Source organism: Tenacibaculum litopenaei, assembly GCF_964514025.1.
Lineage (GTDB): Bacteria > Bacteroidota > Bacteroidia > Flavobacteriales > Flavobacteriaceae > Polaribacter > Polaribacter litopenaei.
In genome coordinates this window covers 258,797-374,139 of sequence record NZ_CAZEQT010000002.1, presented here as the reverse complement: position 1 = coordinate 374,139, position 115,343 = coordinate 258,797, and the positions used below count along the sequence as shown (strand labels likewise).

111 protein-coding genes (1 of these 111 cut by a window edge) are annotated in these 115,343 nt (G+C 37.8%); 77 read left to right on the top strand and 34 right to left on the bottom strand.

Going from position 1 to position 115,343, the window contains the following annotated elements; all coding sequences use genetic code 11:
- The 3 genes from ACKTS5_RS04475 to ACKTS5_RS04465 all read right to left on the bottom strand — a co-directional run.
- A protein-coding gene (locus tag ACKTS5_RS04475) for a GLPGLI family protein (protein WP_408042645.1) crosses the window boundary here: on the bottom strand, window positions 1-518 show its 5' portion. 316 nt of this gene lie to the left of the window's left edge; the window shows 518 of its 834 coding nt (coding positions 1-518); its start codon is at window positions 516-518; its stop codon lies off the left edge, out of view.
- A gap of 80 nt (window positions 519-598) precedes the next feature.
- Window positions 599-1,438, bottom strand: a complete 840-nt coding sequence (locus ACKTS5_RS04470) for a GLPGLI family protein (RefSeq protein ID WP_408042644.1) — start codon at window positions 1,436-1,438, stop codon at window positions 599-601.
- Window positions 1,428-1,808 carry a hypothetical protein gene (locus tag ACKTS5_RS04465; RefSeq protein WP_408042643.1) on the bottom strand — a complete coding sequence of 127 codons (381 nt, stop codon included), beginning with the start codon at window positions 1,806-1,808 and terminating at the stop codon, window positions 1,428-1,430. The genes ACKTS5_RS04470 and ACKTS5_RS04465 overlap by 11 nt, the downstream gene beginning before the upstream one ends.
- Before the next feature lie 121 nt (window positions 1,809-1,929).
- Between ACKTS5_RS04465 and ACKTS5_RS04460 the strand changes: the two genes are divergently transcribed.
- The 3 genes from ACKTS5_RS04460 to ACKTS5_RS04450 are packed head-to-tail and all read left to right on the top strand — an operon-like array spanning window position 1,930 to window position 4,836.
- Window positions 1,930-3,489: a sensor histidine kinase gene (locus tag ACKTS5_RS04460; RefSeq protein WP_408042642.1), complete on the top strand. Its 1,560-nt coding sequence runs from the start codon at window positions 1,930-1,932 to the stop codon at window positions 3,487-3,489.
- Window positions 3,486-4,166: a response regulator transcription factor gene (locus ACKTS5_RS04455; protein WP_408042641.1), complete on the top strand. Its 681-nt coding sequence runs from the start codon at window positions 3,486-3,488 to the stop codon at window positions 4,164-4,166. The genes ACKTS5_RS04460 and ACKTS5_RS04455 overlap by 4 nt, the downstream gene beginning before the upstream one ends.
- A gap of 55 nt (window positions 4,167-4,221) precedes the next feature.
- Window positions 4,222-4,836 carry a deoxynucleoside kinase gene (locus ACKTS5_RS04450; RefSeq protein ID WP_408042640.1) on the top strand — a complete coding sequence of 205 codons (615 nt, stop codon included), beginning with the start codon at window positions 4,222-4,224 and terminating at the stop codon, window positions 4,834-4,836.
- Here the strand turns inward: ACKTS5_RS04450 and ACKTS5_RS04445 are convergent.
- Window positions 4,828-5,562: a TrmH family RNA methyltransferase gene (locus tag ACKTS5_RS04445; protein WP_408042639.1), complete on the bottom strand. Its 735-nt coding sequence runs from the start codon at window positions 5,560-5,562 to the stop codon at window positions 4,828-4,830. The genes ACKTS5_RS04450 and ACKTS5_RS04445 overlap by 9 nt on opposite strands.
- Before the next feature lie 72 nt (window positions 5,563-5,634).
- On the opposite strand from ACKTS5_RS04445, the gene tamL reads away from it, so the two are divergent.
- The 6 genes from tamL (at window position 5,635) to folK (ending at window position 14,521) form a co-directional block, all read left to right on the top strand.
- Window positions 5,635-8,109 carry a translocation and assembly module lipoprotein TamL gene (gene tamL, locus ACKTS5_RS04440; protein ID WP_408042638.1) on the top strand — a complete coding sequence of 825 codons (2,475 nt, stop codon included), beginning with the start codon at window positions 5,635-5,637 and terminating at the stop codon, window positions 8,107-8,109.
- An 89-nt stretch (window positions 8,110-8,198) separates the two neighbouring features.
- Window positions 8,199-9,257: a class II fructose-bisphosphate aldolase gene (gene fbaA, locus ACKTS5_RS04435; protein ID WP_408042637.1), complete on the top strand. Its 1,059-nt coding sequence runs from the start codon at window positions 8,199-8,201 to the stop codon at window positions 9,255-9,257.
- 74 nt (window positions 9,258-9,331) lie between these two features.
- Complete coding sequence (accD, locus tag ACKTS5_RS04430) at window positions 9,332-10,189, top strand: acetyl-CoA carboxylase, carboxyltransferase subunit beta (RefSeq protein ID WP_408042636.1); 858 nt, start codon at window positions 9,332-9,334, stop codon at window positions 10,187-10,189.
- A gap of 336 nt (window positions 10,190-10,525) precedes the next feature.
- The gene (rpsO, locus tag ACKTS5_RS04425) at window positions 10,526-10,795 is read left to right on the top strand and encodes a 30S ribosomal protein S15 (protein ID WP_408042635.1); all 270 of its coding nucleotides are present in this window, start codon (window positions 10,526-10,528) and stop codon (window positions 10,793-10,795) included.
- 188 nt (window positions 10,796-10,983) lie between these two features.
- Window positions 10,984-13,167 (top strand): polyribonucleotide nucleotidyltransferase, encoded by a 2,184-nt coding sequence (locus ACKTS5_RS04420; RefSeq protein ID WP_408042634.1) that lies wholly within the window; start codon window positions 10,984-10,986, stop codon window positions 13,165-13,167.
- A gap of 223 nt (window positions 13,168-13,390) precedes the next feature.
- Window positions 13,391-14,521 carry a 2-amino-4-hydroxy-6-hydroxymethyldihydropteridine diphosphokinase gene (gene folK, locus ACKTS5_RS04415; protein ID WP_408042633.1) on the top strand — a complete coding sequence of 377 codons (1,131 nt, stop codon included), beginning with the start codon at window positions 13,391-13,393 and terminating at the stop codon, window positions 14,519-14,521.
- A 26-nt stretch (window positions 14,522-14,547) separates the two neighbouring features.
- On the opposite strand, the gene gldC is transcribed toward folK, so the two are convergent.
- Both gldC and gldB read right to left on the bottom strand, forming a co-directional pair.
- Window positions 14,548-14,886, bottom strand: coding sequence for a gliding motility protein GldC (gldC, locus tag ACKTS5_RS04410; RefSeq protein WP_408042632.1), 339 nt, complete (start codon window positions 14,884-14,886; stop codon window positions 14,548-14,550).
- Window positions 14,886-15,842 (bottom strand): gliding motility lipoprotein GldB, encoded by a 957-nt coding sequence (gene gldB / locus ACKTS5_RS04405; protein ID WP_408042631.1) that lies wholly within the window; start codon window positions 15,840-15,842, stop codon window positions 14,886-14,888. Before gldB ends, gldC begins: the two co-directional genes overlap by 1 nt.
- 95 nt (window positions 15,843-15,937) lie before the next feature.
- Between gldB and nadE the strand changes: the two genes are divergently transcribed.
- Window positions 15,938-16,726: an NAD(+) synthase gene (nadE, locus tag ACKTS5_RS04400; RefSeq protein ID WP_408042630.1), complete on the top strand. Its 789-nt coding sequence runs from the start codon at window positions 15,938-15,940 to the stop codon at window positions 16,724-16,726.
- Window positions 16,727-16,955: 229 nt separating this feature from the next.
- On the opposite strand, the gene dnaG is transcribed toward nadE, so the two are convergent.
- A complete protein-coding gene (gene dnaG / locus ACKTS5_RS04395) occupies window positions 16,956-18,974 on the bottom strand; it encodes a DNA primase (RefSeq protein ID WP_408042629.1) in 2,019 nt (672 codons plus the stop codon).
- Between the two features lie 120 nt (window positions 18,975-19,094).
- Between dnaG and ACKTS5_RS04390 the strand changes: the two genes are divergently transcribed.
- Window positions 19,095-20,438 carry a leucine-rich repeat domain-containing protein gene (locus ACKTS5_RS04390; RefSeq protein ID WP_408042628.1) on the top strand — a complete coding sequence of 448 codons (1,344 nt, stop codon included), beginning with the start codon at window positions 19,095-19,097 and terminating at the stop codon, window positions 20,436-20,438.
- Between the two features lie 91 nt (window positions 20,439-20,529).
- Here ACKTS5_RS04390 and clpX read toward each other — a convergent pair whose 3' ends face one another.
- The 4 genes from clpX to ACKTS5_RS04370 form a co-directional block, all read right to left on the bottom strand.
- Window positions 20,530-21,768, bottom strand: a complete 1,239-nt coding sequence (gene clpX, locus ACKTS5_RS04385) for an ATP-dependent Clp protease ATP-binding subunit ClpX (RefSeq protein ID WP_408042627.1) — start codon at window positions 21,766-21,768, stop codon at window positions 20,530-20,532.
- A 79-nt stretch (window positions 21,769-21,847) separates the two neighbouring features.
- Window positions 21,848-22,507: an ATP-dependent Clp endopeptidase proteolytic subunit ClpP gene (gene clpP / locus ACKTS5_RS04380; RefSeq protein WP_408042626.1), complete on the bottom strand. Its 660-nt coding sequence runs from the start codon at window positions 22,505-22,507 to the stop codon at window positions 21,848-21,850.
- 263 nt (window positions 22,508-22,770) lie between these two features.
- Window positions 22,771-24,105 carry a trigger factor gene (gene tig, locus ACKTS5_RS04375; protein ID WP_408042625.1) on the bottom strand — a complete coding sequence of 445 codons (1,335 nt, stop codon included), beginning with the start codon at window positions 24,103-24,105 and terminating at the stop codon, window positions 22,771-22,773.
- Window positions 24,106-24,246: 141 nt separating this feature from the next.
- Window positions 24,247-24,597, bottom strand: coding sequence for a phage holin family protein (locus ACKTS5_RS04370; protein ID WP_408042624.1), 351 nt, complete (start codon window positions 24,595-24,597; stop codon window positions 24,247-24,249).
- Window positions 24,598-24,715: 118 nt separating this feature from the next.
- Here ACKTS5_RS04370 and ACKTS5_RS04365 point away from each other — a divergent pair, with 118 nt between their 5' ends.
- The 3 genes from ACKTS5_RS04365 (at window position 24,716) to ACKTS5_RS04355 (ending at window position 28,146) form a co-directional block, all read left to right on the top strand.
- Complete coding sequence (locus tag ACKTS5_RS04365) at window positions 24,716-25,279, top strand: Crp/Fnr family transcriptional regulator (RefSeq protein WP_408042623.1); 564 nt, start codon at window positions 24,716-24,718, stop codon at window positions 25,277-25,279.
- A gap of 56 nt (window positions 25,280-25,335) precedes the next feature.
- Window positions 25,336-25,914, top strand: coding sequence for an NAD(P)H-dependent oxidoreductase (locus tag ACKTS5_RS04360; RefSeq protein WP_408042622.1), 579 nt, complete (start codon window positions 25,336-25,338; stop codon window positions 25,912-25,914).
- A 102-nt stretch (window positions 25,915-26,016) separates the two neighbouring features.
- The gene (locus ACKTS5_RS04355) at window positions 26,017-28,146 is read left to right on the top strand and encodes a M48 family metalloprotease (protein ID WP_408042621.1); all 2,130 of its coding nucleotides are present in this window, start codon (window positions 26,017-26,019) and stop codon (window positions 28,144-28,146) included.
- A 39-nt stretch (window positions 28,147-28,185) separates the two neighbouring features.
- Here the strand turns inward: ACKTS5_RS04355 and ACKTS5_RS04350 are convergent, their stop codons facing one another.
- The 3 genes from ACKTS5_RS04350 to ACKTS5_RS04340 all read right to left on the bottom strand — a co-directional run bounded on the left by ACKTS5_RS04350 (window position 28,186) and on the right by ACKTS5_RS04340 (window position 30,496).
- Window positions 28,186-28,599 (bottom strand): hypothetical protein, encoded by a 414-nt coding sequence (locus tag ACKTS5_RS04350; RefSeq protein ID WP_408042620.1) that lies wholly within the window; start codon window positions 28,597-28,599, stop codon window positions 28,186-28,188.
- 394 nt (window positions 28,600-28,993) lie between these two features.
- On the bottom strand, window positions 28,994-29,770 hold the full coding sequence (locus ACKTS5_RS04345; RefSeq protein WP_408042619.1) for an alpha/beta fold hydrolase: 777 nt from the start codon (window positions 29,768-29,770) through the stop codon (window positions 28,994-28,996).
- Window positions 29,771-29,779: 9 nt separating this feature from the next.
- Window positions 29,780-30,496: a pyridoxine 5'-phosphate synthase gene (locus tag ACKTS5_RS04340; RefSeq protein ID WP_408042618.1), complete on the bottom strand. Its 717-nt coding sequence runs from the start codon at window positions 30,494-30,496 to the stop codon at window positions 29,780-29,782.
- Window positions 30,497-30,591: 95 nt separating this feature from the next.
- Here ACKTS5_RS04340 and ACKTS5_RS04335 point away from each other — a divergent pair, with 95 nt between their 5' ends.
- The 8 genes from ACKTS5_RS04335 to murI all read left to right on the top strand — a co-directional run bounded on the left by ACKTS5_RS04335 (window position 30,592) and on the right by murI (window position 38,579).
- Window positions 30,592-31,251, top strand: a complete 660-nt coding sequence (locus ACKTS5_RS04335) for a CBS domain-containing protein (RefSeq protein WP_408042617.1) — start codon at window positions 30,592-30,594, stop codon at window positions 31,249-31,251.
- A 29-nt stretch (window positions 31,252-31,280) separates the two neighbouring features.
- Window positions 31,281-32,177, top strand: a complete 897-nt coding sequence (locus ACKTS5_RS04330; RefSeq protein WP_408042616.1) for an NAD kinase — start codon at window positions 31,281-31,283, stop codon at window positions 32,175-32,177.
- 107 nt (window positions 32,178-32,284) lie between these two features.
- A complete protein-coding gene (gene porG, locus ACKTS5_RS04325; protein ID WP_408042615.1) occupies window positions 32,285-32,965 on the top strand; it encodes a type IX secretion system protein PorG in 681 nt (226 codons plus the stop codon).
- Between the two features lie 4 nt (window positions 32,966-32,969).
- Complete coding sequence (locus tag ACKTS5_RS04320; protein ID WP_408042614.1) at window positions 32,970-33,725, top strand: isoprenyl transferase; 756 nt, start codon at window positions 32,970-32,972, stop codon at window positions 33,723-33,725.
- Window positions 33,718-36,288 (top strand): outer membrane protein assembly factor BamA, encoded by a 2,571-nt coding sequence (gene bamA, locus ACKTS5_RS04315; protein WP_408042613.1) that lies wholly within the window; start codon window positions 33,718-33,720, stop codon window positions 36,286-36,288. Before ACKTS5_RS04320 ends, bamA begins: the two co-directional genes overlap by 8 nt.
- A 64-nt stretch (window positions 36,289-36,352) precedes the next feature.
- The gene (locus ACKTS5_RS04310) at window positions 36,353-37,165 is read left to right on the top strand and encodes an OmpH family outer membrane protein (RefSeq protein WP_408042612.1); all 813 of its coding nucleotides are present in this window, start codon (window positions 36,353-36,355) and stop codon (window positions 37,163-37,165) included.
- A gap of 39 nt (window positions 37,166-37,204) precedes the next feature.
- On the top strand, window positions 37,205-37,714 hold the full coding sequence (locus ACKTS5_RS04305; RefSeq protein WP_408042611.1) for an OmpH family outer membrane protein: 510 nt from the start codon (window positions 37,205-37,207) through the stop codon (window positions 37,712-37,714).
- Between the two features lie 70 nt (window positions 37,715-37,784).
- On the top strand, window positions 37,785-38,579 hold the full coding sequence (gene murI, locus ACKTS5_RS04300; RefSeq protein ID WP_408042610.1) for a glutamate racemase: 795 nt from the start codon (window positions 37,785-37,787) through the stop codon (window positions 38,577-38,579).
- Window positions 38,580-38,775: 196 nt separating this feature from the next.
- Here murI and ACKTS5_RS04295 read toward each other — a convergent pair whose 3' ends face one another.
- A complete protein-coding gene (locus tag ACKTS5_RS04295) occupies window positions 38,776-39,750 on the bottom strand; it encodes a PorP/SprF family type IX secretion system membrane protein (RefSeq protein WP_408042609.1) in 975 nt (324 codons plus the stop codon).
- Window positions 39,751-39,836: 86 nt separating this feature from the next.
- Window positions 39,837-40,676 (bottom strand): AraC family transcriptional regulator, encoded by an 840-nt coding sequence (locus tag ACKTS5_RS04290; RefSeq protein WP_408042608.1) that lies wholly within the window; start codon window positions 40,674-40,676, stop codon window positions 39,837-39,839.
- A gap of 144 nt (window positions 40,677-40,820) precedes the next feature.
- Between ACKTS5_RS04290 and ACKTS5_RS04285 the strand changes: the two genes are divergently transcribed.
- The 4 genes from ACKTS5_RS04285 to ACKTS5_RS04270 all read left to right on the top strand — a co-directional run bounded on the left by ACKTS5_RS04285 (window position 40,821) and on the right by ACKTS5_RS04270 (window position 45,719).
- A complete protein-coding gene (locus ACKTS5_RS04285) occupies window positions 40,821-41,750 on the top strand; it encodes a dihydrodipicolinate synthase family protein (RefSeq protein WP_408042607.1) in 930 nt (309 codons plus the stop codon).
- 21 nt (window positions 41,751-41,771) lie between these two features.
- A complete protein-coding gene (locus ACKTS5_RS04280; RefSeq protein WP_408042606.1) occupies window positions 41,772-43,373 on the top strand; it encodes an aldehyde dehydrogenase (NADP(+)) in 1,602 nt (533 codons plus the stop codon).
- An 87-nt stretch (window positions 43,374-43,460) separates the two neighbouring features.
- Window positions 43,461-44,468: a 4-hydroxyproline epimerase gene (locus tag ACKTS5_RS04275; protein ID WP_408042605.1), complete on the top strand. Its 1,008-nt coding sequence runs from the start codon at window positions 43,461-43,463 to the stop codon at window positions 44,466-44,468.
- Window positions 44,469-44,471: 3 nt separating this feature from the next.
- A complete protein-coding gene (locus ACKTS5_RS04270) occupies window positions 44,472-45,719 on the top strand; it encodes an NAD(P)/FAD-dependent oxidoreductase (protein ID WP_408042604.1) in 1,248 nt (415 codons plus the stop codon).
- Window positions 45,720-45,766: 47 nt separating this feature from the next.
- Here ACKTS5_RS04270 and ACKTS5_RS04265 read toward each other — a convergent pair whose 3' ends face one another.
- From ACKTS5_RS04265 to ACKTS5_RS04240, 6 genes are read right to left on the bottom strand one after another with little or no spacing between them, the layout of a single operon-like run.
- The gene (locus tag ACKTS5_RS04265) at window positions 45,767-46,468 is read right to left on the bottom strand and encodes a hypothetical protein (RefSeq protein ID WP_408042603.1); all 702 of its coding nucleotides are present in this window, start codon (window positions 46,466-46,468) and stop codon (window positions 45,767-45,769) included.
- A 1-nt stretch (window position 46,469) separates the two neighbouring features.
- Entirely contained in the window at window positions 46,470-46,937 is a 468-nt protein-coding gene (locus ACKTS5_RS04260; RefSeq protein ID WP_408042602.1) for a hypothetical protein, read from the bottom strand.
- 12 nt (window positions 46,938-46,949) lie between these two features.
- Entirely contained in the window at window positions 46,950-48,353 is a 1,404-nt protein-coding gene (locus tag ACKTS5_RS04255) for a DUF3570 domain-containing protein (protein WP_408042601.1), read from the bottom strand.
- A complete protein-coding gene (locus tag ACKTS5_RS04250) occupies window positions 48,344-48,553 on the bottom strand; it encodes a DUF4266 domain-containing protein (RefSeq protein WP_408042600.1) in 210 nt (69 codons plus the stop codon). The genes ACKTS5_RS04255 and ACKTS5_RS04250 overlap by 10 nt, the downstream gene beginning before the upstream one ends.
- Before the next feature lie 8 nt (window positions 48,554-48,561).
- Window positions 48,562-49,536: an FAD:protein FMN transferase gene (locus ACKTS5_RS04245; RefSeq protein WP_408042599.1), complete on the bottom strand. Its 975-nt coding sequence runs from the start codon at window positions 49,534-49,536 to the stop codon at window positions 48,562-48,564.
- A 6-nt stretch (window positions 49,537-49,542) separates the two neighbouring features.
- Window positions 49,543-49,986 carry a thioredoxin family protein gene (locus tag ACKTS5_RS04240; protein WP_408042598.1) on the bottom strand — a complete coding sequence of 148 codons (444 nt, stop codon included), beginning with the start codon at window positions 49,984-49,986 and terminating at the stop codon, window positions 49,543-49,545.
- Window positions 49,987-50,083: 97 nt separating this feature from the next.
- Between ACKTS5_RS04240 and ACKTS5_RS04235 the strand changes: the two genes are divergently transcribed.
- From ACKTS5_RS04235 to ACKTS5_RS04200, 8 genes are all read left to right on the top strand, one after another.
- Window positions 50,084-53,224: an invasin domain 3-containing protein gene (locus tag ACKTS5_RS04235; protein ID WP_408042597.1), complete on the top strand. Its 3,141-nt coding sequence runs from the start codon at window positions 50,084-50,086 to the stop codon at window positions 53,222-53,224.
- A complete protein-coding gene (locus ACKTS5_RS04230; RefSeq protein ID WP_408042596.1) occupies window positions 53,224-53,382 on the top strand; it encodes a hypothetical protein in 159 nt (52 codons plus the stop codon). The genes ACKTS5_RS04235 and ACKTS5_RS04230 overlap by 1 nt, the downstream gene beginning before the upstream one ends.
- Before the next feature lie 10 nt (window positions 53,383-53,392).
- Complete coding sequence (locus ACKTS5_RS04225) at window positions 53,393-54,439, top strand: hypothetical protein (RefSeq protein WP_408042595.1); 1,047 nt, start codon at window positions 53,393-53,395, stop codon at window positions 54,437-54,439.
- Window positions 54,440-54,442: 3 nt separating this feature from the next.
- Window positions 54,443-55,774, top strand: coding sequence for an immunoglobulin domain-containing protein (locus tag ACKTS5_RS04220; protein ID WP_408042594.1), 1,332 nt, complete (start codon window positions 54,443-54,445; stop codon window positions 55,772-55,774).
- Between the two features lie 116 nt (window positions 55,775-55,890).
- Window positions 55,891-56,652 (top strand): gliding motility-associated C-terminal domain-containing protein, encoded by a 762-nt coding sequence (locus ACKTS5_RS04215; RefSeq protein ID WP_408042593.1) that lies wholly within the window; start codon window positions 55,891-55,893, stop codon window positions 56,650-56,652.
- A 32-nt stretch (window positions 56,653-56,684) separates the two neighbouring features.
- Complete coding sequence (locus tag ACKTS5_RS04210; protein WP_408042592.1) at window positions 56,685-57,551, top strand: PorP/SprF family type IX secretion system membrane protein; 867 nt, start codon at window positions 56,685-56,687, stop codon at window positions 57,549-57,551.
- 54 nt (window positions 57,552-57,605) lie between these two features.
- Window positions 57,606-58,922, top strand: a complete 1,317-nt coding sequence (locus ACKTS5_RS04205; RefSeq protein WP_408042591.1) for a T9SS type B sorting domain-containing protein — start codon at window positions 57,606-57,608, stop codon at window positions 58,920-58,922.
- Between the two features lie 11 nt (window positions 58,923-58,933).
- Window positions 58,934-59,818 carry a PorP/SprF family type IX secretion system membrane protein gene (locus ACKTS5_RS04200; RefSeq protein ID WP_408042590.1) on the top strand — a complete coding sequence of 295 codons (885 nt, stop codon included), beginning with the start codon at window positions 58,934-58,936 and terminating at the stop codon, window positions 59,816-59,818.
- A gap of 48 nt (window positions 59,819-59,866) precedes the next feature.
- Here the strand turns inward: ACKTS5_RS04200 and ACKTS5_RS04195 are convergent, their stop codons facing one another.
- Window positions 59,867-61,072, bottom strand: coding sequence for a YCF48-related protein (locus ACKTS5_RS04195; RefSeq protein WP_408042589.1), 1,206 nt, complete (start codon window positions 61,070-61,072; stop codon window positions 59,867-59,869).
- Window positions 61,073-61,197: 125 nt separating this feature from the next.
- Window positions 61,198-61,821, bottom strand: a complete 624-nt coding sequence (locus ACKTS5_RS04190; protein WP_408042588.1) for a LysE family translocator — start codon at window positions 61,819-61,821, stop codon at window positions 61,198-61,200.
- 135 nt (window positions 61,822-61,956) lie between these two features.
- Between ACKTS5_RS04190 and ACKTS5_RS04185 the strand changes: the two genes are divergently transcribed.
- Together ACKTS5_RS04185 and ACKTS5_RS04180 are read left to right on the top strand one after the other, a co-directional pair.
- Window positions 61,957-62,316 (top strand): hypothetical protein, encoded by a 360-nt coding sequence (locus tag ACKTS5_RS04185; protein ID WP_408042587.1) that lies wholly within the window; start codon window positions 61,957-61,959, stop codon window positions 62,314-62,316.
- Window positions 62,313-62,648: a cyclic-phosphate processing receiver domain-containing protein gene (locus tag ACKTS5_RS04180; RefSeq protein ID WP_408042586.1), complete on the top strand. Its 336-nt coding sequence runs from the start codon at window positions 62,313-62,315 to the stop codon at window positions 62,646-62,648. The genes ACKTS5_RS04185 and ACKTS5_RS04180 overlap by 4 nt, the downstream gene beginning before the upstream one ends.
- Here ACKTS5_RS04180 and ACKTS5_RS04175 read toward each other — a convergent pair.
- Window positions 62,645-65,083: a serine hydrolase gene (locus ACKTS5_RS04175; RefSeq protein ID WP_408042585.1), complete on the bottom strand. Its 2,439-nt coding sequence runs from the start codon at window positions 65,081-65,083 to the stop codon at window positions 62,645-62,647. The genes ACKTS5_RS04180 and ACKTS5_RS04175 overlap by 4 nt on opposite strands.
- 130 nt (window positions 65,084-65,213) lie before the next feature.
- Entirely contained in the window at window positions 65,214-66,146 is a 933-nt protein-coding gene (locus ACKTS5_RS04170; protein WP_408042584.1) for a TlpA family protein disulfide reductase, read from the bottom strand.
- 325 nt (window positions 66,147-66,471) lie between these two features.
- Here ACKTS5_RS04170 and ACKTS5_RS04165 point away from each other — a divergent pair, with 325 nt between their 5' ends.
- The 4 genes from ACKTS5_RS04165 to ACKTS5_RS04150 all read left to right on the top strand — a co-directional run bounded on the left by ACKTS5_RS04165 (window position 66,472) and on the right by ACKTS5_RS04150 (window position 69,170).
- A complete protein-coding gene (locus ACKTS5_RS04165) occupies window positions 66,472-67,707 on the top strand; it encodes a hypothetical protein (protein ID WP_408042583.1) in 1,236 nt (411 codons plus the stop codon).
- A gap of 101 nt (window positions 67,708-67,808) precedes the next feature.
- A complete protein-coding gene (locus ACKTS5_RS04160) occupies window positions 67,809-68,198 on the top strand; it encodes a VOC family protein (RefSeq protein WP_408042582.1) in 390 nt (129 codons plus the stop codon).
- Window positions 68,199-68,203: 5 nt separating this feature from the next.
- Window positions 68,204-68,749 carry a DUF4240 domain-containing protein gene (locus ACKTS5_RS04155; protein WP_408042581.1) on the top strand — a complete coding sequence of 182 codons (546 nt, stop codon included), beginning with the start codon at window positions 68,204-68,206 and terminating at the stop codon, window positions 68,747-68,749.
- Between the two features lie 4 nt (window positions 68,750-68,753).
- Window positions 68,754-69,170: a hypothetical protein gene (locus tag ACKTS5_RS04150; protein ID WP_408042580.1), complete on the top strand. Its 417-nt coding sequence runs from the start codon at window positions 68,754-68,756 to the stop codon at window positions 69,168-69,170.
- Here the strand turns inward: ACKTS5_RS04150 and ACKTS5_RS04145 are convergent.
- The 4 genes from ACKTS5_RS04145 to ACKTS5_RS04130 all read right to left on the bottom strand — a co-directional run bounded on the left by ACKTS5_RS04145 (window position 69,167) and on the right by ACKTS5_RS04130 (window position 73,384).
- Complete coding sequence (locus ACKTS5_RS04145) at window positions 69,167-70,096, bottom strand: helix-turn-helix domain-containing protein (protein ID WP_408042579.1); 930 nt, start codon at window positions 70,094-70,096, stop codon at window positions 69,167-69,169. The two genes, ACKTS5_RS04150 and ACKTS5_RS04145, sit on opposite strands and share 4 nt — an antisense overlap.
- Window positions 70,097-70,127: 31 nt before the next feature.
- Window positions 70,128-71,237 (bottom strand): MBL fold metallo-hydrolase, encoded by a 1,110-nt coding sequence (locus ACKTS5_RS04140; RefSeq protein ID WP_408042578.1) that lies wholly within the window; start codon window positions 71,235-71,237, stop codon window positions 70,128-70,130.
- A 62-nt stretch (window positions 71,238-71,299) separates the two neighbouring features.
- Window positions 71,300-71,674, bottom strand: coding sequence for a hypothetical protein (locus ACKTS5_RS04135; protein ID WP_408042577.1), 375 nt, complete (start codon window positions 71,672-71,674; stop codon window positions 71,300-71,302).
- Between the two features lie 180 nt (window positions 71,675-71,854).
- Window positions 71,855-73,384: a hypothetical protein gene (locus tag ACKTS5_RS04130; protein ID WP_408042576.1), complete on the bottom strand. Its 1,530-nt coding sequence runs from the start codon at window positions 73,382-73,384 to the stop codon at window positions 71,855-71,857.
- A 270-nt stretch (window positions 73,385-73,654) separates the two neighbouring features.
- On the opposite strand from ACKTS5_RS04130, the gene ACKTS5_RS04125 reads away from it, so the two are divergent.
- Together ACKTS5_RS04125 and ACKTS5_RS04120 are read left to right on the top strand one after the other, a co-directional pair.
- On the top strand, window positions 73,655-74,578 hold the full coding sequence (locus ACKTS5_RS04125; protein ID WP_408042575.1) for a glutaminase: 924 nt from the start codon (window positions 73,655-73,657) through the stop codon (window positions 74,576-74,578).
- Between the two features lie 172 nt (window positions 74,579-74,750).
- Entirely contained in the window at window positions 74,751-75,947 is a 1,197-nt protein-coding gene (locus tag ACKTS5_RS04120) for a hypothetical protein (protein ID WP_408042574.1), read from the top strand.
- A gap of 82 nt (window positions 75,948-76,029) precedes the next feature.
- Here ACKTS5_RS04120 and ACKTS5_RS04115 read toward each other — a convergent pair whose 3' ends face one another.
- Window positions 76,030-76,890, bottom strand: coding sequence for a DUF2911 domain-containing protein (locus tag ACKTS5_RS04115; protein WP_408042573.1), 861 nt, complete (start codon window positions 76,888-76,890; stop codon window positions 76,030-76,032).
- 269 nt (window positions 76,891-77,159) lie between these two features.
- The gene (locus ACKTS5_RS04110; RefSeq protein WP_408042572.1) at window positions 77,160-82,088 is read right to left on the bottom strand and encodes a T9SS type A sorting domain-containing protein; all 4,929 of its coding nucleotides are present in this window, start codon (window positions 82,086-82,088) and stop codon (window positions 77,160-77,162) included.
- 261 nt (window positions 82,089-82,349) lie between these two features.
- Here ACKTS5_RS04110 and ACKTS5_RS04105 point away from each other — a divergent pair, with 261 nt between their 5' ends.
- Window positions 82,350-85,409, top strand: a complete 3,060-nt coding sequence (locus ACKTS5_RS04105) for a protein O-mannosyl-transferase family (RefSeq protein ID WP_408042571.1) — start codon at window positions 82,350-82,352, stop codon at window positions 85,407-85,409.
- Window positions 85,410-85,418: 9 nt separating this feature from the next.
- A complete protein-coding gene (locus ACKTS5_RS04100) occupies window positions 85,419-86,198 on the top strand; it encodes a class I SAM-dependent methyltransferase (RefSeq protein ID WP_408042570.1) in 780 nt (259 codons plus the stop codon).
- Here the strand turns inward: ACKTS5_RS04100 and ACKTS5_RS04095 are convergent.
- Window positions 86,195-88,036, bottom strand: coding sequence for a tetratricopeptide repeat protein (locus ACKTS5_RS04095; protein ID WP_408042569.1), 1,842 nt, complete (start codon window positions 88,034-88,036; stop codon window positions 86,195-86,197). The genes ACKTS5_RS04100 and ACKTS5_RS04095 overlap by 4 nt on opposite strands.
- A gap of 274 nt (window positions 88,037-88,310) precedes the next feature.
- Between ACKTS5_RS04095 and ACKTS5_RS04090 the strand changes: the two genes are divergently transcribed.
- Together ACKTS5_RS04090 and ACKTS5_RS04085 are read left to right on the top strand one after the other, a co-directional pair.
- Window positions 88,311-89,168 carry an alpha/beta hydrolase family protein gene (locus ACKTS5_RS04090; RefSeq protein WP_408042568.1) on the top strand — a complete coding sequence of 286 codons (858 nt, stop codon included), beginning with the start codon at window positions 88,311-88,313 and terminating at the stop codon, window positions 89,166-89,168.
- A 19-nt stretch (window positions 89,169-89,187) separates the two neighbouring features.
- Window positions 89,188-89,553, top strand: coding sequence for a hypothetical protein (locus ACKTS5_RS04085; protein ID WP_408042567.1), 366 nt, complete (start codon window positions 89,188-89,190; stop codon window positions 89,551-89,553).
- 92 nt (window positions 89,554-89,645) lie between these two features.
- On the opposite strand, the gene ACKTS5_RS04080 is transcribed toward ACKTS5_RS04085, so the two are convergent.
- Window positions 89,646-90,167 (bottom strand): hypothetical protein, encoded by a 522-nt coding sequence (locus tag ACKTS5_RS04080; protein WP_408042566.1) that lies wholly within the window; start codon window positions 90,165-90,167, stop codon window positions 89,646-89,648.
- Window positions 90,168-90,663: 496 nt separating this feature from the next.
- Between ACKTS5_RS04080 and ACKTS5_RS04075 the strand changes: the two genes are divergently transcribed.
- The 31 genes from ACKTS5_RS04075 (at window position 90,664) to ACKTS5_RS03925 (ending at window position 115,074) form a co-directional block, all read left to right on the top strand.
- On the top strand, window positions 90,664-91,680 hold the full coding sequence (locus tag ACKTS5_RS04075; protein ID WP_408042565.1) for an alpha/beta fold hydrolase: 1,017 nt from the start codon (window positions 90,664-90,666) through the stop codon (window positions 91,678-91,680).
- Window positions 91,681-91,816: 136 nt separating this feature from the next.
- The gene (locus ACKTS5_RS04070) at window positions 91,817-92,884 is read left to right on the top strand and encodes a hypothetical protein (protein WP_408042564.1); all 1,068 of its coding nucleotides are present in this window, start codon (window positions 91,817-91,819) and stop codon (window positions 92,882-92,884) included.
- 22 nt (window positions 92,885-92,906) lie between these two features.
- A complete protein-coding gene (locus ACKTS5_RS04065) occupies window positions 92,907-93,515 on the top strand; it encodes a DinB family protein (protein WP_408042563.1) in 609 nt (202 codons plus the stop codon).
- 9 nt (window positions 93,516-93,524) lie between these two features.
- Window positions 93,525-94,217 carry a hypothetical protein gene (locus ACKTS5_RS04060; protein ID WP_408042562.1) on the top strand — a complete coding sequence of 231 codons (693 nt, stop codon included), beginning with the start codon at window positions 93,525-93,527 and terminating at the stop codon, window positions 94,215-94,217.
- Between the two features lie 1,067 nt (window positions 94,218-95,284).
- Window positions 95,285-96,019 (top strand): DUF7003 family protein, encoded by a 735-nt coding sequence (locus ACKTS5_RS04055; protein ID WP_408042561.1) that lies wholly within the window; start codon window positions 95,285-95,287, stop codon window positions 96,017-96,019.
- 570 nt (window positions 96,020-96,589) lie between these two features.
- Window positions 96,590-97,210, top strand: a complete 621-nt coding sequence (locus ACKTS5_RS04050) for a DMP19 family protein (RefSeq protein WP_408042560.1) — start codon at window positions 96,590-96,592, stop codon at window positions 97,208-97,210.
- A gap of 96 nt (window positions 97,211-97,306) precedes the next feature.
- A complete protein-coding gene (locus ACKTS5_RS04045) occupies window positions 97,307-97,543 on the top strand; it encodes a hypothetical protein (protein WP_408042559.1) in 237 nt (78 codons plus the stop codon).
- A 72-nt stretch (window positions 97,544-97,615) separates the two neighbouring features.
- Window positions 97,616-98,023, top strand: coding sequence for a hypothetical protein (locus tag ACKTS5_RS04040; RefSeq protein WP_408042558.1), 408 nt, complete (start codon window positions 97,616-97,618; stop codon window positions 98,021-98,023).
- A gap of 18 nt (window positions 98,024-98,041) precedes the next feature.
- A complete protein-coding gene (locus ACKTS5_RS04035; RefSeq protein WP_408042557.1) occupies window positions 98,042-98,227 on the top strand; it encodes a hypothetical protein in 186 nt (61 codons plus the stop codon).
- A 391-nt stretch (window positions 98,228-98,618) separates the two neighbouring features.
- Window positions 98,619-99,155, top strand: a complete 537-nt coding sequence (locus ACKTS5_RS04030; protein ID WP_408042556.1) for a hypothetical protein — start codon at window positions 98,619-98,621, stop codon at window positions 99,153-99,155.
- Window positions 99,156-99,306: 151 nt separating this feature from the next.
- Entirely contained in the window at window positions 99,307-99,873 is a 567-nt protein-coding gene (locus tag ACKTS5_RS04025; RefSeq protein ID WP_408042555.1) for a hypothetical protein, read from the top strand.
- 100 nt (window positions 99,874-99,973) lie between these two features.
- Window positions 99,974-100,369, top strand: coding sequence for a contact-dependent growth inhibition system immunity protein (locus tag ACKTS5_RS04020; protein ID WP_408042554.1), 396 nt, complete (start codon window positions 99,974-99,976; stop codon window positions 100,367-100,369).
- Window positions 100,370-100,459: 90 nt separating this feature from the next.
- On the top strand, window positions 100,460-100,972 hold the full coding sequence (locus ACKTS5_RS04015) for a hypothetical protein (RefSeq protein WP_408042553.1): 513 nt from the start codon (window positions 100,460-100,462) through the stop codon (window positions 100,970-100,972).
- A gap of 120 nt (window positions 100,973-101,092) precedes the next feature.
- Window positions 101,093-101,698: a macro domain-containing protein gene (locus ACKTS5_RS04010; RefSeq protein ID WP_408042552.1), complete on the top strand. Its 606-nt coding sequence runs from the start codon at window positions 101,093-101,095 to the stop codon at window positions 101,696-101,698.
- Between the two features lie 442 nt (window positions 101,699-102,140).
- The gene (locus ACKTS5_RS04005) at window positions 102,141-102,698 is read left to right on the top strand and encodes a hypothetical protein (RefSeq protein ID WP_408042551.1); all 558 of its coding nucleotides are present in this window, start codon (window positions 102,141-102,143) and stop codon (window positions 102,696-102,698) included.
- A 96-nt stretch (window positions 102,699-102,794) separates the two neighbouring features.
- Window positions 102,795-103,529: a hypothetical protein gene (locus ACKTS5_RS04000; RefSeq protein ID WP_408042550.1), complete on the top strand. Its 735-nt coding sequence runs from the start codon at window positions 102,795-102,797 to the stop codon at window positions 103,527-103,529.
- A gap of 109 nt (window positions 103,530-103,638) precedes the next feature.
- Window positions 103,639-104,076 (top strand): DUF4279 domain-containing protein, encoded by a 438-nt coding sequence (locus tag ACKTS5_RS03995; protein ID WP_408042549.1) that lies wholly within the window; start codon window positions 103,639-103,641, stop codon window positions 104,074-104,076.
- A 39-nt stretch (window positions 104,077-104,115) separates the two neighbouring features.
- A complete protein-coding gene (locus tag ACKTS5_RS03990; protein WP_408042548.1) occupies window positions 104,116-104,769 on the top strand; it encodes a HEAT repeat domain-containing protein in 654 nt (217 codons plus the stop codon).
- Between the two features lie 164 nt (window positions 104,770-104,933).
- Window positions 104,934-105,509, top strand: a complete 576-nt coding sequence (locus tag ACKTS5_RS03985; protein ID WP_408042547.1) for a hypothetical protein — start codon at window positions 104,934-104,936, stop codon at window positions 105,507-105,509.
- 226 nt (window positions 105,510-105,735) lie between these two features.
- Window positions 105,736-106,143 (top strand): hypothetical protein, encoded by a 408-nt coding sequence (locus ACKTS5_RS03980; protein ID WP_408042546.1) that lies wholly within the window; start codon window positions 105,736-105,738, stop codon window positions 106,141-106,143.
- 169 nt (window positions 106,144-106,312) lie between these two features.
- The gene (locus tag ACKTS5_RS03975; protein WP_408042545.1) at window positions 106,313-107,140 is read left to right on the top strand and encodes a hypothetical protein; all 828 of its coding nucleotides are present in this window, start codon (window positions 106,313-106,315) and stop codon (window positions 107,138-107,140) included.
- Between the two features lie 139 nt (window positions 107,141-107,279).
- Entirely contained in the window at window positions 107,280-108,101 is an 822-nt protein-coding gene (locus tag ACKTS5_RS03970; protein WP_408042544.1) for a hypothetical protein, read from the top strand.
- 155 nt (window positions 108,102-108,256) lie between these two features.
- Complete coding sequence (locus ACKTS5_RS03965) at window positions 108,257-109,291, top strand: hypothetical protein (RefSeq protein WP_408042543.1); 1,035 nt, start codon at window positions 108,257-108,259, stop codon at window positions 109,289-109,291.
- Between the two features lie 64 nt (window positions 109,292-109,355).
- Window positions 109,356-109,991: a hypothetical protein gene (locus ACKTS5_RS03960; RefSeq protein ID WP_408042542.1), complete on the top strand. Its 636-nt coding sequence runs from the start codon at window positions 109,356-109,358 to the stop codon at window positions 109,989-109,991.
- 150 nt (window positions 109,992-110,141) lie between these two features.
- Window positions 110,142-110,933, top strand: a complete 792-nt coding sequence (locus ACKTS5_RS03955; RefSeq protein WP_408042541.1) for a hypothetical protein — start codon at window positions 110,142-110,144, stop codon at window positions 110,931-110,933.
- A gap of 167 nt (window positions 110,934-111,100) precedes the next feature.
- The gene (locus ACKTS5_RS03950; RefSeq protein ID WP_408042540.1) at window positions 111,101-111,394 is read left to right on the top strand and encodes an FEKKY domain-containing protein; all 294 of its coding nucleotides are present in this window, start codon (window positions 111,101-111,103) and stop codon (window positions 111,392-111,394) included.
- A gap of 163 nt (window positions 111,395-111,557) precedes the next feature.
- Window positions 111,558-112,058, top strand: a complete 501-nt coding sequence (locus ACKTS5_RS03945; RefSeq protein WP_408042539.1) for a hypothetical protein — start codon at window positions 111,558-111,560, stop codon at window positions 112,056-112,058.
- Between the two features lie 147 nt (window positions 112,059-112,205).
- Window positions 112,206-112,994: a hypothetical protein gene (locus tag ACKTS5_RS03940; protein WP_408042538.1), complete on the top strand. Its 789-nt coding sequence runs from the start codon at window positions 112,206-112,208 to the stop codon at window positions 112,992-112,994.
- A gap of 153 nt (window positions 112,995-113,147) precedes the next feature.
- Window positions 113,148-113,768: a hypothetical protein gene (locus ACKTS5_RS03935; protein WP_408042537.1), complete on the top strand. Its 621-nt coding sequence runs from the start codon at window positions 113,148-113,150 to the stop codon at window positions 113,766-113,768.
- 173 nt (window positions 113,769-113,941) lie between these two features.
- Entirely contained in the window at window positions 113,942-114,562 is a 621-nt protein-coding gene (locus ACKTS5_RS03930) for a hypothetical protein (RefSeq protein WP_408042536.1), read from the top strand.
- A gap of 167 nt (window positions 114,563-114,729) precedes the next feature.
- A complete protein-coding gene (locus tag ACKTS5_RS03925) occupies window positions 114,730-115,074 on the top strand; it encodes a hypothetical protein (RefSeq protein ID WP_408042535.1) in 345 nt (114 codons plus the stop codon).
- Window positions 115,075-115,343: the final 269 nt, after the last annotated feature.

Below are 115,343 nucleotides of genomic sequence, written 5' to 3'. Positions count from 1 at the left end.
TGCTTTTCCTTTTTTTTACCTCTGGGCTTACGACGCATCGAGCGCCAATCAAAAGCTGTATTCTTTTTGAGTAGCGTAGCTTTAAAACAGGTGTATTTACCAATTTGTTTGGTTTCACCCGTCATTTCCCAAGCTAGTTTTTCTTTGGGTTCTTCTATTAAAAACTTTTTCCCAAAGAATTCTACTGCAGCCAAAACCTTGGGCTCCTGAACGTCTTTAAAGGTCGTTTCTCCCCCACTAAAACCTCCAAAACGGGATCCTCTTGATCCGGGAGCCTGCAGTTTTGCCTCTTCTTTATATACGGATTGCTTCGTTGTAAAATGCAGGGTATAGGTCTTTTCTAAAAAGTTTTTCATGCGTTCTTTGATTCGCTTTTTGCGTTCTTCGGACATATCGTTCCCAAAAGCATTCATATCGAAAGTCGTTTTTGACTGATATACTGCTTTTCCTTGAAACGCTTTTTGCGACCAAGCCCCCATGCTCCCTAACAAGCACAGTACAATTGCGTATTTTCTCATCTGTTTGGTTTTTACAAGTTATCTTAAATCTCTTGGAAGTAAGACTCTTGTAAGCTCCAAAGGTTTAATCGGTTAGAAAATTATCCTTGAATTTCAATGTGTACCGAGTTTCCATCATTGGATCTCCTTCTATTCTTAAATCGCTCCATCATGTCTTTAGTATGTTCTTCCATGATTGTCTCAAACTTTTTTTGACTGACCTTCTTTCCTTTTCTAGGTTCTTTGATTTCGATGGTTTCTTTAGGATTTAAAACAATTTCTGTACACACTATCGTTTGTTTCCCATCTTGAATTTCTAAAATTAACCCCGGTAACCCCCAAAAACTCTCCGGACCGTTACTCACTGGAATTTCTGGAGTATACCAAGCAACGGTTTCAATAGTGATTATTTCTTCTTTGTCACCGTCCTTATCTCCGTCACCAAAGGCTATAGTCCTTCTCGTTTCCGTTCGTTTTCTAGTTGCTTTGTAACAGGTATACTTTCCAATATTCTTCGTTTCTCCTGTCATTTCCCATCCGTAGTTCGGCAAATCGTCTTTGATCAAAAATCGCTTACCACTGATTTCTGTTTTATTAGCATAACGTTTTTCCTTAATGTTCTTGTACAGTACATCATTACCTCCGCCATTACCCATGATCTGGATTTGCATACCTCCCATCTGCTGCTGTGGTGACGAAAGTGCTTTGTTTTCCTTATAGGTAGACTCGTTTTTAGTAAAATTCAATGTAAATGTCTTTTGGAACTGACGCATCAGCTGTGCCTTTAACTGCTTTTGCAACGCACTGTTCTCTCCTCCTTGCTTATCCCCTAATTTAAAATCAATTTTACGGTGAGTTTTGTACACCGCTTTTCCTCGAAAATCTTGTGCAAATACTCCAATACTCAAAAAAAGGAGTCCTAATAATACTTTAGTTTTCATCTATATAGTTTTTAAAATTTGTAGCCATTTTTATCAGTTGTTTTACGCTCTTTTGACCTTTAGCAATCATCTTTTCTAAGTTAGCTGCCGTGTCTTCAATGCGAATTCCAAAATTCGCTTTGCTAATCTTTTTCTCTGGATCTTCAGGAAGGCGAATTTCAAACCCTAAACACAGTTTATCATCGGCTTTTGCTCCTTCAAAAATCTCATAAACATCCTTCCAGTTTACCGTTTTAAATTCCTCTGGGCTCGTTACACTAAAAGTCAAAGCCGATACCTTGTGCTCCTTAATGGTTGCGGAAGCCCCAGAATTCTGAGCCGTCAGCCCCAGTGTTATTAATAAAAAAGTCATGTACAACATTGCTTTCATAATGATTGGTTTTTTGATTTCTGAGACAAAGGTGCTGCGAACTTCCCTACTTTTGCGTTAAGTAGTGTTAACGAGTGTTAACCGATTCTTTTTCTTTCCAATAAGCTAGTATCTTTGTACTATGAAACGCAGCCGCTTTAACTGGATATTGTACTTTATAAGTGCCACGATACTCGTCACTATCGGGGTACAACTGTATTGGAATTTCAAGAATTACCAACAAAACAAACAATACGTTGTCACGGAAATTCAAGAGAGCTTAAACAAATCGATAGAGGAGTATTTTGCCAGTTTAACCAAAGAGAACTTCTTTGCCATAGTCGAACCCAAATCAAGAGTTTCCAGTGATAAACGACAAACCGTGTTTGACAGTATCATGGCTACCATAAAAGACGACATCATTCCCAAAAAACTGGGTAACAAAAAGAAAAAATTCGAAGTTTCCGCGATAGAATTTGGAGCCAGTTCTGACGATGACTTTCAAAAAATGGACAGCGTTTTTTTCGACTCCATAGTCAAGGAAGCACGTACCCTCAGTAAAAAATTACCTGTTCATACCGATTTAGAGCACCACTTGGAAATCGCTCCTGAAAAGGTTTCGGAAATCCGTGTATATTCGGGTCAAAAATCTGTCGACAGTTTAAAATTTATCAAAGGACTACAAACAGTTTACATTTCTATTAAAAATGAAACTATCAATCACCAAAAGCTCGATAGCTTACTCCAAAATGAATTGCGCAAAAAAGGAATCGCCAGTGACTATTACCTAGAACACCACAAAGGTGAAAAACAAATTTATATCGGTGCTAAAGACAGTACCAAAGTCTATCCGATTCAAACGACGGCAAGGTCTACCTATTTAAAACCTGACGAAACCATCGCTCTCTTTGCTGTTAACCCCACAAAAGAAGCTTTAAAAAGGAGTTCGACAGGCATCTTACTCTCCTTGGCTTTTTCCTTAGCCATTATCGCCAGCCTGTTTTACCTCCTCAGGGTTATCAATCAACAAAAAGAACTCGCTGAAATTAAAAATGACCTGATCAGCAATATTACCCACGAATTTAAAACGCCAATCACCACAGTATCCACAGCTATTGAAGCTATCGATCAGTTCAACATCATTGACGATAAGGAAAAAACGAAAAAGTTTTTGGCACTCTCAGCTGTTCAATTGAAAAAGCTACATCAAATGGTCGAAAAGTTACTAGAAACAGCTACGCTCGACAGCGAAAAATTACTCTTAAAAAAGGAACCTACAGACTTGGTAGAGCTGGCAGAAAAAACCGTTCAAAAACACGTATTAATCAGCCGTGAAAAATCGATTAAATTCACCACAAACAGCGATACCTACCAGACAAATTTAGATGCCTTTCACTTTGAAAACGCCTTGTCAAACCTCATTGACAATGCCGTAAAGTACGGGGGAAATCAAATAGAAGTGCACTTACACCAAGTTTTATCACAGGTCGAAATCTCTGTGGTAGACAACGGTTCAGGAATCGACAAACACCAGCAAGAACGAATTTTTGACAAATTTTATCGTGTTCCCAAAGGAAATACTCACGACGTAAAAGGCTTTGGTATCGGTCTGTATTACACCAAAAAAATCGTAGAGAAACACGGCGGTACCCTGAGCTTGACCTCCAACCCGCAACAAACCACCTTTAAAATAAACTTATGAGTTCAAAAATAACCCTCTTACTCGCCGAAGATGAACCCAGCTTAGGGCACATAGTGAAAGAAAGTTTAGAAACGAGAGACTTTGAAGTATTTCACGCTGTGGACGGAGAAGAAGCTTGGCAATTGTATACTGAAAAGCAACCCGAAGTACTGGTACTGGACGTTATGATGCCGAAAAAAGACGGTTTTACACTCGCACGAGAAATTCGCGCCCATGACGCACAAATCCCCATCATATTTTTGACTGCCAAATCGCAAACAAAAGATGTCTTGGAAGGCTTTCAGCACGGAGGTAATGACTACCTCAAAAAACCGTTTTCTATGGAAGAGTTAATTGTTAGAATTCACGCCTTGCTCGATCGTGTAAAAATAAAAAATGATCACAGCAATATTGCCATAGGAGCTTTTGCTTTTGACTATCCTAAGCAAACATTAGAAATTGATGGAACCTCTATTTTACTCACGCATCGAGAAGCGGCCTTACTATTCCATTTGAGCCAGAAAAAAAATGAGATCCTCGACCGTTCCTTTATCTTACAAAAACTTTGGGGTAACGACGACTTCTTCAATGCCCGTAGTATGGATGTATTTATCTCAAAGCTGCGCAAAAAATTACAAGTCGATCCTGATATCCAAATTTTAAACATTCGAGGTTACGGGTATAAATTGATTTGTTAAACTGCTTTCTTAATTTATTTTTTTATGTAATTTTACGCCCTGAAATTCACAAATTATGCACGTAGCTATTGCCGGAAATATAGGAGCGGGAAAAACCACTTTAACAAAATTATTAGCCAAACACTATCAATGGGAGCCTCACTTTGAAGCTGTCGATGAAAATCCGTATCTCGATGATTTTTACGGTGAAATGGAACGTTGGTCATTTAATTTACAGGTATACTTCCTCAATAGCAGATTTCGTCAGATTTTAGAATTACGCCAATCGGGTAAAAAAATTATCCAAGACCGTACTATTTATGAAGATGCGCATATTTTTGCGCCCAACTTACACGCCATGGGCTTGATGACCAACAGAGACTTTAGCAACTATTCCTCGTTGTTTGAACTCATGGAAAACTTAGTAACCCCACCTGATTTACTCATCTATTTGCGTGCGGATATCTCTACCTTGGTAGGGCAAATCCACAAAAGAGGCAGAGAGTACGAAAACTCTATTAGCATTGACTACTTGAGTCGCTTAAACGAACGATACGAAGCGTGGATTAGTGGTTACAACAAAGGAAAATTACTCATCATTGAAGTAGATGAGTTAGATTTTGTTGAAAACCAAGAAGACTTAGGATACATCATCGATAAAATCGATGCTCAGATTAACGGGTTATTTTAACCCTCTTCTAAATTCACTTAATAAAATAGCCGTGGCGGTAGCTACATTTAAACTTTCTGTTTTTTGTAGACTACCAAAACGCGGTATACTCAAAACGCGGTCAACACAGGTTCGCACCGCATCCGATACCCCGTTGGCTTCATTCCCCATCACCAAAACACCGTTTGTAGGCAATTCAGCAGTATACACGTTTGTTCCGTCCATATCTGCAATATAAACCGGCTGTGCCGTACTTTCTAAAAACGAAACTAAGTCGGTATATTGAATGTTTACCCGCGTTATAGAACCCATCGTAGCCTGAATCACTTTTGAATTATAACAGTCTACGGTATTCTTAGAGCAGAGCAACTGCCCCACACCAAACCAATCGCAAAGACGAATAATGGTTCCTAAATTCCCCGGATCGTTGATGCCGTCCAACACTACGGTCAAATCGTTTGACACTGAGGTAGGCGCTTCCGGAATTTCAAACAATGCCAATACTTTGTTTGGCGACTTTAAACTGCTTACTTTTTTTAAATCCGCTTCGCTAATCAAGCTTACTGCAATGTTTGAGGCCCATTCTAAATCTGCATCAGTAGTGTACAATGCTCGGCAATTTAAACTAGAATTCAAGAGTTCTTGAACTACTTTAATTCCTTCTGCTACAAACAAATTGTGCTTTTGCCTATACTTTTTTTGCTGTAAACTAGTTATTAGTTTGGTATTGTTTTTGGATAAACTCATTAAATAATTTTTAACAACCTAAACCACCAAAAAAGTAGTATTTTTGGTACTTAAATTCGCGCCGCAAAGTTAATGAAAAAACTTTCTACTTATTGTATCTTATTCCTTGTACTAAGTTCGTGTAACACGATTAAATACGTTAAGAAAAACGAGCTTTTACTTACCAAAAACACAGTAATTGTAGACAGTGTTAAGACCTCTGATTTGGAAATCAACGAATTGCTCCTGCAGCGTCCGAATGCCAAAACTTTTGGTTTACCGCTCTCCTTGCATTTTTACAACATCGGTAATCCAGAAGGACCACAAACTCCCAGTGCTTGGGGTAAAAAGCACCCGAGAACCTATAATTTTTTTAAAGGCCTTTTTTCAGAGAAGCAGAGTATTTCTGTGGCCAAGTCGGCAATTAGTTTTAACAATTGGTTTTTAAAAAGTGGCCAAGCACCGGTAATTATTCAGGATAAAAAAACGAGAGCAACGCTCTTAAACCTGAAAACTTACTTTCAAAACGAAGGGTATTTTAAGGCCAAACTGCGTGCAGAAAAAGACTCAATAGGAACTCGAAGAGGTAAAATCACCTATTACATTCAAAAGGGAGCACCGCTAATGCTCGATACCATCACCCGAGAAATTAAATCGCCCGTTCTCGATTCTATATACAAAACCACCAAACTTGCGAGTTTTCTAAAAGCAAACGATCAATACAAAGATCAAAACTTTATTGACGAGGCCAACAGGCTGACAAAATTATTTAGGAACAACGGTATTTATCACTTTGACAAAAATAACAGTATCGATTTCTACATCGCTGATACGGCTGCCGCCAAAACCAATGTCGAACTCGTTATTTCTGATCGCATCGTAGAACAGAACGGTGATTATGTTGCGCAGCCATACAAGGTACAAACAATCAAAGACATTCACGTGGTTACGGATTATTCGTACAGCATGAAAGACGAGGGGTTTAAAGACTCTACAAACTATCAAGGTATTCATTTTTGGGCGCATAAAAAACTCAAATACAATCCTAAATACTTAGCGCAATCGCTGTTTATGAAACCGAATTCAATATACAGTGACACCTTGCGTAAGCTTACGCGAACGCATTTGCGCGGGCTTAAAAACTTTAAATCGACCTCCATACGTTTCCGAGAGCTCAACGACCATGAACTAGAGGCCACGATACTGCTCTCACCCATTGAAAAATACACGCTTGGTTTTGACACAGAACTCTCGCGTTCCAACATCCGAAACTTCGATATTTCTGGAAAGTTCTCATTGATTAACCGAAACACCTTTAAAGGGGCCGAAATCTTCAAATTTTCCGTTTTAGGATCGTACTTTAATTCCAACAACGGTCCAGGTTGGGAACTCGGAGGTGATATTTCTTTGGAAATCCCAAGGTTTATGGCACCTTTTGGACTGCATAAATTTGTTCCGAAACGCATGTTTCCGAGAACGAAATTTTACGGAGGTATCAATATTCAGAAAAACATAGGTCTCGACAAGCAAAATATTTCGGTGGGAATCGACTACAAATGGCAATTTGACAAGCGCAAAACCATACAGCTCGAATTGTTAAATGCTCAATATATTCGAAACTTAAACACCGAAAACTACTTTTTAATTTACCGTTCCGAATACGACAAACTCAACGCAGCAGCCATAAAGCAATCTGGAAATGGACTTCCTGCCAATCAAATTTCGGAATTCAACAATATTAAAAATCGCATAGAGGCCATGCTCGATGACGGTGCCTTTGGAGCCGCTTACCCACAAGCCTACTTACAAACTTTTAATAGTTTTAACCGTTTTCAAATTATTACCTCGGATTTCTTAATCCCTGAAATTGCCTATAGTTTTACCTTTAACAACCAACAAGGAATCAAAGATCAAAGCTTTTCATTCTTCAAAATTCGCGTTGCCAACTCTGGAAACGTCATGGGCTTACTGAGCAATCAGGTTGACGATTTTAAGCAACCTACCGTATTTAAAATACCGGTAGCTCAGTACTTCAAAACCGATATTGAATACAAAAAATACTGGCGTTTAAGCGAAAACTCACTGTTAGCTCACCGAACGTTTCTAGGTGCCATTTTCACCTACAACAACTCTGGTATTCCCTTTAACAGAAGTTATTTTGCTGGAGGTAGTAACGACATTCGCGCTTGGAGAACCTACGACCTAGGTCCTGGTACACGTCCACCGGTATTGGAATACAATATTGGAAGTTTAAAATTCTTGACGAGTTTTGAATACCGATTCGATGTTTTAGGAGCGCTCAAAGGGGCTTTGTTCGTCGATGCCGGAAACATTTGGGACCTCGGAAAAATTCAGGAAGAAGATGCGCGATTTAAAGGGTTTAGCTCTGTAAAAGACCTCGCTGTTGGCGGTGGTTTTGGAATGCGTTACGACTTCAAATTTTTGGTCGCTCGTTTAGATTTAGGATTCAAAATGCACGAACCGTATTTACCGTCCAACCAACGCTGGTTTAGCAACTTCGGTTTTTCAAAGTCAGTGCTCAACATCGGAATCAACTACCCATTCTAATAAAACGTTGTAGTAAAAAAATCATCATCCTTGGTTAAAAAAGTGTAGATTTGCTTTTGAATAACAATCATAACTAAAATAATATACTGATGATTAAAGCTGGAGTTGCCACTGGTAGAGAAGTACAAGAAATTTTTAAACTTGCAAAAGAGAAAAGTTTTGCACTACCTGCTGTAAACGTAGTAGGCTCAAACACTATTAATACGGTACTAGAAACTGCTAAAGAGCTCAATTCACCTGTTATCATTCAATTCTCAAACGGAGGAGCTCAGTTCAACGCTGGAAAAGGCTTGTCAAACGAAGATCAAAAAGCGGCGATTGCTGGTGCTGTTGCTGGAGCGAAGCACATTCACTTAATGGCGGAAGCCTATGGTATTCCAGTAATTTTACACACCGACCACGCTGCAAAAAAATTACTTCCTTGGATTGACGGTTTATTAGATGCAAGTGAACAACACTTTAAAGAAACAGGAAAGCCCTTATACAGCTCTCACATGATTGATTTAAGTGAGGAGCCATTAGAAGAAAACATCGCGATTTGTAAAGAATACTTAGCGCGTATGAGTAAAATGGGAATGACCTTAGAAATAGAATTAGGAATTACTGGAGGAGAAGAAGACGGAGTAGACAATACGGATGTTGACAGCTCTAAATTATACACACAACCTGAAGAGGTAGCCTTTGCTTACGAAGAGTTAATGCAAGTGAGTGATCAGTTCACTATTGCGGCTGCTTTTGGAAACGTTCACGGGGTATACAAGCCAGGGAATGTAAAATTAACACCAAAAATCTTAAAAAATTCTCAAGAATTTATCACCGAGAAATACCAAGTTGCTGAAAACACTATCGACTTCGTATTCCACGGAGGATCAGGGTCTACCCTTGAAGAAATTCGCGAAGCTATCGGTTACGGTGTTATCAAAATGAACATCGATACGGACCTTCAATATGCATTTACTGAAGGAGTACGTGATTATATGAAAGAAAAATCTGCATATTTGCAATCACAAATTGGTAACCCAGAAGGAGACGATGTTCCTAACAAGAAATATTACGACCCTCGTAAATGGTTACGTGAAGGAGAGCAAACTTTTAAAGCGAGATTAAAGCAAGCTTTTGAAGATTTAAATAACGTAAATACGTTATAAAAGATTTTTGTATCTTGACCAGCTAAAAGAGAAAGAAAACCAAATACTATAACAAATAACTAAAGAGCATTATTATGGCTTGGTTTAAACGTAAAGACAAAGGAATTCACACCCCAACTGAGGAGAAGAAAGACACGCCCAAAGGCTTGTGGTACAAAACCCCAAGTGGGAAGATAATTGACACAGACGAATTAAAGAAGAACTTATACGTAAGTCCTGAAGATGGCTACCACGTACGTATTGGAAGTAACGAGTACTTTGAACTGTTCTTTGACAATAATGAATTTGAAGAGTTAAATCCGAATTTAACAGCAGAAGATCCATTAAACTTCAAGGATACCAAAAAATACCCTGAGCGCTTAAAAGACGCTCAAAAGAAAACGGGATTAAAAGATGCTGTACGTACAGCTGTTGGTAAATCTCAAGGAAAAGATATCGTTATTGCCTCTATGGATTTTGCCTTTATCGGTGGATCTATGGGAAGCGTTGTTGGTGAAAAAATAGCCCGTGCTATCGATTTCGCCATCGAAAAAGAACTGCCTTTCTTGATGATTTCAAAATCGGGAGGTGCACGTATGATGGAAGCTTCTTTATCACTCATGCAATTGGTAAAGACCTCTGCAAAGCTCGCGCAGTTAGCAGATGCTAAAGTTCCGTACATTTCATTGTGTACTGATCCTACTACAGGAGGAACTACCGCTTCATTTGCCATGTTAGGAGATATTAATATTGCAGAGCCAAACGCCTTGATTGCTTTTGCTGGTCCACGTGTTGTTAAAGACACTACAGGAAAAGAATTACCAGAAGGTTTCCAACGTTCTGAATTTGTATTAGAACACGGATTCTTAGACGCTATTTACGAGCGTAAAGACTTGAAAAAACAAGTAAACCTATACATTGATTTGATTCAAAATCAACCGATAAGAGCCTAAATAAAAAAGCCAGCACTTCGCTGGCTTTCTTTTTCCCCTAAAAAATAAATTCCCCGTTTGTTAAATTAAGGCAATTTGATACTCTAATAACCTTTTATTTACTTTATTATTGTAAGCAGCCCTGCGTTAAAATTTCCTTAATACAACTCCAAAACAAAGATCCCTCGCAAGTAAACGCTAGCAACCCCGCTACGCTATTAACAAATTGTCAATAACTTCTTCGAGAAAAACCTTTGAAATAGGCAGTTTCCAAAGAGAAATAAAAAAAATAATTGTACATTTGCACCTTCAATGAAAAAACATTGAGTACATAAGAATCATTTAAACAATATTGGCATGTATTTGACTAAAGAAGTAAAACAAGAAATTTTCGCAAAACACGGTAAAGGAAACAACGATACCGGTACTGCAGAAGGACAAATCGCTTTGTTCACATTTAGAATCAACCACTTAACGGAGCACTTGAAAAGAAACCGTAAGGATTTCAACACTGAGCGTTCATTAGTAAAGATGGTAGGTAAGCGTAGAAGCTTATTAGATTACTTAAAGAAGAAAGAAATCAACAGATATCGTGCGATTATCAAAGAATTAGGTATTAGAAAATAACCTTACAAAAAGAGGCAGGGCTTACCTGCCTCTTTTTTATTGTTCATTATTCAATAAATTTCAGTACTTTTAACCTAGCTGTTGTTTATTTTCAGCAATTTAAAAAGTATTTATACTTCCATTGAAACAACAACAAACACACAACACAACAACAAAAAACGATTTAAAGAATTTTAGAAAAAACATTTATGATTCCAAAAGTATTTAGCCAAGTTATCGAACTTGGAGATGGAAGAACCATTACATTAGAAACTGGAAAATTAGCAAAACAAGCAGACGGTTCTGTTGTTGTTAGAATGGGAGATACGATGTTATTGGCGACTGTAGTGTCGGCAAGAACCTCTAATCCAGACATTGACTTTTTACCTTTAACAGTAGATTACAGAGAGAAATTTGCTGCCTCAGGACGTTACCCTGGAGGATTTATGAAGCGTGAAGCGCGTCCGAGTAATGAAGAAATCTTAACCATGCGTTTAGTTGACCGTGTATTGCGTCCTTTATTCCCTAAAGATTACCACGCTGAAACACAGGTAATGATCCAATTAATGTCGCATGACGAAAACGTGATGCCAGACGCTTTAGCTGGTTTAGCGGCTTCTACTGCTATTCAATTATCAGACATTCCTTTCGAAGCTCCGATTTCAGAAGTGCGCGTAGCACGTGTAAACGGAGAGTTCATCGTAAACCCAAATTACGAACAACTTAAAGAAGCAGATATCGACCTTATGGTAGGAGCTTCTAAAGATTTCGTTGCCATGGTAGAAGGTGAAATGGAAGAAGTTTCAGAAGAAGAGATGGCAGATGCTATCAAAGTAGCTCACGAAGCTATTAAAGTACAGTGTGAAGCTCAGATAGCCCTAGCAGAAGCTGTTGGTAAAAAAGAAACTAGAGAGTACGAAGGAGAAGCTTCTGACGAAGCACTTGAGGCACAAATTAACGAAGCTGCTTACCAAAAGTGTTACGAAATCGCTAAAAGAGGGACTTCTAAACAAGAACGTGGAGAAGCGTTTTCTTTGGTAAAAGAAGAAATCTTAGCCACCTTTAGCGAAGAAGAATTAGAAGAAAAAGGAGATTTAATCTCCAAATACTTTAGCAGAGCGCACAAAGCTGCGGTTCGCGATTTAACGTTAAACGAAGGATTGCGTTTAGACGGTAGAACAACTACCGATATTCGTCCAATTTGGTGTGAAGTTGATTATTTACCGAGAACTCACGGTTCATCGATCTTTACACGTGGGGAAACACAAGCATTAGCAACGGTTACCTTAGGTACTTCTCGTGATGCTAACATGATTGATTCACCTACAATTCAAGACGAAGAGCGCTTTTACTTACACTATAACTTCCCTCCATTTTCAACGGGTGAGGCACGTCCATTAAGAGGAACGTCTCGTCGTGAAATCGGACACGGAAACTTAGCACAACGCGCGTTGAAAAAGATGATTCCTGAAGATTGTCCTTATACAGTACGTGTTGTATCTGAAGTATTAGAATCAAACGGTTCTTCTTCTATGGCAACTGTGTGTTCAGGAACCATGGCCTTGATGGATGCTGGAGTTCAAATGAAGAAGCCTGTATCAGGAATCGCTATGGGATTAATTTCTGACGGAGATCGCTACGCTGTATTATCAGATATCTTAGGAGATGAAGATCACTTAGGAGATATGGACTTTAAAGTTACAGGTACTGCAGACGGAATCACCGCTTGTCAGATGGACATTAAAATCAAAGGTTTATCATACGAAATCTTAGTAAAAGCACTTAAGCAAGCACGCGAAGGTCGTTTACACATCTTACAAAAATTAGTAGATACGATTGAGCAACCAAACGCAGATGTAAAAGCGCATGCACCTAAGATGGTTACAGTACGTATTCCTGGTGAATACATCGGAGCCGTTATCGGACCTGGTGGAAAACACATCCAAGAATTACAAAAAGAATCTGAAACTACGATTGTTATCAACGAAGACGAAACTACGGAAGAAGGAATCGTTGAAATTTTAGGAACCAACCAAGAAGGAATTGACAAGGTATTAGCTAGAATTCAAGCAATTACATTCAAACCAGAAAGAGGAAGTGTTTACGAAGTAAAAGTCGTTAAGATTTTAGAATTTGGTGCTGTAGTTGAGTATCAAGAGGCTCCAGGTAATGAGGTATTATTACACATTTCTGAATTGGCTTGGGAGCGTACTAACAACGTAGAAGACGTTGTAAAACTCGGTGACCTACTCGACGTTAAATACTTCGGTGTGGATCCGAAAACGAGAAAAGAGAAAGTTTCTAGAAAGGCATTGTTACCAAGACCTCCTAGAGCTGAGAAAAAACCAAGACCGGAAAAAAAGCAGACAGAGAAATCTGAAAGCAAACAATAAAAACTAAAAAAGGCTACCAAAATTGGTAGCCTTTTTAAATTAAGAGATTTTTGTGAATTATAAGATCTAATTCCCCAATTAGAATCTTAGCAAAAAACCTTACTCTATTAAGAAATTCATTAGTAAAACAATTCAAAAAAAGATTACCCTACTTTTATTTTTAAAAATTTTATTTTTTTTATTCGCTAATTGATTTGGTTTTATTTTTCTTTGCACTCTACAAATGAAAATACAACGAATTACATATCTATCCTTAGGGACCAATCAAGGAGATAAGCTCGACAACCTTCAACAGGCTGTCAATAGTATCGCTACTAAAATTGGAGCTGTTTTACAGGTAGCTCCCGTTTACGAAACTCCTTCGTGGGGATTTGAAAGCAGTGCATTTTACAATACCTGTGTAAAAGTTTCTACCAACCTCCCTCCGGAAGCTCTTTTGACCGCTATTTTAGCCATCGAGCAAGAACTGGGAAGGGTTCGTAACAACTCTGGAGAATACAGTGATAGAAGTATCGATATCGATGTATTGCTGTTTGATGATGAGATCATCTTTTCGAAAAATCTCATCGTACCTCACCCCAGAATGTTGGAACGAAAGTTTGCCTTGGCTCCCTTGGCCGACATCGCTCCCAACAAAATGCACCCCATTGCCAAAGCAAAGTTGATAAACTGCCTTCGCGATTGTACCGACACTTCAGAAATTAAACGAATAGACGCCGTAGTACAGCGGCCTATTCCAATTACTGAAAAGTACAATTACATCGCTATCGAAGGGAATATCGGTGCCGGAAAAACCTCGTTGACCAATATGATGGCCGATGAGTTCAATGCTAAAATTGTTTTGGAACGCTTTGCGGACAATCCGTTTTTGCCAAAGTTTTACGAAGACAACGAACGCTATGCCTTTCCGCTTGAAATGAGTTTTTTGGCCGACAGGTATCAACAACTATCAGACGATTTAGCTCAATTTGACCTGTTTAAAAACTTTATAGTTTCAGATTACTACATTTTTAAGTCGTTGATATTTGCCCAAATCACCTTGCAAAAAGAAGAGTACAAACTCTATCGCAAAATGTTTGATTTGATGTACAAAGAGATAACCAAACCAGATTTGTACGTATATCTCTACCAAAATACCAACAGGCTGTTACAAAACATCAAAAAGCGCGGTCGTGAATACGAGCAAAATATTGAAGCTAGCTACTTGCAAAAAATTCACGATGGCTACGTCAATTTCATTAAGACACAGCAACAAGATTTAAACGTCCTCATCATTGATGTGTCGAATTTAGATTTTGTCAACAATGCTAACGACTACGAGTATATTATCAATACGATAAAGAATCACGAATAAAAAAAAGCTGTCCGAAGACAGCTTTTTTATTTTTTTACCAGTTCTAATTTCTCTGCAAAATAATCACAGAAATCACGCATGGTAGCACTCATTTTTTCATCGTTCGTGGCTCTTTCGAAGCTGTTTGCCATCGATACTAAGGTTTGGTGATAAAACTGTTTCATTTCATCTACTGGCATATCCTTCGTCCACAAGTCCATACGCAGGGTATCTTTTTGCTTGTGATCCCAAACAGACAACATGATGGCCTTTGAATATTGATCTGTGATTCCACCGTCTTCAGCACTCCACTGAATTTCTTCTGGAATTCTATTCTCGTCTAAGCCTACTTTAAAAGTAATTTTCGATGTGTGTTCTACGCTCATTATCTTCTCGGTTTGTATTTTGATTTTGCAAAAATTTGCTCTTCGTTTGTTTTTATTAGTTCTTGCAAAGATACGTCATTATTTTCCATAAATGCGTTCACAATCTGCAGCCCTATCCAAGCTCCTATCTGTCCCGGTGAATCGTTGTCATGAGCCATGTAAAACTTAGAAAATGGAGCGAGGTCCAAAAAGCGACGATCCAAACTTTTATCGGTGCTGTACAAGAGATCTTTTCCTACAAAATAACGCCAAACCTCCTCTTCATTTGCCGATGCCCATGCTAATTTTTCAGGACTGTAGCCCAGTAATACCGGTTCAGCCACAAAAGGTAAGTACTGACTCAATACATATAGCTGTTTCCCCCTGTTGACCACCTTCTCTATAAAACGCCTTCCCGTAGTTATGCGAACCTGCTGTTGTACCAGTGCATTGGCAACATCCACCACGATGCGTTCTCTGGTGTTATTGTGGCGAATATACCCCGGATAATCTCCGTAAAACTCGTGTGCCTCACCGAGGTAAGCATCGAGAGAAATCACCAATACTTCACCGTTGTAAATCACTCTGTGCTGATAATCGATATTAGAAATAACAGTAAATACTTCGGGTTCTAAAAAATTGGGGTTGTAGTGTTTTACATACTGAAAAAAGCGAACCAGATCCGCTTCAACATCGTCAAACTTCTTGAATACTTTGTGCGTTTCACGGTACAATTCCAACTCGTCTTTATCCGTTCTCTTTCGTTCCCATACACTATCGTTCTCTGCGGGGAACATTTTCGGATACTTCGCCTTTAATGCTGGGAGCTCCAGTTCTTGATTTCCGTAAAAATCAACTTCAAAACGCTCCACATTCATGGTTACGGGTATTTTAGAAACATCTATCGATGGTTTCTTTTCCTTAAAACAAGCCGTTAGCAGCAGACTAATTGCCACGAATCCTAATATTTTTCGCATGAAACTTAGTATATTTACAGTTGAGATTAGAACGTCGAAATTACTAAAATAGTTTTAGCCTTTAAAACTAGTTAACTTCAAAAAATCAAAATTCAATGAATACAGCTAAAGTTGCCGATCACATTATTCAATGGTTAAAGAGCTATGCTGAAAATGCAAAAGTAAACGGATTTGTCGTTGGAATATCTGGAGGTATTGACAGTGCCTTAACTTCCACACTTTGTGCAGAAACTGGCTTGCCTACCCTCTGTGTTGAACTGCCTATACACCAAGCGGAAAGCCAAGTAAACAGAGCTAATGAGCACATTGCTCAATTGCGCGAACGCTATCCTAACGTGAGCGAAGCAGAAGTAAATTTAACCAGCACCTTTGAAGATTTTAAAACTGTAGTTCCCGCGGTAGCATCGTCACCAAAAGTAGATTTGGCACTCGCCAATACACGTGCCAGACTGCGTATGACCACCTTGTATTACTTTGCCGGACTTCACGGATTACTCGTAGCAGGTACCGGAAACAAAGTAGAAGATTTTGGCGTAGGATTTTTTACCAAATACGGAGACGGAGGTGTTGACCTAAGTCCGATAGCCGATTTAGTAAAATCAGAGGTATACGAGCTCGCAGCTCATTTAAACGTCCCACAATCTATACAAGAGGCACAGCCTACTGATGGATTATTTGGCGACAGCCGAACTGACGAAGACCAAATTGGCGCATCGTATGATGAATTAGAATGGGCAATGGACATGCAGGCACAAGGAAAAACAGCTGACGATTTTGACGGTAGAAAATTGGAAGTGTTCACTATTTACACCCGCTTAAACCGAATCAATCAGCATAAAATGGTTCCGATACCCGTATGCGAAATACCTAAAGAATTAAAGTAAATTAACCGAAATTAACTGTTGTTTAATTCTTTTGTAGGCTCGTTTTTTTTGTCCGTTTGAAATTTTAAAGGGGAGTAAAATAATCAGCCGAATTAGCTCACAAAATTGCAGCAACTTTCTCATTTCTTATTTGATTTCTTGTTCTTTCCGTGCGCTAAATTACAAAAAAAAAACAAACTTATGTTAGGAATACATTAAGCTTATCCCCCTGTTTTTTAGGGGGATATTCCTATATTACTCGATTGAGCCTTTCGAAGAGTAAGCGTTTTAGGTCGGTATAATTCCCTATTTCTTCCAAATCAGGCACCACTTCACCTGATTGCATCTCTGTCATTATCCCTTGTATTTTCTTTTCTATGAGTACGCGTCTCAAATTTAGAATAGCATCTGTAACTAATTTGGGAAGTATTTTTTCTATTTCGGTAACAAATACCTCTTTGCGCTCCCAACTGCTCAAGGTATATTTTTCCTCGTCCATAAGAATGTTGGTCACCAAACTGGCTATTTCCGTATTCTCGTGCATAATTAGCTCATCTACCACAATCTTTTCACGTTGGTTCATTTGACTTACCATTTCGTAATAGGTTAAACGAAACAACTCGTTGGAAAACTCAATTTCATCTTCTTGTAAATTGAGGTATAGCTCATTAGATACAGTATTTTGATATTCTTCTTTTTCCAGTATCGGACGCCCGTGTTTGTCAAAAGCATCTACCCAGTTTTCAAAATCGACCAATTCATTCCCGTACAGCAATAAAATTCTGAGTATCTCCTTTTCCAAGATGCTCACTTGGTCAATTTTTTGTTGTGCTCGGCTCCCTGCTCTTCCTTTAATGAGCTCCATTCCTTTACCTTCGCGCCCCTTACTAGCCAAGCGTTCTTGTACGGAAGGACGCGGACCAGCACTGCCACTATTGGCTCTTCTCGTCCCTGCTCCTTTGTTGAGCAATTGAGCGAGTTCACTCGCTAAAACCTGTTCGGAAATATCCATGATATTCGCACACTCCTGTACGTATACTTCACGTTGAATTCCGTCTGGAATCTTTGAGATACTCGTAACAATATCACGGATCAATCCAGCTTTTTTAACAGGATCGTTCTCCGCCTCCTTCATCAGCAAAGACACCTTAAATTCAATAAAGTCTTGTGCTTTGTCGTTTAGGTATTGCTTGAGTTCAGCACTTGAATTGGCACGCGCAAAACTGTCCGGATCTTCTCCTTCTGGAAATGAGACTACCTTGACATTCATACCCTGTTCCAGAATCAAATCAATCCCTCGCAGTGAAGCCCTGATTCCGGCAGCATCTCCATCAAAAAGTACGGTAATATTCTTAGTCAGTCGATTGATAAGACGTATCTGATCGGGGGTCAAGGCCGTTCCGGACGATGCCACTACGTTTTCTACACCCGCTTGATGAAAAGAAATCACATCTGTATAACCTTCTACCAAGTAACAATTGTCTTGTTTTGCAATTTCCTTTTTGGCCAAATACAGTCCGTACAGAATTTTACTCTTATGATAAATCGGGCTTTCTGGTGAATTTAAATACTTTGCCGCTTTTTTATCATTGGTCAAAATACGTCCTCCGAATCCTAAAATACGTCCAGACATACTGTGAATAGGAAACATTACCCTTCCTTTAAAGCGGTCAAATTTACGCAGTGAAGTCCCTCCCTCTTTAACGATTGTCAATCCGGTTTCTTTGAGGTATTTAAGATCGTATCCCTTTTTTAAAGCGGCATTGGTAAAATTATCCCATTCATCCTTACAGTACCCCAAATCGAACTTCTCAATGGTTTCCTCTCGAAACCCGCGTTCTTTAAAATAAGACAGTCCTATGGCCCTACCGCTCTGGGTATTCATTAAAACATCGTGGAAATAATCTTTAGCAAATTTCGAAACTAAGAACATGCTTTCTCGCTCGTTCATTTGTTCTTTTTGCTCGTCGCTCTGCTGAGTTTCCTCGATTTCTATATTGTATTTTTTGGCTAGCCAACGAATAGCTTCTGGGTAGGTATAATGCTCGTGTTCCATTAAAAAAGACACGGCATTCCCCCCTTTTCCGGTACTAAAGTCTTTCCATATTTGCTTGACCGGTGACACCACAAATGAAGGCGTTTTCTCATCTGTAAAAGGACTTAATCCTTTAAAATTGGATCCTGCCTTTTTCAGCTGTACAAATTCCCCAATAACTTCTTCTACACGAGAAATTTCAAAAACCTTGTCAATTGTATTTTGTGTAATCATAATAATCTAATGCCGTTGCAAAGATACGAGAATTGAATTGTGATAATTTTAAGAATATCTACAATAAATAAATTGTACAGATTCATTCAATTCTATAATTTTGCCGAAAATTCCCTTTTTATGAAATTAATTAGTACATGCCTTGCTGCATTTTTATTGACGCTTCAACTCACTGCTCAGGAAACTATTCCTATCCCTGATGTTGGATTTGAAGAAGCTTTAATCGCCCTAAAATACGACTCCAATGGATTGACGGGAAATATTTTAGTTAGCGATATTAAGTACATCGTCAATTTAAATATCAACAACGCAACTAAAAACGAAAAACTACCTAATGTAAACTCTCCTATCAAGAGTTTAGAAGGTATTGAACACTTTAGTAATCTCAAGCGCTTAGACTGTGCTGAAAATGCCATTACCAAATTGGACCTTTCAAAAAACGCACAGTTAAACTTTTTGAATTGTAGCGATAACAAAATCGAGTATTTAGATTTGAGCAACAATCCAGAACTTTACGCCATCAATTGTGATTACAACAAACTAGGTACTTTACTACTCGGTGAAAAACCTGCATTAAAAGATTTGTATTGTAACAACAACCAATTGCAGTCATTAGACATCAGTGGATGTGCTACTTTGACCAATTTGGATGCGAGTTCAAACAAAATGAAAACACTCTTCATCAAAAAAGAGTATTACGATGCATTGTCAGAAGGGTGGTACAAAGATCCTAAAACGGCTTATGCTGAAAAATCAGGTGAAGCTTATTTTGACGACCAGCTAGCCCCTAAAAAAGAGGCTGCTCCTGCACCGAGTCAAAAACAAACGACAGCAACAACACCTGCAGCTACTGCCAGCACTACCAACTCGGCTAGCGCTAACGATTCTGCTGCGAGTTATTTTGAAAAGTTTAAAAAATCGGTAGTTGCAGAATACGATCAGTTGGTACTCGCACCAAAGCACTTGACTAAAACACAGTTAGACATCCAAGCGAAATACCACTTAAATCAAAAAGATTTGAGTACTTGGATTAGCCAATACGGGAAGTTGTCTCTTCACAATGTGGAACGCTCAAAATCGACCTATACGATTGATAGCTCTACGCATTTCCTTAAAAAGTTCAGACAATCAGCGATTGAAGAATACGAAAGTTTGATTTTAGATGCTGCCTACTTGCGTAGCAAACGCGAAGAAATTCAGAAAAAATACAATATTTCGGCAAGTGAATTCAATACTTGGTTAGGAAAATACGGGAAGCTCTCGTTAAAACAAGCACCTAAACCAGCAGAGAACGCTGCGGATTATTACAATAAATTTAAAAAGGCGGTCGTTGCGGAATACGAAATGGCCGTATTGAGTCCGGCACATTTGTTAAGTACCAAAGAAGCCGTTCAAAAGAAGTACAAACTAAGCGCCAAGGAATTGGGAGATTGGATTACTCAATTGAGTACGATTAACCGATAAGCTGTTTGCTTAACATACGAGACAAAAAAACCGCGGAGTTGTTCAACTCCGCGGTTTTTTTATTCAATCGATAGCTTCTTCGTTGTCATTATTACGAAGCCGCACGTAATTTTGTCAAGGCATTTTTAGTGAGTTTATGCTCTGCATAAGCTTTATCAACAACAAATTCCTTCTCGTCTGCACTTGGCAGCTCGAACATGGCATCGGTTAAAATTGCCTCACATAGTGAACGCAACCCTCTTGCTCCTAACTTGTACTCTACTGCTTTTTCAACGATGAAATTCAAGGCTTCTTCAGTTACAGAAAAAGCGACATCGTCCATTTCAAAGAGTTTTGTATACTGTTTGATAATCGAATTTTTCGGTTCCGTTAAGATCGCCCTTAGGGTTTCAGCATCTAAGGGGTTCATATAACTCAATACTGGTAAACGTCCGATAATCTCAGGGATCAACCCGAAGTTTTTTAAATCAGAAGGAATGATGTATTGCAATAAATTTGATTCGTCAATTTTATCCTCGTCAATAGAAGCACTATATCCAACCGCCTGCATATTCAATCGTTTACTAATAATACGATCGATACCCGAAAATGCACCTCCTGCGATAAAAAGGATGTCTTTAGTATTGACTTCTATAAACTTTTGTTCTGGGTGCTTACGTCCACCTTTTGGTGCCACATTTACCACAGCTCCTTCTAATAATTTCAACAAGGCCTGTTGTACCCCTTCTCCTGAAACATCTCTAGTAATAGACGGATTATCTCCTTTACGAGCAATTTTATCAATCTCGTCGATAAAAACAATACCGCGTTCAGCTTTGTCTACATCGTAGTCCGCAGCTTGCAACAAACGGCTTAAGATACTCTCTACATCTTCACCTACATATCCTGCCTGCGTCAACACGGTAGCATCGACGATAGAAAACGGAACGTTTAACATTTTTGCGATGGTACGAGCTACTAGGGTCTTCCCTGTTCCTGTTTCTCCTACCAAAACGATGTTCGACTTCTCGATTTCCACCTCATTTTCATCATCACGCGTTTGTAACAAGCGCTTGTAATGATTGTATACCGCTACAGACATGGCTCTTTTTGTTTGATCCTGTCCTATGATATATTCATCCAAAAAAGCTTTGATCTCTTTAGGCTTTTTCAAAGTGAGATCGTTAGACAAACTACTGGTGCGAGCCTCTGCGATTTCCTCTTCGACAATCCCGTGGGCTTGTTCGATACACTTATCGCAAATATGCGCATCCAATCCAGCGATTAACAAATCCGTTTCTGGTTTTTTACGACCACAAAAAGAACACTGTAAATTTTCTTCTTTCGACATTATTCTTACGTTAATTTAGTATTTAATCAAAAAGCCTACTAACAAAAAAGTAGGCCTTTGTTCTGTAATTTCTCAGAAATTACTTTCTTGATAGAATTTCATCTACCATTCCGTATGCTTTAGCTTCCTCAGCTTTCATCCAATAATCTCTATCAGAATCTGCGTGTACTTTATCGAAGTCTTGCCCTGAATGGTGTGAAATGATATTGTATAATTCCGTTTTTAACTTTCCTATTTCCTTAACAGTAATTTCCATATCAGAAGCCTGTCCTTGTGCCCCACCTAATGGTTGGTGAATCATGATACGAGAGTGTGGTAATGCTGAACGCTTTCCTTTCTCTCCTGCACACATTAACACTGCTCCCATAGAGGCTGCCATTCCCGTACAAATAGTAGCTACATCTGGCTTGATAAACTGCATGGTATCGTAGATACCTAAACCTGCGTATACGCCACCTCCTGGTGAATTGATATAAATAGAAATATCCTTCGTCGCATCCACGCTTTCTAAGAACAATAACTGCGCTTGAATTACATTGGCTACTTGGTCGTTAATTCCAGTTCCAAGAAATATAATTCTATCCATCATCAAACGAGAAAAAACGTCCATCTGTGTAATGTTCAACTGGCGTTCTTCCATGATGTATGGGGTTAAACTACTGGTAATTTTTCCGTAGTAAGCACTGTTTATACCGTGGTGCTTAGTCGCGTATTTTTCGAATTCTTTTCCGTAATCCATTGTTTAAAGTTTTTCGGGTTATAAGATGTAAATATACTAACATTTTTTATTTTCTAGGAGCATAAGTTTATCGAACTGAGCCATTGAAATACTGCTTCTGTGCATCTCAAAACGACACGAGGCAAATTGTGAGGTTTCACGTGGTTGCTTTTGTCGATTACAACTTGAAACTCTCGGTATATCAAGGTGTATTTTCCCTAGAAAAACCATAAAAAAAGCCGCATCTAACGATGCGACTTAGGTATGTGCTTTACAGCGAGGTTTTATTGATTTGCATCAACGTTGTACACCTCTTTAATGAAATCTTCGTAAGAAACTTCTTTCGTATCGAAAGTCATGTTATCTTTAAAGAAAGATACTAACTTTTGAGAAACTAATTGCTCTTGTAAGCGACGTGCTTCTTCTTGGTTTGATAAAATTCTTCCAGCGATATCGTCTAATTCTTTCTCCTCTGGGTTCATGTTACCGAACTGAGCCATCTGTGCTTTGATGAATCCTTTTGCGTACTCTACCAATTCAGCATAATCAATTTTGATATCGTTATCTTTCATGATTTTACCTTCGATTAACTGGTAACGCAATCCTTTTTCAGACTTCTCGTACTCAGCAACCGCTTCTTCAGCAGTTAATTCTTTTTCACCAGCAGTTTGTAACCACTTTTGTAAAAATTCTTTTGGTAAGTCAAAGCTCGTATTTGCAACTAAACTCTCAGTAACAGCGTTCAATAACTGTTGGTCTGCTTGCTGTTGGAATTGCTTTTCAGCATCCTCTTTGATTTTCTCCTTTAACTCCGTTACATTCTTTACGCTTCCGTCAGCAAATAACTTATCGAATAACTCTTGATCTAACTCTGCTTTTTCAGTTTTGTTGATCTCTTCAACAGTCAATTGTACTTCTACGTCTAAATCGTGTGCCTCGTCGTGAGAAACTCCTAATACGTTTTGTAATTTATGTGCATCTTCGAAAAGCTCTTTAGATGCTAAAGTAACAACATCACCAACTTTTGCTCCGATAAACATTCCGCGGTTTGCATCTCCGTTTAATTCAGCGATTGCAAACGTCGCTTTCTTATCAATTCCTTTCTCTTCGTTCACGAAAGTACCTGTGATACTCGCTTGCTCTTCACCTGCCTCTAAAGAAATTAACTTTCCGTAACGCGTTTGAATGTTTTCTACTTCCTTCTCAATTAACTCTTCAGTAGCTACGATGTTGTACTGCTTTACAGTTTCTGCATTTAAATCAACGTTGAATTCAGGAGCTAATCCTAATTCGAACTCAAATGAGAATTGCTCAGCATCCCATGAAAACTCATCGTTTACTTTTGGTAACGGATTTCCTAAGATATCTAACTTCTCCTCTACTAAGAACTTGTTTAATGATTCTTGTAAAAGTTTGTTTACCTCATCAATCATTACTGCCTTACCGTACTGTTTTTTAACCATTCCCATTGGAACATGTCCTTTTCTAAATCCAGGAATAGTAGCTGTCTTACGGTAGTCATTTAATACTTTCGTTACTTTATCTTGATAATCCTCTGCAACAATATCAACTTTTACAATTGCATTTAAAGCATCTACGTTTTCTTTTGTTATGTTCATCTTAAAAATCTGTTTCTTTTAAAATCGGGGGCAAAATTACTACTTTTCTTATTGAGAACCAAGCCTTTTCACGAGAAGTAATTAATCGCCTAAATTATTAATTATTATATGGTCTTTTTAGGGGTATAAACAGCTTGGCTATCACTTAGTTTCCTCTTCTTTTATCAAAGAGAATAGTATGCTGCGGAAAATCCACAACATAAAACTGAACACAAAAGCGGTAAAAAAACCACTGACCGCAAATCCACTTACTAAACTTCCTGCGAGCATTACAATGAGGGCATTGATCACAAGTAAAAAGAACCCCAGTGTTACAATCGTCGCCGGTAAGGTAAAAAAGATTAATATAGGCCTGACAAAAGTATTGAGTAAAGCCAACGTTACCGCTACAAAAAAGGCTGTCAAATAATCCGTTACCACAACACCGGGCAGTAATTTAGCCAAGACTAAAACCGCAACAGAAGTCAGTATTAATTTTAATAAAAGTTTCATACGCTATGGTTTTTATATCACTTTCTGTGATGTTTATAGTAACTTACCCTCCACAATTGTACCAAACCATAGAAACTGCACTTTTGTCAGTTTCTCTTGCTAATTTTAATCTAAACACATGAAAACTTTTCTTCAATCTTTTCATATACTCACCGCTGAGGACATCGAGAATTTCATGAAACACACGCGACGAAAAACCTTGCAAAAAGGTGCGTTTTTCGTTCGTGAAAATGAACATTGCAATGAAGTGGCCTTTATTGAATCGGGCTTGTTCCGCTCGTTTTACCACAACAGCAATGGCGAGGAAGTTACCTATTGTTTTTTATCAGAACAATCCTTGCTCACCGCCTACTCAGCCTATATTACAGGACAACGCACCACTGAAAACATTCAGGCTTTGGCACCTTCGGAACTCGTATACATTTCAAAATCCGCACTGGAAGAGCTCCAAGAAAACAACGTCCGTTGGCTCACGGTATTCAAAACACTGGCTGAGCAAGAATACCTGAATTTAGAACGGCGAATTTTTACCTTACAGCGAGAAAGTGCAGAACAGCGCTACCTGCATTTATTGCAGCACCACCCAAAATACCTACTGGAAATTCCTCTCCAATACCTGGCCTCCTACTTGGGTATTAGCCAACGACATCTCAGCAGAATTCGGCAGCAGATCAAAAATTAGACAAATGTCCGGTGACTTCCTTTTTAAGCCTCGTTACTTTGCTAAAAACAACAGTCATGAAAAAAATTCTCATCATCAACGGACATCCGAATACGGAAAGCTTCAATCACAGTTTAGCTGCAGCCTACCTACAAGGCGCTCAAGATAGCAATGCTGAAGTAGCTGTGATCAATATTGCCGCTTTAGATTTTAACCCCAACCTCCGTTACGGCTATCGCAAGCGCACCTCTTTAGAACCAGACTTAGAACGGGCTATTACCATGTTAAAAGCTGCAGAGCACTTGGTTTGGGTTTTTCCAACTTGGTGGGCTAGCTACCCCGCCATTATGAAAGGGTTTATCGACCGTACTTTTCTACCGGGTATCACCTTTGAAACACAGCAAAAATCGCCCTTTCCCAAGCCTTTGTTAAAGGGAAAGTCAGCAAGAGTCATCATTACCTCAGACACCCCAAAATGGTATGATTTTTTGTATATGAAACGTCCTGTTCGCCATCAGTTTAACAAAGGAGTACTGGCTTTCTGTGGTGTTTCACCCATCAAAACCACGTATATCTCGGTAATTAAAAACTCCAATGAAAAACAACGTGCCTCTTGGTTAAATCAGGTGTATGCATTGGGAAAAAAACAGCTTTAACTATAGGTTGTTTAGCCTTGAGGGGGAGAACGCCCCTCATTTTTCTTTTTCCTAGGCAACTCGTTTAATTATTTGTAATTTTACTCTATAAAAGAAAGAAAAATGATTGCTAAAAACAACTATCCAAAAAGCCCTACAATTCCTGAGGGCCTTACCAAACTACCCAACACTTACAAATTCAAAGCCTTTTTTGCCATTGTTGCCATTGTTTTGTTTTTTGCCCTGTACACCTCTTTGGTAGTCGCCTTGTTTTACCTGACAAAACTGGCCATTACCTATCCTATGGGTTCCATAAACAAAATTACCATACTCCTAAAAATTGGAGCAATTGCTGGAGCCGGAATGCTATTCGTATTTACGCTAAAGTTCGTATTTAAACTTCGGAACCCTACGAGAACGAATCGATTAAAACTGGATTCCAATACACATCCAGAACTCTGGTCCTTTGTCCATCAAATTTGCACAGAGACCGGAGCCCCAAAACCTAAAAACATCTATGTTGACCCCGATGTAAATGCCTATGTTTCGTATAGCAATATGTGGTTAAGCCTACTATTACCTATCAAAAAAGAGCTGACTATCGGTATCGGATTGATCGACAGCTTAAACCTTTCTGAATTCAAAGCAGTTATATCGCACGAGTTTGGACATTTCGCACAAAAATCTATGAAAATTGGTAGTTATATTCATTCTGCTAACACCATTATTCACGGTATGATTTACGATCGAGATAGCTGGGATTCAGCCTTGGAGAGCTGGAGAGCCTCAGACATCCGCTTATCACTTGCCGCATGGCTCATTACACCGGTAATTTGGGTTATTCGACAAACTCTGGCACTGTTTTACCAGCTCTTAAACATAATGTATTCTTCACTTTCGAGAGAAATGGAGTTTAATGCCGATAAAGTAGCCATCAGTACTTCTGGAAGTGACGCCATTATTTCGGCCTTGTGGAAACTTGACAGTGGCTTCGATTACTGGAATCAAACACTTAATCACGCATACCTGGCACTGTCCAAAGAGGTCTATTCAGAAAACTTGTATGTTCACAACCAAAAATTACACGAAGAACACCTTCCACATCAACAAAAAAAACTCGACGAACTGCAAGCACATCCGTTAGGAGGCATAGCCTATTTTACCACGACGAGTACTTCAAAGGTAGGTATGTATGCTAGTCACCCACCTAATGATCATCGTCAGGAAAGTGCCAAATTGCCTTATATCGCATGTGAGCAGGACTTAAGATCTCCTTGGATCTTGTTTTCAAACCCCGTACAACTTCAGCAAACTGTTACGGCACTTGTTTACAAAGAATACCTGCAAAAATCCCCTACTGAATTTTCTAGTCCTGAAGATTTCGAACATTTTATCGCACAAGAAAAACTAGGAGATGATTTACTGCAAGAATACCATCACACCTTTGCAGAACGTCATTTACATTTGGAACCCATCGAAACACTCCTCAGTACATCTGATGCGATCACTGCTGTTTCAGCAACCACTATTACAGACTTAAAAGAGGAATTAAAAAAGCGAATGCAACCTTTTCAAGAAATTGGAATACTCATAGAACAAGCTGTAGCGATTGCTCAAGGTACGGCAACGAGTTCTTCATTTCATTTCCAGCAAAAGGAATACACTAAAAAAACAGTAGAAGAAGGCTACCTAAAACTACTGGAAGAAAGAGAACGCATCCTTCAGGAAGACTTTAAACAGTGGGACATCGATTTTTGCGTTATCCATCTCCACTTAGCTACTCGATTTGATTCTCGAGCTGACTTGTTACACCTGTATGAACAACACGCCTACTTTACAGAGCTCTACAGCACCGTTAACCGTTCAAAAATGGCAATCATGAGCGCTTTTCAAGAACTTCAAGAGCAAGGTCAATTCGAAGAAGGTGATCAAGTAAAGTTTAGCAATCTGGTGCGGGAAGTAGTGAGCTTACTCAACAAGTGCATTCAAAAAATTGACACACTCAACTTTAGCCCCCTTCCAAACATTGAAACAAAACAGGAACTGAAGACACTTGTACAGCCTTCGGGTGAATTGGTCGTAGGAAGTGGTAATGTTTTTGAAAACCAACGCTTAGAAAATTGCATACAGCACATAGAAAAGGCAATCCATTCCTGTCATCGTATAGAGCAGAAAAGTATCGTACGTATTTTGAGCCATCACAAAAAACTGCACGAACAATTGCGAGCTTCCTGCGTGGATCAGGTAGTATAATATTGAGAAAAGAGAAATACCTTAGGCTATTTCTCTTTTTTATTCTTCAGCCTCCGCTGATTTTTTTGTCAAGTACACCATTTGAGACTCCAACACTTCATGAATTTCTGAATCTGTAGCCAACAAATCCATCAACTGTGTTTTAATTTCACTTTTCAATCGCAGTGTCTGGAATTTTGAATTGGTCTCATTGATCGGATTTTTCAATCCGCTAAACAAATGCATTTCTCCTTTTCCGGTAAGCAACCAGGTCGGGTTAATTTCAGGAAATGCAATGAGAATTTTGTTCAAAACATTGCTCTTAAATGAAGACTTTCTTCGAATAGCCGTTCCAATTGAATTGTTAGAAACTTGAACTTTCTCCTCAAAAGACTTCACATTTAAATGGTTACTTACAATAATTTTCTCAACTCTTTTGTAAGTTTCATCAATATAATCACCGAGTTTATTCATCAACTATATAACTTTATTCTAATTTTAACATTTTTTTGTTTGCAGTATTAGAGTTTTGCGTTATATTTGAAGCGCATTATTCACAAAACTCCTACAAATATAATTAATCAACTTGCTTTCTCAAGTAACTGACTCAATTTTTTGAGTATCAACGAGAAACAAGCTTGTTCCTATTCGGATAACAGCGATTCACTTTTTTCTACGAAATCCTGTTTTTGTCCAAAACTTTTACGAACTATACTTGGATCTTAGTTACTAAGACCGATATTTTTTGCTGAGCAAGGGATAGTTTTTTAAAATTTAAGTAATAAAAGTCTCATTCAAATTCTAAAAACATCAATATCCCGAGGACGAAAGCGGGGTGGATAGATTCATGCTACCGCCTCGCTTTTATTTATTTAGATTCTGTTAAGAACTCCGAAACAATCTCGTAAAATTCCTGAGGATTTTCTGCGTGTAACCAATGTCCAGCCTTACTCACCGTTTTGACGATAGCAGCCGGGAAATGCGCTTGAATCAGCGGATAATCTTCTCGTTGAATATAGCTAGAACGCTCTCCTGCAACGAAGAGGGTTGCCCCTTCATACACCTCAAAAGCGGGTAAAGCACGTCCTACCTCACGGTTATTTTCTGTAAGTCCCTTTACATTGAATCGAAAATCCAACACGCCTTTTTCTCGCCAATATACGCTGCGCATTAAAAATTGACGTACCCCAACTTCAGGAATCAAGACACTCAATCGTTCATCGACCAACTTTCTACTACTATCCACGCTAAAATCAACAGCATTTAAAGCGGCTAAAATTTCGTTGTGATGTGGCGGGTACTCTTTTGGACCAATGTCTACGACAACGAGCTTTTCCACGAGTTCTGGATATTGTGTAGCAAAGAGCATAGCGGTTTTCCCACCCATTGAATGTCCTAGAACACAACATTTACTCAATCCTTTTGCTGTAATATAATGCAATAGATCTTCTACCAACACCTCGTAATCAAAGACGTCGCTATGAAAACTTCGACCGTGATTTCGCTGGTCAATCATGTGCACTTCAAATCCAATTTTAGACAGCGCTAAAGCATGAGTTTTCCAGTTGTCTCCCATACCGAAATACCCGTGTAATATGAGCAATGGCGTCCCCGCTCCTACTACCTTACTGTGTAACATTTCCATAAACTCGATTTATCCTTTGAGTCGGTCCAAGTACATGTTCACCACGTTCTCTATACCGAGATAAATGCTTTCTGAAATTAAGGCATGTCCTATAGACACCTCGGCTAAATTTGGAATCTCACTTTTGAAAAATGCGATATTGTCCAAATTCAAATCATGCCCCGCGTTAATTCCTAATCCTAGCTCATGTGCGCGAATAGCTGCCTCTCGATAAGCTTTTACGCCCGCCGTGTTTCCGGCTTCAAAATCTTTCGCAAACTGCTCAGTATACAATTCTATTCTATCAGCCCCAGTAGTCGCTGCCGCTTCGATCAAAGCGAGATCCGTATCGATAAAAATCGATGTTCTAATACCGGCATCTTTAAAGGTTTTAATCACTTCTTTGAGGTAATCTTGGTGTGTTACCGTATCCCAACCAGCATTTGAGGTAAGTACTTCTTCCGAGTCAGGAACCAAAGTAACCTGGGTAGGTTTTATGTCCAGTACTAAATCGACAAATTGCGGAATTGGATTTCCTTCGATATTGTACTCCGTAGTCACTACGGATTTTAGATCATAGGCATCTTGATAACGGATATGACGCTGATCGGGTCTCGGATGAATCGTAATCCCTTGAGCACCAAAATCCTGAACATCTGCAGCAACCTTTAATAAATTAGGAACATTACCTCCTCGAGAGTTCCTTAGCGTTGCTATTTTATTTATATTTACACTTAGCTTTGTCATTGTAAAATACATTTGCTCTTTTTTTTGTAAAAAAAGCCGTTATTTTAAAGGGACAAAAGTAAACCATTAAATCATTTTAACCTATATTCGTACTAATGAATATTAACGATTTTATATTAAACGAAATAAAGGAACTCAGTTTGAATAATACCATTGCAGAAGCGCAAAGGGTATTTGAAAACCTCCCTATTACCCACATGCCTGTTGTCAACAATGGAAAACTCGTGGGATGTTTACCGGAAAGTGATATTCAAACAATTGACGACAAAGATGGCTTACTAAAAGAATACGATTACTTATTAGACCATTTTTACACCAACGAAAAGTCTACACTGCTAGATTTAGTGACACTTTTTGCCGACAATGACACCAATCTAATTCCCGTGCTAGACAAGCACTCAAATTACGCAGGTTATTACGAATTGGGAGATATACTCGACGCTTTTGCCGACAGTCCTTTTCTCCACATCGAAAGCGACACGCTGATTATTCAAAAAAACAAAAATGAATACAGCATGAGCGAAATTTCGCAAATCATTGAAAGTAATAAATCAAAGCTCCTCGGCATGTACATCTCTGGGCAAGAGCAAGACACGCTTCAAATTACCCTAAAGATTGTAACTGACGAACTCAATGAAATTATCCAAACGTTTAGAAGGTACAACTACACCCTCATCACTCAGCACGAAGACGACACCTATCTCGAAGAATTAAAAGATAGAGCGCGTTATTTGCGCAAGTATTTAGACATGTAATTTACCCTTCATCAACTCATTCTATTAACGTGAAAAAAATAGCCATTTACGGTCAGGCCTATACGGTTACTGCTGCTACTGAAATAAAAATTCTACTCTCCGTTTTACACAAACATCAGATTGTCGTTTTTTTTGAAAAGAAATTTTACGACTTGCTTCAAGATCACGGAACCCTAGGTAAAAAATACCCAACTTATTCGCATTTTGATGAATTATCTGATTCTTTTGATGTGATGTTCACCCTGGGGGGTGACGGTACCATTTTAAGAGCGGTTACCTATATCAGGAATTTGAACATACCGATTATGGGAATCAACACAGGGCGCTTGGGCTTTTTAGCTACCGTGCAAAAAAACCAAATAGAGCCTGCTATTGAACTCTTGTTAAAAAAGGAATACACCATCCAAGAACGCAGCTTGCTACAAATAGACACCACACCGGAAACAACGGCTTTTTCAGAAGTAAATTTTGCTCTAAATGAGGTGACCATCGCGCGTCGTAACACCACCTCGATGATTGGTATCAAAACCTATTTGGATGGGGAGTACCTCACTAACTACTGGGCCGATGGCTTAATAATTTCTACTCCTACGGGGTCAACAGGATACTCGTTGAGTTGTGGCGGACCAGTAATTTTACCCAACTCCAAGAGTTTCGTAGTTACGCCGATAGCTCCACATAACTTAAATGCGCGTCCTATGGTTATTCCGGACACCACAAATATCGAACTCGAAGTCAGCGCTCGTGAAAAGGATTTTCTGATCACTTTGGACTCTCGAATTGCAACCGTGGAACAAGAAACGAAGATTCACATTCAAAAAGCACCTTTTACAATAAAAACCATACTTCCCAAGAATCAATCGTACCTCAAAACCTTACGAAGTAAACTTTTATGGGGAGAAGATACCAGAAATGATGCATTATAACGGGGCTTCCTTACAATAAAAATCAAATTTAAAAGTTAATCAAAAAAGACAGATTATTAACTTTTTAAAGCAAATTCAATTCGCTATATTTGCACGCTATTTTTAAAATGAAAAGACACATTTTATTCATATTATTCGCACTTTTAACCGCAAACTTAAGTGCCCAAAGCCACGAAATAGGGCTCTCTTTTGGAGGTGCTAATTTCATTGGCGATATCGGTAGGACCAATTATGTATATCCAACCGACTTTGCTGGTGGTCTTATTTACAAATACAACTTAAACCCTAGAATAGCCCTGAGAGGAAGCTACAACTACATTCCAGTATCAGGAGATGACAGTCAATCTGAAAACGCCTATCGCAAGGCAGCTGGCAGAAGTTTTAAAAATACAATTCACGAATTTGCAGCGGGAGTAGAAGTTAATTTTTACGACTACAATATCGCTGATAATAGAACCTCTTATACTCCGTACATCTTTGCTAAACTCGCAGCATTTAGCTACAAGAGTCCTGTAGAGTATTTAGGAAATAACAACGTTCGCTTAAAAAATAGCTTTTCATACGCATTACCGGTTGGTGTGGGTATCAAAGGACAACTTATAGGAGATATAGCTATTTCATTTGAAATTGGAGCGCGCTACAGTTTTACAGATGAATTAGACTACAGTACTCCAACAATCAGTGATTTAGATTTCGCTGGTAATGGAAATGATTGGTACGTATTTTCGGGTATATCATTGGTATACACCTTTGGACGTCCCCAATGTTACAGCGGTTTAACACAATAAACATATGGAAGAAAAACTACGACGCATTAATTTACACAAGAAACCGAATCATATCGCAGTTATTATGGACGGGAATGGACGCTGGGCGAAGGGTAAAGGAATGCAACGTGTTTTTGGGCATCGAAATGCCTTAACTGCAATTAGAGAAACGGCTGATACTGCCTCAGAGCTAGATATCGAATACGTAACACTCTACGCCTTTTCAACTGAAAACTGGAATCGTCCGAAACTAGAAGTAGACGCTTTAATGAGTCTGCTCGTTTCTACGCTAAAAAAAGAACTCCCTGAATTTATGAGAAAAAACGTTCGCGTTAATGCCATAGGTGACCTCAACAGTTTACCTGCTAACGCGCAACGAGTACTTGCTCATGTCATTGATCAGACTAAGGATAATAGCAAAATAACCCTCACCTTTGCACTGAGTTACGGTGCCCGTGAGGAAATTGTTAATGCTATTAAAAACATATCTAAAAAAGTTGTTAATAATGAAATAGATATCGAAAAAATTAACGAGAAAATTATAAATACTCATTTATATACGTTTAATTTGCCTGACGTTGATTTAATGATACGTACAAGTGGGGAACAACGAATAAGTAATTTTCTATTATGGCAAATGGCTTATGCAGAACTCTATTTTACAGAGGTGCTATGGCCAGACTTTAGAAGAGAAGATCTTTTAGATGCTATTTTAGATTATCAAAACAGGGAAAGACGATTTGGAAAAACAAGTGAACAGATTGAAGAGACCAATGAATAGATATTCATTTTTTATTGCAGTAGTACTTACTGCATTTTTTACAGTAACAGTACAAGGACAAGAAACAGCTCAAGACAGTACCAAAACTGCAAGTGGCAAAATTTCGTATGAAAAAGGGAAGCAATATACCTTAGGAGGAATCACCGTTACAGGGCTCCAAAAATTTAGCGAACAAACCGTGCGTGTATACACCGGATTGGCAAAAGGGCAACCTATCAAACTTCCGGGAGATAAATTGACCAGTGCTATCAAAAAGTTATACGAGAGTAAACAATTTAGCGAGGTTGATGTATACTTAGCGAAACGCGACGGTAATACCGTTTACCTTCAATTTGATGTAACCGAACTCCCTCAGTTGTCAGATATTACAATTACTGGTGTAAGTAAATCAAAGCGTAAGGATATCCGTAAAGAGACGGAACTTAAAAAAGGGATGATGGTTACGGACAACCTTATCGTTACTACCCGAAACTACATTAAGAAAAAATTTACGGACAAGGGATACTTGAAGACAAAAGTATCTGTAGATACTCAAAAAGATACCGCGGATATCAATACCGTTAGCATGCGTATTTTTATCGACCGCGGAAACCGAATCAAAATCAAACAAATCAACTTCGAAGGTAACGAAGCCATGTCTGATGGGAAGCTCAGAGGAGCCATGAAAAATACCAAGCGTAAGTTCTTTGGTAGATTCTGGAAATCTTCAAAATACATTATTGATGACTACAAGGAAGACTTGGAGAGCATACTCGAAATGTACAGCGAAAAAGGATATCGCGATGCCCGTATCCTCTCTGACAAAGTTACTTGGAATGACGACAATACCATTAACCTTGAAATCAAACTAGAAGAAGGACGTCAGTACCGATTTGCCGATATCTTATTTGTAGGAAACAAGAGTTATACCGACGAGCAATTACGTGCTATTTTGAGAATTGACAAGGGAGATGTTTATAACGGAAAAGTATTAAAGGAGCGTATCTCTGGTGATGGAACACCTTCTTCACAAGACATTCAAACGCTTTACCACAATAGCGGTTATTTATTTTCACAAGTAAATGCCGTTGAAACCAAGGTAAAAAACGATTCGATTACGGTTGAGGTTCGTATCCGAGAAGACGAGCAAGCGACCATCAAAAAGGTTAGTGTCGTAGGAAACTTAAAGACCAATGACCACGTTATTTATAGAGAATTACGCGTAAAACCAGGTGACTTATTTAGTCGTGCCAATATTATCCGTTCGATTCGTGAAATTGGACAGTTAGGATTTTTTGACGCCAATGTAACGCCTGACGTGAAACCAAACTATCAAGATAAAACTGCTGATATCGAATTTTCAGTAGTAGAAAAAGGAGGTAGTCAAATCGAACTCCAAGGAGGATATGGTGGAGGATCATTCATCGGAACTCTCGGACTTTCATTTAACAACTTCTCGTTTAGAAACATCTTCAATAAAGACGCTTATAAACCTTTACCTATGGGTGACGGACAAAGCTTATCATTGCGTTTACAAGCGAGTAGAACCTTTAACACGTACAGCTTTTCATTTACAGAGCCTTGGTTAGGAGGAAAAACACCACAGTCTTTATCATTTTCTGTGTACTTCTCTAATCAATACCGTTTTGATTTCAGAACAAACAACGTAAACAAAAATGAAAGCTTAAGCATCATCGGTGCACAAGTAGGACTCGGAAAGCGTTTGAGCTGGCCAGATGATTATTTCCAATTATCACAATCGATAAGTTACCAACGTATTGAACTGCAAAATTACGGGTACCGCGTTGGATCATCAAATGCTATTTTAAGCCAAGGAGACTTAAACAACCTCGCCTATTCGGTTGCTTTGACGAGAAACTCGGCAGGTCCAAGTTTGATTTTCCCAACCTACGGTTCGGAATTTACACTACGTGCTAAAGCGACGTTCCCATACTCATTGGTGAATGGAAAAGACTACACACGTCCTGCTGATCTATTACAAGGATCACCAGAAGAGCAAGCTTATTTTGCCGATAAATACAAATGGTTAGAATACTATAAAATTTCAGCAAAAGGAAAGTGGTATACAGAATTAGCTAAAAAATTAGTCCTTATGTCTAACTTCGAAATTGGATATTTAGGAACCTATAACAACGAATTAGGATTGACTCCAGTAGAAAGATACTTCGTAGGAGGAGATGGAATTGCACAAGGGCAATTAGACGGTAGAGAAACTATTGGATTGAGAGGATACGAAAACAATAGAATTTCATCTATTGACGGAGGATCTATCTACAACAAATTCCAATTAGAATTGCGTTATTCAATCACAGATAAGCCATCAGCATCGATATATACTTTAGGATTTTTAGAAGCAGGTAATTCTTATGACAATTTTAGCGATTTTAATCCGTTTAGATTAAAGCGTTCAGCTGGATTAGGAATTCGTATCTTCATGCCTGCCTTTGGATTGTTAGGTATTGACTTTGCGCACGGGTTTGATCCATTACCGGGTCTTGAAAATGCGGTGAATCCTCAGAAATCTGGATGGCAAACACATTTTATTATTGGAAGACAGTTCTAAAACCTTACATTTGTAATGTGACTGGTTTTTTGGCACGGTTTTTTCTAAACACATTATAACAAAGATGAAAAAAAACATTCTATTAGTCGTTCTTTTACTTATTGTATCTGTTGCTTCAGCGCAAAAGAGTCAGCGTACTGCTTACATTGATATGGAGTATATACTCCAAAACATTCCAGATTATATCGATGCGCAAAATGCACTCAATGCCAAGGTGGAAAAATGGAAAACTCGATTGGATAAAGAAGCACGAGCAATAGAAGTGATGAAAACCGATTTGGCCAATGAAAAAGCCATTTTGACAAAAGACCTAATTGATGAGCGCGAAGAAGACATCAAAGTAAAGCAAGAAGCCTTGCGCAGGTTAGAGTCGTTGTACTTCGGTCCGAGAGGTGATTTGTTCAACTTGAGAAAACAGTTGATTCAGCCGATTCAAGACCAGGTATACAATTCGGTTCAGAATATAGCTAAGCGTAAAAAATACGATTTCGTATTTGATAAATCTTCCGATTTAATTATGCTGTATTCTAATAAAAAACACGATATTAGCGACCTTGTTGTAAAGATGATTAATATTGATCAGCGCCAACAAGACAAGAAAGATAAGATTGCAGCGAAAAAAGCGCTGCTAAAAGACGGTGGAAAATCTGACAAACAGTTGGAAATAGAGCGCAAAAAAGAAGAAAAGCGCCAAGAAAAACTAACGGCTCGTCAAAAGAAAGCTAAACAAATTGAAGAAAAGCGCAAAGCCCGTTTAGCAGCTCGAGCAGCCAAGAGAAAATTATTATTAGAGAAGCGCGCAGCCCTCAAAAAGGCTCAAGAAGAAAAGAAAAAACAAGAAGCTCAACAAAAAGAAGAAGAAGAAAAGAGCAAATAAATCAAGAATAAAGACAATAATTAAATCAAAACAACAGAAATGAAACATTTAAAGACGTTATTATTAGTTGCAATTTTTACAGTTGGATTGGGTGGTGTTGCGAACGCACAAAAAACTGCACATATTAACACTGATAAATTATTAGCAGAGATGCCTGCAACTAAGGCAATGAAGGCGGAGCTTGAAAAATTGAATAAAACTTACCGTGACGATATTGAAGCTATGTACAAGAAGTTAGAAGCTAAAATTAAAAAGTACGAAGCTGAAGGTAAGCAACAAACACAAGAAGTTAACCAAAAAAGAGCTATCGAAGTACAACAAGATAGATTAAAAATTTCTCAAGCTGAGCAAACTGCAGCTAAAGAAATGCAAAAGAAATACCAAGAGAAGACAATTCCAATTTTAAAGAAAGCTGAAGACGCGATCAAAGCTGTAGCTTCTGAAAAAGGAATTATCTACGTATTAGATGCGGCTCCTGGAAAAGGATTAATCGTATTTGACAAAGGTGAAGATATCTACAATGCTGTAAAAACTAAATTAGGATTCTAAGAATAGTTTCTAGATATAAATTATAAAAAACCCACTATTAATTTAGCGGGTTTTTTACTTTTGTAAGGTTATGGAACATCGACAAAACGCTATCGGTATTTTTGACTCTGGAATTGGAGGTACTTCAATTTGGAGAGAAATTCAACAACAACTCCCTAACGAGCACACACTGTATTTATCAGACAGTAAAAATGCTCCTTACGGACAACGTTCTGTTGACGAAATTCTGGCACTCTCTATCAAAAACACTGAATTTTTGCTGGACCAAAATTGCAAATTGATAGTGGTTGCTTGTAATACCGCTACCACCAATGCTATCGGCTATCTCCGGGCGCATTACGACGTTCCTTTCATCGGCATAGAACCCGCCATCAAACCAGCTTCTATCGCAACAAAATCGAAGGTCGTAGGAATTTTGGCCACTCAGGGAACACTCAACAGTGCGCTCTTTGAAAAAACCAGTGCACAACTAGATGCAGATCTCCTCATCGTGGAACAGGTGGGTGAAGGACTCGTAAACCTCATTGAAAACGGAGCCATATCGAGTCCCGAAATGACCGCATTACTAGAGCGCTACCTGAGCCCCATGCTCAATGCAAATGCCGATTGTATCGTTTTAGGCTGTACGCATTATCCCTACCTCTACCCTCAAATAGCAGCCATAACAGGACCCGACGTACAAATTATCGATTCAGGACATGCCGTGGCACTCCAAACGAAAAAAGTGCTCACAGCTAACCAACTACTAACCGATGCTTCAGGCTTAGCCCAACATCACTTCTATACCAATAAAAATCTCGAGGTATTACGAACTATCTTAAACGATGTAACCGTTCCTATAAACATCGAGCTGCGCGATTTCTAAACACCCCTAGCCTCTGTACGGATCGACGTAAAAGTGCTTAAATACTGTAGTATTCATAAAAAAAGTACCAGACATTCCCTGAAGGAACATTTAGTACTTTAAGTATCTTATTATTTGGCAACCAGTGCCTTTATAGTCGTTATTTCTGTAGGTATCCATTGCGTTTGCAAACGCAATAATACGCTTGTGTTCTCCCTTAAAAACTACCGTTAATATTAGGACAAGCAGAAGCTCTAGGTTTTCGACACAAGATATCGATTCCTAGCGATAACTGATGGAAATTTCCGTTTGCAAACGTGAGATCTCCAGTTTGTTTGGTATAAGTATACGCAATCATAAACTGCTTGTAATTCACACCTACTATCGGTGTAATATATTCTGAATCTCCAAAAATTCGTCCGTCAAAACTCCTTCTAAAAGAGAGCGCAGCCCATAACTGGGTATTGCGAAATTTTTTGTACACCTTTAAATTGATATCCGCTATTTTCTCGCCAGTTTGTTCTTTAAACTGAAACATGAAAGAAGGCTCGTATTGCAGTTGCTCTTCGTCTCCAAAAAAGTACCCTGCACCGAGTATATAATTTCGCAAATTAAGAGACTCAAAATTATCGTTTAAGCTGTTCTTTGCCGACAGCAATAAATTTTTAACCGTAAAATAAGAAGAGAACCCTTGGTAGTGATACGCCATTCCAAAATCGGCATTAAAATACATACTACTTTCCACAACCTGACTTACCGCAGGATCGTTAAAAAAGGTACGTTGGTCTACCTGATTTTGAACCACACTCATCGACAATCCGAAAGATAGCTGATTAAAAAAGCTTTCATTCCCCATATCTAAATGATAGGCATAGGTACCTTGTACAGCCTTTTGCGAGTGATATCCGTTCTTATCATTGTACAACACAAATCCATACCCTGCTTTGGAATAATCACTTACTTTTGCGTGAAAACTCAAGGTTTGTAATTGCGGGGCATTCGGAATTCCTACCCACTGTTGACGTGCCGTTAATCGCACCTTTCCACACTCGCCAATACCTGCCGCAGCTGGGTGGATTAAAAAAACATTATCCGATAAATAATCGAAATAAATAGGTAGCGTTTCTTGAGCTTTGGCAGTATAGCCCATCAAAACGAATAGTAATAGTAAGGGTGTTACATTAAGTTTCATAAATTATGCAATAGGACTCCAAATATAAACAACCCGAACTAAATAAATGTTAATTTTTGTAAAAAGGACGTCTTTTTTCCTTATTTTTAGTAGTTTGAGCGGTATTCTGATGGTGTTACATTTTTCAATTCTTTAAACTTTCTATTAAAATTTGAGATATTTTTGAATCCAGATTTTTCAGATATTTCCGTAATTAAAAATTCCTTATTCTGTAATAATTTACACGCACGTTCCACGCGAATCTCATTCAAAAAGGTAAAATAAGTCTTATTCGTTCGCTGCTTAAAATAGCGACAAAAGGCATTGGGAGTCATGTTAGCAACTTCTGCCACCTCCTCGAGGTCTATTTTTTGCTCGTAGTTATTTAACGTATAATCCATTACCTTCCCCATGCGTTTCCCTTCATTATCCGTATACTTCTTATTGTACAGAAAAGTAGAGAGGCGCTGAATATCCGAACGTAATAATTCCTTTATTATTTTCATAAAATAAATAAAACGCTCAAAATCATCACTATCGCGCAAGCTATCAAAGTAACCAACGAGTAGGTCTTTATTAGAAATCACCTTAAAACTGGTTTTGGCTACATCAAAAAACGGTCGAATTTCCTTCACGTCTTCCAATTCAAAAAAATGATCACCAAAAGACTCCTTTGTAAAAAACAACGAAATCATAAATGACTCTTTCACCACGGATACATCACTCTTAAATACGTGTGGTTGGTTTCCTCCGATAACTAAAATATCGCGCTCCCGATATTCATTCACCATATCTCCCACCAAAATAGCACCTTCCCCCCGCACCACATAACAAATTTGAATTTCATCGTGCTGATGTAACTTGTCGTAAAAATAAGGACCTTTATCCTCTTGATAAATGAGACCTATGTTCTTTGATTTCGGAATTTTAAAGGGTAATACTTTCATAATGGGTTTTTCTCAAATTTATTAAATATACACCTATTAACCATAAATTAACACAAAAGATGCTAATATAGTATTAGTTATGGATAAAAAGCCTGGTAAATACATCTATAAATGCCTCTAACTTTGTAAAAAAAATCAATCACAATGAGCATACAATGGAAAGGGGTTATGCCCGCCGTGACTACCAAGTTCACAGATCAAGACACTTTAGACCTCGCTATGTTTGAGGTAAACATCCAAGCACAGTTGGCAGCTGGAGTACATGGAATTATTTTAGGTGGAACCTTGGGAGAAGCTTCTACTTTAACCGATGAAGAAAAAAGCACCTTAGTCAAAGAAGCCGTGCGCATCGTTGACGGTCGTGTGCCCGTAATTATCAATATTGCAGAACAAACCACCAAAGGAGCTATTGCCGCTGCTAAAAAAGCAAAAGAAGACGGCGCTGCTGGGTTAATGATGTTACCGCCAATGCGTTATAAAGCGGACGCTCGTGAAACTGTCGAATTTTTTACGCAAACTGCGAATGCTACAGATTTACCTATCATGGTGTACAACAATCCTGTAGATTACGGTATTGAAGTTACCTTAGACATGTTTGAAACACTGCTTCGCAACTGTCCAAACATTCAAGCAGTAAAAGAATCGACACGTGATATTTCAAATATTACACGTATCAAAAACAGGTTTGGTGATCGCTTAGCCATTTTAAGTGGTGTAGATACCCTAGCTCTTGAAAGTTTAGTACTCGGTGCTGACGGATGGGTAGCAGGACTTGTTTGTGCTTTTCCAGCAGAAACCGTAGCCATTTACGAATTGGTAAAAGCCAATAGAATTGACGAAGCCGTGGCTATCTATCGCTGGTTTTTACCGTTGTTAGAATTAGATATTAATGCTAAATTAGTACAAAATATTAAGCTTGCAGAAGTAGCGACAGGATTAGGTACGGAAACGGTAAGAGCTCCGAGATTACCATTAATAGGTGCAGAACGCGAAGAAGTTTTGGCCATTATTACCGAAGGAGTTGCCAACCGACCAACACTTCCTGATTACAAAAATGCAAGTGTAACTGTTTAACCCATTGCTTATACCAATTATATGATTTCAAAGACCATCACCTTGACAGGGCACAACTATATCGGTACTACCCCTTCAGCAAAAGGGAGTACTACTTTTCAAACGTTTAATCCACAAACCAATAGCAACAATCCTACTGTTTTCCACGAAGCTTCTTCAGAAGAAATCAACCGCGCCGTAGCTTTGGCAAGCAGCGCTTTTGAACAATTCAAAACCATTGACGGAGCTCGAAAAGCGGCTTTTTTAAGAGCTATCGCTGAGGAAATTATGAATCTAGGAGATGATTTAATTGACACCTATTGTTCGGAAACAGGCTTGCCTGAAGGTCGAGCCAAAGGCGAACGAGGACGCACAGTTTTTCAATTACAGTCTTTTGCTGATTTGGTTGCGGAAGGAGCTTGGGTAGAAGCTACGATCGATACGGCTATTCCGGATAGGACTCCAGCACCTAAACCCGATTTGAGAAGAATGAATGTCCCTATTGGTCCGGTTGTGGTCTTTGGAGCCAGTAATTTCCCACTCGCCTATTCTACAGCTGGTGGAGATACTGCCGCTGCATTAGCTGCAGGTTGTCCTGTGATCGTAAAATCGCATCCGATGCACGCCGGAACTGGTGAGTTGGTAGCCTCAGCAATTAGCAAAGCTGCACAACGAACGGAAATGCCTGAGGGAGTGTTTTCGAATCTCAATTCCAGCGGTATTGAAGTTGGACAGCAATTGGTACAACATGCACAGGTAAAGGCCGTTGGATTTACCGGAAGTATCAAAGGTGGTAGAGCACTGCTTGATTTAGCAGCCAAACGACCAGAACCTATTCCAGTTTTCGCGGAAATGGGAAGTATTAACCCGGTAATTTTACTCCCTGATGCCCTGAAAACAAGAGGTATTGAACTCGCAAAAACCTATGCTAATTCTATTACGCTCGGAACGGGACAATTTTGTACAAATCCAGGACTTTTATTGGCAATAGAGGATCCGAGTTTAGATGCCTTTATCAATACCTTGGCTAGTGAGCTTTTAGAAATAGCTCCGAGTTGCATGCTGCACCCGAACATCAAAAAAGCTTACGATACCAACAAAGAACGACTCACAAGTCAATCAGAAGTTACGGTAATTGCGGAGTACACTGAATCTTTACAAACGAACTACGCAGGGCAGGTAATTTCAAAAGTTACTGGAAGTCAATTCATCGCAAATCCTACGCTACATCACGAGGTATTTGGACCGAGTTCTCTAATTGTTGTTTGTAAAGATAAACAAGAACTTGAAAGTGTGGTTGCTAACCTAGAAGGTCAACTCACAGGAACAATTTTAGGAAATAATTTAGAAATAAATGAGTATAATTATTTACTTTCGCTCTTAAGTAATAAGGTGGGACGTATCATTTTTAACGGCGTTCCAACGGGGGTAGAAGTGTGTCCGTCTATGGTACACGGAGGTCCCTATCCTTCTTCAACAGATGCGAGATTTTCGGCTGTTGGAACAAGTTCTATAAAACGATGGGTAAGACCATTTAGCTATCAAAATTGGCCAAATGAGTTGTTACCGATTGAATTAAAAAATGAAAATTCATTAGGTATATTACGTTTAGTTAATAATGTATTAACAAACGATCATATATAAATTACTGACCTATGCCTCTCCTGAAAGGAAAAGTTTAGAAGGGTGTTTTTCCTTAAGGGAGGTTAGGTTGGAGTAAAAAAATATACCATGAGAAAAACATTTTTTTGTGTCGATGCACATACCTGTGGAAATCCAGTTCGAGTGGTAGCAGGTGGAGGCCCTAACTTACAAGGGGCGACAATGAGCGAAAAACGCCAGCATTTTTTAAAAGAGTACGATTGGATTCGAAAAGGATTAATGTTCGAACCCAGAGGTCACGATATGATGAGTGGTGCCATCCTGTACCCTCCTCACAATCCCAATAACGATGTAGCTATATTATTTATTGAAACTTCCGGTTGTTTACCGATGTGTGGACACGGAACTATCGGAACTATTACCATCGCTATTGAAGAAGGGTTGATACAACCCAAAACCCCCGGTAAAGTGCTGATGGAAGCACCGGCAGGATTGGTTGCTATCGAATACCAACAAACCGGTACCAAAGTAGACTGGGTTCGCCTCACCAATGTAAAAAGTTATTTGGCTGCTGAAAATTTGAGTATTGACTGCCCTGAATTGGGCGAATTAACATTTGATGTAGCGTATGGTGGAAACTACTACGCTATTGTGGATCCGCAAAAAAATTTTAGCGGCATCCAAGATTTTACAGCCTCAAAAATAATTCAATATTCTCAAGAAGTTCGCAAGCGAATCAATGAGAAGTATCCTAATCAGTTTATTCATCCGGAAAACGAAACGATCCGCGACGTGTCGCACATGCTTTGGACAGGAACACCAATTAACCCTGCATCCAGCGGTCGAAACGCCGTTTTCTATGGTGACAAGGCCATCGATCGCAGTCCCTGTGGAACAGGTACTTCTGCAAGAATGGCTCAATTATACGCCAAGGGAGCTCTCAAAAAAGGAGAAGAATTTGTCCATGAAAGTTTTATTGGGAGTACCTTTATTGGACGTATAGAAGACGAAGTAACCCTTGCGGGTAAAAAAGCCATTATCCCCAGTATTCAAGGCTGGGCAAAAGTATACGGTTACAATAATATCGTCATTGATGACGAAGACGATCCGTATGCACTAGGATTTCAAGTGATTTAACCTATGAGTAAAAAAATTATCATTATTGGAGGAGGTATCATTGGGTTGAGTACCGCCTATTACCTACATAAAGAAGGTCACGAAGTGAGTATCGTTGATCAATCGGATGGTAACAGCGGAGCCTCGTATGTCAATGCAGGGATCATCACCCCGAGCCATATTATTTCGTTGGCTGCCCCAGGTATGATTAACAAAGGAATAAAATGGATGCTCAGTAGTACGAGCCCTTTTGCTATAAAGCCTCGATTTGACATCGATTTTTTCAAATGGACCTGGCTGTTTAAAAAAGCTGCCACCCATCAAAAGGTTACACAGTCGATTCCGATTATTAAAGACATCAATGTTTTTAGTAAAGAATTGTATCAAGAACTCAAAACTACCGCTGATTTTGATTTTCACTTTCAGCCCAAAGGGCTCATGATGTATTATCAAACAGACAAAGCAGGTGAAGAGGAATGGAGTGTTGGACAACGCGCCATCCAAGAAGGTTTGCGCGTGGAGTTGTTAGATAGCAAAGGAATTCAACAGTACGAACCTGAGGTTGATGTGAATGCTAAAGGAGCGGTATACTACCATTCTGATGCTCATATGACTCCTTGTGAATACATGAAACAACTGAAAACCTATTTGAGTGCACAGGGTGTTAAAATATTTACCCAAGAAGCCGTTAATGACTTCAAGTATACGGGTAAAAAAATCACTGGAATCTCAACGGACACCCAAGAATTACACGCCGATGAATTTGTTTTGGCTGCCGGCTCATGGACACCTTTATTAGCCAAAAAACTCGGTATTAACATTCCTGTTCAAGCGGGTAAAGGATATCGAATAAATGCCCCCCAGAAAACGGGCATACAAATCCCAGCTATTTTAATGGAAGCCAAAGTCGCTGTGACTCCTATGCATGGATTCACCCGATTTGCCGGTACCATGGAAATTGGAGGAATTAACGATACCATTTCAACAAAGCGCGTGCAAACCATAGCCAGCGCAGCTTCGAAGTATTACAACGGACTACAACTAGAACAATCAGCAGTTGACAGTGCTGCCTGTGGCCTACGCCCATGTTCACCAGATGGTCTTCCGTATATAGGAACAACTAAAAACTTTGACAACCTACACGTCGGTACTGGTCATGCGATGATGGGTTGGAGCTTAGGCCCCGCTACCGGGAAACTCCTTTCAGAAATCATCTCTGAAAAAAGTAGTAGCTTAGATCTCAAACCATTTTCACCTGATCGTTACAACTAAAAAAAACCACTGAATATTTCAGTGGTTTTTTTGATCTTAAAACGGGACTACCAGGTAAATCCGTAACTGACGCTCAATGCAAATTGATTGCTAGTTGTACTAAATTTTGCCCTAGTATCAGCAGCAGCGGTGCGGTGTAGCACTTCTCCTTCAAGCTGTGCATCATTTGCGGAATGATAATACTTTAATCCGAAAACGAGCACATTTCCACTTTGTAAATGTTTGACTAGGTTTACTTCTGATACGATGTACACATTCCCAGCATTCTTAGTTATAAAGCGACTGGTTACCTGATCGTCAGCGTTACCGGCCTCAGCGGTTGCAGCATCTTTGTGTACAAAACTCAATGCAGCCCCCAGTCCTAAATTCAACTCAAATTGCTTTGGCAGGCGCAACACATAAGCCGCTCCTAGTAAGGCCGTATGGGTTAAAAATGTATTCGACACCGTTAATTCCTTTCTCGAAATACTCGCCGAAAAATCCGTTTGGTTATAGCCTATTTTATACCCTAAACGAACATCGATGTACGCTACTGGTTTAAAATTAAGAGAAGCAACCAAACCATGGCCGAAACTCGTTTGCATACTAGCATTGGTAAATACCGAACTTCGCTCTAACAAATCGGCCTCTAACAGTCCAAACTCATACCCCATTCGCAATTGGAATTGATTGTTTTCTTTGTTTTCCTGTCCGTAAACTACAGTGCTAAAAAAACACCCTAGCAACATCAAATACTTCAATGCATTCATATTATTGTTTTTTTAGATTAATAGAAGTTATATCGGAACCTGTGGAACAAAAATCAGAACTCACCCAGGCACCTTTCATGGCGTTTTTAGCATCGTTGATATTCAAGACATAAGTATTTTTCGTACAGTAGTTTCCACAACCAGGCTTGGGTCCGTTTTCTTCGTATTTTCCGTTGGTCTTAACCGTTAATATTGAACCGTCTAAATTGAACAACAGCTTAAACTTTGCATAGTACTGTTGATCTGGAATATTCGCTAATCGAAGCTCTCCTTCAATAGTGTTTCCGCGGTGCTTGCTAATTGTTAGGGTGTAACGATAGTCGTCCGAACAACAAACAGAACAGGTCATGGGACCATCCCAAACCCCCACTAAAAAACTACTCGTGTTCTCCTCATCTCCGTAACTAATGTCTACAGACTTCGAACAAGACAGGGTAATTAGCAGTATTAAGTATAAAAATCTTTTCATAAGAGGTTACTTTTAAAACGTAAACACATTCTGTAAGGTAAATGACGTTGCCGTCAAACCTGTACTGCGTTCGTAATTAGCGATTCTAAATTCTAGGGATTTAAACTGAAATTCTCTTCGTTTGTTCAGTTTAAAACTAAGCACTCCATTACCTGGGGAAAATTTTAATCCCACTCCGTATTTGTTGGCATTAAAGGCTGATAAATCAAAATCGGAGGTATAATACTCCGCTCCTAGCTCATGCTGCCCGTAAGGCTGAAAATACTTGGCTTTTGTTTGCGTATGATACCTGTAAAAAGGATACAGCGTAAATCCGCTACCTACTTTGAGCGGTGCTTCTATCTCAAAAGTATGTGCCGTAATATCGAAGTCGTCATTGTACAAGCGGTAATACAAACGTAGAATCGCAAAATTATTCACAAAGTAATTTGCGCGTAATCCTAGGGCACGTTTCACTCTTGATCGCGGCAATCGCTCTGATTTTACTAGTTTATACTGCTCTTGAACAATACCATCTCTAAAATACACACGGTGAAAGGGTGTATTTAAGATTCCTTTTTGAAATATCATTTCCCCCGTAATGGAAGCATTTAACCTTTGATTGATATTCCCTCCATAGGTCACCCCAATATTATAGGTAAATCGAGTATCGGTTTCATAGCCCTGATTGTTCGCATTGTTTTGCTTCGGAGTGTGATAATCGTCATCGTCATCTTTTACCTTAGCGTACATTCCCATCCCAGGCCTGTCATCATCATCGTCGTCATCATCATCATCGTCGTCGTCGTCATCGTCGTCGTCATCATATCCGCCACCACCTCCAGCACCGGTATTTCTTCCGTCTCTAATTTCACCAGGGTAGATCAACAGCCATTTATCGATAAAAATACCCGCACTGATACTCAAAAACTTATTCCCGTCTTCAGCATCTTTCTGCCAGGTAATTTTACCGTAATTCGATGTCACATCAAACTCCTTTGAAAATCCGTACATTACCGAAACGGCTGTATTCTTTTCAGGAATGAGTCGACTAAAATTTAGCGAGGCGTATTTCCGAGTATCAGCAGCTGCTAAACTACTCGTATTTGCAGTAGTTGTTGTAGCGGTACTCGCCGAAGTGACAGCTCCGTATTTATCGATGTTTGCCGTACTGGCCGAGGTATAGTGATCAAGACCTAAAGTAATTCCGAAGGTCGACACTTTATTCACCGGGATAGATACGGAAATTTGCGGTGCATTATTATCCAATTTCTCCGTTCCTAAACCTCCCGTAACGGCACCGTTGTTTCCATCTTGTTCATAGTAATTATACAAGATATCAACCTGTACCTTGTCGAGTTGTTTTATTTTAGTTTGACTAAACAGCGAGGAGACATTCAAAAATAAAAGTAGGGCAATTGTCCTTTTTAATTGCATCCACAACCTCCTCCCGCTTTGCTTCCATTGGCTCCTGAAGCACCTTCTCTATAATTTTGAGAATTGATTTCATACTGTTCTATTTTCCTTGATGACAAAGCCATATCCTCATCATTAAGGTACATTTTTTGGTAGGGTTTTACACTAGAACACTGCGCCATTAGCAAGGCTACAGCTCCTATGATCCATAGTTTTTTCATGATTTTATTTAGTTTATTTTTAGGTTTTCAGAAGTGTGTAGTTCGTTTTTATCGTCAATTAATAAACACTCAATGCCGTTCAATTGATTTATTAGTGCCAATCCTCGTTCTTTTCCCATGACAAATACAGCCGTTGCCAAGGCATCGGCCAATTCGGTATTGGTACAAAAAACAGAAACGCTCTTTAAACCAGTTACCGGCCATCCTGTTTTGGGGTTAATGATATGGGAATAGCGTTTCCCATTAAATTCGATGTATTTCGCGTAGTTTCCAGAAGTTACCACTGCGCTATTCATCAACTTAAAAGTGGCTGCATTTTTAAGTACCTTATTCGGGTCAGCAAGTTGGATTAGCCATTTTTGGGTAAAAGGATGTGCTCCCCAGGTGGTTAAATCCCCCCCTGCATTGACCAATCCGGCAGAAACCTTTGCTTTGATTAACACTTGTTTTACTTTTTCCGCGACATAGCCTTTGCCGATAGAGCCAAAACCAATTCGCATGCCTTTTTTCTTTAAGAACACGGTTGATTTTTTCTTATCGATCAAAATATCTCGGTAATTAATCTTAGCTACTGATTTTGCTACTGCCAAACTATCGGGCAATACTTTCATCGGTTCATTGAAATACCAAAGTTTATCTAAGGAGGCGAAACTGATATCAAAGTAGCCTGCTGTCAACTGACTAATGCGCTTGCTGCGCACGATCAAATCGAGTAATTCGGCATCGACCTTTACCGGTCGAATCCCTGCCATCCTATTGACTTCAGAAGTTTGAGAACTTGATTTCCAGGAAGAAATTAAGTTTTCTACTCTCATTGTTTCGGAAAGGGCTATCTTAAACAGCTCCTCGGCTTTCTTTTCACTATTTGCTACTACAGAAAATTCGAAATCTACGCCCATCAACAAGGCTTTCTTTTTGAATACCTGCTGGGCAAACGTCGTGTAGGTAGTTACCATGAGTACTACCAAATACTTACAATTCACTGTTGTTTACTTTAGGTAATTATCGACATAATAAGCTGCCGACTCGCTTTTGTAACCATCAATGGAAGTCAGTAACTGACGCTCTGAGTTTAAAATCACTACCAGGGGAAAAGAACCCATTTTATTGTATTGCTCTGCCATGGATTCTCGGTAACGGATTTGCTCTTTGGTTAAGGGTTTTCGATTACGTGGAAAGTCAATATTCACCAATATGTAATCAGCAGTTGCTTTTTGCTGAAACACCGTAGTTTCGAATACTTCGTTTTTAAGCTCTTTACAAGGTTTACACCAATCGGATCCAGAAAAATACAGTAACACTTTTTTGTTTTGACTTTTCGCTAGTGTTAAAGCTTCTTCAACATTGGTAAGCCATACTCCAGCTTTGGAGATCTGAGCATGCATTTGAAATACTGCAAAAAATAATAAGATAGGGGTAATTTTTTTGTTCATTTTCGTAAAATTTCACGCAAAAATAATTTTTATTTAGAATAAATAAATATAATTTTGGTGTTTTTTTACCCCTAATTTAAATTTAGTCTAAATATAGATGAAGAATCTACTACGCGCTCTCATAACCCTACTAGTTTGTACTATTAACCTACCAGCTCAGAACAAAACCCTCGGAACTGGTACAGGAACAAGCAGTTATACACCTATAGGAATTTCCAACAAATACAACTATAGTCAATTTATTTACTTCGGTGCCGAAATTAACCACTCAGGTCCCATCACGAGTTTGACCTTTAAACTCTCCAAATCGGGAAATCTCGATATTGAAAATTTCAAAAACTGGACAGTTAAGGTAAAAATGATCGCTGCTACTCAATTTACACAAGCGGCATCATGGCCATACAACGCCACTACGATTGACGGAATGACAACCGTGTATAAAGGCCCTATAACTTACGATGAGGCCACCGGTTATATACGCATTCCATTTACTCAAAACTTCGATTTCGTAAGTACAAATAATTTAGTAGTGGAAGTCTTGGAAAACACAGCAGGAAGCGGCTCGTGGAGCGCTCCAAAATTTTTGAGTTATGCCACTACACATACGAGAGCACTTTACAAATACGTGTCCTTCGGATCCAGTACCATTGACCCAACTAGCTTTACCAGTGTCAGTAACACAGAAAAAAAAGTACCGCAAGTTGTTATTGGGTTTCAACCCTCCTATTCCACGACACCTGCTGATGCAAATAAATCAGACATCAGCATTGACAAGGCAGCGGTGGTTGCCAATGGAACCGAAAAAGCTACCATACGAGTGACCTTAAAAGATGCTCTCGGAAATCCGCTGAGTAAATCGGGAGGTGTACTTACTTTTTCATCACCTGCCGTGACTACCATCACTGATAATGCAGACGGAACTTACAGCGCTCAATTCAGTACGTCTCAAGCTGGTAACTACGCGTTGACAGCAACGGTAACACAACCTGGGAAACCAGCAGTTGTATTGACAAAAACGATCAGTATTACGGCACTACCCAATACGGAAACTACAGTTAAAGACAGCAATTGCGGTAATGGAACTACACGTGATGTCCCAGCTAACTACGAAGAAAATTTTAGCGGAACCAAAAACAATAGCTGGAGTATGACGCTTTATAAAAAAGAAGAAATTTCCACTTCTTCGATAAATATAACCCACATAGGTTACTATACCTGTACTACAGGAACCATCAATCCTGCCAACAAACAGCGTATTTTTATGAAAGAGGTAACGGACACTAGTATCACCAATGCAGCCCATCCAGATCTTTCAGAATTTACCGAAGTATATAGTGGAAGTATCACTTGGAGCTCCGGTACCAAGGCTCAAACAACCATTGCATTGAATACACCGTTTACATTGAGTGGGACTAAAAACCTATTGGTATACTTTCTAAACGAACACGGTGATAATATCATCAACTCAGGCTTTACCAAAACTCCAAGTTTTGTTCGTAGTAACACCCCTGCTTCCGAAAAAAGATTGGTGTATAAAAAATTTACTGTCGGAACAGATCAGAGCACGACTACTGGGACGCTGAGCAATTCATTTCCAAGTACCTATTTTAAACTAGCGCCACTAAAACAGACAAATACCTTTAACGCCACATTGACCAACAATTGGGGAGATGCAGGTAATTGGAGTACAGGTAAAATCCCTAGTAGTCAAGACAATGTAATTGTCGCTCAAAACGCAACTATCAATGTAAATAGTAGTGTTAAAGACTTAACGATTACTGCAGGGGCAGTCGTGACAATTCCAAGTACGAACAACCTCAGCATCCAAGGAAACTTAACCAATAATGGCAGTTTAACTATTGACTCAAATAGCAGCCATAGCGGTTCATTAATCGTCCTCGGAACCAGCACAGGAAATGTAAAATATCAACGCTATATTACTACAGACCCAGCTAGCGACAAAGGTTGGCACTTGCTTTCAAGTCCCGTAAAAGGACAACTGATCAGTGATTTCAAAGATGAATTGTTAACCAAAGCTACAAAGTACGCTTTTGCTCAGTACAAGAACAATCGAGCAGCTGCAACTCGCTGGGAATACCTGACAACGACCACCATTAACGGGCAAGAACTGGTTCCTTTAGAAGGATATTCAGTAAAAGTAAAAGCCGCTACCAAACTTTCATTGACCGGAACTTTGCATGCTGACCTAACCAAAGTGCTTACAGATGGAAGTGCCCACAGTGGCAATCGATGGAATCTTATTGGAAATCCATATACCGCAGCTCTCCAGGTAACCAACAGTACGGATCCGAACAAAAACTTTTTAAAAGTCAATATACAAGCCGCCTCTCTTGATCCGCTTCGATCGGGAATTTTTGTATGGAATGGGAGTCGCTACCAAGAAAAATCTGTAGATGATGCTGCGTTTTACCTGGCCCCTGGACAAGCCTTTTTTGTGCATGCCAAAGATGGAGGAGCTTCACAGGTCGTATTCAACAGAACCATGTTGACCCATCAAAACAACCTAAGTCTTATGAGAACTGCTTCCAACGCCCTTACGGAAATCCAGCTTAGCATTGACGATACAAACAGCAGGAATACGACAAAAGTCAGATATATTCACGGTAAAACTACGGGATTAGACATTGGTTCAGACATTGCCACCTTTACAGCTACCCAGCAAAAAATAGGTATCTACACCCAACTTGTCTCTGGTGAATACACAGAAGACTTCGCCATTCAAGCACTACCGAATAGCGATTATGAAACGATGGTCGTTCCTATTGGCACCTATATCCATAACAACAATACTCGTGTTTCTATTGGCGTACAACTCAACAAATTCCCGCAGGATATCACATGCTATTTGGAAGACAAAAAGACCGGAGAAATTGAAAAACTATCGGATGGGAAACAGCTTGTTAAAAACCTGAGTTCAGCAGATAACGGGACAGGACGTTTTTACTTACATACCAAAAGTTCAAAGGTATTAAGTACTACAGAAGTTCCAGTTCGCGAAGTACTAACCTACTACAGCAACGGCCAATTGGTACTCAAAGGTTTTGAAGGGAACTGTCAAATTACTCTTTTTACAACTGCTGGTGCCTCTGTTTTCAATGAGAAAATTATTGGTAGTGGTGACGATAGCCTTCCTCTACCACAACTAACTCCTGGAATTTACCTGTGTAAGGTACACTCAAACTCACGAAATATTACAAAGAAAATACAAATCAACTAATGGAAAATTCCCCTAATAACATTTCCCGAAAAGCTGCCTTAAAAAAACTAGGACACTACAGTAAATACGCAGCATTAACAGCATTAGGCACCTATACCTTATTGAGTCCTCAAAAAGCACAAGCAACAAGTCCTGAAGATCCAGGAACTAATTTCTAACCTGTTTGCTATGAAAAACACACTTTGTTTTCTGAGAATTTTGAAGGAAGAGTTTTGCGAATATGCAAGGCTCTTCCCTCTATCAGAAATCCTGCCTGAATGCTCTGTAAAGTATTTTCATACACTTCACCTCTTCTGTATTGGTCTTTACCTAATGATGCCCAGTCCAACCTTAATGGCGCAAGAAGTTCAGGTGGGTAGTACGGTATGCGGTTCATCTATTAACACCAACGTACCAGCTCGTTACGACGACGGTTCGTGGAATGGTGGTAAGAACAACAGTTGGTCATTGCTATTATACAAACAAGGCTCCTTAGTTAACAGTGCTAAAAAATTAGTCTCACTTAGTTTTTTTATCGACTGCGGCAGCAGTAAAAGTTATACCACTGTGAGTAATCAAAGAATTTATATTAAAGAAACAACGTTAACGGCACTAAGTTCTAATAGCCATCCTGATCTAAGCAGCTTTACCAAAGTTTATGATGGAAGCATTACTTGGAAGCGCGGCAACAGTTTAACGAATTCAAAAAATGTGATTAGGCTTCAAACGCCATTTCAGTATTCCGGAACTAAATCCTTATTAATTTATTTCGAAAACGAATCAGGAATTGGCGTGTCCATGTTTTCCAGTATTCCTTTTCTCTGGGATCATCAGGGAAACAATACCGTGGTTCATACCCAATACAAAGCCTCTAACAAAACTAGTAGTACGGGGAGTTTTGACAAAACCCTGCCTGTAACTTCTTTTACCTTTGAAAACTCAGGCACACCGCCAAACATTACCCTGCAGAGTAAGGCCGCTATTTGCGGTGCCGTTGCTTTCCAATTTACAGGCGTAACAGCAACCAACTATACCAGCCTCTCTTGGAGTACAGCTACAGGAGGTTCCTTTAATGATGCCACACTATTAAACCCTATGTACACCCCCAGCGCTGTGGATGTCAGTAATGGAAGTGTTGTTCTGACACTACATGCCTCCAATACTCACGGTACCACAACCGCAAATTACACACTAGATATCAACCAAATTCCCACTGCTAAAATTATCAAAAAATAACCCATGAAAAACTTTACTTTACTACCTATGCTCGTGCTACTTATATTGCACGGCATCACAGCTTTCGCTATTGACCTACCCAAACTTCCTAAGAGTAAAATAACACAGACTACGACAAACTACTCCTTTACTAGTTTAAGTGAAATTAGTTTATGCGTCGGTGAAAAACTCGCTTTAACAGCAGAAGACGCTGGTTCAGGAGCGAGCTACCTATGGAAAAAAGGGAGTAGTACAGTGTCGAATACACAAGATCTCGTCATCAACAATGTAACACTCAGTCACGCGGGTATCTATACCTTAACTGTCACTAAAAATACCTGTACCAATACCGCTCAAATTGAAGTAAAAATCAATACTGCCCCAGCTACTCCTACCTTAACCCATACCGCCGCAACTTGTGCCAATGCCAGTTCGCATAGGATTAGCAACTACGATGCTAGTGTAAGTTATACCTTTAGCCCTGCTGGGCCTACTGTCAACGCAGGTGGAAACATCACTGGAATGGTTGCCGGGACAAATTATACCGTGAAAGCCACTAAAAACACTTGCGAATCATCAAACTCTAGTAGCTTTAGTGCGAGTAGCAAATTAGTTACCCCAGCAATCCCTTTGGTTACTACCAATTCGGCAACCTGTAGTAGTAAAGGAAGCAGTGCAATCACTAATTACGATGCTACGGTAACCTATATCTTTAGCCCTGCTGGGCCTAGTGTTGCCACGGGAGGTGCGATTTCCGGAATGGCTACAGGAACGAATTATACTGTAAAAGCTCAAAAATTGACCTGTAGTTCAGTTGCTTCTAGTACGTTCTCGATTGCAGCACAACTTCCAACGCCAGCAACTCCACTACTGGCGAGTACGGCAGCCACTTGTACTCGTAATGAAATTATCAAAATTACGAACTACGATGCCAGCCTGAGCTATACCTTTAATCCTGCAGGCCCTACTGTAAGTGCCACAGGAGAGGTATCGGGTATGACCATTGGTACTAACTATACTGTAAAAGCAGTAAAATCAGGCTGTTCTTCAGGTACTTCAACCGCATTTGATCAGGCTGCTCAACTCACAACTCCAGCCATACCAATCATCAACAGCACTGCTGCCACGTGTAGCCATGATGGTACTAGTAGCATACAAAACTTCGATGCTGGAACTACCTATATTTTCAGTCCAACTGGGCCTAGTGTAGGGGCATCTGGAGCGATATCCGGAATGACTGTGGGAACCAGTTATACCGTCATTGCTCAAAAAAGCACCTGTCAATCAAATGCTTCCTCAGCATTTAGCAATACTGGACAGTTACCCGCACCTAAAGCGATTATTAAGAAAAAATAAGTTGGAACCAAGCGATTATGTCATGTCATAACATCAATAAAAAGGGCTTTGTTGCCAGGGTGTATCGGCAACTAGTATGTCTTTTGCTAGTCGTAAATAGCTACTCCCAGCCTTGTATGGCAAGAGCGCTAACGACCTTAGGCCAAAGTCACTCCTTAACAAGTAGTCTTCGAGAACTCACGCTTTGTGAGGGTGACGACCTGAAACTCACTGCGGAGTTTCAGGCTGGCGCTCGATATACCTGGGAAACAGCCGACAGTAAAATGATTGCAAATCGCGATCTAATTCGGCATAAAGTAACTCCGGCTATGCAAGGAACCTATACTTTGAGCGTGCTCTTGAACGGTTGTACAGCTACAGCTAAGGTACAGGTAAACATTATTCCCAAGCCCAACGCGGGGTCCGATGGCACCTTGGTATTGTTAGAAGGTCAAACTCCTAGTGAATCTATGCTGTTTAGCGCTCTTGGAGGGCAACCTGATTTGGGAGGTACATGGACGCATAAGGGGCAATACTACACCTATACAGTTACCGGAAAAGCCCCGTGCAATACGAATGCTTCAGCACGCGTACACATCACTAACACCTTTCGAATTCCCAATGGATTTTCACCCAATGGTGATGCCATTAATGACGTATGGGTTACGCTCCCCAACATTAGCACTCAATACCCTCAAAATGAACTCCTAGTATTTAACCGAAGAAATGAAATCGTATACCAGGCAAGGCCTTATAAAAATGATTGGAATGGTAAAGCGACAAATAGTAGGGTTTTTAAGGCACAAGTTACACTACCTGAAGGTCCTTACTATTACCTATTAGCTCTAAACGACAAATCAAAAACTGTATTAAAAGGATGGGTCTACATAAAATATTGATACACTATCGAAGGACGTTTTGTTTGCTAGGCATGATTACAAGCTTACTTACTCCTGCATTTTGCGCAGCGCAAAACCAGCCCGATTTCTCTGCATTTAGTTCCAATTTACAGGTCATAAATCCGGCGTTCAGTGGTAAAAACGGCGCTACGCAACTTGTTGCCCATCATCGCAAAGTCTGGTCTGGAATGCAATACCCCATTCACTCTAGTCTTTTGGGAATTAGTGCCCCTGTGGGCGGAAACTGGGGATTAGGGATTCAGTTAGTGAACGACAATTTTCAGTTTTTCAATAACCACAGTATTACCGCAAACATCTCCTATGCCATTCAACTCAATCAATCCCATGATTTACTATTTGGCATGGGGATCACTGGGGAACAATTTGTGCCTGATTTTTCGGGTATACGCACTCATACTCCCAATGATCCAGAATTTATAAATGCACAGCGCACTAGCCGAGCCTCCTTAACCATAGGAATTTCCTTACGCAACTCGGATTACTACCTACATGCCGTGGGATTCAATCTTAGCAACCTCCACCGAAATACGTATCGAATCAATGCTGGAGGAGGGCTCTTTACCGACCTCAATGACTCGGTATACCTCACCAACAGTTTCTTGCTGCGGATGGAACCCGGAACTCCTATGAATGCCGACATCACGAGTATGGTATCTTACCTCAGCAAGTATCATTTTGGTTTCGGATATCGCTGGAATAGCAGCGTTTCTATCAATGCGCTAATCGATGCCAATCCATGGCTTCAACTAGGATACTCATATGGTATTCCTACGAATACTTTATACACACATACATCGGGCAGTCATGAATTTTTCATGAGATTTTTTTTACTTCAAAAAAGATCCTCGCGATTTTCCTGGCACCCCAATTGCTTTTAAACTATCACAAACATGAAAAGACACTTACTATTTCTTCATAAAACGATTACGTTTATGAAACCAATTACTTACTTACTCCTCTTATTTATCGGTATTCAAACCAGCTTTGCTCAAGACGGTGAGGTTACTGTGGGCAATCCGATTTGCGGCACCTCTATTACCAAAACGGCACCTGCTCGTTATGATTACGTACTTGAAAAGGAAAACAGTTGGGTTACCATGCTGTATACCTCAGCCCAAATAGGTGCTTCCGGAAAAATTAAAGCCCTCGCCTTTTTTGTGGATTGTAAAGTAGGCTCCGCCTGTAATTTTCAAACTGCTAAAAATCAAAAAATCTACATCAAAGAAGTAGACTATTCCGAGCTTCCTTCGGCCACCGAACCTGACTTGAGCACGTATACACTTGTTTATAGTGGTGACATTACCTGGAGACGAGGCGGTACTGTAGAAAACTCGAAAACACAAATTATTTTAGACAGTCCTTTCAACTACGGAGGATCTAAAAATTTAGCGATCTATTTCAGTAACGAAAATGACGAACCCCTTGGAAGCCCAATAGGCTGCGGTAGTTCACCTGCTTTTCTTTGGAACTATTCAGGTGCTAACACCGTGAGTTATGAGTTTTACAAAAAAGGTGGAAAGACTAAAAATGGGCGCTTAGACACCCAATTGCCCATGCTTCGATTTTATTTCGGTGATATTAACACAGACGACCATAGTCCGTCAGCGGAAAAATCGCTCATCACAGCAAACCCAACATCGATCAAAGCCAATGGTGTGGCTTCGAGTTTGATTACCGTACAACTTTACAATAAAAACGGTAGTATACTCAATCATGCCAATCAGCGGGTTACGTTGCAAACTACAGCAGGAAAACTCAGCAGTGTCACCGACAAAAAGAATGGGAGTTATACCGCTTACCTTACGAGTAGTACTCTAGAAGAAACAGCGACGATTACTGGAACCTTAAACGGTAATCCCATAACCGACACTGAAAAGGTTCGATTTGTAAAAGACGGTTCAGGTAACCCTACTGATCCTACCGACCCGACCTCACCTAGCACACCGAATAACGGTTTACCCAAAGATCTAGTTCAAGGGTTTTCACCTGATGGCGATGGAGTCAATGATTATTGGGAAATACTCCCGAATGTACTATCTAAATACCCCAACAATGAACTTCTGATATTCAACAGACAGGGAAACAAGGTATACGAAGCGGCTCCTTACAACAATGAATGGAATGGAAAATCAACCGGAAAAATAACCATCGGTAGTGACCGAAAACTCCCTGTAGGTCCGTACTACTTCATTTTTAACACTGGTGAAAACAATCAAATTTTTAAAGGATGGGTATACTTAAACTACTAAAAAAAGACGTTATGAATATTAAAATTCTCGGTACGCTATTACTCTTAATCATCAGCGCTGAGGTAGTAGCTCAAAACACCGTTAACTACAACTTGTACAATTACAGTCTCAACCTCATTAACCCAGCTTTTGCTGGACGAGAGCGCAATACACAATTACTAATCAACTCTAGGATGCAATGGACTGGAGTTCCCGATGCGCCCAGAACGAATACGTTTGCCCTTACTATTCCCTTTAAAAACAACCTCGGTATAGGACTCAACGTAATCAGCGATAAGATTTTTGTTTTTAATCAAACCCAAGTGTCCTTAGACATTTCCTACCAACTCCAATTATCGGATGAACAACAATTACTATTTGGTATAAAAGCACAAGGAAACATCTATAGTGGTGCTATCGATCAAATTAAAATCGCTACCCAAAACGATGCCTTTTTTGCTGAAGCTGTAAACAAATTCAGTCCAAACTTCTCCGTTGGAGCGGCCATAGTACATGAAGATTATACGTTACATGCCGTTATCAAAGGAGTATTATTTGACAATCGCTACAAAGACATGCAAGGACTTAAAAAGAAAAACAGACTCGATATTGCCTTCGGAGGATTGTACAATTTACCCATCAATGACCGCTTTACCTTAGTCCCATCAATATTAGTTAACATTGCTCCAGGAGCTCCTTTGGCATTCGACCTAAACAACACCTTAAAAATCAACGACAAACACCAAGTAGGACTTTCGTATTCATGGAATAATTCCCTGCAACTAAACGGCCTTATCGGCATTTCAAAATGGTTAAAAATGGGCTATGGGTATACCCATTACACCAATGAAATAAGCAGTTATCAAAGCGGTAGTCATGAATTGATGCTCTTGTGTAATATGGATACTATTTTTTAAAAAACTCGGAAACAAAAAAAACCACTGAGCAGCTCAGTGGTTTTTTTATTACTTTAATTTCTTCATCCAAAGGGTCCCTTTAATCAGCACCTGTATATTTGAATCCGTATAATTAGGACTCTGCAAATCTCCTTCATCATTCACGTGATACCATTGCCAAGTAGCCCCGCCATCAGATGAATAACACGATTCTCCTCCTGCTCCTACAACATGTATCAAACCGGCATCCACCACTTTAAACGATTGCATCAGCGCCTCAAAAGGCAGTTTCCCGACTAAGCTAAACGTAGTTCCCCCATCGATAGTTTTATAAATTCTTCTTGAAAAAGCATCCCCAAGGTAAAACTCCTGATTATTTACATATTGAAAAATAGCTTCTTTACCGTGCGCTACAGGAAGATCTATCGTTTTCCAATGCTTCCCTGCATCGGTACTGAGGTGTAAAGCTCCTGTTTTTTTAGCATATAAATACATGGTATTACCAGCAACGTGTACCAGTTTACCTTCTGGCATAAAGGCTGCAAATTCATAAACGGCATTCCATGTTTGTCCACCGTTGGTCGTTTTCATCAATTTACTTTTTGCAGCGCCTTCTGAAACGATTACCCATCCTTCTCGAGCATCCATAAAATTATACCCCGATTTTAATCCTCCTGTTAACTGAAAAGGTTTCCACGAAGCTCCCCCATCAACACTACGAGTGCAATTAGATTGATCTTCTTCTAAACTAACGACGATACTTTTATCGGGTTGTAAATAAAAATTTGCTGTATCCGTTAACAGCACCGGAAGCTCCTTCCAACTCTTACCTCCGTCATTGGTTTTAAACAAGGCTGTTTTTTGTGAAATTGACTTTTCCGTAATAGCGTAAGCTTCTGTCGGTGACACAAACGAAACTTTCTTAAACATTTTATCAAAAGCTACCTTAGTCCAAGCATCGTCTTGGACCTTGATATCGGTGGCCGACACCAACTTAGCTCCAATATAATACTTGATAGTTCCACTTCCTTTGCCAGCAGAAGCAAACTTAATTTCTAAAGGCGTTTGCGAACTCAAAGAAAGCGCAGCTTCATTCCAGGTAATTTTGGTAATTTCATTTAGACCCGTTCCGGTCACGACAACTTCTTCTCCTTTTTTCACAATTTTTGGACTTACAGCAATTGTCGAAGCTTGTTTTAAACTTTCTGGAGTATCTGAACAACTCGTAAGCAGGGCAGCAAATGCCACTAGGGTCACCCCTTGTAATTTTTTCATAGTTTCAATTTTTAATTCGCTCTTTTAGCATCAAAAAACATACCAAAAAGAAACTATACTAGTTAAAAAAATAATTAATTTTTCAAACGGGATTTAGGAATTCAAAATCAAGGAATTCATCATATTTACAACAGTACTAATACGAGTGACAGTGCGACCAGCACTCCAATTTTCACCCATTTTACTCGCTGCCAAAATAGCGCTGAGGTAATGTAATGGCGAAGCTTGTCGGCAGTTAATGCCATTCCAGAAAACACTAAAAATGCCTGTACCATAAACAAAGCTCCCAGTACAGTTATTTGTACGGCATACGACCATCCTTCTTCCGAAACAAATTGCGGTAAAAATGCAATAAAAAACAAGGTCACTTTCGGATTGAGTACATTCATGACAACTCCTTTTTGAAAGAGTTTCCCAAACGACTCGTTCACAGCGTCATCGGATTCCCATTGAACAGTTACTGCTGTTTTTTCTCGAAAAGCTGTATAAGCGAGGTACAACATATACAGTGCGCCCAATACTTTTATACCTAACAAAATTTTGGGAGAGGTTTGCAAGATCAATGCTACACCCGTAGCAATACCTAGTGTATGCACAAGTACTCCCGATGCCAAGCCTGCGGATAGGCCTATACCTTGCCTTTTTCCTTTGGTTACGCTTTCAGTGACCACTAATAAATTGTCGGGTCCCGGCATAAGCGCTAAGCTGACAGCCGCAATAAGAAACGAAACAACTAAACTCAATTCCATAATCTTTAGTTTTTAGGTTACAACAAAATTAAAAGACACCCAATCGCCACACGTATTAAAAACTACCTTTTTACTATGAATTTGGGTTTGTGAATTTTCAAAGTATTCTTATTTTGCATCAAAAAGTTGTCTGGTATGTTACTCCGAATCGTATTTATTGTTGGAATTACCATCTTAGCCTATATCGTATTTTGGTACAATTTGCTCATCATGTTTACCGAAAATTGGAGTACCATACTAAACAGTTATTTATTTTACTACGTATTATACCTGTTTGCAAAGGACCTTCTTTTTGGGTGTACCTCAAAAAACCGACGCGCATTACTTTTAAACTGTATTGTTATCAGTACCAGTGCCATTTTTTTCCTCATTAATGGAAAATCTTTATTGAACCTTACGGACCATAATCTAGTTGTTTTTTACCTTTTTGTAGGAATGTCTGCTAGCTATTTGAGTACCTTTGTAGTACGCCTTAAAAAACTCGTATTTGCATGAAAAAGTTATTTCTAGATGATGTAAGAACCATTGATATGGTGTATCCTAACAGTTCGGAAGACGAATTTGACATCATTCGTTCGTATTCAGCTTTTGTAGCCCATATCAAACAATACGGTTTGCCTGATTTTATCAGTTTCGATAACGATCTAGGACTGGATGAGCGCGGTGAAATCGCCCCTGATGGCCTGGCAGCCGCCAAATGGCTCGTATACGAATCAGGGTTCGATTTAAAAAACTTAACTTTTGCAGTCCACTCGGCCAACCCGGTAGCAGCAGAACAAATAAGAGGCTTATTAACCAATTACCTTCGTTTTTTACACGGTAACTAACGAAGCTTTTCCAATACTTTAAGAGCTATTGTTTCCGGATCTGCTTCTATTTGGTTGACCAAAACAACTACGCATCTCTGGCCAAACGGCTTATAGAGTATATACGAACTATATGCAATGGTTTCTCCTGAATGAAAATAACGAGGGCCATTTATCAATTCTTCAACAAAAATTCCAGCGCCATAATTTAGTCCGTCGTCTCCTTTTCCGGTTTTGAGCATGGCTTTCATCGAGGCTTCGGAGAGTACTTTGCCTCCAAACAGCGCTTCGTACCAACGCAGCATATCAAAGGCATTTGAAAAAATACTTCCCGCAGGTCCTGCAAGACTCTTAATTCCATTTCTTGAAAATTCTTTTAAACTCTTCCCTTTAGACAGCCAAGAATAGGCCAAAGGTGTATTTTTTGAGGGCATACCCCAGTAAAAGGTATGTTTTAAATCCAAAGGAATCAGAATTTCCTCATTCAATAACTCAGCATAGCTTTTTTTAGTGACACGTTCTAGAATTAATCCGAGTATCGTATAATTGATATTGGAGTATTTGTATTGTGTACCAGGAGCAAAATACGGTTGTTTAAGTGCTGAAAAATAGGTAGAATTCGAAATAGCTTTTTCTGGCTCACTCAAAGCCCTATTGATCAAATCATCGGATTCATTCAAAGGATCATAAATACCGCTAGCATGGTGTAATAATTGATTTACGGTAATGTTTTTATCAATGTGATTCACTTCAAATTCAGGCAGTAGCTCCCCAATAGTCTGATTTGATGACAACAGGCCCTTTTCCATACACTTATACACCAAAACGGCTGTAAATGTTTTCGTATTACTTCCGATACCGAAGCTCATTTCTTCTGTAACTGGAACCTCTTTTTCTGAATTCCCATAAGCTCTTACCGTATAATTTCCTTTCCCATTAGCCACTCCAACAACGTATCCACCATAGTCAATAAATTCCTCTTGATCGCTTGTGGCATCTGTAATTTTTTGCTTCATCGCATAATCGTTAATGGCTTTTTGGGTCAAGCTAGCCGGAAGCACGAGATTTGCCTTGGTATACAAACCAAGTACATCGGGTTTTTGAACTAAAGATACATAATTAGCCATGGTACTTTTAAACAATTCCGAACGCTTGATAGGTGTAAAATTATCATCCGCTGTTTTCACTTCTGTAATGAGTAAGTTCACTACTGCGCTTTGATGCAAGGGAGGCAACGAATTAATCGTATTTCGATACTCGTTCTCATACTTGACTTGTTGAGGATACCATTTACCTTTTAGCAAAGCATAGCGAACTTTTACTTTATGCCTAAGAATCATTTGAATACTCTTAACGTCCATCTCTAAACCGGCCAGTCCTTTTCCCATGGTCACATTGCGACGTGCGCGTATTTTTTTGTCTTCCAATAGCTTTTCATCTAGTACATAATCAAAACCCACAATCGCTTTTGAAGCCTTATCGATGAGTATCGACCCACTATAAGGTGTTTCTGCCTGCACTTGTTTAGGTTCAAACTCAAAAACGTACACTGCTCGTCCTAAATAGCTACTCGACTCTTTAAAAATGAAACTGTATTTCTCTAGGTTTTCTAACTTTAAAAAATCGGCTCTTCTCTTCACTTTATCGCATGCCAACACTCCTAAAGGGCCCCCTGAAATAGAAGAAGCCTCCAAATCTGCTACTAATTTTGAAGCTTTTGATCCTTGAGGTAATCCTAAGCCACGTTGAAACAATCCATATCGTACCTGTTGTGTATTTATCGTATTTCTGGTGGCAAGCAAACTGCACTTGTCTCTATAATCAGCAACCTGATACGTTACAATGGGAAAACTTATTTTAAAAAAGTTACTTCTATTTAAAGCATTTGACTCATCAACCTCTTCTGTATAGTTTACATACCTATCCATAGACTTTCGAAATTTGAACTTCTTTTTATAAGAACTATAGTCTATTTTACAGATGGCATCACTATACATGGTATAATCACCATTGGTTTTCACCAATTCCTGATAATAGCCATTTAGTTGCCAAGCTTTACTGGGATAGTTTTCTGGTATTTTTTTTATGGCCTCCGAAATCACCTTTTCAGGCTTTTCTGACAATATTTCTACCCCCTCCAAGGGGTTTAAAAACTCTTCTAAATGGATTTCTAACGCTTTATTGATTGCGCTATTTACCTCAGTCTTCCAAAGACTGTACCCTATATGAGAGGCTACCAATTCGTGCTTTTGTGCTGTCAGCGCTTTGGGAATTCTCAGCCGAAAACTTCCGTTTTCATTCGTAATCGTTCCTACGGAAGCCCGAGCTATAAAAATATTAACTCCTTCTATTCCCGTTTGTGTATTCGCATCTAAAACACGGCCTGTTAAGGTTATCTGAGCTGTTAACTGAACTAAACTACAGCACCAAATAACAAGTATACTTACATATTTCATGATATCTATTTTTTCTCCTTGATGTATACTACAAGAACAACACTACTTTCCCTACCAAACTCGAGAAAGTAGTGTATATACTATTCCTTATTGCTAATAAACTGTCAGAAATTCTATCTTCATTAACAAATTACTTTTTGGGGAGTTGCTTGCGAAGTTCCGCAGTAACGTCCTTCCCTCCCCCAACTGCGAAGTAGCTAATTTTACCTGTAGGATCGATTACGAAATGCGTTGGAAACACCTGAACGCCATACAGCGCACTCAGCTGGGTACCGCGCGGTACTATTTCGTAATTAAAAGGAGTTTCTCGTAAAAAGGAAGTCAGCTGTCGCTTTGAATTCATCGCTATCCCCAAAAACACCACCTTGTCATTTCCTTTGTACTCCGCACGAAGCGCATTTAGTAAAGGAATTTCTTTAACACAAGGCGGGCACTCGATAAACCAGAAGTTAAGTACTACGGTTTTACCTTTCAATTCACTCAATGTATAGCGTTTGCCTGTAACGGTTTCTACGGTAAACGCTTTGGCCTGTTCACCCGTTGGGTTGGGAATATCGTCATAGGGATTTCCATCATCCTTATAGGTCACTACTACCATGGCTTTGTAATCTCCTTTAGCATTGACAAAAAGGAGGGGCATTGCCTTTCCGGTTTGTACTAAATCAATGGCTTTTTGCAACGACAATCGCGTACCGTTTTCATAAAATACGTCCGATACCTTCGTTGGGATTCCCTTTTTCTGTACTTGATCTAACGGAAGTAACTTCAGATCATCAGGGACAAAACTGTAACGACCTCCTTCGAGTACCAGAGCCGCATTGGCTCCTTCAGCATTTACAAATACTTTTGGTACCAACGTACCACTCGTAATCAGCGATAAGGCATGCGAAAGGTCCGTTTTTGTGCCATCCTCAAAAAATACTAAGCCTAGTTTTTTAGGTAAGGGTCGGCTCATAACCTCTTCAAAAGGTAGTTCTTTGAGTCCTTTGGGTAAAAAAGGATACTCTTGTGCCATTAAAAACTGACAGCAACAAATTGCAATTAAAAAATACATTCTTTTCATGATTATGGTTTTATTAGTGAATACGTACTCATGAACTTCTTAATAAAGAGTCGCCTGATACTAACCAACAAAAAACGCATACTCCGCCCTTAATAGGAACTGAAGTATGCGTCTTGATCAACACAATAACATGGATAATTCTCCCAATTTCTTCTTCAGTGATGGAGAATTACTCTATACTATACCCTAACAACGACTCAAAAACTCCGTTGTTACAAAAAATGAGATTTTTCTTTTAATTCACAGATTCTTTCATTCTAATAACTACCTTTGTTACTGCAGGGAAATCCCTGTTTGAATAATTGCTAAATTAAACTACATTTTTATGAAACGTTCGTTAAAAATTGCTGCTATAGCGGCCATGGCTTTGGGTGGTCAACTCCAAGCACAGACTTCTTATCCGGTATCAACAAGTGCGCATACCGTAAATGACAGTCCTTGGTACGGATTGGGAAGAAGTAGCAAAGTACTCCCCGGAACTACCTTTCAGGCCGTTCAATTAGCCGGATATTACGGTTTGTATATGAAAACTGGATTGGGGCAACTCACTTTTAATCACCAGGGTTTATTGGGTATTAATACAGACAATCCGCAAGCCACCTTAGACATCCGTACCTCTAAAACTACCTTTGAAACACCGCTTCACTTGGAATTAGAAGACGCTAGTGGAGATTCATTTTCGATTAAAAATGCCACAGGAGCCAATAATCAGTTTATTCCCAACCTCATTGGTAAACATATTTCTGACAACCGTGAAGCCCTTTATATCAGTGGTCGTATCGGCTCGGGAAATGATTCAGGAACCGTACCTATTATGACTTTTGATTCGCGCATTGATGGAAGTACTGCACAGATTCGTCCTTTATTTGCTTGGGATAACAACGGAAACCGCAAAATGTTACTGACAGCAGATGGAAAGCTCGGATTGGGAACTAGCTCCCCAACAGAAAAATTAACCATTGCCGGAAATGTCAACATCGGAGCTGATGGTAACGCTTCGTTGCGCGTGCGTAATCTATACGGAAAGTCATCGAGCTCCTCAGCCCTCGATCACCTCTACCTCAACTACAGCTCGCGTAAAAATGTATACGTCGGAAGTACCAACAACCAAGCTTCGTTTTTTGTTCATGGAAATATAGGAATAGGAACCGAGCAGACTCATGGTTACAAATTAGGGGTCAATGGAAAAATTGCCGCACTCGAAGTAAAGGTAGCCAAGCAAGCCAATTGGCCTGACTTCGTTTTCAGCAAAAACTACGAACTCCCAAAACTCGAGGAAGTAGCCTTGCATATCAAAGAGAAAGGACACTTAAAAAATATTCCAAGTGCTAAAGAAGTTGGAGAAAATGGTTTCTTCTTGGCACAGATGGATGCTAAATTGTTACAAAAAATTGAAGAACTCACCTTGTATACCATAGCACAAGAACAACAATTGAGCGCTCAACGAAAGCAAAATGAACGACAACAACGTGAAATTGAAGCGTTAAAAAGACAAAACAAACTGCTTACATCACTTGTTGCGCGCATTGCCAACATTGAAAAAAAACTTAAAAAAGACTAATTTACAAAGCCATCCATTACTTTTAGGATGGCTTTTTTTTTGCTATTCCTCCTTCTATTACTCCTATTTCCGTACCTTGACAATCCTTAAAAGGAACGACTATGAGATTAGACAGAACCGGTATTATATTGTACACCATTAACTATGAAGCTTGTGTAGATTTTTATCAAAATAAATTACAACTCGACATCATGTTTACCACAGACTCCTTGACGTGTTTTGCTTTTGGCGATGCTTATCTCATGGTAGAACTCGATGATGACGCCTTAAATACTGCCGCTGTTAACAGTCGTATTAAAACTTGCTTGCGAATGAATGTTCCCGAGGTCAAATTACTTGCTGACAAACTCAGCGCCCAAGGTATTGATGTGGACTACCAAGAGCATGCATGGGGAACGGTGGCCAAGTTTTATGACCCTGATGGCAATTTATGTGCCTTTAAAGACAGCGAAAAATTTGAAAAACAATTGCAGCAATATCTTACTCAGTAAAACCTATGATTTTTTTTAGAAGGAAAAAGAAAACAGCACCTGTGTACAACAGTGAAGAACTTATGGACTTAACGCAATTTTGGCAGCTCATTGAAACCTCAAAAACGGTGAGTGAGCACAATTACGACTTGCAACAGCTTCACCTAAAAAAAGCCTTAAGAAAGCTAAATCCACAAGCCATTATTGCTTTTGACAATCAATTCAGAAAATTGAGAGGAGAATGCTGCCACTGGGATTTTTGGGCAGCTGCCTACATTATAAATGGAGGCTGCTCAGATGATACTTTTATCGATTTTCGCAGTTGGCTGATAGGCCAAGGACAGCGATATTATGAAGACGCTGTAAAGAACATCGATTCACTAGTACAGCTCATGGAAACTAATGATGGAGACTGGGAAGGCTTACAGTACATTGCCATGGAAGTTTTTGAAGCAAAAACGCAGGATAAACTGCCTTTGGGATATCCAGAAAACACCGAGGTACTAGGAGAAGAATGGGAAGAAGAAGAACTCCCTCAAAAATATCCAATTCTGTGGAATCATTTTGCGTAACCTCATGATTAACAACCTTATTCACTACATAAAAAGCCGTCCCAAAAAACTCTTTATCCTCGACGGTATAGGCGCATTATTATCCTTTTCGCTGACCGCTTTTTTACTTCCGGAAATCACTGCTATTACAGGAATACCGAATGCCATGAACACGCTACTTCTCCCTTGGCCCTTACTCCTATTAGGACTGGATGTGTATTTTTATCGAACTGAAAAAAAACTACTAAAAACAGGATTATTGGTGATCCCCATTATCAATTGTCTGTACTGTATCTGCTCCTTTATTCTCGCGGGCTACCATCGATATGAGCTCACCCTAATCGGCTGGAGCTACCTCCTACTAGAAGCGCTCATCATAGGCGGCTTAGTATACTTAGAATTGAAAACCTTGCAGCAGGTACAAACGGATATAGAGGACTAGTTTTCTCTAAAAGTTTTGATGTATTGGCTGGGGCTTACCCCTACCTTTTTCTTAAAAATTCTCGTAAAATACTGCGGGTACTCAAACCCCAATTGATAAGCAGTTTCGGCTATAGACAACTTCGGATTGAGCAACAGGTTCTTTGCTTCTTCTACTAAGAATAAATTAATTTGATCTACTGCTGTTTTTCCTGTTTCGGCTTTAATTGTATCACTCATATACCGATGACTTAACTTTAATTCTCTGGCCATCCATTCAACACTAGGAATTCCTTCTTCAGCAAACAACCCTCGATCAAAATACGCTGTTAAGACCTCTCTAAATCGAGAAATCACCTCTTTGTTTACCACTGTTCTATTCAAAAACTGACGTTTGTAAAAACGATCGGCATAAGTTAATAGGGTTTCGAGTTGCCTCAATAATATTTCCTTGCTAAACTCATCTTGATTATTCTGATACTCCAAGGTCATGTTTTTAAAAATGTCCTTGATAATTTGTTCTTCACGTGGAGCTAAGTGCAAAGCCTCATTTACGTGATAATCAAAAAAGCTACAACTTCTGATCTTGTCATAAATCGCACAGTTCCGAATATAGTCTTTGTGAAATGCTATGTGATAGCTCTCTTCACTCAACACCATTTCTCTGAAGGTCAATACCTGATTGGGCGCTGTAAAAAGTAAGGTTCCTTTTGTACAATCGTATTTTGTTCGGCCGTAGGTCAGCTCACCCGATAGGATTCGTTTTAGACTAATTGCATAAAAATCACAGCTCATTTCAATAGGTTCTGTATACTCGTGTGTATCACAGTTTACTGTTTCGGCCGAATCTGCAACCGTGTGCATAATACTAAACAACGGATGTTCAGGTGCCGCTAACTGATAATACTCATGCATTGCTTCAATATGTTGAAAGTGGATCTTTGGCATTTCTTATTATTGAGTTTCTTAAAGATACGATTTATTCATATACTTCCCACCAGTGCGTTCGATGGGAATCCAAGGCATCCATTGACACCATCGCCCCTATTTCAGGAGTAACGAGCCTCAAAGAATCCTTAGCTGCGCTCTTTTCCAGACGAAGTATGGGCTCTTTCCACGGATGCTGATTTAATTTAAACGCGGCCCAATGAATAGGCATTAGGTATTTTGCGCGTACATCTAAACTCGCCTGCACAGTTTGCTCGGGATACATATGAATAGGGAAATCTGGGAGATCATCATTGTATTGACCGCACTCTATCAGGGCTAAATCAAACGGTCCATAGGCTGCTCCGATACGCTTAAAATGTGAATCATATCCACTGTCGCCACTAAAAAAAATGCGTTCCTGTTCTGTAAAAAGTACCCAAGAAGCCCACAAAGTGGTATTGGTATCATCGACACTGCGACCCGAGAAATGCCTTGCCGGTGTAGCCACCAAGGTTATCGTTCCTAAAACCGCCTCTTGCCACCAATCTAACTCTACTATGGCTGCTTTGGCCACTCCCCAAGCTCGTAAGTGCTTTCCTACCCCCAGCGGTACGTAAAACTTGCCAACGCGATTTTTAAGAGTTTGCACGGTTTCGTAATCCAAATGATCGTAATGGTCATGTGAATAAATAACGGCATCTATGTACGGTAAGTTAGCTACTTCTATGGGAAGTTCAGATGAAAACCTTTTTGTTCCTAACCACGGATGAGGAGCTGGCACCTCGCTAAACATGGGATCCAGCAAGATGTTTTTCTCCGCCATTTGCAATAAAAAACTCGAATGTCCTGTCCAAGTAAATCTCGTCACCTTCTCGCGTTTTGCAAAACTCTCGTCCGACAATTTATTCACGGAGATCTCTTTAGTAGGAACCGTATTTTCCTGCTTTTGACTTAACAATTTTAAAATTCTATACGCATCTTTTAAAGACGGAGTAGCTTTGGTAGGAGACTCATTGACAAACTTCCCGGCTTTAAAATTTTTAGACATTTCAAATATCCTCACGTCATTTTTTGATATTTTTCCTCCAAACTGAGGACTCGTTTTCAAAAAAACAAGCACGGCTCCTAGTAGCAATACACAAGTTAATCCAATACCCATCAATACTCGTTTTATAATATTTCTCCTTTTTACCCTTACCATACAAACAACATCTAAACAAGCTATTCCAAGCTGAATTTTGGGATTAACTCAAGGGTCGATGCTTCGTGTTTTGCACGATCATAAGTCAATCGCATGAGTGGATAAAAAATCCACATTTTCTTAAAATACTGACGATTAATCATCGGATTTACTGTTGACAGGTCACTAGGAACCACAGCTACCACCGGAACCTCCACTTCTCCTATTTTTAACGCACCTTCTGAATACTCTAAAAATGCTTGGTACCAACTTCTTTTTGAAAACTTATACTGCCTCACAAAAAAGCGTCCTGATACTTCTATTACTGATATATCTATAAAGCGATGTCGTTCTCCGGCTCGGATTTGGTGTACCCATCTTGAATTCACCAGCTTTTTCAACTCTTTTAATGTCATTTTGTTCTGAATTCCTTTCAACTTTAACTGAGTACAAAGGTATTTTTGAAGTACGAGTTCGAACTAAACATTTTGGTATGAAACGTATACATTTTGGCGAAAGATTAGCTCAATTACCAAAACGAAGCAAAAAAAAAGAGTTATATCACTATAACTCTTTTTTCCATACGCTCACGATTGCTATTTTTTCATGCACTCTGAGATGGTCACTTCTTTTCCCTCTGTATTAAAACACTGGTGAAGCTTACTCTTTCCCATAAAATTTCGCAGCTGATAATAATTACCATACCTCCAAACACTTGAAAATTGCTTCGGCTTCACAAAAGGGATTATGATTTTCCCTTGCTCTAAGTTAAATACGGTTATTTTTCCTTCAAAATCGTAGGCATAATAGGAATTGTCTTCTCTTGATACGCTCTCTACTCTTTTCAACCCCGTTAGAATCATCTTCTTTAAGACAGTAGAATACACAGAAAGAGACGCTCCTCCACTGTGGTGATTTGCTTTTGACTTTAAAACAAAGCCAAAATCACCTACCGAATTAGTAAAGCTTGCGTACTCACTAGTAAAGTCTATATAGGGCTCTCCGTTATCTCCATTAAAAACAGCCAACTCATTAGCAGCATTTTTTACCACCACAAAATTTGGAGAATAGCTATCGACATTCTTATAACTCCTAGGCAATACTAGTCCCTGCCTTTTTTTACTGTAATAATTCTTTTTCCCCTCTTTATCAATCACGATAAAATCTCCATTACCTTGTTTCTCAAATCCGGCAGCTCCGAAAGGAACCATCTCCATATTGCGCTCACTAATTACGCCCCATTTTCCATCCTTATTTTTCACGGCATATGAAGCTGTATATACAACTCTGCGGCTGCTATAGGTTCCTGGAAAAGACTTCCATCCTAAAAACGGTTTTACATCTAAATAAACATTTGGAATATCCCAGGTTTTCTTTTGCAGGTCGTACAAACCTATTGCGCCTTCTTTTTTAACCCATACTTTTGATCCATAAGCCAAAAAGTTGGCTGCATACGATATTTTGTTTTTTACAACAACCCCTTCTATCGCTTCTAAGATTGCTGTTTTAGACTGAGCATCAAAAATTGAAGTACTTCCATTTTGTTCTTTTACAAGAAAATAATTCCCTGACAATTGGATGATTTCTTTTTTATCGGGTGCTATGATCACCTTTCCTTGATCGTTCAACAACCCATCGCACATTTGATTGTTGATCGTATTTTGAAACACGATGTAATCTCCCTCATCAGTAGTCTCAAAATCATAAACTCGTACTTGATTGGTTGCTAGGTAGGCATTGGGATATTTTGAAAGCTCGGTAGTGATTTCTTTTCCTTGAAAATTTAAGGCCTTTAAAGACAAAACTCGCTGAGTTTCCCTCTTTCCGTAATCATTACGTCCTTCTTTTCTTTCCCCCGTAAGGAAAAATCCTCCTCGTAGCATTTTAGTTGCAAAATCGTATTTTTTTGTTTTCTTTAAGCTCGAATTCACGAAAAAATACCGTTTGTTATCATATACCTGGAGGTAATTATTACAATAGTACAACGCATCTTTTCTTTTAAACTTCTTCTTCATTGCTCGGGGAATTTCTGTTGCTTTTGTCGCATCAAAAAATTCAAACTTTTCCTGTGCTTTCACGAAGGACGTTACCAATAAACATCCTACTAGTAATTTCTTAATATTCATTATTCTATTTGTTTCACAGCCGAATATAGCGTTTTCCAACCAATCCTTTCACATTTCTTTAACACTTAAAATTTACCCCCCTCCCTGTAGTACTCTTTTTGACACCAGCATGTAAGGTCATTTAACTTTTATGAGTGCACTAGCATTAGAATTCATAACCGGAACCCGTAAACTAAGCTAAAAATGTAAGCACTCTTCTTCCCTCGTTTTTATTCAGCATAAAATTCCACGTAGTTTAGCCCCAATATCACTTTATTCAATTCAAGCAATATGACAGGTTCTACCCTTGAAAACATCGTACACCAACTCTACGCGCAAAGCAACACCCACTGCAATTCAGGTAGCGTAGCCAATTACATTCCTCAACTCGCTGAGGTTGCTCCAGAAAAATTTGGAATACACCTCTGTGAGGTTTCGGGAAACTCGTATAGCGTTGGTGACAGTACTGAAAAATTCTCCATACAAAGCATTTCGAAAGTATTGAGTTTTGCACTTGCCTATACCCTAGTTGGTGAGGCCATTTGGACTCGTATCGGTGTAGAACCCTCAGGAACGGCTTTTAACTCACTCATTCAAATTGAGATTGAGCGTGGAATTCCCCGAAATCCTTTTATCAACGCAGGCGCCATCGTAGTTGCCGATATACTACTCAGTAAACTACCACAACCACAAGAAGATTTCTTAAACTTTATCCGAGGTATCAACAACCTCGACCATTTGGATTATTCTCCAGTAATTACTGCCTCTGAAAAAGCGGTTGGGTACCGCAATATTGCTTTGTGCAACCTGATGAAATCATTTGGAAACATCGACAACGAACCAGAAGCTGTTTTAGATTTTTACTTTCTTTTATGCTCTATTGAAATGAGTTGCCAAGAACTTTCTCAGTTGTTTTTGTTTTTAGCCAACAACGGGATTTCTCCTCATAACCATAAGACGATCCTTAGCAAAAGTCAGACAAAGAGAATCAATGCGCTCATGCAAACGTGTGGGTTTTATGACGAATCAGGAGAGTTTGCTTTTAAAGTTGGTTTGCCTGGTAAAAGTGGTGTAGGAGGAGGTATCATTGCTATTTTACCCAATCAGTACAGCATTGCTACTTGGAGCCCTCGGTTAAACAGCAAAGGCAACTCTGTAAAAGGCATTCACTTTCTTGAAGCCTTTACCTCTGCTTCCGAAAACTCCATTTTTTAGAGAGTCAGTACAGCTAATTATTAGACAGTCTCTCGGTGCTAATTACGTGAATCAACCATCAAAAACACAGTAACTTTCCGCTCTTAATTACTATTAAAACCCACCAAATTCTTCGAAAATTTATTTGAAACAACACTATTTAATCAGTAGTTTTACCCGAAAGAACGTTGCTATGGAGCTTGCTATTTGGAATACTATGCGTAAAAAACACCTTGTAAGTATCTTCCTTTTCTGTTGCCTTATTTTTATAGGCTGGTGGCTAAACAGCTCACCCCCTGAAGAACCGCTTCCTCCTCATTTTAAGTTAACGCTACAGGATACTATTGACCTTAGTGGGCTAGAACAAATGGACTACATAAAAAAAAGCAATGCAGAACAGCTAAACCTCTTTTTCTATGATAATGACCCAGAGCAGCTTTCAAGTGACTATACCTATAAACGCATTACGCTAACAGCTAACGGCAATTTTTTAAAGAAAGGAACGCTTAAGTTCGAACATGGTTTGACTGATTATTTGGAAACTAAAACGCACTATTATACCGTTAATACCCTTAGGGTAACCATGGGTAAAGAACGATCACACGATTTTTTAAGCAAGTATGACAGCAACTGGAAACTACTCTGGACCAAAGAGTTGACAACGGAAAAACACCCTGCAGGAAACAGTTATATCCGAGCAATAAGTAACCATCGTTTTCTACTTATCTCTGATTCCGTCGGCTCTGTAAATTCCAGCATTTCAATTACGACCTTCGATACAGAAGGAAAACGCATTTCAGAAACTTTAATTCCAGACTTCAACACTATTTACGAACTCATTCAGACCTCAGCAACTACCTTTGTTATTATAGGCTACGACAGGTTCAATTCACAATCTTTTCTCGCCAAAATACACGCAAATGGTACTTTGTTATGGAAAAGAGCCTTGAACGAAGATTTTTATCCTGCACAAATCGCCCAGACCCAAAAAGGAGACATCTTACTCTTTGGTGATCGCTACCTTTCATCAACGCGTCAAAACATACGGGTACAGAAGTTTGATAGTATCGGAAAACTAGTTTGGGAACTGTCGCCCAAAGATCATTATACTGCCAATGCCAGTAATTTTATTATCGACAAAGACCGTTACCTTTTTTTGAGTAGCATACAAAAAGACCTAGGAAGCCCAGCCATTCCTTATCTTTTTGAACTCGATCCTTTCGGACAACGCCTGCGTTCCTATGAGGGTAATTCTGACGAGCTTTACTCAGACCTCCCTTTCCTCATAAAAATTGGTAAGGATATCACGTTAATTTCACGAATTGCTACCAAAGGATCAGAGTACTTCGCGAATGATACTCTCAAAACCTATCGTATTACACGGCACTAAACTTACTGATGAAAGACAATAATTACCAAAATTTATTCACTCGCTATACAGCCCTATAAATCAAGGGCATTAGCAAAGTAGATTACAATTTATCCGCAATCTTCGCAAGTAACAAATTACACTTAGCAATATACCCATAATCACTTGCGGTATTCGCTTTAGCTGCTTTTAAGCTGAGTTCAGCATCCTGTTTTGCTGCTGTAAAATTGCCTAAAACAAACGCCAGCTCTGCTCTGTAGTATCGATACCAAAAAGCTTGAGGGCGCAATTCTATGGCTTTATCAAACCAACTTAGCGCCTTAGGTAGGTCTTTATTCTTTTCATAGTAAAACATCGCTGCATCAAAATAGGTTTGCGCATTCGCGATTTTAGCATTCTGCATCAATTTCTCCTCAATTTGCTTAAAAACAAGTGCATCGCTATCGACAAATACAGGAATACGCACCTGAGTTTTTTCCCACTTTATTACCAAATCTCCTCCGTTGGCATGAAAATTCTCAAAATTTATGGAAAGCGTCTCACTGTACTCTTTAAGTGGCATTGCAGGAACCTTAAAACGGAGTAAATCGTTGGTTTTGTTATAACCTGCCGTTCCCCAGAGTTTGCTATTTTTATGGATAATAATGGTCCATTCTTTTTTCTGTGGTATCGTATATAAGGCGTAAGTACCTGCAGGAATCAATTGTTTGTCTATCAAAACCTCTTGATCAAATGTTATTTTAGTAGCGCTGTTTGCTCCGGTTCGCCATAGCTTTCCAAAAGGAATTAATTTTCCGAAAACAGGGCGCCCTTTGGCATTTGGCTGTCCGTAGTTTAAGCTGATGTTTGCCAGCCCTACTTGTTGTTTAATCATTACTCTAGGACTCAAACTCGCCTTCTTTATCTGAGCCGTACTCGTGGTCATGCCTAAAATGACAAACAGTAACATAACGATATTTTTCATGGGTAGTTGTGTTTTTGAATTTTGATACCCCCTTAGTCGAAACTGTTCTTTTTTCTTTGCGTTCTCTTTATTAAATAAATGTTAAACTCATTAAGTATCACAAAAGTACTGTTAGTATACAGCAAAAAAGAAGAGTACCTTTCTCTGCAGAAAGGTACTCTCACAAAAGATTAAAAACTAAAATTTTTCTGAGGTGAATACAGTACTAAAAGTCCCCCAACCTTTATTACGCCTCTAAAAAACCCGTGATTCGTTTCTAATTCTCCCTTTTATTTAATTAGCATACGCTTGGTAGCTATTTGCTTGTTTCCGATGATTAAGGTATACATATACATTCCTGAAGCTAATCCATCAGCATTGATATCTAAAGATGCTTCTCCTCTATCTTCTAATTTTATCTTTGAAACTACTTTTCCAGCTGAGTCAGTAAAAATCATATAAGCTGATGCTGTTTCATAGGGTAAATAATATTTTATAGACGAATTGCTTCCGAAAGGATTAGGTATGTTTTGATACAACGTTGCTTCTCTTTTTCGCGTAGTTACGGAGTTATCGTTAGACAAGGTTCCATTACACGCACAATTCTCTAATGCCTTTACTCTTGATAAAATAGCAGCCATCTGAGTTTCTAAGCTGGTTACTCGGTCTTGGGCTGCCGTCAAATCTGATTGCAGTTTTGTTACCAAAGGTGCCAAGTTTACCGATACCGATTTTCCGTTTTCTATCGAGATGGTCAACTCTGTACCCGATAGGCTCGCCGAAGTAAGGTTTTGATTATCTGTATTATCTAAATACTTCGCTAAATCAACAGTTTTTGCGTTCCCTGAAATACTCAGCGTATTTGTTGCCAAACTCAACTCCTGATTATCGGTATTGTCGGCATATTTTGATAAATCAATACTCGTAGCGTCGTTGGTCAAACTCAAAGTATTTCCGCTTAAAGTCAAATCTTGGTTATCCGTATTATCTAGATACTTCGCTAAATCAACAGTCTTTGCGTTTCCTGAGATGCTCAACGTGTTTGTTGCCAAACTCAACTCCTGATTATCGGTATTGTCCGCGTATTTTGATAAATCAATACTTGTCGCATCGTTGGTCAAACTCAAAGTGTTTCCGCTTAAAGTCAAATCTTGGTTATCCGTATTATCTAAATACTTCGCTAAATCAACAGTCTTTGCATTCCCTGAAATGCTCAACGTGTTTGTTGCTAAACTCAATGCCTGGTTATCGGTATTGTCCGCGTATTTTGATAAATCAATACTCGTCGCATCGTTGGTCAAACTCAAGGTATTTCCGCTTAAAGTCAAGTCTTGGTTATCGGTTCCGGTTCCGTCTTGGAGACTTGCCAAATCGATGGTGTTTCCGTTGGCTATGCTCAATTTAGTTCCGGTGAACCCAAGTGTTTGTGCATCCGTATTGTCTAAATACTTCGCTAAATCAACAGTCTTAGCATTCCCTGAAATGCTCAACGTGTTTGTTGCTAAACTCAACTCCTGGTTATCGGTATTGTCGGCATATTTTGATAAATCAATACTCGTCGCATCGTTGGTCAAACTCAAAGTGTTTCCGCTTAAAGTCAAATCTTGGTTATCGGTTCCTGTTCCGTCTTGGAGACTTGCCAAATCGATGGTATTTCCATTAGCTATACTCAATTTTGTTCCAGTGAACCCAAGTGTTTGTGCATCCGTATTGTCTAAATACTTCGCTAAATCAACAGTCTTAGCATTCCCTGAAATGCTCAACGTATTTGTTGCCAAACTCAACTCCTGATTATCGGTATTGTCGGCATATTTTGATAAATCAATACTCGTAGCGTCGTTGGTCAAACTCAAAGTGTTTCCGCTTAAAGTCAAATCTTGGTTATCCGTATTATCTAGATACTTCGCTAAGTCAACAGTTTTTGTGTTCCCTGAAATGCTCAACGTATTTGTTGCCAAACTCAACTCCTGGTTATCGGTATTGTCCGCGTATTTTGATAAATCAATACTCGTCGCATCGTTGGTCAAACTCAAAGTGTTTCCGCTTAAAGTCAAGTCTTGGTTATCGGTTCCTGTTCCGTCTTGGAGACTTGCCAAATCGATGGTGTTTCCGTTAGCAATACTCAATTTTGTTCCGGTGAACCCAAGTGTTTGTGCATCCGTATTATCTAAATACTTCGCTAAGTCAATAGTCTTTGTGTTCCCTGAAATGCTCAACGTGTTTGTTGCCAAACTCAACTCCTGATTATCGGTATTGTCCGCGTATTTTGATAAATCAATACTCGTCGCATCGTTGGTCAAACTCAAGGTATGTCCGCTTAAGGTCAAATCTTGGTTATCCGTATTATCTAGATACTTCGCTAAGTCAACAGTTTTTGCGTTTCCTGAGATGCTCAACGTGTTTGTTGCTAAACTCAACTCCTGGTTATCTGTATTGTCCGCATATTTTGATAAATCAATACTCGTAGCATCGTTGGTCAAACTCAAAGTGTTTCCGCTTAAAGTCAAATCTTGATTATCGGTTCCTGTTCCGTCTTGGAGACCTGCCAAATCGATGGTGTTTCCGTTGGCTATGCTCAATTTAGTTCCGGTGAACCCAAGTGTTTGTGCATCCGTATTGTCTAAATACTTCGCTAAGTCAACAGTCTTAGCATTCCCTGAAATGCTCAAGGTGTTTGTTGCTAAACTCAATGCCTGGTTATCGGTATTGTCCGCGTATTTTGATAAATCAATACTCGTAGCGTCATTGGTCAAACTCAAAGTATTTCCGCTTAAAGTCAAATCTTGGTTATCGGTATTGTCCGCATATTTTGATAAATCAATACTCGTGGCATCGTTGGTCAAACTCAAAGTGTTTCCGCTTAAAGTCAAATCTTGGTTATCCGTATTATCCAAATACTTCGCTAAGTCAATAGTCTTTGTGTTCCCTGAAATACTCAACGTGTTTGTTGCTAAACTCAATGCCTGGTTATCGGTATTGTCCAAATATTTAGCTAAACTAATACTCGTAGCATCGTTGGTTAAACTCAAAGTATTCTCCGTCAATCTTAAATCTTGGTTATCGGTTCCTGTTCCGTCTTGCAAACTTGCCAAATCGATAATATTTCCGTTGGCTATGCTCAACTTCGTTCCGGCCAACCCGAGTGTTTGTGCATCCGTATTATCTAAATACTTTGCCAAATTAATCGTCTTCGCGTTCCCTGAAATGCTTAACGTATTAGTTGTTAATTTTAATTCTTGACTATCTGTATTATCCAAGTACTTTGTTAAACTGACCGTGGTAGCATCATTGGTCAAACTCAAGGTATTCCCTGACAAACTCAAATTTTGATTATCGGTATTATCCTCGTATTTTGACAAGTCGATACTCGTTGCATCGTTGGTCAAACTCAAAGTATTCCCTGACAAGGTCAAATCTTGAGCATCTGTATTATCCGCGTATTTTGACAAATCGATACTCGTTGCATCGTTGGTCAAACTTAAAGTATTCCCTGACAAGGTCAAATCTTGAGCATCTGTTTGATTTACCCAACTAATGGTTCCTGCTCCATCGGTAACCATAACCTGATTGGCTTTTCCATCGGCGGCGGGCAGGGCAACACTACTAGCACTTGAACCTTTCCAAGCGCTACCATCCCAAGCAAATAGTTGTTTGATTTCCGCATCGTATACTACCATCCCTATATCGGAGCTTACTAAACTACTGGCAAGCGTGGTACGCTGTGCTGTGGTTAGTCTGTTTAATTGTAATCCTTTATTAGTTCCGGACAACTCCAAGGCAGCTTTGGTATTTGGACTATTGGTTCCTATCCCCACACTTAACGGATTGGTAGCTCCCCCTAAAACCATCGTATTTGCTGTACTCGCTACTGCAGCATTTCCGATAGCCACCGAATTATTACCACTTACAGTAGCTCCGTAACCGATAGCAATATTACTCGTGGCATCGGGAGCTCCTCCTGAATTATCAATCTCATCATTTGATTGTGCTCCTGCACCAATTACTATGGCTCGATTATTTTTTACCACGGTATTGGCTCCTATGGCTACGGACTCACTATTATCTACAGTCACTGAAGGCCCTATTCCTACTGAGTTTGTTTGTTTGATGTTTGCCTGATGTCCGATTCCTACCGAATAATCTGCATTATCACTTGCTTGAAACTTGTATCCCATCATCACGGCTCCATCAGCAGACAATAAATCACTTTCATTACCGATTCCTACGGAATAGCGTCCTCTGTTATAGGCATGATATCCCATGATTACGACATCGTTGTTCGCTGCCACAGTTGCCGATCCTATAAAAATCGTTCTATTTCTTCGGGTACTTGGCGAACCGTCAAAATTATTCGATCCCCATCCTGTTGCTGATTGTTGGGTAAAACCACTCATGGCTCCCAATCCAACATTGTCTTCTCCTTCTCTGTTCTCCGCTCCTGACTGGTACCCTACATAGGTATTTCTGTTTGCGTTGTGTATCGAGTTGGTACGATTGTTATCCCAACCTGATCGTGCCCCTACAAAGGTATTGTAATCAGCATGTTCCGTTGCTACTCCTGCAGCGGCTCCTAACATGGTATTGTACTTTCCTGCTCCAATATCAATTGCTGAAGAATCTCCGATCGAAGTATTGTGATGTCCTGTTCGTACATCACTCATCGCTTCACTACCGACAGCGGTATTTCGATATCCTGTCTCTGCCGATATTCCAGCTTCGTTTCCAATAAAAACTTGTTTATAACCGGTAGTATTTGACATCCCAGCATCTTCTCCTATAAACACATTTTCATATCCAGTAGTATTTCGAGTTCCTGACTCTTCCCCCACGAAGGTATTATCATATCCTGTGGTATTGTATTCTCCTGATTCAGTTCCTATGAAGGTATTATCCCCCCCTGTTGTCGTATGACGTCCAGACTCAAAACCTATAAATGTATTATCAAATCCAGTGGTATTTAAGTGACCTGCGTAGTACCCGATAAAAGTACTTTCACTAGTCGTGGTATTCTTACCGGCTGCAAATCCTAAAAAGGTTGAAAATCTCGCAGTGGTCAGAGCAGATCCTGTACTATCTCCATACAGCGTATTAAAGTTACCAGAGGTTAATTTGACTCCAGACCCCTGCCCGGAAGTTTCATTTAAAAGTTGTGCCTGTACAACTACATTGGCCAACAGTAATAGCAAAATAAATAGGCTATTATTTAAAGAGGTTTTCATGGGTAATAAATTTATCGGTGAACTTTCCGAATCGTCTCATGCGCAACTTTAAGCGCGATTTACAAACGAGAAACCGGGAATGCTTCACTTGTGTCCGACAAAACTAGTTCGAGAAAAGGTGTTTTTCCTGTTTTACACCTATACAAACGGCTATACAAAAACAAAACAACCACTGATTATCAACACATTAACACACTACCTAATCTAAACCGACTCCCAATTTCAAATTTTGACTTGATTAATACCGTATCTTTGAATCCAATGAAAAACAGGAATTTTATACCGTGGATTTTGTTCGTTTTTAGCTTTGTAGTCTATGCGATCTGTGCTCCCAATTCAATCACTTTTTGGGACAGTCCAGAGTTTATTGCTAGCAACTACAAACTACAAGTCACCCATCCGCCAGGAGCTCCTTTGTATATGTTACTTGCCAATGTTATCATTTCAATAAGCCCTATCAATTCCATTGCTCTTGTATGTAATCTTATTTCGGCCTTCTTTGGCGCTATAACAGTTGCAGTCGTTTATCTGATTAGCCGTAAAATCGCATATCGACAGCTCACTAAAAAAATATCAAATCCCCCCCAATGGTTACCAGAAGCTTGTGGCATAGTGGCCAGTTTAACACTGGCCTTTATTCACAGTTTTTGGGTAGCCGCAACCGAAGCAGAAGTATATACCTTATCCTTTTTGTTTATGGTAGTATTATGGTATACGGCCATTATCTGGACAGAAACCGAAAATCCGTTAAAAGCGCAACGTCTATTGGTACTCATGTCGTTTTTAATAGGCCTTTCTTCCTGCGTACACCTTATTAACATCTCTATAAGTATCCCTTTATCGGTACTGTTTATTACAAAACGACGAACTATTTCGCTAAAAAACTTACTACTAAGTCTTGTTATTGGTATTGCCTTGTTTGTATTTATCTACGGATTCTTGATTCAAGGATTTCTGACCTTGGCCATCAAAGTTGACAGCTACTTGGTAAATCAACAAACATGGAGTGTCAATTCCGGGTTGGTAGTACTCTACCTCAGCACGCTTGCTATACTGCTTTTTACTTCTTGGTACAGCTTAAAAAAACAATATCGAACTACCTTATTAATTAGTACTTGCTTGTTCTTTTTTTACGTAGGTATTAGTCCTTATGGTAGTAGTATACTAAGGTCAGCTGCAAAAACCCCCATTTCCAACAATCCTGCTAACAGTATTGCTTTGTTGCGTTATCTCAGAGCAGAACAATTTGGAATCAGTGCAGTCCCCTTGATCAAAGGTGCTTATTTCAATGCTCCGCTCGATAAAAACCAACCGCTACTGCACGGGAAGCCTCGAGTTATTTACGATGTAGCAACCAAAAAATACATCGAAGTTGACAATGGTAGCTTCAACCGTGAAAACTACGCCCCTGAATTTTCTAGTTATTTTCCTAGAATGTACAGCCGTAAACCTGCTGACATAACCGGATACAATTCGTGGACTGCGATAAAAGGCACTCCTGTAAGCTATACCATACAGGGAAAAACAGAAAGCTTACGGAAACCTACCTTTTCTGAAAATCTTAGTTTTTTCTACAACTATCAAGTAAACTGGCTGTATCTACGGTATTTATTCTGGAACTTTATTGGGCAACAAAACAGCTTTAAAGGAAATGGGACGATACTCTACGGTAACTGGAGCAGTGGTATTACTTTTATAGATGCACAGCGATTGGGAAATGCTTCGGCAAGGCCTCAACATTTTAAAAACGACCCGAGTAACGATGTTTACTACGGTATTCCTTTAATTATCGGTTTTTTAGGATTGCTATCACTGCGTAAAACCCCGATTCATTTTTACAGTTCCTTACTCTTCTTTTTTACTTTTGGTTTAGGCATCACACTCTATGTGAATCCAACACCCACTAGTATACTGATCCGAGAACGCGACTATATTTTTATAGGATCCTTTATTCCTTTTTGTATTTGGATTGGTCTTGCCATTATTCCGTGTTATTTGCAATTGTCACTCATAAAAAAACACAGCATTCGTTTAGGAGCACTCACCCTGCTGTTCGCACTTGTCGTTCCTTTACAGCTATTACTCAAAGGGTGGGACAATCACAATAGAACTGAAATCAATTTTCCTAGAACCTTTGCAAAAAGCTATCTTGACTCCTGCCCTGCAAATAGCATCCTGATAACGAATGGTGATAATATGACTTTTCCGCTGTGGTATTTACAAGAGGTTGAAAATTACCGAACCGATGTGCGCGTTATCAATTACGATCAGCTCACTCTCGCTTGGTACTTAGAGAAACTAAAATCCACACAAAACAAGGCGAAAAAGCTGGCTTTTACACTTCCAAAGCAGCTTTATCAAAAAGGTCCACAACACCTATTACCGCTTCAAAAAGAAACTAACAAGGCCGTTGACCTCACCACGCTATTTGATTTTTTATCGAGTCCTAACACTGCGATTTCTTGGAATGGCAAACAGCAACACTACCTTCCTTCAGATGTTTTTTCCATTGCTATTGACAGCGCTGCATTTTCTGATAGCTATCAACCCCAATATGACAAGTTCAAACACCTAAAAACCATCACTTGGAAATACAGTAAAGCGTTTTATGCAATCAATGACTTGAGCATACTCAACATCATTCAGAACAACCTGCACAAAATGCCAATTGCCTTTGCACTCAACGGAGCTACTTCACATTTTGTAGGCCTACAAGCGCACACCATTCAACACGGAATGGTAGCCTTACTCGCACCTATTCAAACCAAAGCTCCCGGATACAATCCCAAACTCGTAGATACGGACAATTCACTTTCTGTGATGGTAAACAAGGCCAACTATAAAGCTCCGAGTTCCGAACATCCGGTTATTGGTTTCGAGCAACTGAACTACACACAGCAAATACTGAGGCGTAATTATTATTTTCTAGCGCAAGCACTATTGGAAGAAGGTAAAAACGAAGCGGCTTTACGTACCCTAGATTATTGTTCACAGGTATTTCCGAATAGCACTGTCCCCTTTAAGCAATATGCCTTTGCTTTAGGGAAACTGTATATCAAAGCAGGAAAATTAACACAGGGAAAAGACATTTGTACCCAAGCGATCCGAAATATCAAAGAAGAATTGATTTGGATTACAGCAGTACATCCTGAGCATCCTATTATCAATGTACAATACGCCACAAGATTACACGGTATGTATGAACAAATGCTACAACAATATACCTCTTTAGTACCTCAAGCATCGGGGCAGCTAAAAAAGGAATATCATCAAGTAACTGCTACTTTTCAATCGTGGCACCAAGTTCATTGGCCTTATTAAATTTTCACCATGCTATACTCTACCGAAGTCACCTCCTCTAAAATTATCTCGGACACACCACTGTATGCCCGTACCAGAAAAGCTTACGAAATAGTACAACCCTGGATCGCTGGCAATACGCTAGAAATAGGTTGTGGTGAAGGCTATGGCATTGACATATACAAAGAAAACACGAGCTCGTTAACGCTTATCGACAAATCGTCACAGGCGGTATCGCTACTTCGACAAAAACATCCTAAGGCATGCGTTATCAAGAAAAGGGTTCCTGAACTTACGGGGATTCCAGACAATAGTTTTGATTCAATTATTGCATTTCAAGTAATTGAGCACCTCGACAATGATCGCTTATTCTTAAACGAAATTCACCGAGTGCTAAAACCAGGAGGAAAAGCCTATATCACCACTCCCAACAAATCAAAAACAATTGTTTCAAATCCTTGGCACTACAGAGAATACAACTTAAATGAGCTCAACAGCTTGTTGGCTGGTACTTTTGGCAAGTTCGACATCAAAGGAATTAAAGGGAATGCCATCACTGATGCCTACTACGCTAACAACAAGGCTTCTGTTACCAGGATACTTCAGTTCGACCTACTCAAATTGCATCGAATACTTCCTGACACTTTGCTAAAAGTGCCCTACGAGCTACTCAATCGCATCAACCGACTCTACCTACTAAAAAAGAATCCAACGCACATACAGTCGATTACCTCAGACGATTATCAACTCGACACCTGTTCGGAAGGCACCTTAGACTTTTTCTGTGTTCTAGAAAAAAGAGCTTCTTAATCGAGGTATTCGACGAGGCTTATTTCTTTGGGTGCCTTAATTTTTTTACGAAGTCTGTATCTGCTAATAAAAATACTCTCTACAGAAATCCCTAATATATTGGCGATTTCCTGATTATCAAGTCCCAATTTCTCAAGGGCTACCAGGCGTTCTTCTGCCTTGGTAAGTTTATAACCTTTACTCTTAATATTTCCGAAAAAACTCGGATGCACTTTTACAAATTTATCCTTAAAAACATACCAATCATCTTTCGTCAATATCTTGGAGCTCAACAGCTCCTGAACGGTATCCACTATATTTTTTTCCGTAACCTGTTCTTTGAGTTCTTCTAACTGATTTTTTAACGACTGCTGTTCTTTACTTCGCTCTAGTAACTGCTGTGTATAGGTGGTCAGTTCTTTGGTATTGCGATCAAGTGCTCGCTTCAGTTCTTTCTTTTTCCTGCGTTCCCTCCAAAAGATTCCAACAGCTACAAGGATTACTGAAAATAGTATGGCCACAAGTGTATTTCTCTTACTACTGGCCAGCTCTTTGTCCTTTTCAAGCTCGGTAATTGCGGCCTCCTTCTTAATTAGTTCCTTTTCTTTTTCGGCAGTTTCAAACCTCGTTTGGTGAAAAGCAAAAGCGTTTAACAAGGTCTGTTTATTCACAGAATCTCTTAGTTGATTGTAGTTTTTTTGGTGTTCTAAGGCCTTATTGGGATTGTTTAGCTTTTCATAAATCTCTCCCAATAATTTTTCTACTTCTATGCCATAGAGATTTTCAACCCCTGAATTCGATGAAACCCCTTTGTAATCTCCGAGTAGTGATAAAGCCTCCCTATATCGTTTTTTTTCAAGCAAGTACTTTACCTTATCTGGTTTCACACTGCTTAACAAGTACTTGTTACGAATCTTTTTTTCTACTTCCAATAATTCTCGATAAACACTATCAGCAGCTTTCATATTCTTTTCTGCCAATAGCGACCGTAGTAATACCGCCTTATATTGCATTCCTCTACTACTCACCGTAGTGATGTCTTTGTTGTATTTATTATAGGCTTCTGAAGAATCGAGATATTGCTTAGCCACCTGTAGTTGCTGATCTTTCAAGGCCTCTTCTGCCAGAGATAAATAACAAAATCCCACAAAAAAATTGGCCTTTAACGCCTTGGCCTTCTCCAATTCAACGCTTGTTTTTTCATTCGCTATATCGCGTAAACCAATTCTTCGATACAACAGTAAACTCTCACCAGCCACGCTAAACATATAATTGTAATCTTTTAAAATCTCATAGAGATCTTTCGCCTTTTCGTATTTTTCTATGGCCGTAATAAAGTCACCAGAATTGGAACTTGCCTGCCCAGAAAAGAAATAGGCATCGGCTGAAAATATTGAATCTTTGGCCTCTAAAAACAGGGCGGCAGCCTTATCAAAATCTCCAATAGCATTATGGTAATCTAGCTCTGACGACTTGAGTCCTGCCCTTTTGAGCAATAGGTGTGCTTCTGAATTTTTCTTTTTAAAATGTGGCTTAAAGGCGAGCATGGCTTCGCACAACTCCTTCCCTTTTTTGATTTCTCCTACTATGATGTACTGTTGAATAATAAACCTCGACTTCGATGCCATCAGGTCGTATTCCTTTAGTTCTTTTGCCAACGCTACATATTCCTGTAACCTCGGAATCAAGTTTTTGTGATTTCCTCGAATCATCGCTCTCGTAAGTTGATCAAGAACCTTTAATTTCGCTGGCTTCCCTGAAGTTGTCTCAACAACACGCTGTAAAGAGTCTATTTCTTTTTGAGCGACGCTGTGATGGACCCAAAATATACTCAGCAACATAAATGCAATACATCTCATAAATAACAACAATACTAATTATACGATTAATTTAATGCGAGGAGTTCGGTTAGTACCTCGATATCTGATTCGGGTAAAAATATAAAAAATAACGGCACCAAAAGGGCAATGAAAATTCTGTTTCTATCTCCTTTGTACATATTTATCCGCTCTGTTAAACACAACAAAGTACAACGAAGTCGTATTCAATAACACCTTTATCTCCTCGCATTAAATTTGCGCATTGCTTAATTTGAGCTATCTTCGGTTCCCAAAATCGCTAACATCCTTATAAATGGCTATCCTTTATCAGCTTCAACATCGTTTACTACCAAGCAAAAGCACCGTGATCAACACCTACAGTTTTACTGCTTTGCTGTTTCTTTGTGTGCTATCGGTACATGCACAAACGACAGAAAAAGCCTTTACTAAAGACTTAGTCATTTCAATCCAAGGTGACTCCATCGCGGCGAATGCACTAATTGCCAAGGGAACGAATTTAAAAGAAACGGTAGTATTACTGCACGGACTTCCTGGGAATGAAAAAAATCTGGATTTAGCTGAGTTCTTGCGCCAACGAGGAAAAAACGTCATTTATTTTAACTACCGAGGATCATGGGGAAGTCAAGGTCAGTTTCGTTATACACACTGCTTGGAAGACATTGCCAACGTACTTGATTATCTGAACTCTCAAACAATAGCTGAGCAACTCAGAATTAAAAGAAATGCCTTTACACTTATCGGACACAGCTTAGGAGGAGGGATCGCTGTCCTGCACGGAATGAAAGATTCCCGTGTTCAACGCATCATTGCAATATCGGCATTTAATGTTGGAGCGGTATTAAAGAACAACAATTCTGTTGCAGAACTCCAGGAATTCCAAAACTATCTGCGTGCTCAATTCATGTTAAATATCAATCCTACTGACTTTCTGAAAGAACTACTGCAACACAAACAGCAATGGGATGTATCTCGCATGACAAGCACACAACATCGTCCGGCCTTATTGTTTATCGATGAAAACAGCCGCAATACCCAATGGATACAGAACATGCAACACAGTGAACATCATATTATACCCTCTGACCACTCATTTTCAGACAAACGCCTTGCCTTAAACAAGTTCATACTTCAATGGCTTCACAAACACTAAAAACAATATAATACCTGTTATGAAAACCTACAATCGCGCAAAAACCGCTGACTTTTATTTTGAAAAAGTAGCCTCTGGGAGTTTAGAATTTTCTAAACTGAGAAAAACCCTAGAAAACGAAGATATTGAAAAGGAAGAAATTGACTTTCTCGTTCCGTATATAGACAGAAAACTCCTTAGAGTTGCCCAAGTACAGGCAGCTCACAAAATTGGAAAAAATATATTTTACAGCGGTCTAGTTCTCAGTGTTATTGGACTCGTAATCACACTGGGATCCCTCTTTGGTCTTTTTGACTCAAAGGGTATCGGAATCATTGCTTATGGTCCTATTGTCGGTGGGTTAGCCACTACTTTCATAGGAAAATCAAATATGGACCGCAATTAAGTCTTCTCGCAAGGCGTGAAATTTAATGCTTGTCACGTCTTGCGAATAACTGATGATACTGGAAAAATAGGATGGTTAATTCATCCTATTTTTTATCCCCCAGAAGTTGTTCTCGTACAATCTCTTGCATCTAAGGTACCATTCGAGCAATAATTCCCATCCGGAATACACCCAGAACAAACAGCACAAGCTTCTGTTGTACAAACAGTTTCACCGATGTACATTAAATTAAAATTTCCTATTTTATTCTTTTCTTTTTTAAATTTAGAAGAGTCATTTAATAAAGCTACAGTTGATATAGAATCATCTGTATTAGTAAATCTTATGTAATACTTTCCTTCTATTTCTAAAATATCAAAGGATTTACCTTTCTTATTAAGATCATATTTAGATGAATACGCAGTAAAAGAATTGATGAGCTCATCATTCGATATTGCTAATTTAACAGAGTTGTCACTTTTGTAAGCCACTTTTGTTCCTACAAAACCTTTCGAAGAAAAATCGACAGACTTTAATTCATTAGGAATTTGTTCATTTTTATCACAGCTGATAAACATAGCACCTATCAAAACTGACGTCAATAAGATAAAAATTAGTAATCTTGAATTTTTCATAATTTAAGATTTTAATACGTTGAGAAGTAATAAATAGTAGTACCAATTCTAAGTACAGGATTTGTAAGTAATTTTAATTTATTTGCTTTATTTGATCTTTGATATGCTTATAAAACAGCAATCCTAATCCTGCTATACAATGCCATTGTAATTTCTATTCCAAAATACCTGTGAGCTATCAATTGCTGACTCAGAATTTATAATATTGTTTTATTGATTGGATAAATCAATGGTCAGATCGTTTTGTAGACGCTTAAAAGTACTAATAATGAGATCAAAAACCAAACAGCGGATAAAAAAAACCACTAATTATCAAACACATACACCTCCTACTTTTAACAAAAAACAAGAACCTTATAGTAGCCCAAACGCCCCATCCACTAGAAAATCCCACGACTTGTTTATCAATAAAAACAACAGCTAAAAACGTTTTTTTAACTACCTTTCATCCTTCAAAATCGGTTCTGGTACTCCTAGACCACTAAAACAAATCGCTGTGAAAATACTCGTAAAAATCCTCAAGTGGACAGGTAAAATAATCTCGGGAACTATACTTTTTATCATGATCGTAGGCCTGTGTTATCGTTTGGCCAGTACTCCACCCATTCCACCTGGAAAACTAGTTGATATAAAAGGCACTAACCTCCATATTCGAGCAGAAGGTCCTCGCAATACATTACCAACACTGGTTTTAGAGAGTGGTGCTGGGGGAAACACTGATATGTTCCACTGGATCGCTGAGGGAATGAAACAACAGATGAGAGTGGTTCGTTATGACCGAGAAGGTAAAGGTTTTAGCGAAGCCTGTACCGAAAGCATGACTCCAGAAGACTACGCCCAGCAACTGCACGACCTCCTCAAGAAAAATGGTGAAGCGCCCCCTTATATTATGGTAGGACACTCCATGGGAGGCCCGTATATCAGTATTTTTAGAGAGTTGTTTCCCGATGAAGTCAAAGGTATGATTTACATTGATGCTAGTCATCCCGAACAATGGAAACGTCTCGCTCAAAAAGAATTGGTACCAAAAGCACAGGTACCCTTACTAAAATTTGCTGCATTGCTTGCTGATATGGGAATTTCAGGAGCCTACAGCGCCATCACCACCCCTGCACCTCGCAAGGATGGACTCCCTAAACTTTGTGGACTGCGCGAACAGCTGTTAAGAAAATATTCCGGTAAAATTTACCACCGATACTTACAAGAAAATACTTTCAATTCACAGCTACTCCAAAGAGCTGCCCAAGTTCGTGATTTAGACTCTTTACCACTACTCGTTTTTACGGCTAAGGAACAATATCGGGAGGCACAAAAAGTAAAATACCGCAATCAGGGTATCCAACCAGAACAGGAGATTGCACTATGGTTTCAAATGCAAAAGGAGCTAAAAGAACGTTCCACCCGAGGACAACAATTTATTATGGATGCCACCCACGGAACTATCCTAACTCAAAAACATAACGCTGATTTTATCAATGACAAGCTACGTACTATGGTCGGCATGGTGAAATAAGCCGAGAAATCTAGTTACGACAAGTCTACAATTCTCTTACATGAAAGAATAGATACCACCATAAATAGCTATTAAAATGAAGCTAGTACATCAACCAAAATATTCGTATTTTTCAATAACTACAAACCCTAGTCTTATGGATAAACTTATAATCATCTTTTTCTTATTACTCTTCGGCAGCGGATATGCTCAAACTTCAAAAAGCATCCTAAGCAAAGAAATCTTAGAATACATTGATGAACATTACTTTTACGGTAGCAAATACTCTCCTATGATTACCACGCACAGAGTTCATCCTCGAAAAAAGCTTTCAAAAAACCCTGCGCTTGAAACGCTTTATATTTTAGAATTACGCGATATTGAAAAACATACCAGTCGTAAAGCGTTGGCATTAGTCGAAGAAAAAAACTGGGATAGTATTCAGAAGCGTACCAAATACAGGGGTAAAAAAGAATTTCACTATAACGATAAACAAGAGGTAGCAAAAATTAAAGCCGGGGTTACCAAGTACCTCTTTCGTCAAACAGGTACTAATACCTATGAATGTGATTATTACGAACGAGATAAGCTGTACTCAAAACAAACCTATGAATACTTTAAAGGAGACCTACTTAAAAAATTCACCTCTCACTATGAAGACGGAAAACTTCTCTTTTCCAAAACTTACATCTACGATGCTAATGACGTTCTAAGAGAAATTGTACAAATAGATCCTAAATGGGATACTCATACCTATGCGTTAAAATTCACCTATACGAAGAACGCTGTGCTAGTGACCAAGAAGGAAAAAAATGCGGCGACCTATAAAAACTACGTCCGTCTAACTATAGACAACAACTCCTATCACATAACTCGATACAGCCTCGACAAGGACCGCATCGAAAGTGATATTATTTTTACCCTCAACAAAAACAACCTCATGCAAGAACGCAAAGAAATCTCGCGTAATTACCTCGCTGTCAAAAGCGCAAGTAAAAAAGGCATCGTGGACTACGGTAAAACTATCGATTTGCAACAATTGGTTATACTCGATAATTACTACCAATTAATTACGCAAACCCAAAGTAGTATTGACAAGGAGCAGTACAAAGATGTAGTTGACATCTACCTAAATCGCTATGACGATTTGAATTTATGGATTGACTCTCCTAAAAACCGAGGAGCTACCGGAGGATTTATCTTTCTCTACAAATTCCGCAACTAACTCATTCCCAAATTACTTTGCTATGATGACAGCATTTAGAAAAATAAAAAGACCTGAACCAACGGAGTACCCCTCCTATTCTCAACCTTATTTCGATCTTATTGAAACAAATGATGACATACTTCGGGTACTCCACGACAACTTCATTGCCCTAAAAGAACTCATCTTTTCTTTAAACGAGGAACAACTTCGCTATGTATACGCCAAAGATAAATGGACGATTAAGGAAATATTAGTGCACAATATTGACGATGAACGAATTTTCACTTACCGTGCTTTGTGTTATGCTCGTAATGATCAAACAGTACTTCCTGGCTTTGAAGAAAAACAGTATGCCGCGTACGCAGCTGCCAACGAGCGAAGTTTAGACAGCATCTTTGACGAGTACTGGCAAGTAAGACTCGCTACCCTAAAACTGTTTCAATACTTGCCAGAAGCCGCTTTACTGCGTAAAGGGAAGCTGCTCGATGCCAACGGAAATCCTTCGAATGAACGAACAGTGCGCGCTATGGTTTATCATATTGCTGGCCATGAGCTGAACCATATAAAAGTTATAAAAGAGCGCTACCTAAAAACGCATGTTGACAACATAAACGGCCTCGACATAAACTCCAAACACACTAAAACGTAAAAACAAGCTATGAACCTAAGAATCCTATTTTTTTCACTGTTCATATATTTCAATTGCTATTCACAAAATTTAGACAATAAAAACCCTATTCGAGTAGTATTGATGAACTGCTACGAAGGCAGTGATCGGGAAGAAACAAAAATTGATTTTTCTGACTATTTCGCTGTCTATGCAAAGGAAAAGCAGGGAATAACCAATTTCAAAATAAAAAAACACCATGCCAGTAATACTGTTACCCCGAAATTTCTAATCAAAGGATTGGATTTTATAAAGGATTCAACCAATGGTCGATGGATTGATCGTAAAATGTATCCTGGAGAAACCATAATCTTCAAAGTTCCCAATGTAGCGAATGAGGAGCATAGTACCTACTATTCGATATATATAAAAGGGAAGGTCATAGAAACTAAAAACAATGTATTTCCATACTTTAAAGGAATTAAAGATTATGAATTGAGAGTCGCTTCTGAAAAAAGGAATGAGAGTTTAGTTAAAATAAATATTGGCTCTTGGTCAGCGGGTGGATTTGAAGGTGGAATTTATCTTTATTGGATTGGAGATTTGAATGGAGATAACCGACTTGATATGTTAATTGGGACTTCTGTTCATTATGCTGGTATAGAATTGATCCTCTATTTGTCAGACAAAACAGAGAAAAAACTATTTGTTAAACACAGAGTTGGGAGTTGCTCTTCTTGCTAAAAAACAACAGCTAACAAACATAAACCAGGTAAATTCAATAACTTTGAAACAAAAAAATTGAATAATTTAAGAATACAAGTAAAAAAATTTAACCTATGAATTCAACAATACTTACAGCGCTCCTAATTATAGGAGTTGGTGGTTTCCTATATTGGGCCTATTTACCAGATTATAGAAGAAATCCAACAGAATTTATTCGAACTTTAATTGGGATGCCACTTGGAATGTTTCTTGGATTAGTCGGTCACTACTCCTTAAACTAAAAATTAAAAAAATGGGCCATTCAAGAGAAAAAAGAAAGGAAAACTAAATAAGAAAACACGATAGCCATAGAAACTAGTATGAATATAAGTTTTGATCTTGACAGTACGCTTATTCCAAATGGAAAAGAATTTGAAACGGAAAAAGTAAGTCGTTTTGCTAAATTTCTTGGGATTGAAGAAATACGAAAAGGAACTGTAGCATTGATGTCGGATTTACAACTCCAAGGACATCTAATTCATAGATACACAACCTCGTTTCGGTCAAAAAGAAGTATCAAACGCACTTTTAGATACTATGGAATAACGATAAATCGAATCGTAAATGAGACAGAAAACCGACGTGTTTAAAAAAATCGTGCTATTCATTCCTCCAAATTCCCGCCTGCTTTTAATTTTGACATACATATTGATGATTTAGAAGGTGTTGAACGAGAAGCCAAAAACTATAATTTTAAAATGATACGCATCAAACCTACTGACAACGATTGGGCACAGAAGATAAAAATGATCTTAGCGCTAGACGGCAAAAACCACAACGAATGCAACTAAATCTCACTGTTCTAAAGAACCAAAACTGTTCAGTAAGGCTACCCTTTAAAATACTCAAAACAACGATACCTACAACATTATACATGAACAGACATGTCTGAAGGTCGCTTCGTCAACTACCAAATGATTTAGACAATAAAAATTAAAAGCCCCGTAAATACCATTAAACTATTTCACTTTTTTTATTTCAACTGATTTTCCACTGCAAGCCATAAAAAATATTTACTATTTTTCCGAAAAAAAAAAGAAGCATCAATGAACCACTATAGCTCTGAAAAAAAACAAGAATATTCAGCACAGGAAATTTTAAAACAGCTCGATCAATGCGCTGAAAATTTCACCTTTCCAATGTTAGACAATGGATATATTTATCCTATTCACTCCAAATTGAGTGCCTACAGAGATGAAAAACGATGGGTTTTACTCATCGAGGTAATCGGATTTAGTTATCGTGGAGGAGGACACAATGGAATTACTAACTGCCTACACATTTTTGGAAACAGTATCGCTACTATCCCCGGAACAGACAATGCTAACTTTTTGTACCTAACGGATAACAGTCCAGAGAGCCTGACTTTCGACGAAGAATATATGGAAAGCCTAAACCCACAGGCCAAAACCATGCTTTTGCGCGGAGAAGAATTTCGAATTAATCACAACAGAGAATTTTATCTGAAGAAAGGAATCGAACTCGAAGAAGAAAACGAAATTTATGTTTGGGAATTTATGAGAGGCCTAGTACCTGAATACAATAAGAAACTCGAAGCTACAGACCTGGAAATAAGAGAACGCATTCCATCAGATTTACCAAAAATCATGGAACTTACCGAATGGTATCATCCAGATTGTGCGAATTCGGAACTTCCGAGTACTAACGAAACCTTTCAACAACTCGCCAAAGTATTAGAAACTGGAGAAACAGTATTTTACAACCCTACACATAAGCCAAATTCTCATTGGAAACATTGGCCAGATGGAGGGTCATTGTAAAGCAATAGGCCTGTAATAAGGATACGCAATTTACTTTGCCAGTCCAACCCTAGTAGCCTTCGATCGATCGTGTTAACAATAATCTCTATCATAAGTTTCGCTAGAGAAAAGAATATACGACTACAGCTTGGCGAGGATGATTAGGATGATGCAAACGAATAAACTGTCCTACTTTACAACCAACTCCTCAATTCGAATGAATTTGCGATAACGGAAACCTGAACAATAAAACTAAAATCCTAAATGCAATCGAAGCTAAGGAGACCACCTGCCAACTAAAAGTAGTAAGGCTAGTAACGAGTTGTTGAATACTACAAATCATTCGGTATCCATACTGCTCTCGCCTAGCAATTTCAAAAAAGTTTTGTCCTTCAGAAAAACCTATAAATCTCTAAAAGTTCCATCCTTTTAAGTAACTTTACAAAAAAAAAGCTAATAAACTACACTGACGTGATACCTTTTGACAAAGCACTACTAAAAATAGTCTGTGGGACAATCATTGCCCTCCTTTTCCTAATTTATTACCGACAAAACAAAAATCAATCCGCAATTACATCTACATCTGAAAAAATGAAACCTAATTTTTATTCATTGAATGATGGAAACCAAAATGATCGGATCATATCCATCCAAATTTCACAAAAATGGCTGGATTCGATAAAATCAAACTTTGACTGGAATGAGTTTGACGAATACGATAATAGATTGTGGGAATACATGTATAAACTCTTTGATGAATCCATAGAAAAAAGCGGAATAGCAGATGAAAAGGAGTTGTGGAATACCCTAAATCGCGAACAAAAGATATTTTGGGCTTTTTTAGCATTTAACGGAGATACTGACAATGGTGGAGTTTTTCAATTTATTTTCAACCGTCCTGAGTTTATCATTTCCGTTGCTGAGACTTTTGAAGAATTAGGTATGACAACACTCACTAAAGATTACCACAACGTTCTGGACGAATTAAGTGGAAAATCTTCGAAAATCGGTGACCTAAAAACGGTCTTTAATGACGATTCAAAAAATTGGAGTAAAAGATGGAAGGCATTCTCTGAAGGGTATAAAGAGTTAATATCAGCTCAAAAAATCGAACTTTATTACTACGAAAAAGCGTTTAAAAAGAAGCTATACCAAAAAATTACTGAGCGCATCGAACGCAACATGGATAAATTTGCAACCATAGTCGAATAAAAAAAATCAACAAACATTTCTACAGCGAATAAGAGTAAAGTTGAGCTGTTCGTTTGCTAGCAGCTACTAATAATAACTGAAAAAAAAACAGCAATCATGTTAGACAAAATATACACCAACCTAACTAAAAAAGAACTGAAACAAGCGCTAATTATCCATTACGCTTTATGCATCACCTCAGTTGGAGTTCCAATACTACTGGTACTGCTCGGGTATTTTTTAAATGGAAAAGTTTACATCAATTACTTCCTACTCATTTTTTTACTATTGTTTATCTGGTCGGTATTCAATATAGATTTTCTAAAAAAGAAAAATGGTAGGAGCTCCAAATAAATGCTAGATTACAATGCCAACACACCATTGCTAGTATACTGTATGTATTTTAACCTCAAATAAACAAATTGTATGCGATTGATAAGAACGAAAAATAGATTAAAAATAGCAGTCGAAAAAGAAAACGAAAAAACCTTAATTAAATGTTTAAATTTCGAAAATTATAAAAATTTTGATCCTAGTCAATATGAATTGATTGAAAAAGCTCTTTATGGAAAATGGCATACTCAACACGAAGACCTAATAAGTGCCATTTCTTTCGGAGGTTTAAAAGACGATCGATTCGTTGAACCAATTATGGACATTGCTCTGAAAGGAGAAATTTTCAGACCCTTTGATGATGAATTAGAAGCCACTTTAAGAAAATGTGTCCACGCTTTAAAAATGATTGACTCAGAAAAATCAAAAAATGCAATTAGAAGACTTAAAGAACTCAATAACGATAATGTGAAAGTCGTTTTAGAGATGTACAAAGACTAACGGAATCCTCTAAGCGTTTTGTTTACAAAAGAGCTCCCTAAAACAACACTTCAAACGAACAAATTAACACACGTTATTTGTGAAGAGTTTTCTGGAATAAAAGCTGGTATTAAATCAAATAATGATATAAAAAACAACAAAGGTTTGAAAACGAAAGCTTATAAGGCTGAGTATTTAGTTGGCTTTAGAAGAGGTTATACATAAGGGTAAAAGTATTAAAGCGAGACTAAACATCAACAAGAACCTTTGTAAGACTTTTACAGATTATAATAAACCTTTTGAATTAGATTTCTATCAAACATATCTTAACCTAGCAACAACCGTTCAAAAAAGTAGGTTCCGATATACCTATATAGCTCAATTTGAAAATTTGGTAAATATCGATCAAGAACTTGAAGAATTTGATAATACGATAAGGTTAATTGAAATATACCAAACAGAATAAAAGAAATATATCACCGATGCTATGGATAAAAAAGGATTTGAAGTAATAATAGGAAACTATATTTACCAAAATTACAAACCGCCAATGAATAAAGACAGAACAACTAACTAAAGATCCTACCAAACCGTTGTATATAATTTAGAAAACGTAATGAAATTAGAAATACCATTTGACGAAAACATCTATTCAGAACAAACTACACTGTACTTTAACCAATTCTGGAATAAAAATCTGAAGAAAAATAAGGAACGAATTTATTGGGCAATTCCTTTAACAATTGTCGGAATATTCTTAGTTAAGAAAGAAAATAATTTAGGCTTCTTTTCGCTAGGAATCGGAATACACTACCTAATAAACTTTTATACTTATTATCGCCATTATAAAACGATTAAAACTAAACATTTTGAACTAACCAATTCTGAAATCGATGGACAAAAATCTGCAGGACAAAGTACAATTTTGGAGTTTAATGAAGAATACTTCCGCTACAAGAATTATAAATATGACACAAAAATTAAATGGAATGCCTTCAAAAATTATCAGGTAATTGATAAAAACCTTTTTCTTGATCTCGAAATTGGATACAAACCTTCGTATATTCTGGGAGAAAAAGAAGTTGGTAAAGAAAAGTTTAATGAAATAGTTGAATTTATAAAGAAGAAAAGTAAACAATTTGGTAAAAATTAAGGATGCACTGCAGCAATACTATGAAGCATTGCTCCTTCTTGCCCGACTCCGTAAATCGAGTCGGTTGTTCTACTCGGTTTGTCTTTGCTAAACTTACCACAACCCCTTGTTCATATTAATAACTTAACCATTGTACACAAACCAAAAAAAAATGAAAAATCAGTTAAAAATACTGCTACTGTTCTTCACTTTGATTTCTTTTAAAGGACAAACCAAAATTAAATGTGAATCGAATATTGAAACGGCTAAAATGATCCAAGAGACTCCTCTAACGGTATCGCAGCATACCGAATCAATTGCTGAACAGTGGAATTATATGGTTTTTGAAAAAGGAGGCTGTCTGGGTGGTACTCAGTACATCTCTGAAAAAAAGAGAGAAATTCCGACTATGGTTTTTAGTGAAAAGGAATGGAAACAATTTGCGAAAAATGAGAAAACAGCTTTGACTGAATTTCTAATCACTAAACTTTCTGATACCGCAAAGACTAAGGTACATACTTGTCCCTTTTTTAGTACTACTCATGAAGAAATGGCGATCTATGCTCTTCAACATATCCACGGTAAAAATTGGTATGATTTTTCTGAATTCAATGATTCCAAATACAAAGTATTTAAAAGTGCTACAGAGCAACCTCAAATATGGTTACAGCATGTACTCAATAACAAAACAAAACGATCTGCATTAGCGCAACTATATCGTGACGAACTGAAAAATTAAAAACCAGAGATCTCATCAAGTATTTACTTCGTGCTGAAATTAATTACGCTAGAGAATCAACCTATTACAGATTTAGAATTAACACAAAGAACAGCTTAAAATGAGTTCAAAATCAATTGAGCAACTAGAAAACGACTATTGGAAAAAACCTTCAGAATTCCCAACCGCCTTGGTTAAAAAATGTTTTGAATACAGAAAAATTAAAGTTTCAGAATTGACAATAGCACAAATCCGTCTTCTGATTTCACAAAAAATTGGACTTGCATATTTGATTCCTATAGCATTGGATAAACTTGAACAGAATGTACTTATCGAAGGAGAATTATATGAAGGCGATGTATTAGAGTCCGTATCAAAAATACCAATGAAATTTTGGAACAAAAATTCAACCGAATTTCTAAGATTTATAAGCCTTTTAGAATCTAATAAAGAAGAAATTTTATCGAAACTCGGAGAAAAAAAATTTGACCAAATTTCAGAAAGACTAAAAATGTGACTCAGAGCTGACTTGAAAGCTTATCGTTTTCTACTGCCCTACTTGCCACACAGTTAAACTTAGACAACATTAAACAAAACACATATGTCAATGACACAAGTAGCTTTTTTAAAGAAAGCTGATTTACCAAACAAAATTGAAATAGAAAAAACCATTCGTGAACTCGGATATGAATTCGAAATTCTTGATGATTTTGAAAACTTTTATGACGTTGACGGACTTGAATGCAAAATCAATAAACAGAAAACCTTTTTTGATATCTATTTTCAAGAACCGAAAGAAATAACAACTGATTTTGATTTTATCAAAAAGGATTTGACTGACCAAGATACTGTAGTTTCTTTTAATTGGGGTGCGGACTTTGCGGCCGGAGCGTCTATCGGGCTTATTTCTGTTGTGTTAATTGAAAAATGTAATGCGCTAATTTATTACTTGGATGACGAGGTAGCTTACTCTAAAGAAATGTTATTAGCAGACACGCCTGATTTTATAAAAGAACTGGAAAAACAAAAAAAGTACGCGAAACAGAATCAGAATACAGAAACAACAGTTCTCACTGAGAACAAAGGATTTTGGATAAGAGTTAAAAATCTATTTAAATGAAAAACGTTACCTAACAAAATGTATCGCTACTTGTAGATATATGCATTGGACAAACCTCATTAAGCCAAAAGTTCCTTTCTTTTAATTAACTTTATAATAAAAATCGCAAAAAACAAAATAATGTCTATATCCCCAAAACTGTTTGAAATAACCTTAATAGATGTTCAAAATGAATTATGTAAAGAATGGAAGAGCTCCTTTGATGAGTTTTCTGAAGTCAGTATAGTGAATGGAAAATTTGAGCTAGAAAGAGAATTTGACTGTCTAGTCAGCCCAGCAAATTCATTTGGTCTAATGGATGGAGGAATTGACTTAGCAATCCGAAACTACTTCGGTATGAAGGTTCAATACAATGTTCAAAAAAGAATTCAAAAAGAGTTTTATGGAGAGCAACCTGTTGGAACTTCAATTATTGTTTTTACGGAAAATGAGCATCATCCATTTTTAGCTCATACTCCAACTATGCGTGTTCCAACGGATATTTCAAAAACAGATAATGTTTATAATGCTTTTTTTGCTATGCTAACTGCTATCGCTAATCATAACAAGGCTGGAAAAGCTAGAATAGAAAAGGTTCTTTGTCCTGGGATGGGAACAGCAACGGGTAGAATGCCCCCAAAAGAGGCGGCTAGACAGATGTCTCTTGCTTACAGAAACTTTAAGTATCCAACAACTAACATGAATTGGAAAAACTTAAATAACAGACATCAACAAATAATAGGATAAAACTCCCTGTAACACCATCGAAAATGTATTAAAACACAGCTTCGCTAAAACACTGACAAAAAACCAAATAAACGACATTCATAAATTTTAAAAGGAGGAGCATCAAACCTACTGACAACGATTGGGCACAGAAGATAAAAATGATCGTAGCGCTAGACGGCAAAAACCACAACGAATGCAGCTAAATCAATGCTAGATTACAATGCCAACACACCATTGCTAGTATACTGTATGTATTTTAACCTCAAATAAACAAATTGTATGCGATTGATAAGGATTAATAATAGATAAAAAGGATGTAATGGAATTCCATACGGGTTTAGCTAAAATGGAATTGAACTCATGGACAGAATGAAAAACTGAATTCGAAAAAATTGCAACAAAAATCCTCAGATTTGAAGTTATTAAATTATAGTAAGTTGAACTTAAACATGAAATTGAAATGCCAAAAATTGAATCGAGATATAAAGTAGCAAAATATAAAAATGGACTACCTCATTATGGTGAAGTGGTATTAAATTTTGAATTGACACAAACAAATAGACTTGAATTAATTGAAAATTACCAAGGAAGTGGATGGATTTGTCAAGGATATGAAGAAATTGTTCCTGATAAAGGCTATGATCAATGGAAAAAAGGAATTGAGAATGGAATTAGTTACGCTTACAATAAACTAAAAAATCATTGTGGACTGAAAGTAACAGTTATTCAAGCAACTGGCTTGATTACAGACACGAACCCGACCATTTTAGCTTTTGCCGCGTCGAGAGCTATTTTGGACAAACTAGAAAATACCGAGAGTATTGACGATTTAAGAGAATTAGAAGAGCTGATGTTTACTAGTTGGAATTATGATTTAGACGCCATTCCTAATTTTGAAGACAAATTAATAATCGGAAAAAAACGACCTACAACTAAGTATAAAAGCAATGGCGAAAATGAGACCAAATTAAAAGATAATGATACTAATGGACTTTGGTCAACACTAAAAAAAATGTGAAATTAAAAAAGCTGGTAAAAAGAATAAAATAATACGTGAGTGCAATACCAAGTATCCACTATTTTTATACGAAACCGTTACCGATAATTAGAATAAATGTTAAGAAAAAACGATTTTAAAGAAATTTTACAAGAAAAATTGAATATAGCATTGTTCGACAATAGTGATTTTAATGAACGAAAAGCTTTATCTTCAGTTGAGAATTTTTATACGGAATTTGGATTTAACATACCCCCAAAACACTTTATTTATGAAAATGCTAATGAAGTTATTCAAAAGTTCAACCATTGGTCTTCTAAAGAGTTTACAGCTGTTAACTCTTGGGATTGGCAATTCCCTATGACAAGTCCAGGGTTTTGGATGCTTTACATGATAGAAAGTAGATTTCACTTAGCACATAAAAGATCTTTAGGACCAAACAAATCAAACCTTCAAATACTCTTTGAAGGAACAAATGATGTATCTAAAGAACTTTTAAAAGAAATGTGGACTGAGTATAAAAAACTATTGGAACTACAGCCTTTATTTAATCTTTTGGATTCCGAAATCGATGAACTTTATGATGCTAGCCATATTGAAGATTATTTTGATTCTTTATTAGAGGAAACTAGTCAAGAATCTTCATCAGAAGTTTTTTTTATTGGAACAGACTTTAAACTAGTGTACGAAATCGCAGTATTTGAGTATTTAGTAAAATTTCATGACATTAAACGAAACTCTAATTATATTAATTGTCTCAACAGCATACTAAAACACTGTGGTCTAGTCATTTCTTTTAAAGAATGTTATATTATTTGCAAGAAAAGAAACTATCACCAACAACGTGTATAATGAATCACTTTGGTCGTTGTTAATTTGGGAAATTTCTTTGGGATTTTCTCTGACTCCTGAATGATTACTAAATTAGTTGCAAAACACTTAACTGACCATACACAAACAGATGCACGAGAAATTAACTTATAGCGGACATGAATGCAAGAACTACTTGTATTTCTCTTTTGATGCCGACTATTTTGACACCAAAAAAATAACGGATGAAATGAATATGGCTCCAAATTCTGTGATGATAAAAAATGAACCTATTCCAAAATCAACTGCTTGGAAGTATCAACTTGACGCAGGAAACGAAATTGATTTGGAAAAATATCTTCAAGAACTGATTGATATGTTAGAACCTAAAACGGAAATCATAAATAGGCTGAAAAATCAATTTGATTTAACAACAAGAATTCAGTTTGTAATCGACATTGATGTCAATCCAGAATCTTCAACACCATATTTCGGACTGAACAAAAAAGTGATTGACTTTTTGGCCAAAACTGGAACTGAAGTTGACTTTGACCTGTACAAAACGAACACAATCGGAACTTTACAATAAGTAAATGCATAGAAATTTTGACTGTCATAAAACAACTAAATGAATCTACCAAAAGAAAAAAAAGAGTTAAAAAAGGAATACTTCTCGTGGTTGAATAAAAACCAAGAAAACCGTAAACCTATTATTTCTAATGCGATAGACGCAATTTACAATATCTATTACAATCAATTTGACTCTACCGATCTACAGAATTTAAAAAAAGGATTAGAGCTTAATCATACAATTTGTTGGGGATTGGGTGAACATGTTAATAGGTTTGCTGAAAGTAATGAAATACTTATGAACCTTATTAAAGAATTATCTAAACATTCTTCTTCAAAAGTAAGATTAAATATCATAACAAATTGTCTTTATGATAAACCCAAAAAATTGATAGATAATTTATTGTTAGAAGCATTGAATGATAAGAGTAAAAAAGTAAGATTAAAAGCTTGTGATGTATTACTCAGATTAAACAAAGAGAAACTAGCCTACAAATTACTTGAACGAACAAAAATAGAAACAGATAAAGAGACTAAAAAAACATTAATTTGGACATATGAGCTACTAAGTAAAAAATGGAGTTATGATTCTGATCGGATTTTTGTAAGCGTTAACATGGAAAATGGTGAAATCCATGGGTTTATCCCTGAAAATAAGAATGATATTGAATGGATTGAGAAAAGAGTAAAAGAAATACGAAATGAAAATTAATAACACTGTGTAACAATGTATAACCGCAATTACGGCAGATTCAACTAGGTTCGAAGTCACTCGAAATTACTAACGCTAGTCAACAAAAGAAAATAACAACTAATTTAACCCGCAACTGACCTTATACTTTACCGTTAGTAGCAATACCAAAAAAAACAATTAAAATGAAAAAGCGACTTCTTTTATCAATACTTACATTTGGCTTATTAGCATGTAAAAATGATACACCTACAATGATTGACTTAACAAATCTAAAATCAGTTGACGGATTTGTTGATGTCCCTCTCTCCATTATTAATAGCAAAGAATCTGATGGATATATTGAATATAACACAAGTGCAACTGTAAATAATGATACTATTGGAGTGATTGTAAAATTGAAGAAAGGGATTCCTCCAGGTTTTGTTAATGGAGAACCTAAAAACATATTTCTTAAAGAAGGTATTATATTTATTTCTAAGGGAAAGGAAAGTGATAATTTGCTACGTTTTTTATCAGAAAAATATGCTCTTAAAAATAACAACCTTTCTCTCAAGGATTCTCAAATATTTACTTGTGCCAATCTAAATCAAGAAAAACCTAATTATAAAAGTGGAGAAAGTAGCTTTAAAATTTTCTTAGAAGGAGAAGAAGATTATGCTGCGTTATTTGTTAATTTCAATTTTACAAAAGAAATAATTTATCTGAATGAAAAAGATGAAGAATATCGTGAACCTCTAATAAAACTATTGAAAAAGTAAAGCTACCAACATTGGCTATAATTAATACGGTGTTTTAGTATTTAATTCAGAAGTTAATGTATTTTTATGAGGTCGTTAAATCATTTTGATTTGACTTATGAACAAAAAAAAAATTAACAGTAAACAAAATGCTTCGCCTTAGTGCTTTATCGGAAAGCTTCTGCTTCCCTATGCTACACGAATCATAACCGAAGCCGTTGCCTTAAGACACAACTCATAACTATTAATGAATATTATTTTAAAAATATGGATTTGGATTACATTCATTAGAAATAAGGAAACCTTACCAACGGAGTCTAGAATTGACAACCCAAAAATGGAATACGAAACAATGTCAGGAGCCTTTATTTGGGAAGATGAAGGATTATGGGATTGTCGGAATCATCATTTACAGGACGCCTTTAAGTACGTTCTTAACCATAGGATGAATTTAATTGTCGGACCTAATAATAATGTCGGAGTTATGCGTTCTAAAAAATTTGATGAATCGATTTTTAAAATGGCGAAAAAGTTCTTTCCAAACTGGATTGGATTTAATAATTCAAGATGTTCATATAATTCTGAGATTGCTGACAGGATACTTAGAATTAAAAAGGTTGAGAAATGGAGATTTAACAAATTGCTTAACGAATGAAAATAAAAGTACTAAAGCCAAACCATGTATAACCGCAATTACAACGGATTCCACTAGGTTCGAATCCACTCGGAATTGCTAACGCTAGTGATCAAAAGAAAGAAACAACTAATTTAACCCGCAACTGACGGTTATACGAGACCGTTAGCGGTAATTTGAACCAAAATTAATGAGAAAACAAATAACAGTTGATAAAGCTATAAAAAGAGGACATTTAGTGATTAATGTTCCAGTGTTCTTTTTAATGATGGGAACACCTTGTCTCGCAATGTATCTTTTTAGTGAAAAATTAATTCCCGACTGGGGAATAGCTGTTAGTTTTCTAATTGGATTTTTATTTGCTTGGTTATACTGGAGTTATGGAATTACTAAATGGCGGATTTGGGCGTTTGAAAATGTTAGAAATGTCCACGAATTGAAAAAGAAAGCAATTCAGCAAGGCCTAATTTGGAAAGATAAAAGTTGGTTTAATAAAACAGAAATAAAAACAAATTCTGACAAACAAAAATGGGCTGAATTGGAGAAAAAATTTGATAAAAAAGACATTTTCAAAGAAGACCGTTCTGTTTCAAGTCAATCTGTGATTTACTATTCAAAAATAAAAAACACGTATGAGTTTATTATTATGCTTTTATGTTTAGTAGGTGGAATTTATTTATTAATGAACTCTGACAGCTATATTATGGGAACATTACTAGCTTTAATTGGAGGTTATTTCGGATTTAAAGAATTAAAACAAGTTTTAGACACAAATCCACAAATAACCTTAGATAGTAATGGAATTAAAACCATTAATACTGAATTCAAAAGTTGGAATGAAATAAAGAATGAGGAAGTTGTAATGGAGGGTTCTGGAAAAAACAAAGAATTTTATCTTATCTATGACTATAAAAACGGATTTGAAAAATTGAAAATTGACGACTATAATATAAGCCCTAAAAAACTAGAAAATTTGCTCAGGACATACAGAATTAGAAATAATAAAAACTACCGCTAACAATGTATAAACGCAATTACAACGGATTCGACTACGTTCGAATCCACTCGGAATTGCTGACCTCTATGCTAAAACGAAAAACAAAAACTTTAAACCCGTAACTGACGGTTATACGAGACCGTTAGGGCACATTTGAATTATGAAAAAGCTAATTACATTTCTTTTATTAATTTCTATTTCTAAAATTTACTCTCAATCAATTGGAAGTTATTTGTCAAACTTTTACAAATATGACAAGAACTCTAATTTTATCGAAATAAAAGAGGAAACTAAATTTTATAATAAAAATGGTGTAAAAAGAGAAATTGAATATAAAACATTCAATAAATATATGGATCTCATTAGTTTAAAAAGGTTTAATAGTGAGAACAAACTGATCTGGCTGAATATCTATAAATATGATAGTTTACGAAGAAGAATCAGATTAGACAATAAACATTGGATTAATGTAATTGGCTATCAAAAAAAACATACAACATATGAATATGATTCCATTGGAAATTGTCTAGAAATTCAATTTAACTCAAATAATAAAATATTGAACATTACAAAATATGAGTTTGACACCAATCGCAATTTAGTACAATTAGCAAACTATAATGGAAGTGGGAATTTAATTGGTTACGAAAAAGCAAAGTATTATGTAGATGAAAATACAGTAGAAATATCGCAATTCAATAACAAAGGAAAATTAATAATAACACAATCTCACTCTATTGATTATTCAAAAGATTTTAAACATAAGACTCAATATGAATACAATGAATATGGAGATTTAATCTTTTGGGAGAGAAGGCTGAATGAAAACGATAATGTTTGTTATACAATTGAATATAAGTATGACAAAAGAAAAAATTGGATTTCAAAAAAAAAATTTAGTCAAATTAAAACCAAGAATGGAAAATTAAAAAAGAAAAAGATAAAAATGATTAAAACAAGAGAAATAAAATATGGAATATAAACGTATCCTAACACCGTATATAATTAATTGCGGCTGAATTTCCTCATCGGAAATTCAATCTTATTAATTATCTTTCCGCAACATCGGAAAATTACTCGCGTCCTTTTCACGCAAAAAATCATACACAAAACCGTTGTAACACATTAGACGAAACATTGTTTAAAGAAGAGAAAATAGCAAAAACACTTCTGGGAGAGGTTAAGCAATATTTTGGTGATTCTGAGATTAAGCCAGTGATAGATCTGGAAGGAGCTGGTGTCCATTGGTATTGCAATTTAAAACTTGAAAACCACAAGGTTTCAATTTATAGTTGTGACATCTCATATCATCCTGATGAGAAAGGAAGAACTGAAGAATTTATAGTTACCTATTTTGCTAATGACCAAGAAATTTCCTGCGGCAGAACCAGCAATAGAAAAGAATTAATTGAGTCGACAAAAGAATGGCTAGGCAATAAATCCAAGGAACATTTATATAAGTTTGATTTTGTTGATCTTAATCTTAGAAAATTTCAAAAATTAGAGAGAGAATGGATAAATGAGTTTCCAGATTTAGCTAATACTAGAAAAGTCTTGGAAAACCAGGGAAGTGGGATAGTCAGATACGAAATATCAACCGATAGTAGATCCTGTTGGTCTACTGGTGTTGGCAACCATGGTGAAGTATATTTTGGATTCACTTGGGATGGGTGTACCTTGTTTGAAACAGAAACCAAAAGAAACGAGACAGCGGAAGTTCTTAAGAGATATTTAATTGACCAAGAGGCTCCATCCTCTTTAAACAAAGAGTTTTCATGGGTTCCGGTAAATGATTTAACTAAAAGCTACGAGAAAGGAGAAGGTATAAAAGGAGAATTTATAGAGAGTTGGAAATCTATCAAACGATTCTACTCTGGCTTTCCAGAGCATAGCCTTCCTAACAAGAATAAAATAATTGAGCTGATTAATGCTCTAGTAAATCAAGGATTTGACAAAACTATTCGTGCCGGTCAATCTTTAACCACATTAATGCTTTCGAAATCAAGAAGACATGGATTATCTGAGCATCAGCCATTTTTAGCTTTTGAGTTCAGAAGTGAGAGAGTCCATATACATACTGAAAAAGGAGAAATAGACCAGTTAGACAATATTAAAATCAACGAAAAGATATTGAACCTGATAAAAGAACTGGAAAAAGAACCTATAAATTAAAACGTGTTACAACAACACCTAAACTGAATTAAAACGCAGCTTAGCCAAAACGTTGCCATTAATTATGAAAAACAAACTTCTGATAATACTATTTGGACTTTTATTCTGTATTCCAAATCTCAATGCTCAAAATGACAATTTAGAACCAGTTGAAAGTATATTTGATGATTATAATTTTCAATTTGAATACTATTCTCTCGTGAGAAAAGTGTTAATGAATGGAATGTCTGATTATCCTGAAGTTCGATTTTTGATAATCCCTTCCTTTTCTGTAGAAGAAGTCGTAGCAATAGAAAAGGAAAAACAAAAGTATTTTATAGTGCATCATAAAATGACAAAAAGTATATGGTACACAGAAAAAAATAAGGAAATTATAAAAGTTAATAAGAAGAAAGTTGAAATATCAGAATCTGATATGAAACTATATAAGGAGCTTTTTAAAAAAGCAATAGCTCATCGAAAGTATCCAGACAAAGAATTAATGGGACCTGACGGAGTTAATTACTATTTTTCAGTAGCGGATAGACCATTAAAAACAGGAACGGTATGGTCACCAAAATCTGGAAGCAAAATGGACAGACTTAAAAAAATTGGATATTCACTTATTAGTTTAGCAAATGATACTAATGAAGGAGAAACAGTAGAATTAAAAACTGAATTAATTGAACGAATTAAAAAGCTAACAACAGATATAAAATAACTAATGGCAACAAAGTGTATAATTAATTGCGGCGGAATTTCCTCAACGGAAATTCACTCGAATTAATTACTTTAGTGCTACGGCGGAAAAATCTTGCTGATTTTCCCGCAACTAATCATACACAAGAACGTTGGCAGTAATTAAAACGAAGTGCAAAACGACAAACTATTTTACGGAAAATTATTTTTGATTTCTGTTGTTTTACTACTTGTAAACGACTTTTACTTAAAATACGAATATCATAATTACCTAACTGGAAAACTATCTGATTTCGTTGGACTTTTTGCCTTCCCTTATTTTGTTAGTCTATTATTTAAAAACAAAGTCAAAACTGTTTACATTCTGACTGGAATTTTGTTCATTTTTTGGAAAAGCAGTTATTCTCAATTTACCATTGACTTTATAAACAATATCGGAATCGGAATAAATCGTGTAGTAGATTATTCCGATTTAATTGCTCTTTTAGTTTTACCACTTTCTTATCGTTATAGAATTAAAAATAAAAGTGGAATTAAAAAAATAAACTTCCTGCCAAAAGAGTTTATAATTGGAATTTGCTCGTTTGCATTTATAGCAACTACTCTACCAAAAGAAAGAGGAGAAATAAATTTAAAATCGACTTACGAAACAGAATTTGAAATAAAAAAAGACTCTCTATTAAGAAAGATGTTTAAATATTATCAAAGTGATAATGACCCAAAATATGAGGCAGTAATCGAATTGCCAGAAAAGAGAACGAGAATAGTTTTATCTACCATAATTTCAGAAACCGAAAATGGCAAAACAAAAGTTCAACTTGACAGTATATTATTTTTTGTTACCGAAGCACGAGGCTTTTTTGGAGTTCAGAAAAAAAACGTTGATTATGTTAAGGAATTGGAACTAAAAGATTTTGAGCAATTATTTATAGAACAAATAACAAACAAACTGAATAAAAAATAACTATTGCCAACAATGAACAATGGGGCTCTGATTATCTGCTAACTTAGTGGAGACGCAACGAAACCATACCCAAAACCGTTCTACGCAATTTGAAAAAATGAAACGGAAAAATAAAAGTCGGCTTCGGAATTTTATTCATAGTAGTATTACTGTGGCAATTCGGATTCTTGACTAGATATAACTACTTAACGGCTAAAATTGATTCTTGGCGAGATAAACCTAGAATTGCTCAAGTTGGAATACCTGATTTTAATTATGGAGTTCCAATTATTTCTCTAAATGAAAAATATGGATTTCACCAATCAAATACTGGATGTATTGTGACTAGAGCTCAGTTACGTGGAATCGAATCTTATCATACTGAAATTGAAAAATATCTGAATAAGCGAAACGGAAAAGATTGGAGAAAAAAATATCAAACTGAATTAGATTACTTGATTAAAAATAAATTGACTGAATGAAAAACCAGCGTACAACAAGGCGCATAGTTAATTGCGGCTGAATTTCCTTGGCGGAAATTCAATCTTATTAATTATCTTTCAGCAATATCAGAAAATGACTCGCGTCTTTTTCCCACAAAAAATCATACACAAAACCGTTGTGCAAACATTTAGAACAAGATTAATGAATAAAATAATACTTTCAATTTTAACTTTATTAGGAATAAACATAGGAGGAAAAGCTCAAACAATGGAAAAATTAGATATTGGTTTAAAAAAAACTATAGAATTGACCTCTAAAAAATTTGAAAGAAAAAATCACGCATTTTTAATAAATGTTGCTAAAGACAATGTTGTCATTATTCAATTAATTCACGGAATGTTAATTCCAATGAGTTTAGGAAAACCTATAAACGAAATTGAAAATTCTGATAGAGCCTTTAACTTTTCACTCAATTTACCTTTCGATGAATCTGAAAAAAACAAATTAGAGAAATTTAAAAGCCTTGATATTTTTAAGAAATTTAAATATTATGATGCTAATGGAATACCTTGTTACTCGATAAATTTTGGAACAAACCAACAAGAAGCTAAAGAAGTTACATTAGAAATTCTTCAAAAAGTTTATAATCACAAATTAAGTGAAACTTTTGAATTTGAAATTTACAACCAAGGAAAATTCTAAAAAACGTTTGCCAACAAAGTATAAAATTCATAACAGCAGATTTTCCTAAACGGAAAATCATGCTTTTTTATTATTTTTGAGTAACTACGGAAAGTACTCGCGTACTTTGCCGTTACAAATCTTATACGTGAACCGTTGCCCACAATTATGAAGAACATCTTTGCAATAATTATTTCACTTCTGATTGGATATCCTGTTTTTGGACAGAATACACCAATATCATTTGTGAATAATGAAAGAGCAAAGGATACAATTGGAGACTTTGTGTTAGATTGGGATGAAAGAATAAGCGAAATTACTCTAACATCAAAAACGGAATTTGAATTTCGGAGTTTTCCATCAAGGTCAAGTTGCTTAACTTGGAGAGAATATTATGGAACTTGGGAAAGGAAAAATGATACTCTTGTGTTTTCCGACCAATATGAACTAATCGAAAATGATACTCGACTCAAGTTTGTAAATAAGCCCAGTAACAATTACTACACATTGAATTTTAAAACCGATAAAAGCTCTGATTTAAGAAATAAAGAGATTGTCATTGAATTGGTTTATGATTATGATTCTGGACTCAAGAGCAAAAAGCTGGATTTGGAACTGAATGACGAAAATTTCTTAATAATTCCATTCAATAAAATTCCTGACCGAAATCAATTAGCCTCTTTCTGTTATGAATATTTACTAACAGATGGCGACAAAAGGTATGGTTATATTACAAAAAGTAATACTGTCAATGTTAAAGAAAATGAACTGCCAAATTTCGCAGAAATAACAATAATCGAAGTTCCTAAAAAGGAAATAGTTTACCGTACCACAAAAGCGATTGTAAAAGCAGACAAATTAAAAATTGTTTCGACAGAAAAAACGACATCGAATTTAACTGATTATAATCAAAACCTGGCTTTTAAGGAAGACTATGCTATTGAGAATAATAAATAACTATGGGCAACAACGGCTATAGTTCATTGCGGCTGAAATTCCTAATCGGAATTTCAAGCCTTTTTGCTAAATTTATGGTTACAGCGGAATGATACTCGCGTACCATTCCGTAACGAAACCATAGCCCAACCGTTACAAAACAGTTGAAAACCGATGAAACAAATTTTGATTTTAATATTAACAATTTCAATTCTATCAAGTTGCGACCGAAAAAAGTCGGACAAAACCCAACCAGAATTTATGCCCAAAACGGAATTAAAAGCAGAAACAAAATCTGAACCAATAAAAGAAGCGGAAAATATCTGGTCAAAAAAGAAAAAGGATACAATTAATAATTATTGGGCTTTAATTCTTGACACTATTTCTAGTAAAAAAGAATTTAAAATATCTGACTTAAAACACACTCTTGAATTAAAAACTTATAGTTTAAACGATAGTTCTATTGTTAGAAATTTATCTCAAAACGGAGAAAAACTCTATTTAGACCATTCTCACAAAATGGTAACTGATTTTAAACTTTTGACCGACTCAATTGTGGATAAAAAACAAATCGACAGAACTGACTTTGAAAAATCACTGATTCCTGAATTTTATACAGAATGCAATCTTTTCTCAACCGAAATTGACAGCATTGTAGGAAATAATATTTATCTGACTTCCGACTTGGCTGTTCCTGATACGGACAATCAATGGAGAGTTTGGTATTTGATTAAAATAAATAATAACCGACTTGGAAAATTGGAAATAAAAGAAACTGATTATGTCGGATTATAAAAACCGTTTGGTAACAATGTATAACCGCAATTACGGCGGATTCGACTACGTCCGAATCCACTCGGAATTGCTAAACACGGTGCTTAACCGAAAACCCTAACTTAAAAACAGTAACTGACGGTTATACGAGACCGTAAGCAATTTGATCCAACAAAATCGAACCAAATCAAATAATGAGCGAAAATAGATTTATTGAAAAGTTCCAACATAAAACTGACTCGGAATTAGAATATATTTTAGAGAACAAAAAAAGTTACAATGAACAAGCTGTCGCAGCTTCTATTCATATTCTGAAAGAAAGAAACGGAAATACACCTGAATTGGAATCTGTTGAAAGCGAAATCAAAATAGAAAAAGAGAAAAAAGAAATTACTCGTGAAAAAACTATCGAGGAACACAAAAAGAAAAACAATATAACTGACGTCCCAAATGCACCTGAACTTCATTCAAAAAAAGTAATTATGGTGTTTTCTGGGTTATTTTCGACGATTTTCGGAGCTGTATTACTAATGTATAATATGAAGCAAACCGAAAATCAAACTGGAAGAATCCAAGTTTTGATTTTTGGAATTTTATATACGATTATTACCCTTGTCGTTGTGAACTCATTAAAAATTGGAGGCAACATTGCTTTGATTTTTAATATTGCAGGTGGTGGGATTTTGACAGAATATTTCTGGAATAAATTTATCGGAAAAGAACTTCAGCACAGAAAAAGAAGTTGGATAAAACCAGCTATTATTTCCGTTTTAATAACCATTCCTTTGATTTTAGCAGCGATATATGGACAATAAAAAACTGCTTACAACAATGTATAACCACAATTACGGCGGATTCGACTACTTCCGAATCCACTCGGAATTGCTAACGCTAGTGATCAAAAGAAAGAAACAACTAATTTAACCCGTAACTGACGGTTATACGAGACCGTTGTAAATAATGCCCAAACCGACCGCAGAAAATGAACTTAGACGAGTTAACAAGTAATATTCAGAAAATTTCAAAAGACGATTCAATTCAAAAATTACTTAACAATTTAGAGAGCTGGAAAACTGATGAAGGGAATGTGTTTGAATTAAGGGAGAATATTGAACGATTTCTTGGAAACACCTGGTTTGAAAAGCAAACTGACTTCGATAAAATTTATGGAATTTGGTCTGAATTTAAATACTCTGCAATTGACGGAATTGGTGGAATGACAATGAACGAGAGATTATATTGGTTTGGAGCTCTTGACTTGTTCGACAACACAAAAAACGAATCAGAACGAAAAAGAATATATGAAAAATTAATGGCTGCAAAATGAAAGAAGAAATTAAACTGACTTTAGCGGCAGAACCATTCGCCAAATGTTATGGTATTCTGATTCTTGAAAATGGAGATTATATGATTGAAGTTGACCAATCAAAAATTCCAACTGACTTTCTTTCTCGACTGGAAAAATGGTACGAAGAATATTATCCTTATGTAACAATGAGTTTAAAAGAACTTAAATCTCATCGAGAACATACAGAGAAATTGGACAATATCGGAATTGAATTGCTGAATGAAATACATAAAAACGAAATATTTAGA

Bases quoted from the DNA above. Each gene is read 5' to 3' on its own strand.
- ACKTS5_RS04470 (WP_408042644.1), bottom strand. From the start codon at position 1,438: ATGAAAACTAAAGTATTATTAGGACTCCTTTTTTTGAGTATTGGAGTA.
- ACKTS5_RS04465 (WP_408042643.1), bottom strand. From the start codon at position 1,808: ATGAAAGCAATGTTGTACATGACTTTTTTATTAATAACACTGGGGCTG.
- ACKTS5_RS04460 (WP_408042642.1), top strand. From the start codon at position 1,930: ATGAAACGCAGCCGCTTTAACTGGATATTGTACTTTATAAGTGCCACG.
- ACKTS5_RS04455 (WP_408042641.1), top strand. From the start codon at position 3,486: ATGAGTTCAAAAATAACCCTCTTACTCGCCGAAGATGAACCCAGCTTA.
- ACKTS5_RS04450 (WP_408042640.1), top strand. From the start codon at position 4,222: ATGCACGTAGCTATTGCCGGAAATATAGGAGCGGGAAAAACCACTTTA.
- ACKTS5_RS04445 (WP_408042639.1), bottom strand. From the start codon at position 5,562: ATGAGTTTATCCAAAAACAATACCAAACTAATAACTAGTTTACAGCAA.
- tamL (WP_408042638.1), top strand. From the start codon at position 5,635: ATGAAAAAACTTTCTACTTATTGTATCTTATTCCTTGTACTAAGTTCG.
- fbaA (WP_408042637.1), top strand. From the start codon at position 8,199: ATGATTAAAGCTGGAGTTGCCACTGGTAGAGAAGTACAAGAAATTTTT.
- accD (WP_408042636.1), top strand. From the start codon at position 9,332: ATGGCTTGGTTTAAACGTAAAGACAAAGGAATTCACACCCCAACTGAG.
- rpsO (WP_408042635.1), top strand. From the start codon at position 10,526: ATGTATTTGACTAAAGAAGTAAAACAAGAAATTTTCGCAAAACACGGT.
- ACKTS5_RS04420 (WP_408042634.1), top strand. From the start codon at position 10,984: ATGATTCCAAAAGTATTTAGCCAAGTTATCGAACTTGGAGATGGAAGA.
- folK (WP_408042633.1), top strand. From the start codon at position 13,391: ATGAAAATACAACGAATTACATATCTATCCTTAGGGACCAATCAAGGA.
- gldC (WP_408042632.1), bottom strand. From the start codon at position 14,886: ATGAGCGTAGAACACACATCGAAAATTACTTTTAAAGTAGGCTTAGAC.
- gldB (WP_408042631.1), bottom strand. From the start codon at position 15,842: ATGCGAAAAATATTAGGATTCGTGGCAATTAGTCTGCTGCTAACGGCT.
- nadE (WP_408042630.1), top strand. From the start codon at position 15,938: ATGAATACAGCTAAAGTTGCCGATCACATTATTCAATGGTTAAAGAGC.
- dnaG (WP_408042629.1), bottom strand. From the start codon at position 18,974: ATGATTACACAAAATACAATTGACAAGGTTTTTGAAATTTCTCGTGTA.
- ACKTS5_RS04390 (WP_408042628.1), top strand. From the start codon at position 19,095: ATGAAATTAATTAGTACATGCCTTGCTGCATTTTTATTGACGCTTCAA.
- clpX (WP_408042627.1), bottom strand. From the start codon at position 21,768: ATGTCGAAAGAAGAAAATTTACAGTGTTCTTTTTGTGGTCGTAAAAAA.
- clpP (WP_408042626.1), bottom strand. From the start codon at position 22,507: ATGGATTACGGAAAAGAATTCGAAAAATACGCGACTAAGCACCACGGT.
- tig (WP_408042625.1), bottom strand. From the start codon at position 24,105: ATGAACATAACAAAAGAAAACGTAGATGCTTTAAATGCAATTGTAAAA.
- ACKTS5_RS04370 (WP_408042624.1), bottom strand. From the start codon at position 24,597: ATGAAACTTTTATTAAAATTAATACTGACTTCTGTTGCGGTTTTAGTC.
- ACKTS5_RS04365 (WP_408042623.1), top strand. From the start codon at position 24,716: ATGAAAACTTTTCTTCAATCTTTTCATATACTCACCGCTGAGGACATC.
- ACKTS5_RS04360 (WP_408042622.1), top strand. From the start codon at position 25,336: ATGAAAAAAATTCTCATCATCAACGGACATCCGAATACGGAAAGCTTC.
- ACKTS5_RS04355 (WP_408042621.1), top strand. From the start codon at position 26,017: ATGATTGCTAAAAACAACTATCCAAAAAGCCCTACAATTCCTGAGGGC.
- ACKTS5_RS04350 (WP_408042620.1), bottom strand. From the start codon at position 28,599: ATGAATAAACTCGGTGATTATATTGATGAAACTTACAAAAGAGTTGAG.
- ACKTS5_RS04345 (WP_408042619.1), bottom strand. From the start codon at position 29,770: ATGGAAATGTTACACAGTAAGGTAGTAGGAGCGGGGACGCCATTGCTC.
- ACKTS5_RS04340 (WP_408042618.1), bottom strand. From the start codon at position 30,496: ATGACAAAGCTAAGTGTAAATATAAATAAAATAGCAACGCTAAGGAAC.
- ACKTS5_RS04335 (WP_408042617.1), top strand. From the start codon at position 30,592: ATGAATATTAACGATTTTATATTAAACGAAATAAAGGAACTCAGTTTG.
- porG (WP_408042615.1), top strand. From the start codon at position 32,285: ATGAAAAGACACATTTTATTCATATTATTCGCACTTTTAACCGCAAAC.
- ACKTS5_RS04320 (WP_408042614.1), top strand. From the start codon at position 32,970: ATGGAAGAAAAACTACGACGCATTAATTTACACAAGAAACCGAATCAT.
- bamA (WP_408042613.1), top strand. From the start codon at position 33,718: ATGAATAGATATTCATTTTTTATTGCAGTAGTACTTACTGCATTTTTT.
- ACKTS5_RS04310 (WP_408042612.1), top strand. From the start codon at position 36,353: ATGAAAAAAAACATTCTATTAGTCGTTCTTTTACTTATTGTATCTGTT.
- ACKTS5_RS04305 (WP_408042611.1), top strand. From the start codon at position 37,205: ATGAAACATTTAAAGACGTTATTATTAGTTGCAATTTTTACAGTTGGA.
- murI (WP_408042610.1), top strand. From the start codon at position 37,785: ATGGAACATCGACAAAACGCTATCGGTATTTTTGACTCTGGAATTGGA.
- ACKTS5_RS04295 (WP_408042609.1), bottom strand. From the start codon at position 39,750: ATGAAACTTAATGTAACACCCTTACTATTACTATTCGTTTTGATGGGC.
- ACKTS5_RS04290 (WP_408042608.1), bottom strand. From the start codon at position 40,676: ATGAAAGTATTACCCTTTAAAATTCCGAAATCAAAGAACATAGGTCTC.
- ACKTS5_RS04285 (WP_408042607.1), top strand. From the start codon at position 40,821: ATGAGCATACAATGGAAAGGGGTTATGCCCGCCGTGACTACCAAGTTC.
- ACKTS5_RS04280 (WP_408042606.1), top strand. From the start codon at position 41,772: ATGATTTCAAAGACCATCACCTTGACAGGGCACAACTATATCGGTACT.
- ACKTS5_RS04275 (WP_408042605.1), top strand. From the start codon at position 43,461: ATGAGAAAAACATTTTTTTGTGTCGATGCACATACCTGTGGAAATCCA.
- ACKTS5_RS04270 (WP_408042604.1), top strand. From the start codon at position 44,472: ATGAGTAAAAAAATTATCATTATTGGAGGAGGTATCATTGGGTTGAGT.
- ACKTS5_RS04265 (WP_408042603.1), bottom strand. From the start codon at position 46,468: ATGAATGCATTGAAGTATTTGATGTTGCTAGGGTGTTTTTTTAGCACT.
- ACKTS5_RS04260 (WP_408042602.1), bottom strand. From the start codon at position 46,937: ATGAAAAGATTTTTATACTTAATACTGCTAATTACCCTGTCTTGTTCG.
- ACKTS5_RS04255 (WP_408042601.1), bottom strand. From the start codon at position 48,353: ATGCAATTAAAAAGGACAATTGCCCTACTTTTATTTTTGAATGTCTCC.
- ACKTS5_RS04250 (WP_408042600.1), bottom strand. From the start codon at position 48,553: ATGAAAAAACTATGGATCATAGGAGCTGTAGCCTTGCTAATGGCGCAG.
- ACKTS5_RS04240 (WP_408042598.1), bottom strand. From the start codon at position 49,986: ATGAACAAAAAAATTACCCCTATCTTATTATTTTTTGCAGTATTTCAA.
- ACKTS5_RS04235 (WP_408042597.1), top strand. From the start codon at position 50,084: ATGAAGAATCTACTACGCGCTCTCATAACCCTACTAGTTTGTACTATT.
- ACKTS5_RS04230 (WP_408042596.1), top strand. From the start codon at position 53,224: ATGGAAAATTCCCCTAATAACATTTCCCGAAAAGCTGCCTTAAAAAAA.
- ACKTS5_RS04225 (WP_408042595.1), top strand. From the start codon at position 53,393: ATGAAAAACACACTTTGTTTTCTGAGAATTTTGAAGGAAGAGTTTTGC.
- ACKTS5_RS04220 (WP_408042594.1), top strand. From the start codon at position 54,443: ATGAAAAACTTTACTTTACTACCTATGCTCGTGCTACTTATATTGCAC.
- ACKTS5_RS04215 (WP_408042593.1), top strand. From the start codon at position 55,891: ATGGCAAGAGCGCTAACGACCTTAGGCCAAAGTCACTCCTTAACAAGT.
- ACKTS5_RS04210 (WP_408042592.1), top strand. From the start codon at position 56,685: ATGATTACAAGCTTACTTACTCCTGCATTTTGCGCAGCGCAAAACCAG.
- ACKTS5_RS04205 (WP_408042591.1), top strand. From the start codon at position 57,606: ATGAAACCAATTACTTACTTACTCCTCTTATTTATCGGTATTCAAACC.
- ACKTS5_RS04200 (WP_408042590.1), top strand. From the start codon at position 58,934: ATGAATATTAAAATTCTCGGTACGCTATTACTCTTAATCATCAGCGCT.
- ACKTS5_RS04195 (WP_408042589.1), bottom strand. From the start codon at position 61,072: ATGAAAAAATTACAAGGGGTGACCCTAGTGGCATTTGCTGCCCTGCTT.
- ACKTS5_RS04190 (WP_408042588.1), bottom strand. From the start codon at position 61,821: ATGGAATTGAGTTTAGTTGTTTCGTTTCTTATTGCGGCTGTCAGCTTA.
- ACKTS5_RS04185 (WP_408042587.1), top strand. From the start codon at position 61,957: ATGTTACTCCGAATCGTATTTATTGTTGGAATTACCATCTTAGCCTAT.
- ACKTS5_RS04180 (WP_408042586.1), top strand. From the start codon at position 62,313: ATGAAAAAGTTATTTCTAGATGATGTAAGAACCATTGATATGGTGTAT.
- ACKTS5_RS04175 (WP_408042585.1), bottom strand. From the start codon at position 65,083: ATGAAATATGTAAGTATACTTGTTATTTGGTGCTGTAGTTTAGTTCAG.
- ACKTS5_RS04170 (WP_408042584.1), bottom strand. From the start codon at position 66,146: ATGAAAAGAATGTATTTTTTAATTGCAATTTGTTGCTGTCAGTTTTTA.
- ACKTS5_RS04165 (WP_408042583.1), top strand. From the start codon at position 66,472: ATGAAACGTTCGTTAAAAATTGCTGCTATAGCGGCCATGGCTTTGGGT.
- ACKTS5_RS04160 (WP_408042582.1), top strand. From the start codon at position 67,809: ATGAGATTAGACAGAACCGGTATTATATTGTACACCATTAACTATGAA.
- ACKTS5_RS04155 (WP_408042581.1), top strand. From the start codon at position 68,204: ATGATTTTTTTTAGAAGGAAAAAGAAAACAGCACCTGTGTACAACAGT.
- ACKTS5_RS04150 (WP_408042580.1), top strand. From the start codon at position 68,754: ATGATTAACAACCTTATTCACTACATAAAAAGCCGTCCCAAAAAACTC.
- ACKTS5_RS04145 (WP_408042579.1), bottom strand. From the start codon at position 70,096: ATGCCAAAGATCCACTTTCAACATATTGAAGCAATGCATGAGTATTAT.
- ACKTS5_RS04140 (WP_408042578.1), bottom strand. From the start codon at position 71,237: ATGGGTATTGGATTAACTTGTGTATTGCTACTAGGAGCCGTGCTTGTT.
- ACKTS5_RS04135 (WP_408042577.1), bottom strand. From the start codon at position 71,674: ATGACATTAAAAGAGTTGAAAAAGCTGGTGAATTCAAGATGGGTACAC.
- ACKTS5_RS04130 (WP_408042576.1), bottom strand. From the start codon at position 73,384: ATGAATATTAAGAAATTACTAGTAGGATGTTTATTGGTAACGTCCTTC.
- ACKTS5_RS04125 (WP_408042575.1), top strand. From the start codon at position 73,655: ATGACAGGTTCTACCCTTGAAAACATCGTACACCAACTCTACGCGCAA.
- ACKTS5_RS04120 (WP_408042574.1), top strand. From the start codon at position 74,751: ATGGAGCTTGCTATTTGGAATACTATGCGTAAAAAACACCTTGTAAGT.
- ACKTS5_RS04115 (WP_408042573.1), bottom strand. From the start codon at position 76,890: ATGAAAAATATCGTTATGTTACTGTTTGTCATTTTAGGCATGACCACG.
- ACKTS5_RS04110 (WP_408042572.1), bottom strand. From the start codon at position 82,088: ATGAAAACCTCTTTAAATAATAGCCTATTTATTTTGCTATTACTGTTG.
- ACKTS5_RS04105 (WP_408042571.1), top strand. From the start codon at position 82,350: ATGAAAAACAGGAATTTTATACCGTGGATTTTGTTCGTTTTTAGCTTT.
- ACKTS5_RS04100 (WP_408042570.1), top strand. From the start codon at position 85,419: ATGCTATACTCTACCGAAGTCACCTCCTCTAAAATTATCTCGGACACA.
- ACKTS5_RS04095 (WP_408042569.1), bottom strand. From the start codon at position 88,036: ATGAGATGTATTGCATTTATGTTGCTGAGTATATTTTGGGTCCATCAC.
- ACKTS5_RS04090 (WP_408042568.1), top strand. From the start codon at position 88,311: ATGGCTATCCTTTATCAGCTTCAACATCGTTTACTACCAAGCAAAAGC.
- ACKTS5_RS04085 (WP_408042567.1), top strand. From the start codon at position 89,188: ATGAAAACCTACAATCGCGCAAAAACCGCTGACTTTTATTTTGAAAAA.
- ACKTS5_RS04080 (WP_408042566.1), bottom strand. From the start codon at position 90,167: ATGAAAAATTCAAGATTACTAATTTTTATCTTATTGACGTCAGTTTTG.
- ACKTS5_RS04070 (WP_408042564.1), top strand. From the start codon at position 91,817: ATGGATAAACTTATAATCATCTTTTTCTTATTACTCTTCGGCAGCGGA.
- ACKTS5_RS04065 (WP_408042563.1), top strand. From the start codon at position 92,907: ATGATGACAGCATTTAGAAAAATAAAAAGACCTGAACCAACGGAGTAC.
- ACKTS5_RS04060 (WP_408042562.1), top strand. From the start codon at position 93,525: ATGAACCTAAGAATCCTATTTTTTTCACTGTTCATATATTTCAATTGC.
- ACKTS5_RS04055 (WP_408042561.1), top strand. From the start codon at position 95,285: ATGAACCACTATAGCTCTGAAAAAAAACAAGAATATTCAGCACAGGAA.
- ACKTS5_RS04050 (WP_408042560.1), top strand. From the start codon at position 96,590: ATGAAACCTAATTTTTATTCATTGAATGATGGAAACCAAAATGATCGG.
- ACKTS5_RS04045 (WP_408042559.1), top strand. From the start codon at position 97,307: ATGTTAGACAAAATATACACCAACCTAACTAAAAAAGAACTGAAACAA.
- ACKTS5_RS04040 (WP_408042558.1), top strand. From the start codon at position 97,616: ATGCGATTGATAAGAACGAAAAATAGATTAAAAATAGCAGTCGAAAAA.
- ACKTS5_RS04030 (WP_408042556.1), top strand. From the start codon at position 98,619: ATGAAATTAGAAATACCATTTGACGAAAACATCTATTCAGAACAAACT.
- ACKTS5_RS04025 (WP_408042555.1), top strand. From the start codon at position 99,307: ATGAAAAATCAGTTAAAAATACTGCTACTGTTCTTCACTTTGATTTCT.
- ACKTS5_RS04020 (WP_408042554.1), top strand. From the start codon at position 99,974: ATGAGTTCAAAATCAATTGAGCAACTAGAAAACGACTATTGGAAAAAA.
- ACKTS5_RS04015 (WP_408042553.1), top strand. From the start codon at position 100,460: ATGACACAAGTAGCTTTTTTAAAGAAAGCTGATTTACCAAACAAAATT.
- ACKTS5_RS04010 (WP_408042552.1), top strand. From the start codon at position 101,093: ATGTCTATATCCCCAAAACTGTTTGAAATAACCTTAATAGATGTTCAA.
- ACKTS5_RS04005 (WP_408042551.1), top strand. From the start codon at position 102,141: ATGCCAAAAATTGAATCGAGATATAAAGTAGCAAAATATAAAAATGGA.
- ACKTS5_RS04000 (WP_408042550.1), top strand. From the start codon at position 102,795: ATGTTAAGAAAAAACGATTTTAAAGAAATTTTACAAGAAAAATTGAAT.
- ACKTS5_RS03995 (WP_408042549.1), top strand. From the start codon at position 103,639: ATGCACGAGAAATTAACTTATAGCGGACATGAATGCAAGAACTACTTG.
- ACKTS5_RS03990 (WP_408042548.1), top strand. From the start codon at position 104,116: ATGAATCTACCAAAAGAAAAAAAAGAGTTAAAAAAGGAATACTTCTCG.
- ACKTS5_RS03985 (WP_408042547.1), top strand. From the start codon at position 104,934: ATGAAAAAGCGACTTCTTTTATCAATACTTACATTTGGCTTATTAGCA.
- ACKTS5_RS03980 (WP_408042546.1), top strand. From the start codon at position 105,736: ATGAATATTATTTTAAAAATATGGATTTGGATTACATTCATTAGAAAT.
- ACKTS5_RS03975 (WP_408042545.1), top strand. From the start codon at position 106,313: ATGAGAAAACAAATAACAGTTGATAAAGCTATAAAAAGAGGACATTTA.
- ACKTS5_RS03970 (WP_408042544.1), top strand. From the start codon at position 107,280: ATGAAAAAGCTAATTACATTTCTTTTATTAATTTCTATTTCTAAAATT.
- ACKTS5_RS03960 (WP_408042542.1), top strand. From the start codon at position 109,356: ATGAAAAACAAACTTCTGATAATACTATTTGGACTTTTATTCTGTATT.
- ACKTS5_RS03945 (WP_408042539.1), top strand. From the start codon at position 111,558: ATGAATAAAATAATACTTTCAATTTTAACTTTATTAGGAATAAACATA.
- ACKTS5_RS03940 (WP_408042538.1), top strand. From the start codon at position 112,206: ATGAAGAACATCTTTGCAATAATTATTTCACTTCTGATTGGATATCCT.
- ACKTS5_RS03935 (WP_408042537.1), top strand. From the start codon at position 113,148: ATGAAACAAATTTTGATTTTAATATTAACAATTTCAATTCTATCAAGT.
- ACKTS5_RS03930 (WP_408042536.1), top strand. From the start codon at position 113,942: ATGAGCGAAAATAGATTTATTGAAAAGTTCCAACATAAAACTGACTCG.
- ACKTS5_RS03925 (WP_408042535.1), top strand. From the start codon at position 114,730: ATGAACTTAGACGAGTTAACAAGTAATATTCAGAAAATTTCAAAAGAC.